98 protein-coding genes and 2 pseudogenes (1 of these 100 only partly in view) are annotated in these 113,912 nt (G+C 70.2%); 51 read left to right on the top strand and 49 right to left on the bottom strand.

Annotated features, from left to right (window positions below):
• The first annotated feature begins 47 nt into the window (after positions 1–47).
• The 6 genes and pseudogenes from RCR19_RS02825 to RCR19_RS02800 all read left to right on the top strand — a co-directional run bounded on the left by RCR19_RS02825 (position 48) and on the right by RCR19_RS02800 (position 8,355).
• The gene (locus RCR19_RS02825; RefSeq protein ID WP_331263591.1) at positions 48–731 is read left to right on the top strand and encodes an alpha/beta hydrolase; all 684 of its coding nucleotides are present in this window, start codon (positions 48–50) and stop codon (positions 729–731) included.
• Between the two features lie 370 nt (positions 732–1,101).
• A pseudogene (locus RCR19_RS02820) lies at positions 1,102–1,548 on the top strand (hypothetical protein); the annotation flags it as partial.
• An 84-nt stretch (positions 1,549–1,632) separates the two neighbouring features.
• Complete coding sequence (locus RCR19_RS02815) at positions 1,633–2,970, top strand: hypothetical protein (RefSeq protein ID WP_331269323.1); 1,338 nt, start codon at positions 1,633–1,635, stop codon at positions 2,968–2,970.
• The gene (locus RCR19_RS02810) at positions 2,967–4,394 is read left to right on the top strand and encodes a VWA domain-containing protein (RefSeq protein ID WP_331263590.1); all 1,428 of its coding nucleotides are present in this window, start codon (positions 2,967–2,969) and stop codon (positions 4,392–4,394) included. The genes RCR19_RS02815 and RCR19_RS02810 overlap by 4 nt, the downstream gene beginning before the upstream one ends.
• Positions 4,395–4,432: 38 nt before the next feature.
• Positions 4,433–5,551 (top strand): AAA family ATPase, encoded by a 1,119-nt coding sequence (locus tag RCR19_RS02805; protein WP_331263589.1) that lies wholly within the window; start codon positions 4,433–4,435, stop codon positions 5,549–5,551.
• A complete protein-coding gene (locus tag RCR19_RS02800) occupies positions 5,548–8,355 on the top strand; it encodes a hypothetical protein (RefSeq protein WP_331263588.1) in 2,808 nt (935 codons plus the stop codon). The genes RCR19_RS02805 and RCR19_RS02800 overlap by 4 nt, the downstream gene beginning before the upstream one ends.
• Before the next feature lie 75 nt (positions 8,356–8,430).
• On the opposite strand, the gene RCR19_RS02795 is transcribed toward RCR19_RS02800, so the two are convergent.
• The 4 genes from RCR19_RS02795 to tgmA form a co-directional block, all read right to left on the bottom strand.
• Positions 8,431–9,333, bottom strand: coding sequence for a DUF4232 domain-containing protein (locus RCR19_RS02795; protein WP_331263587.1), 903 nt, complete (start codon positions 9,331–9,333; stop codon positions 8,431–8,433).
• Between the two features lie 87 nt (positions 9,334–9,420).
• Positions 9,421–10,242 carry a Cof-type HAD-IIB family hydrolase gene (locus tag RCR19_RS02790; RefSeq protein ID WP_331263586.1) on the bottom strand — a complete coding sequence of 274 codons (822 nt, stop codon included), beginning with the start codon at positions 10,240–10,242 and terminating at the stop codon, positions 9,421–9,423.
• Positions 10,243–10,603: 361 nt separating this feature from the next.
• Complete coding sequence (tgmB, locus tag RCR19_RS02785; RefSeq protein ID WP_331263585.1) at positions 10,604–11,578, bottom strand: ATP-grasp ribosomal peptide maturase; 975 nt, start codon at positions 11,576–11,578, stop codon at positions 10,604–10,606.
• A gap of 16 nt (positions 11,579–11,594) precedes the next feature.
• Entirely contained in the window at positions 11,595–11,786 is a 192-nt protein-coding gene (gene tgmA / locus RCR19_RS02780; protein WP_059128129.1) for a putative ATP-grasp-modified RiPP, read from the bottom strand.
• A 464-nt stretch (positions 11,787–12,250) separates the two neighbouring features.
• On the opposite strand from tgmA, the gene RCR19_RS02775 reads away from it, so the two are divergent.
• From RCR19_RS02775 to RCR19_RS02765, 3 genes and pseudogenes are all read left to right on the top strand, one after another.
• Positions 12,251–13,108 (top strand): aldo/keto reductase, encoded by an 858-nt coding sequence (locus RCR19_RS02775; protein ID WP_059128130.1) that lies wholly within the window; start codon positions 12,251–12,253, stop codon positions 13,106–13,108.
• A gap of 470 nt (positions 13,109–13,578) precedes the next feature.
• Positions 13,579–14,006, top strand: a pseudogene (locus RCR19_RS02770) (hypothetical protein).
• Positions 14,007–14,275: 269 nt separating this feature from the next.
• Positions 14,276–15,433 (top strand): low temperature requirement protein A, encoded by a 1,158-nt coding sequence (locus RCR19_RS02765; RefSeq protein ID WP_331269322.1) that lies wholly within the window; start codon positions 14,276–14,278, stop codon positions 15,431–15,433.
• 250 nt (positions 15,434–15,683) lie between these two features.
• On the opposite strand, the gene RCR19_RS02760 is transcribed toward RCR19_RS02765, so the two are convergent.
• Positions 15,684–16,541 (bottom strand): ribonuclease BN, encoded by an 858-nt coding sequence (locus RCR19_RS02760; protein WP_331263584.1) that lies wholly within the window; start codon positions 16,539–16,541, stop codon positions 15,684–15,686.
• Between the two features lie 210 nt (positions 16,542–16,751).
• Positions 16,752–17,561: an SGNH/GDSL hydrolase family protein gene (locus tag RCR19_RS02755; protein WP_331263583.1), complete on the bottom strand. Its 810-nt coding sequence runs from the start codon at positions 17,559–17,561 to the stop codon at positions 16,752–16,754.
• A 347-nt stretch (positions 17,562–17,908) separates the two neighbouring features.
• Here RCR19_RS02755 and RCR19_RS02750 point away from each other — a divergent pair, with 347 nt between their 5' ends.
• From RCR19_RS02750 to RCR19_RS02740, 3 genes are all read left to right on the top strand, one after another.
• Positions 17,909–18,409 carry a helix-turn-helix domain-containing protein gene (locus tag RCR19_RS02750; protein ID WP_331263582.1) on the top strand — a complete coding sequence of 167 codons (501 nt, stop codon included), beginning with the start codon at positions 17,909–17,911 and terminating at the stop codon, positions 18,407–18,409.
• Positions 18,410–18,502: 93 nt separating this feature from the next.
• On the top strand, positions 18,503–19,009 hold the full coding sequence (locus RCR19_RS02745; RefSeq protein WP_331263581.1) for an SRPBCC family protein: 507 nt from the start codon (positions 18,503–18,505) through the stop codon (positions 19,007–19,009).
• Entirely contained in the window at positions 19,009–20,067 is a 1,059-nt protein-coding gene (locus tag RCR19_RS02740; RefSeq protein ID WP_331263580.1) for an LLM class flavin-dependent oxidoreductase, read from the top strand. The genes RCR19_RS02745 and RCR19_RS02740 overlap by 1 nt, the downstream gene beginning before the upstream one ends.
• A gap of 154 nt (positions 20,068–20,221) precedes the next feature.
• On the opposite strand, the gene RCR19_RS02735 is transcribed toward RCR19_RS02740, so the two are convergent.
• From RCR19_RS02735 to RCR19_RS02720, 4 genes are all read right to left on the bottom strand, one after another.
• Complete coding sequence (locus RCR19_RS02735) at positions 20,222–21,142, bottom strand: NAD(P)H-binding protein (protein ID WP_331263579.1); 921 nt, start codon at positions 21,140–21,142, stop codon at positions 20,222–20,224.
• A 125-nt stretch (positions 21,143–21,267) separates the two neighbouring features.
• Positions 21,268–22,203, bottom strand: a complete 936-nt coding sequence (locus RCR19_RS02730) for a sensor histidine kinase (RefSeq protein WP_331263578.1) — start codon at positions 22,201–22,203, stop codon at positions 21,268–21,270.
• Complete coding sequence (locus tag RCR19_RS02725; RefSeq protein ID WP_331263577.1) at positions 22,200–22,556, bottom strand: STAS domain-containing protein; 357 nt, start codon at positions 22,554–22,556, stop codon at positions 22,200–22,202. Before RCR19_RS02725 ends, RCR19_RS02730 begins: the two co-directional genes overlap by 4 nt.
• A gap of 613 nt (positions 22,557–23,169) precedes the next feature.
• Positions 23,170–23,499: an antibiotic biosynthesis monooxygenase gene (locus RCR19_RS02720; RefSeq protein ID WP_331263576.1), complete on the bottom strand. Its 330-nt coding sequence runs from the start codon at positions 23,497–23,499 to the stop codon at positions 23,170–23,172.
• A 306-nt stretch (positions 23,500–23,805) separates the two neighbouring features.
• Here RCR19_RS02720 and RCR19_RS02715 point away from each other — a divergent pair, with 306 nt between their 5' ends.
• Positions 23,806–25,263 carry an NAD(P)/FAD-dependent oxidoreductase gene (locus tag RCR19_RS02715; protein ID WP_331263575.1) on the top strand — a complete coding sequence of 486 codons (1,458 nt, stop codon included), beginning with the start codon at positions 23,806–23,808 and terminating at the stop codon, positions 25,261–25,263.
• Positions 25,264–25,385: 122 nt separating this feature from the next.
• Here the strand turns inward: RCR19_RS02715 and RCR19_RS02710 are convergent, their stop codons facing one another.
• Positions 25,386–26,444 carry a PP2C family protein-serine/threonine phosphatase gene (locus RCR19_RS02710; RefSeq protein ID WP_331263574.1) on the bottom strand — a complete coding sequence of 353 codons (1,059 nt, stop codon included), beginning with the start codon at positions 26,442–26,444 and terminating at the stop codon, positions 25,386–25,388.
• Positions 26,445–26,779: 335 nt separating this feature from the next.
• Here RCR19_RS02710 and RCR19_RS02705 point away from each other — a divergent pair, with 335 nt between their 5' ends.
• The 3 genes from RCR19_RS02705 (at position 26,780) to RCR19_RS02695 (ending at position 29,535) form a co-directional block, all read left to right on the top strand.
• Positions 26,780–27,679: a LysR family transcriptional regulator gene (locus RCR19_RS02705; protein ID WP_331263573.1), complete on the top strand. Its 900-nt coding sequence runs from the start codon at positions 26,780–26,782 to the stop codon at positions 27,677–27,679.
• Positions 27,680–27,952: 273 nt separating this feature from the next.
• The gene (locus tag RCR19_RS02700; protein WP_331263572.1) at positions 27,953–28,705 is read left to right on the top strand and encodes an SDR family oxidoreductase; all 753 of its coding nucleotides are present in this window, start codon (positions 27,953–27,955) and stop codon (positions 28,703–28,705) included.
• A 275-nt stretch (positions 28,706–28,980) separates the two neighbouring features.
• Entirely contained in the window at positions 28,981–29,535 is a 555-nt protein-coding gene (locus RCR19_RS02695; protein ID WP_331263571.1) for a DoxX family protein, read from the top strand.
• 191 nt (positions 29,536–29,726) lie between these two features.
• Here RCR19_RS02695 and RCR19_RS02690 read toward each other — a convergent pair whose 3' ends face one another.
• Both RCR19_RS02690 and RCR19_RS02685 read right to left on the bottom strand, forming a co-directional pair.
• A complete protein-coding gene (locus RCR19_RS02690; RefSeq protein ID WP_331263570.1) occupies positions 29,727–30,023 on the bottom strand; it encodes a hypothetical protein in 297 nt (98 codons plus the stop codon).
• Positions 30,024–30,396: 373 nt separating this feature from the next.
• A complete protein-coding gene (locus RCR19_RS02685; protein WP_331263569.1) occupies positions 30,397–30,999 on the bottom strand; it encodes a TetR/AcrR family transcriptional regulator in 603 nt (200 codons plus the stop codon).
• A 612-nt stretch (positions 31,000–31,611) separates the two neighbouring features.
• On the opposite strand from RCR19_RS02685, the gene RCR19_RS02680 reads away from it, so the two are divergent.
• From RCR19_RS02680 to RCR19_RS02645, 8 genes are all read left to right on the top strand, one after another.
• Positions 31,612–32,907 (top strand): Dyp-type peroxidase, encoded by a 1,296-nt coding sequence (locus RCR19_RS02680; RefSeq protein WP_331263568.1) that lies wholly within the window; start codon positions 31,612–31,614, stop codon positions 32,905–32,907.
• Between the two features lie 80 nt (positions 32,908–32,987).
• Positions 32,988–34,040: a cytochrome D1 domain-containing protein gene (locus RCR19_RS02675; RefSeq protein WP_331263567.1), complete on the top strand. Its 1,053-nt coding sequence runs from the start codon at positions 32,988–32,990 to the stop codon at positions 34,038–34,040.
• Positions 34,041–34,100: 60 nt separating this feature from the next.
• The gene (locus tag RCR19_RS02670; RefSeq protein ID WP_331263566.1) at positions 34,101–34,409 is read left to right on the top strand and encodes a winged helix-turn-helix domain-containing protein; all 309 of its coding nucleotides are present in this window, start codon (positions 34,101–34,103) and stop codon (positions 34,407–34,409) included.
• Positions 34,410–34,606: 197 nt separating this feature from the next.
• Positions 34,607–35,323 carry a GntR family transcriptional regulator gene (locus RCR19_RS02665; protein WP_331263565.1) on the top strand — a complete coding sequence of 239 codons (717 nt, stop codon included), beginning with the start codon at positions 34,607–34,609 and terminating at the stop codon, positions 35,321–35,323.
• Positions 35,320–36,714, top strand: coding sequence for a hypothetical protein (locus RCR19_RS02660; RefSeq protein WP_331263564.1), 1,395 nt, complete (start codon positions 35,320–35,322; stop codon positions 36,712–36,714). The genes RCR19_RS02665 and RCR19_RS02660 overlap by 4 nt, the downstream gene beginning before the upstream one ends.
• Entirely contained in the window at positions 36,711–38,570 is a 1,860-nt protein-coding gene (locus RCR19_RS02655) for a GMC family oxidoreductase (RefSeq protein ID WP_331263563.1), read from the top strand. The genes RCR19_RS02660 and RCR19_RS02655 overlap by 4 nt, the downstream gene beginning before the upstream one ends.
• 480 nt (positions 38,571–39,050) lie before the next feature.
• On the top strand, positions 39,051–39,809 hold the full coding sequence (locus RCR19_RS02650) for a DUF4328 domain-containing protein (protein WP_331263562.1): 759 nt from the start codon (positions 39,051–39,053) through the stop codon (positions 39,807–39,809).
• Between the two features lie 393 nt (positions 39,810–40,202).
• Positions 40,203–41,822, top strand: a complete 1,620-nt coding sequence (locus RCR19_RS02645) for a phospholipid carrier-dependent glycosyltransferase (RefSeq protein WP_331269321.1) — start codon at positions 40,203–40,205, stop codon at positions 41,820–41,822.
• A gap of 499 nt (positions 41,823–42,321) precedes the next feature.
• On the opposite strand, the gene RCR19_RS02640 is transcribed toward RCR19_RS02645, so the two are convergent.
• Entirely contained in the window at positions 42,322–43,263 is a 942-nt protein-coding gene (locus tag RCR19_RS02640; protein ID WP_331263561.1) for a M56 family metallopeptidase, read from the bottom strand.
• Positions 43,263–43,667, bottom strand: coding sequence for a BlaI/MecI/CopY family transcriptional regulator (locus RCR19_RS02635; RefSeq protein ID WP_331263560.1), 405 nt, complete (start codon positions 43,665–43,667; stop codon positions 43,263–43,265). The genes RCR19_RS02640 and RCR19_RS02635 overlap by 1 nt, the downstream gene beginning before the upstream one ends.
• Before the next feature lie 95 nt (positions 43,668–43,762).
• Here RCR19_RS02635 and RCR19_RS02630 point away from each other — a divergent pair, with 95 nt between their 5' ends.
• From RCR19_RS02630 to RCR19_RS02615, 4 genes are all read left to right on the top strand, one after another.
• The gene (locus tag RCR19_RS02630; protein ID WP_331263559.1) at positions 43,763–44,599 is read left to right on the top strand and encodes an undecaprenyl-diphosphate phosphatase; all 837 of its coding nucleotides are present in this window, start codon (positions 43,763–43,765) and stop codon (positions 44,597–44,599) included.
• Between the two features lie 49 nt (positions 44,600–44,648).
• Positions 44,649–45,215 carry a Chromate resistance protein ChrB gene (locus RCR19_RS02625; RefSeq protein WP_331263558.1) on the top strand — a complete coding sequence of 189 codons (567 nt, stop codon included), beginning with the start codon at positions 44,649–44,651 and terminating at the stop codon, positions 45,213–45,215.
• Positions 45,212–46,432 carry an MFS transporter gene (locus RCR19_RS02620; RefSeq protein ID WP_331263557.1) on the top strand — a complete coding sequence of 407 codons (1,221 nt, stop codon included), beginning with the start codon at positions 45,212–45,214 and terminating at the stop codon, positions 46,430–46,432. The genes RCR19_RS02625 and RCR19_RS02620 overlap by 4 nt, the downstream gene beginning before the upstream one ends.
• Positions 46,433–46,702: 270 nt before the next feature.
• Positions 46,703–47,965, top strand: coding sequence for a PP2C family protein-serine/threonine phosphatase (locus RCR19_RS02615; RefSeq protein ID WP_331263556.1), 1,263 nt, complete (start codon positions 46,703–46,705; stop codon positions 47,963–47,965).
• A gap of 39 nt (positions 47,966–48,004) precedes the next feature.
• On the opposite strand, the gene RCR19_RS02610 is transcribed toward RCR19_RS02615, so the two are convergent.
• The 4 genes from RCR19_RS02610 to RCR19_RS02595 all read right to left on the bottom strand — a co-directional run bounded on the left by RCR19_RS02610 (position 48,005) and on the right by RCR19_RS02595 (position 51,673).
• Positions 48,005–48,883 carry an MBL fold metallo-hydrolase gene (locus tag RCR19_RS02610; RefSeq protein WP_331263555.1) on the bottom strand — a complete coding sequence of 293 codons (879 nt, stop codon included), beginning with the start codon at positions 48,881–48,883 and terminating at the stop codon, positions 48,005–48,007.
• 135 nt (positions 48,884–49,018) lie between these two features.
• The gene (locus RCR19_RS02605) at positions 49,019–50,050 is read right to left on the bottom strand and encodes a hypothetical protein (RefSeq protein WP_331263554.1); all 1,032 of its coding nucleotides are present in this window, start codon (positions 50,048–50,050) and stop codon (positions 49,019–49,021) included.
• Between the two features lie 80 nt (positions 50,051–50,130).
• A complete protein-coding gene (locus RCR19_RS02600; protein ID WP_331263553.1) occupies positions 50,131–50,850 on the bottom strand; it encodes a hypothetical protein in 720 nt (239 codons plus the stop codon).
• Positions 50,851–51,088: 238 nt separating this feature from the next.
• Positions 51,089–51,673, bottom strand: coding sequence for a CGNR zinc finger domain-containing protein (locus RCR19_RS02595; RefSeq protein WP_331263552.1), 585 nt, complete (start codon positions 51,671–51,673; stop codon positions 51,089–51,091).
• Between the two features lie 322 nt (positions 51,674–51,995).
• Between RCR19_RS02595 and RCR19_RS02590 the strand changes: the two genes are divergently transcribed.
• Complete coding sequence (locus tag RCR19_RS02590) at positions 51,996–52,637, top strand: class I SAM-dependent methyltransferase (RefSeq protein WP_331263551.1); 642 nt, start codon at positions 51,996–51,998, stop codon at positions 52,635–52,637.
• 34 nt (positions 52,638–52,671) lie between these two features.
• Here the strand turns inward: RCR19_RS02590 and RCR19_RS02585 are convergent, their stop codons facing one another.
• Positions 52,672–53,238, bottom strand: a complete 567-nt coding sequence (locus RCR19_RS02585) for a TetR family transcriptional regulator (protein WP_331263550.1) — start codon at positions 53,236–53,238, stop codon at positions 52,672–52,674.
• Between the two features lie 126 nt (positions 53,239–53,364).
• On the opposite strand from RCR19_RS02585, the gene RCR19_RS02580 reads away from it, so the two are divergent.
• Positions 53,365–54,297: an SDR family oxidoreductase gene (locus RCR19_RS02580; RefSeq protein ID WP_331263549.1), complete on the top strand. Its 933-nt coding sequence runs from the start codon at positions 53,365–53,367 to the stop codon at positions 54,295–54,297.
• 222 nt (positions 54,298–54,519) lie between these two features.
• Here RCR19_RS02580 and RCR19_RS02575 read toward each other — a convergent pair whose 3' ends face one another.
• Complete coding sequence (locus RCR19_RS02575; protein ID WP_331263548.1) at positions 54,520–55,737, bottom strand: saccharopine dehydrogenase C-terminal domain-containing protein; 1,218 nt, start codon at positions 55,735–55,737, stop codon at positions 54,520–54,522.
• Between the two features lie 127 nt (positions 55,738–55,864).
• Between RCR19_RS02575 and RCR19_RS02570 the strand changes: the two genes are divergently transcribed.
• Positions 55,865–56,584: a TetR/AcrR family transcriptional regulator C-terminal domain-containing protein gene (locus tag RCR19_RS02570; protein ID WP_331263547.1), complete on the top strand. Its 720-nt coding sequence runs from the start codon at positions 55,865–55,867 to the stop codon at positions 56,582–56,584.
• 697 nt (positions 56,585–57,281) lie between these two features.
• Positions 57,282–58,520: an acyltransferase gene (locus RCR19_RS02565; RefSeq protein WP_331269320.1), complete on the top strand. Its 1,239-nt coding sequence runs from the start codon at positions 57,282–57,284 to the stop codon at positions 58,518–58,520.
• 58 nt (positions 58,521–58,578) lie between these two features.
• Here the strand turns inward: RCR19_RS02565 and RCR19_RS02560 are convergent, their stop codons facing one another.
• On the bottom strand, positions 58,579–59,337 hold the full coding sequence (locus RCR19_RS02560; RefSeq protein ID WP_331263546.1) for a hypothetical protein: 759 nt from the start codon (positions 59,335–59,337) through the stop codon (positions 58,579–58,581).
• 237 nt (positions 59,338–59,574) lie between these two features.
• Here RCR19_RS02560 and RCR19_RS02555 point away from each other — a divergent pair, with 237 nt between their 5' ends.
• The gene (locus tag RCR19_RS02555; protein ID WP_331263545.1) at positions 59,575–60,279 is read left to right on the top strand and encodes an SDR family oxidoreductase; all 705 of its coding nucleotides are present in this window, start codon (positions 59,575–59,577) and stop codon (positions 60,277–60,279) included.
• 346 nt (positions 60,280–60,625) lie between these two features.
• On the opposite strand, the gene RCR19_RS02550 is transcribed toward RCR19_RS02555, so the two are convergent.
• Positions 60,626–61,315 (bottom strand): helix-turn-helix domain-containing protein, encoded by a 690-nt coding sequence (locus RCR19_RS02550; protein ID WP_331263544.1) that lies wholly within the window; start codon positions 61,313–61,315, stop codon positions 60,626–60,628.
• 132 nt (positions 61,316–61,447) lie between these two features.
• Positions 61,448–62,314: an LLM class flavin-dependent oxidoreductase gene (locus RCR19_RS02545; RefSeq protein WP_331263543.1), complete on the bottom strand. Its 867-nt coding sequence runs from the start codon at positions 62,312–62,314 to the stop codon at positions 61,448–61,450.
• Positions 62,315–62,804: 490 nt separating this feature from the next.
• Here RCR19_RS02545 and RCR19_RS02540 point away from each other — a divergent pair, with 490 nt between their 5' ends.
• Together RCR19_RS02540 and RCR19_RS02535 are read left to right on the top strand one after the other, a co-directional pair.
• Positions 62,805–62,945 carry a hypothetical protein gene (locus RCR19_RS02540; RefSeq protein WP_181923236.1) on the top strand — a complete coding sequence of 47 codons (141 nt, stop codon included), beginning with the start codon at positions 62,805–62,807 and terminating at the stop codon, positions 62,943–62,945.
• A gap of 357 nt (positions 62,946–63,302) precedes the next feature.
• A complete protein-coding gene (locus RCR19_RS02535; RefSeq protein ID WP_331263542.1) occupies positions 63,303–63,809 on the top strand; it encodes a lamin tail domain-containing protein in 507 nt (168 codons plus the stop codon).
• Between the two features lie 96 nt (positions 63,810–63,905).
• Here RCR19_RS02535 and RCR19_RS02530 read toward each other — a convergent pair whose 3' ends face one another.
• The 4 genes from RCR19_RS02530 to RCR19_RS02515 all read right to left on the bottom strand — a co-directional run bounded on the left by RCR19_RS02530 (position 63,906) and on the right by RCR19_RS02515 (position 68,909).
• A complete protein-coding gene (locus tag RCR19_RS02530; RefSeq protein WP_331263541.1) occupies positions 63,906–64,700 on the bottom strand; it encodes an SDR family oxidoreductase in 795 nt (264 codons plus the stop codon).
• A 219-nt stretch (positions 64,701–64,919) separates the two neighbouring features.
• Entirely contained in the window at positions 64,920–66,176 is a 1,257-nt protein-coding gene (locus tag RCR19_RS02525; protein ID WP_331263540.1) for a VWA-like domain-containing protein, read from the bottom strand.
• Positions 66,173–67,429 (bottom strand): MoxR family ATPase, encoded by a 1,257-nt coding sequence (locus tag RCR19_RS02520; RefSeq protein WP_331269319.1) that lies wholly within the window; start codon positions 67,427–67,429, stop codon positions 66,173–66,175. Before RCR19_RS02520 ends, RCR19_RS02525 begins: the two co-directional genes overlap by 4 nt.
• Before the next feature lie 79 nt (positions 67,430–67,508).
• On the bottom strand, positions 67,509–68,909 hold the full coding sequence (locus tag RCR19_RS02515) for a hypothetical protein (RefSeq protein ID WP_331263539.1): 1,401 nt from the start codon (positions 68,907–68,909) through the stop codon (positions 67,509–67,511).
• A gap of 434 nt (positions 68,910–69,343) precedes the next feature.
• Here RCR19_RS02515 and RCR19_RS02510 point away from each other — a divergent pair, with 434 nt between their 5' ends.
• Positions 69,344–69,691, top strand: coding sequence for a DUF1330 domain-containing protein (locus RCR19_RS02510; RefSeq protein WP_331263538.1), 348 nt, complete (start codon positions 69,344–69,346; stop codon positions 69,689–69,691).
• Between the two features lie 88 nt (positions 69,692–69,779).
• On the opposite strand, the gene RCR19_RS02505 is transcribed toward RCR19_RS02510, so the two are convergent.
• Positions 69,780–71,399, bottom strand: coding sequence for a phosphodiester glycosidase family protein (locus tag RCR19_RS02505; protein ID WP_331263537.1), 1,620 nt, complete (start codon positions 71,397–71,399; stop codon positions 69,780–69,782).
• A gap of 284 nt (positions 71,400–71,683) precedes the next feature.
• Between RCR19_RS02505 and hemC the strand changes: the two genes are divergently transcribed.
• The gene (gene hemC, locus RCR19_RS02500) at positions 71,684–72,619 is read left to right on the top strand and encodes a hydroxymethylbilane synthase (protein WP_331263536.1); all 936 of its coding nucleotides are present in this window, start codon (positions 71,684–71,686) and stop codon (positions 72,617–72,619) included.
• A 102-nt stretch (positions 72,620–72,721) separates the two neighbouring features.
• Here hemC and RCR19_RS02495 read toward each other — a convergent pair whose 3' ends face one another.
• The 3 genes from RCR19_RS02495 to RCR19_RS02485 all read right to left on the bottom strand — a co-directional run bounded on the left by RCR19_RS02495 (position 72,722) and on the right by RCR19_RS02485 (position 76,528).
• Complete coding sequence (locus tag RCR19_RS02495) at positions 72,722–73,912, bottom strand: acyltransferase (protein ID WP_331263535.1); 1,191 nt, start codon at positions 73,910–73,912, stop codon at positions 72,722–72,724.
• 347 nt (positions 73,913–74,259) lie between these two features.
• Positions 74,260–75,177, bottom strand: a complete 918-nt coding sequence (locus RCR19_RS02490; RefSeq protein WP_331263534.1) for an SGNH/GDSL hydrolase family protein — start codon at positions 75,175–75,177, stop codon at positions 74,260–74,262.
• A gap of 250 nt (positions 75,178–75,427) precedes the next feature.
• Entirely contained in the window at positions 75,428–76,528 is a 1,101-nt protein-coding gene (locus tag RCR19_RS02485; protein WP_331263533.1) for an NADH:flavin oxidoreductase/NADH oxidase, read from the bottom strand.
• A gap of 249 nt (positions 76,529–76,777) precedes the next feature.
• On the opposite strand from RCR19_RS02485, the gene RCR19_RS02480 reads away from it, so the two are divergent.
• On the top strand, positions 76,778–77,197 hold the full coding sequence (locus RCR19_RS02480) for an MscL family protein (protein WP_331263532.1): 420 nt from the start codon (positions 76,778–76,780) through the stop codon (positions 77,195–77,197).
• A 119-nt stretch (positions 77,198–77,316) separates the two neighbouring features.
• On the opposite strand, the gene RCR19_RS02475 is transcribed toward RCR19_RS02480, so the two are convergent.
• The 3 genes from RCR19_RS02475 to mdlC form a co-directional block, all read right to left on the bottom strand.
• On the bottom strand, positions 77,317–77,877 hold the full coding sequence (locus tag RCR19_RS02475) for a GNAT family N-acetyltransferase (protein WP_331263531.1): 561 nt from the start codon (positions 77,875–77,877) through the stop codon (positions 77,317–77,319).
• Between the two features lie 220 nt (positions 77,878–78,097).
• Positions 78,098–79,354 carry an aromatic acid/H+ symport family MFS transporter gene (locus RCR19_RS02470; protein ID WP_331263530.1) on the bottom strand — a complete coding sequence of 419 codons (1,257 nt, stop codon included), beginning with the start codon at positions 79,352–79,354 and terminating at the stop codon, positions 78,098–78,100.
• A 382-nt stretch (positions 79,355–79,736) separates the two neighbouring features.
• On the bottom strand, positions 79,737–81,317 hold the full coding sequence (gene mdlC, locus RCR19_RS02465) for a benzoylformate decarboxylase (RefSeq protein WP_331263529.1): 1,581 nt from the start codon (positions 81,315–81,317) through the stop codon (positions 79,737–79,739).
• Positions 81,318–81,413: 96 nt separating this feature from the next.
• Between mdlC and RCR19_RS02460 the strand changes: the two genes are divergently transcribed.
• The gene (locus RCR19_RS02460) at positions 81,414–82,349 is read left to right on the top strand and encodes a LysR family transcriptional regulator (protein ID WP_331263528.1); all 936 of its coding nucleotides are present in this window, start codon (positions 81,414–81,416) and stop codon (positions 82,347–82,349) included.
• Positions 82,350–82,388: 39 nt separating this feature from the next.
• Here the strand turns inward: RCR19_RS02460 and RCR19_RS02455 are convergent, their stop codons facing one another.
• Entirely contained in the window at positions 82,389–83,750 is a 1,362-nt protein-coding gene (locus tag RCR19_RS02455; protein WP_331263527.1) for an FAD-binding oxidoreductase, read from the bottom strand.
• A gap of 29 nt (positions 83,751–83,779) precedes the next feature.
• On the bottom strand, positions 83,780–86,155 hold the full coding sequence (locus RCR19_RS02450) for a SpoIIE family protein phosphatase (protein ID WP_331263526.1): 2,376 nt from the start codon (positions 86,153–86,155) through the stop codon (positions 83,780–83,782).
• Between the two features lie 396 nt (positions 86,156–86,551).
• Here RCR19_RS02450 and RCR19_RS02445 point away from each other — a divergent pair, with 396 nt between their 5' ends.
• Together RCR19_RS02445 and RCR19_RS02440 are read left to right on the top strand one after the other, a co-directional pair.
• The gene (locus RCR19_RS02445) at positions 86,552–86,878 is read left to right on the top strand and encodes a putative quinol monooxygenase (protein WP_331263525.1); all 327 of its coding nucleotides are present in this window, start codon (positions 86,552–86,554) and stop codon (positions 86,876–86,878) included.
• A 223-nt stretch (positions 86,879–87,101) separates the two neighbouring features.
• The gene (locus RCR19_RS02440) at positions 87,102–88,106 is read left to right on the top strand and encodes an aldo/keto reductase family protein (RefSeq protein WP_331263524.1); all 1,005 of its coding nucleotides are present in this window, start codon (positions 87,102–87,104) and stop codon (positions 88,104–88,106) included.
• Between the two features lie 230 nt (positions 88,107–88,336).
• On the opposite strand, the gene RCR19_RS02435 is transcribed toward RCR19_RS02440, so the two are convergent.
• Together RCR19_RS02435 and RCR19_RS02430 are read right to left on the bottom strand one after the other, a co-directional pair.
• Complete coding sequence (locus RCR19_RS02435) at positions 88,337–90,880, bottom strand: discoidin domain-containing protein (protein WP_331263523.1); 2,544 nt, start codon at positions 90,878–90,880, stop codon at positions 88,337–88,339.
• A 640-nt stretch (positions 90,881–91,520) separates the two neighbouring features.
• Positions 91,521–93,023, bottom strand: coding sequence for a hypothetical protein (locus tag RCR19_RS02430; RefSeq protein ID WP_331263522.1), 1,503 nt, complete (start codon positions 93,021–93,023; stop codon positions 91,521–91,523).
• Between the two features lie 191 nt (positions 93,024–93,214).
• On the opposite strand from RCR19_RS02430, the gene RCR19_RS02425 reads away from it, so the two are divergent.
• Entirely contained in the window at positions 93,215–93,874 is a 660-nt protein-coding gene (locus RCR19_RS02425) for a DUF305 domain-containing protein (protein WP_331263521.1), read from the top strand.
• Between the two features lie 152 nt (positions 93,875–94,026).
• Here the strand turns inward: RCR19_RS02425 and RCR19_RS02420 are convergent, their stop codons facing one another.
• Entirely contained in the window at positions 94,027–95,253 is a 1,227-nt protein-coding gene (locus RCR19_RS02420) for a glycoside hydrolase family 88 protein (protein ID WP_331263520.1), read from the bottom strand.
• A gap of 222 nt (positions 95,254–95,475) precedes the next feature.
• Between RCR19_RS02420 and pgm the strand changes: the two genes are divergently transcribed.
• The gene (gene pgm, locus RCR19_RS02415; RefSeq protein ID WP_331263519.1) at positions 95,476–97,116 is read left to right on the top strand and encodes a phosphoglucomutase (alpha-D-glucose-1,6-bisphosphate-dependent); all 1,641 of its coding nucleotides are present in this window, start codon (positions 95,476–95,478) and stop codon (positions 97,114–97,116) included.
• Positions 97,117–97,191: 75 nt separating this feature from the next.
• On the opposite strand, the gene RCR19_RS02410 is transcribed toward pgm, so the two are convergent.
• Positions 97,192–97,623: a MarR family transcriptional regulator gene (locus RCR19_RS02410; RefSeq protein ID WP_331263518.1), complete on the bottom strand. Its 432-nt coding sequence runs from the start codon at positions 97,621–97,623 to the stop codon at positions 97,192–97,194.
• Between the two features lie 140 nt (positions 97,624–97,763).
• Here RCR19_RS02410 and RCR19_RS02405 point away from each other — a divergent pair, with 140 nt between their 5' ends.
• The 3 genes from RCR19_RS02405 to RCR19_RS02395 all read left to right on the top strand — a co-directional run bounded on the left by RCR19_RS02405 (position 97,764) and on the right by RCR19_RS02395 (position 101,427).
• The gene (locus RCR19_RS02405; protein ID WP_331269318.1) at positions 97,764–99,170 is read left to right on the top strand and encodes a DHA2 family efflux MFS transporter permease subunit; all 1,407 of its coding nucleotides are present in this window, start codon (positions 97,764–97,766) and stop codon (positions 99,168–99,170) included.
• 134 nt (positions 99,171–99,304) lie between these two features.
• Entirely contained in the window at positions 99,305–99,736 is a 432-nt protein-coding gene (locus RCR19_RS02400) for a nitroreductase/quinone reductase family protein (protein WP_331263517.1), read from the top strand.
• 140 nt (positions 99,737–99,876) lie between these two features.
• The gene (locus RCR19_RS02395; protein ID WP_331263516.1) at positions 99,877–101,427 is read left to right on the top strand and encodes a PH domain-containing protein; all 1,551 of its coding nucleotides are present in this window, start codon (positions 99,877–99,879) and stop codon (positions 101,425–101,427) included.
• A 115-nt stretch (positions 101,428–101,542) separates the two neighbouring features.
• Here RCR19_RS02395 and RCR19_RS02390 read toward each other — a convergent pair whose 3' ends face one another.
• Positions 101,543–102,445: an SDR family oxidoreductase gene (locus tag RCR19_RS02390; protein WP_331263515.1), complete on the bottom strand. Its 903-nt coding sequence runs from the start codon at positions 102,443–102,445 to the stop codon at positions 101,543–101,545.
• 189 nt (positions 102,446–102,634) lie between these two features.
• Between RCR19_RS02390 and RCR19_RS02385 the strand changes: the two genes are divergently transcribed.
• Together RCR19_RS02385 and RCR19_RS02380 are read left to right on the top strand one after the other, a co-directional pair.
• Positions 102,635–103,564 (top strand): LysR substrate-binding domain-containing protein, encoded by a 930-nt coding sequence (locus RCR19_RS02385; RefSeq protein WP_331263514.1) that lies wholly within the window; start codon positions 102,635–102,637, stop codon positions 103,562–103,564.
• A 188-nt stretch (positions 103,565–103,752) separates the two neighbouring features.
• Positions 103,753–104,745, top strand: coding sequence for a nitronate monooxygenase (locus tag RCR19_RS02380; protein ID WP_331263513.1), 993 nt, complete (start codon positions 103,753–103,755; stop codon positions 104,743–104,745).
• A gap of 84 nt (positions 104,746–104,829) precedes the next feature.
• Here RCR19_RS02380 and RCR19_RS02375 read toward each other — a convergent pair whose 3' ends face one another.
• Complete coding sequence (locus RCR19_RS02375; protein ID WP_331263512.1) at positions 104,830–105,180, bottom strand: DUF805 domain-containing protein; 351 nt, start codon at positions 105,178–105,180, stop codon at positions 104,830–104,832.
• 418 nt (positions 105,181–105,598) lie between these two features.
• Here RCR19_RS02375 and RCR19_RS02370 point away from each other — a divergent pair, with 418 nt between their 5' ends.
• Positions 105,599–106,309 carry a DUF6086 family protein gene (locus RCR19_RS02370; RefSeq protein ID WP_331263511.1) on the top strand — a complete coding sequence of 237 codons (711 nt, stop codon included), beginning with the start codon at positions 105,599–105,601 and terminating at the stop codon, positions 106,307–106,309.
• A 56-nt stretch (positions 106,310–106,365) separates the two neighbouring features.
• On the opposite strand, the gene RCR19_RS02365 is transcribed toward RCR19_RS02370, so the two are convergent.
• Entirely contained in the window at positions 106,366–107,223 is an 858-nt protein-coding gene (locus RCR19_RS02365) for a GNAT family N-acetyltransferase (protein ID WP_331263510.1), read from the bottom strand.
• Between the two features lie 223 nt (positions 107,224–107,446).
• Entirely contained in the window at positions 107,447–107,983 is a 537-nt protein-coding gene (locus tag RCR19_RS02360) for a hemerythrin domain-containing protein (protein ID WP_331263509.1), read from the bottom strand.
• A gap of 453 nt (positions 107,984–108,436) precedes the next feature.
• Between RCR19_RS02360 and RCR19_RS02355 the strand changes: the two genes are divergently transcribed.
• Positions 108,437–108,931: a hypothetical protein gene (locus tag RCR19_RS02355; RefSeq protein ID WP_331263508.1), complete on the top strand. Its 495-nt coding sequence runs from the start codon at positions 108,437–108,439 to the stop codon at positions 108,929–108,931.
• Between the two features lie 6 nt (positions 108,932–108,937).
• On the opposite strand, the gene RCR19_RS02350 is transcribed toward RCR19_RS02355, so the two are convergent.
• Positions 108,938–109,729, bottom strand: a complete 792-nt coding sequence (locus tag RCR19_RS02350) for a hypothetical protein (RefSeq protein ID WP_331263507.1) — start codon at positions 109,727–109,729, stop codon at positions 108,938–108,940.
• A gap of 34 nt (positions 109,730–109,763) precedes the next feature.
• Positions 109,764–110,189 (bottom strand): nuclear transport factor 2 family protein, encoded by a 426-nt coding sequence (locus tag RCR19_RS02345; protein WP_331263506.1) that lies wholly within the window; start codon positions 110,187–110,189, stop codon positions 109,764–109,766.
• 100 nt (positions 110,190–110,289) lie between these two features.
• Here RCR19_RS02345 and RCR19_RS02340 point away from each other — a divergent pair, with 100 nt between their 5' ends.
• The gene (locus RCR19_RS02340; RefSeq protein WP_331263505.1) at positions 110,290–110,859 is read left to right on the top strand and encodes a PadR family transcriptional regulator; all 570 of its coding nucleotides are present in this window, start codon (positions 110,290–110,292) and stop codon (positions 110,857–110,859) included.
• A gap of 58 nt (positions 110,860–110,917) precedes the next feature.
• Here the strand turns inward: RCR19_RS02340 and RCR19_RS02335 are convergent, their stop codons facing one another.
• Positions 110,918–113,596 carry a SpoIIE family protein phosphatase gene (locus RCR19_RS02335; protein ID WP_331263504.1) on the bottom strand — a complete coding sequence of 893 codons (2,679 nt, stop codon included), beginning with the start codon at positions 113,594–113,596 and terminating at the stop codon, positions 110,918–110,920.
• Positions 113,593–113,912, bottom strand: partial view of a MarR family transcriptional regulator gene (locus RCR19_RS02330; protein WP_331263503.1) — the 3' portion only. Its footprint extends 178 nt past the window's final position; the window shows 320 of its 498 coding nt (coding positions 179–498); the start codon falls outside the window, past its right edge; the stop codon is at positions 113,593–113,595. The genes RCR19_RS02335 and RCR19_RS02330 overlap by 4 nt, the downstream gene beginning before the upstream one ends.

Below are 113,912 nucleotides of genomic sequence, written 5' to 3'. Positions count from 1 at the left end.
GGCGAACCCCCGGTCCGGCGGGTGAACCCGTCGCATAGCCTGCGGACATGACGGATCACCGCCGGGTCGACCTGACCGGGATCCGGCTGGCCTACCGGGTGTGGGGCCCGCCGGATGCCCCGCCGCTCGTCCTGCTGCACGCACTGGGCGAGGGCGCCGCCGACTGGGACAGGGTGGCGCCCGTGCTCGCCCGGAGCCGACGGGTGTACGCCCTCGACCTCCGCGGTCACGGACTGAGCGACCGCCCCGGAGACTACGCGCTCGAACTCATGCAGAGCGATGTACTGCGCTTCCTCGACAGCCTGGGACTCGACCGGGTGGACCTGATCGGCCATTCGCTGGGCGGTGTCATCGCCTATTTGTTCGCCGCGGACCGTCCACAGCGAGTGGCCGGTCTTGTCCTCGAGGACGTTCCGGCACCCCGTGACCGCGAGCCGAGCACCCCTGCCAGGCCGGAGGGCGAGCTCTCCTTCGACTGGGAGGTGGTCCCGGCGGTCAGGAGGCAGCTCGACAGGCCCGACCCCGCGTGGTCGGCTCGGCTCGGTCGGATCACCGCCGACACCCTGGTCGTGGCCGGCGGCCCGAGCAGCCACATGCCCCAGGACGCGGTCGCCGAACTGGCCCGGCTCATCCCGGGCGGGCGTATGGTCACCATTCCGGTCGGACACCTGGTCCACCGCTTCGCCCCGGAGGCGTTCACCGAGGCCGTCGCGGACTTCCTGCGGCTCTGAGGCACATCCCGGAGCATCCCGGCTCCGAGGACGGCCCGGAGCCGCTCGCCCGTCGTACGCCGGTCCCCGCACATGACGGCGAAGTACCCCCGCGCCGTGACGTGCTCCGACGTGTGAAGGGGCGGTCGGGCGGCACCGCGGACGGTGAGGCGGGCCGCCGTGCGCACTTCGCGCCATGCGCACTTCGCGCCATGCGTGCGATGGGCCACTCCCGGCGCCGCCGAGCGGTGCTCCGGCTGCGTTGTCAGTGGTCCCCACTAGGTTCAGTCGTGTCCCGCCGAGCCGGTGGGGAATCCCCCCTTGCCGCAAAGGAGATGGTGCGTTGTCGGGCTGGGAGAAGTCGAGCACGGCGCGGGTGATACCACCCGCGATGCCACGCAAGCTCGCGAAAGTCCCGTTCGTCGAACTGGCCGACGGACGTCTGCAGGGCGTGGTGTCCAGCGGATCCGACATCGAGCGGGTCTATGTGTCCTCGGTCGCGGCCGGCACCTACGCGTTCGCCTGCAGCACCAACAACAACCGTCCCTGCGGCGGCGCGCGCGGCTCGTTCTGCAACCACATCCGGGCTCTGATCAACGAGGCGGTGCTGCAGTACGGCGTCGAGGGCGTCGCCCGCTATCTGCGGGTCGAGACCGAGGCGAGCGCGGAGAGCCTTGCCGCCGCCATGGCGGGCACGCATCCCTCGTCGGCCGGCAACCAGGCCGCGGCCCCCGTCTTCAGCCGATTCCTGCGCCATCTGTCCTACCTCGAACTCGCCCCCACCACGACGCCGTTGCCCGAGATGCAGTGGTTCCCGCCGACCAGGGCGGGCGTGGCGGACGTACTCCGGCACCCGCTCGGTTCGGCCGAAGTGCAGGGCACCGGCCTGCTCGCCGAGCCCATCGCCGGCCTCGACGAGGCGATGGCCGCCGTGGACGCCTTCGACCGGACCCTCGTCGGCGGTCTGCTGCGCCCCCGGCCCGCCCAGGCCGCCGATCTGGCCGAGTTCGCCGATGCCCTTGCGGGCACACCGCTGGCGTCCGGCGTCGCCGAGGCCGCGGAGAAGGCGGCCGCTGGAGCAGCCGGCGAGGACCACTGCATCGCTCTCGCCGCTGCCCGCACCGCGCTGCTCGGCTCGGTCCATGACGCCCTCATGGACCGCGTCGAGGAGTGGACCGGCCGAAGCCGCGGCGAAGGGGCGGCCCCGGCCCTCGCGCAGCGGCCGGCGGCGAACGCGCTCGCCGCCGCCCGCTCCTGGCTGTCGGATCTGGCGCGCGCCGGCTGGCGTGGCATCGACCACGAGCTGGTGTCCGGGGTGGCACCAGTCGTCTCCGCGATGCTTCCGGACCCGTCCCTGCGCCGCCTGGCCACCCTCCTCGACGGGTTCGCCGCCGAACTTGCCGCCTGCTGCCCGGGAGCGACCCTGGAGCGGGTTCCCGAGCGTCGCTGGGCCGATCTGTGGTCCCGTGCGATCCTCCTGACGCTGCCCGGTGCCGCCGACGTGCCCGTGACCGGCACGGCCACCGGCCGCCTCCTGCCCCTCGGCGTCGACCTGCACGAACACCCGACCGCCGCACGGGCTCAGGTCCACGCCGTGTTCGAGCCCGCTGACGGCACGGCGCCGCGACTGGTGCGCGCAGGTGTCTCGGTGCCGAAGCCGGACACCGTCGTGGGGGCCGGCGTGTGGCAGCTGATGCGGCCCCATATGGCGCTGCTGTCGGCCGTCGGCGAAGGCCGTTCGATGGACATCACCGATATGCCGATCACCGGCGAGGGCGACCTGGTCTGGCACGACGAACACGCACGTCCCGGTGAGCCCGCCGAGGTCTTCGCGACCGCCCGCGTCGCTCTTCCCGCCGCGCACGCCTCGGTGACCGCGCCGCTGGACCGGCATCCCTCCGCCGTCGCGGTACCGGTGTTCCTGGAGGGCTACACCGTACGGAACGAGGACGCCATGGAACTCACCGCGGCCGGATGCGCCCTCGCCGTCGACACGGACCGCATCCCCGCGGCCGGCCCGCTCACGGCCGACGCCGTCGCGTCGTCGAGCGCGTGCATCGGACTGCTCCGCTGGGAGGCGGGGATGTTCGTCCTGCAGCCGCTCGCCGTCGAGACCACCGTGCGCAAGAAGGCCGTCGCGATCCAGGCGGGCGCCTGGGCCGGAGGCACGACGGACAAGGCGGGCCTCAGGGCGGAGAAGGCCGCCAGCGACGCCGCAGCGGTGCTGCGCGAGCGAGCCGGAAGGCTGCTGCGGAAATGACAGACGCGACCACGGGCCAGAGCCACCGGGCGGACCTCCACGACAACCGGCGCCAAGTGCTGTACTGGCGACTGCTGTCCCGCCTCTTCGACAACGAGGAACAGACGACACTTGAGTCGGCGAGTGTCGCCGTCGTCGAGGACATCGGTCTGCCACCGGCGCTCCTGGACCCCCAGGCGTCCGTCGACTCGATCGTGCAGCGTCACCCGGAGCTCGCCGCCGAGTTCGAAGGTCTCATGGTGCCCGAGCCGCAGTCCGGGGCCGACGGCGAAGCGCGCGATCGCGCGGCCGAGGTGCGGCGCGCGGCACTGGTGTCCAAGGTGCTGCTCAATGTCTTCGCCGCCGGGTCCGGTACGGTCAGCGCCGCACAGCTGTCGCGTTGGCAGTCCGACGCAGGCTGGCTGGAGCGCGCGCTCGGCTGCAAGCCCGGCGAGCTGCGCGGTGGGCGTCCCGGAGGAGGCGCGGGCCGGGGCGTTGGCTTGACGGGCACGGGTGGCGGCGGGGCGACCGCCGACCTCAGCCGGCTGATCCCGGCGATCGGCCCCGAACTGGGCGCCATCGAGGCCGATCTCGTGCGGCGGATGCACCTGCGCGAGGTGCTCGCGGATCCTCGGCTCGCCGCGCAGCTTACGCCCAGCATGTCGCTGATCGAGCAGTTGCTGCGGGACAAGAACAACCTGTCGGGCGTGGCACTGGCCAACGCCAAGGCGCTCATCCGCCGTTACGTCGACGATGTGGCCGACGTGCTGCGCACGCAGGTGGAGAAGGCCACGGTCGGCGCCGTGGACCGCTCGGTGCCGCCCAAGCGGGTGTTCCGCAACCTGGACCTCGACCGGACCATCTGGAAGAACCTCACCAAGTGGAGTCCGGAGGAGGAGCGGCTGTACGTCGACCGCCTCTTCTACCGGCACACCGCCCGCAGGACCACGCCCCAGCGGCTGATCGTGGTGGTGGACCAGTCGGGCTCGATGGTCGACTCGATGGTCAACTGCACCATCCTGGCGTCCATCTTCGCCGGGTTGCCCAAGGTGGACGTCCATCTCATCGCCTACGACACCCGCGCGATCGACCTCACCCCCTGGGTGAACGACCCGTTCGAGGCTCTGCTGCGTACCAATCTCGGCGGCGGGAACGACGGCCCGGTCGCCATGGCCATGGCCCGCCCGAAGATCGCCGAGCCGCGGAACACCGTGATGGTGTGGATCTCGGACTTCTACGAATTCGACCGCTCGCAGCCGCTGTTCGAGGGCATCGAGGCGGTGCACCGCTCCGGGGTGAAGTTCATCCCCGTCGGCTCGGTGACCAGCTCCGGCCGCCAGGAGGTCAACCCCTGGTTCCGGGAGCGCTTCAAAGCTCTCGGCACACCCGTGATCTCCGGACACATACGCAAGCTCGTCGACGAACTCAAGACGTTCCTCGCCTGAGCGCCCCACGCGTCCCAAAGACCCACGAAAGGCCCCTCATGTCCGACCTGCTGCGCGCCCCCGCCGAGACCAAGTACGCCGAGGAACTCGACTGGCTGGAGTCGATCGACGACAGCCCCAAGCCCTTCTCCTGGCGGCTGTCGCCCAAGATGGTCCGCCTGTTCATCCTGGGCTCCGAGCCCTCCGACGGCCTGGACCGCGAGATCTCACAGAAGTGGTTCGGCTATCGCAGCTTCGTCGAGCGCTCCATCGTCACCCTCGCCTCCGACCGCGGACTGCTGCTCATCGGCGACCCCGGCACCGGCAAGAGCTGGCTCGCCGAGCTGCTCTCCGCCGCGATCTCCCGCAACTCCACGCTCGTCGTGCAGGGCACGGCCGGCACCACCGAGGACCACATCAAGTACTCCTGGAACGTGTCCATGGTCATCGCCAAGGGCCAGTCGCGGGAGTCGATGATCCCCTCACCGATCATGACCGCCATGGAGACCGGCGCGATCGGCCGCTTCGAGGAACTCACCCGCTCCACCAGTGACGTCCAGGACGCCCTGATCTCCATCCTCTCGGAGAAGTACATCTCCGTCCCCGAACTCGACGGCGACAGTGACAACATCGTCTTCGCCAAGCCGGGCTTCTCCGTCATCGCCACCGCCAACAGCCGCGACCGGGGCGTCAACGACCTGTCCTCCGCGCTCAAGCGCCGCTTCAACTTCGTACGGATCCCGGTGGTGACGAACAAGAAGAGCGAGGCGGAGATCGTCCGCTTCCGCACCGAGGAACTCCTGCGCCGCCATCGGATCGAGCTGGACGTGCCGCCGACGCTGCTCGACGTGCTGCTGCAGAGCTTCGCCGACCTGCGTGCCTCGGCGGCCGCGGCCGGCAGCGACGACGAGAAGCTGGAGTCCGCCCTGTCCACCGCCGAGCAGATCGGCGTCCTGGAGGACTCCATCCTGCACAGCAACTTCTTCGGCGAGCGTGCCCTGACCGCCCGCACACTCGCGTCCTCGCTCGTCGGCTCGCTGGCCCGGCGCGAGCCGGAGGACCTGGCCATCCTGAACAAGTACCTGCACGGCGTCGTCGAGCCGCGCAGCAAGGACGAGGGCGGCGCCTGGCCGGAGTTCCTGGAGGGTGGTCGCGACGCGATCGCCACCCTGTCATGAGCGGCACGAACGAGGGCACCTTCGAAGCGCTGCGCACGCAGCTGCGCGAGGCCGCCTCGACCTTCGCCGACGGGCCCGACGCCCTGGAGGGCATCCTCCTCGGCATGGTCGACGACGTCGACCGCGCCGTGCGCGAGCCGCTGGAGGTCTTCCCCGTCTGCCATCACTCGCCCGCCTCGGCGGTCGCCATGGCGCGCCGCCTGCGTGAGAAGCAGCCGAAGGTCGTGTATCTGGAGCTGTGCGAGGACATGGCTCCGCTCCTGACCGAACTGCGCAACTGCAGGCTCCCGGTCGCGGTCCAGGCGTACGCGACCGAGGTCGACGGTTTTCCCGCCGACTGGGCACCGCTGTCGGTGGTCGCTCCGATCACCGAGGCCTCGGCGGAGTACCAGGCGATCGCCTACGCGCTGGACACCCCTGGCGTGGAGCTCGTCCTGGTCGACCGCTCCTCGGACCACGTCTTCCAGTGGGACGCCCGCGCCGAACAGCTCGCCGCGCCGGACGACCCGGAGGCACCACCCGCCGAGGAGGAGGCCGCGCTGCACGGCGACGCGGTCGGCGTGGAGATCGGCGACCTGCGGCCGCGCTTCGCGGAACTCGAGGAGCATCTGCTGCGCCACGGTCGGGTGCGCCACTGGTCGGAGTGGTGGCACCAGTACGTGGAGCTGCCGCTCGGCGACGCCGATCACGACACATACCGCCAGGTCATGTTCCTCATCGGCAGCCTCTTCCGGCGCCTCGCCCCCGGTGATCCGCACCGGGTGCGGGTGGACGAGGACCGGGAGCGCCACATGTGGACCCGGATGCGCGAGCACCTGGCCGTCACGGGCACCGACCCGGCGGACTGCCTCTACGTCTGCGGTGCCTTCCACGCCGCCAGCGACGTCGAGGAGTTCGGCGTGCACGGCGCCGACACCTTCGAGATCGGTCCCCGCAGCGGCACCAAGTGGCTGCACGGCCTCATCCCGTCCAGCCATTCGGCGATCGAGGCGCAGTTCGGCCTCGCCTCCGGCTCGGTGTCGATCGCCGCGGCGCTCTGGACGAAGAACCTCAAGCGGACGCGCGTGAAGCCGTACCGCCTGACGGGCCAGGCGGGCACGAAGAAGACGGCGCCCGCCAGGACCGCGCCCGGCAAGACCCCGCAACCCGTACCGCAGGCACCGACGGCCGATCAGCTGACCGGTTTCCTCCGGCGCCCGCCCGTACTCGACCAGCTGGACGAGGCCGAACTGCTCGGCTGGTCCGTGGACATCGTGCGCGCCGCCCGGCGCAACGGCTATCTCGCCTCCACCGCCGACGCCATCGCGGTGTTCCAGACGTCGATCCTGCTCGCCGGGATGCGTGACCGGGCCAGGCCCACGCCGTACGACTTCCAGGACGCAGCGGTCACCTGCATCGAGAAGGACGCCGTGCCCGGCAGGCGTGATGTGCGCCGCCTCGTGGAGATCATGATGGGCGGCGACCGGATCGGCCAGGTCGGGTACGACGCCCTGCCGCCACTCGCCCGCGACGTGCACGACCGGCTCGCACCGCTGAACCTGAAGCTGCAACAGCGCGGTGTGCAGCGCGCGTTGCTGGACATAGCCGGCCGGCCCGAGCTCGAGGCGTGCTCCGACGTGCTGTGGATGCTGCGGTACCTGATGCCGCAGGGCGCGGCGAGGCCCATCATGGGTGAGCGACGGCTCGGCGAGCGGCCGATCCAGGAGTCATGGGACCTCGCCCTCGGCACCCACCAAAGGGCCCTGATCGAACTCGGCTACGAGGGTGTCGGTATCGAGCAGGTCCTTGAACAACGCCTTCGGCGCACGGCGTACGGTCCGCAGGCGACGGCGGCGGTCGTGCTGGAGGCCGTGGAGGACGCCACGCTGTACCTGCGCAGCCGCCGCCTCGCCGACGAACTGGGTACGCACGCCTTGGCCGTTCTGGCGAGCGAACGCAGCGTCGACGGCGCTCCTGAGGTGCTCCGCCGGGTACGGCGGCTGCTCGCCCACTACCGCACCAGCGAGCCGGTGCTGCCGTCCTGGATCGAGTCCTTCGTCAAGGCCGGCTATGCGCACTACTGCACGCTGCTCCCCACCGCGTTCGCCGACGAGGAAGCGACCGTGCGCCAGGTGGGGGCGATGCTCGGCTTCCTGTTCAGCATGGAGGGCCTGGCCCTGTCGCTGGGCTGCGACCGGACGCAGCTGGAGCTCGCGGTCATGCAGTCGCATCCGCAGGAGCCGTCGAAGGTGGCGCTGTTGTGGGCGGCGCAGGTGCAGCTCGGGCGCCTGTCCCGGGAGGATCTGCGGGCCCGCTGCGACGAACTGCTGGGCAACCCCCTGGCGCTGCCCGCCTATCCGCGCTACCTGAGCGGATTCGTGCACGCGCTGGAGCCCGTGCCGGCCCTTGCCGACTTCGTCGTGGAAGCGGTGTCGAACGCCTTCGGGCGGTTGCCGGACCCGGTGCTGCTGCCCTGGCTGCCGACCCTCGTCACCACGCTGCGATCGGGCGGGGCCGATCTGGCCCCGTTGCTGATCCGCGAGGCGGGACGGATCTTCCCGGGCCGACTCGCCGCGCTGGACGAGTGGGTGCCGCCGTGGCGGGAGCCGAAGGACGCACCGCGCGCGGATCGGGCCGTGCGCGCCGGTGGACGCGGTGGCGCCGTACTGCCGGCCGCCCACCCGGCGACGTGCGACGCGGTGGCGACGCTGCTGGGCTGGGACGGTGCCTGGCAGCCGGAGATCGCCGGAGCGGAGGGGGCGACGCTGCTCGCCCGCCATCCGCAGACGGCGGCGGCACTGGAGGTGCTCATGGCCACCGCATGACTCCTCCCCGGACGGGTGATGTCACAGCGGAAGTCCCGCAGCCCTGATGTCCTCGGTGTCGCACGACGGTGGGCATCAGGGGGACGTGCTGGGCGACGGGCTCGTGACGGCGCCGCGTTCGGTGTCCTTCTTCCAGGGGCCGACGCCCAGCCTCCCCGTCGTGCCCAGGTCGAGCTCCGGGGTCACCGTCACCGGGGAGGCTCCCGTCTTCGCCCGGACTCTCACATAGGGGGCATCGACCGGATCACCGGCCTCGACCGTGTTGCGCCAGACCAGTACGGAGTAGGCCTGCTCGCCGGGCTTCAGGAGCACCGTCCCGGGCGGGCCGTCCGCACCCGTGCCCGTGGCGATGGCGCTGCCGCCGTGCAGGATCTTCACGCCCGTGACCGGGCGGTGGCCCTCGTCGAGCAGTTGGACCTGCGGATAACCGTGGAGTCGCATCGTGCGCGAGCCGCAGTTGACCAGCCGGACACCCACCACGCGTAGCCCCATGGCCGCATCGCCGTCATCGGCGTACACATGCGCGCCCGAAGCGGGGCAGGGACCTCCCGTGGACGGCGCCTCGTCGGCGGGAACGCTTCGCACCTTCAGGATCCGCACCCGCGTCGTGTCCGTGTCCGAGACAGGACCGTCCAGGTCGAAGGTGCGCCGCACGGTTCGTCCGGGCGCCACGGACGGAACCGTCTGAGTGCTGTTCACCAGTGCGCCCCGGGACGCCGAGAGCAAGGTGAACGTGATCGTGAAGGTGGACGGCACCTCCTCGTGATTGGTCACCTCGAACTCGGTGCAGACGGTGGGGCCGGTGCCCGCTCCGAGGATCCTGACCCCGTCGACATCCGTACCTGAACCGCTTCCCGACGAGGGCTCCGCCCCGCAGGAGGAGTGCGCGGGCCTGGGCACACTGCCGGATGTGGCGGACTGTGTTCCGCACGCCGTCAGGAGCAGGAGACCGGCGAGGGCGAGGGGGACGCGGCGCATGGGCCGAGTCGATCAGGAACAACGGATGCCGTGCTGTGACGGAGGCCACCCCTCCGGTCACAGGGGTGTCACAAGAGCGCTGCCTGCTCACGCCTGACGGGCCGTGAAGAGGCTCTCCAGCACCTTCGCCACCCCGTCCTCCTCGTTCGATGCGGTGTGCCGTGGCACCGCGGCGCGTACCGCCGGGTGGGCGTTGGCCATGGCGTAGCCAGTACCTGCCCAGGTGAGGATCGCCAGATCATTGGGCATGTCACCGAAGGCCACCACGTCCTGCGCCGTGAGCCCACGGGACGCACACAGCGAGGAGAGGGTGTCCGCCTTGGTGACCCCCGGGGCGCTGATCTCGAGCAGGCCCCGGCCTCCGGAGTGGGTGAAGTGGGCGTGCCCGGCGGCATGGCGTTCGGCGACGGCGAGGAGGAAGTCCGCGTCGTGGTCGGCGGAGTGGGCGAGGAGCTTGACGATGGGGGAGGGAAGCGTCCACAGATCGGCGAGGGTCCCCACGGCGAACGCGGCGTCACGGTCACCGGTGTGCCGCAGCCGGTAGGAGGGTTCGAAGTGGACCTTGAGATCCGCTTCCACCGCGAAGCCGATCCCCGGAACGGTTCGCGCCAGCGCGGTGGCGACGACGCGGGCGGCGGAGACGGCGAGCGGGCGGGAACGGACGACGGTGCGGGTGCCGAGGTCGTAGACGAGGGCGCCGTTGCTGCAGATCGCCGTGCCGCCCAGCCCCGTCGCCGCCGCGAGCGCGTCCACATGGCGCGGCGGTCGCGCGGTGACGACGACGATCTCGCAGCCGGATTCGACCGCGCTGCGCAGGGCGCGCAGCGTGCGTGGGGAGACGGAGCCGTCTCGACGCAGCAGAGTGCCGTCGAGGTCCGTTGCGATCACCTTGGGTACACGTGCGGCCACCGGCGCATGCTACTGAACTCGAACTCGTGATTTCGGGCCGGCGGGGTGGGTGTCGTCCGGCGCCGATCGGGCAGTCCTGCCGCTGCCGGCCACTGTGTACGGATCGACAGGGCGGCCGGGTGGCCGGGTGGCCTTGAGCCCGGTCGGAAAACGAGACGCGCTCCCGCTTCCGGGGATGTTCAGGCCGTTCTCTTTGACTCCGGTGGTGTGCTGATGCGTCCGATCGGCGGTCGGCGGAACCCGCCGGACCTGCATCGGCCGCGGCGGTTCAGCATGGCGCGGAATGCGGGCCGCGGACGGCGCAGAGCGCGGTGTGCGGCGCGGCGCACGGGGCCGGTACGTCGGGGGAGAGCGGTGGCCGTCATGTCGGACGTGTCGCCGGTGTGGCATGGGGCTCGGACTCCGGCTCGGGACCTGCCAGCCATTTCGCGACGGTGGCCGCGATCGGCTGGCCCGTGTCCAACTCCACAAAGCCGAACTGACCCGACTGGTTGCACTCCAGGAACCACCAGATCCCGTCGGAGTCTTCCACGAAGTCGAAGGCCCCGTAGGCCAGTTCGGCCTCGCGCAGATAGGTGTGCACACCCGTCGCGATACTCGCCGGGACATCGACGGGCTGCCATGGCCCGACGGACGGGGCGAAGCGGACGTCGACGTGATCCGGGTCGGCAGCGGCCGGCTTGCGGGCGGCCAGAAGGCGCTCGCCGACGGCGGTGAGGCGGATGTCGGCGCGCTTCGCTATCCGCCGTTGCAGCAGGGTCGGACCGAAGGCGACGGCGGCGAAGTCGGCGTCGGGGGCGATGCGGCTGGTGGGCACTGCCCTGGGCGGGTCCTCGGGGTGGGTGCCGGAGACGGGTTTGACCACCAGATCGGGGAAGCGCGCGGCGAAGTCCCGGGCGGCCTGCGGAAAGGTGGTGATCAACGTGGCCGGTACGGGGAGCCCGCTGCGCTGGGCGAGGTGGAGCTGCCAGGGTTTCCTGCGGGCCCGCCGGGCCGCTTCGGGGCGGTTCATCCACCGTGCGCCGGTGGCGTGCAGCATGCCGTAGAGGGCCTGTGAGGTCTCCTCGGTGAGCCAGGTGGACGGCTCGGCGACGTGTGCGGCCGGCTCTCCCGGCCTGCGTACCCAGATCGACCGCAGCCCGTCGGTGCTCACCAGCCGGCCGGACGTGGACAGGTGCCCGTGGAAGGAGCCGTGTACGTACTCGCCCGAGAGCGCGGCGCCGCCGGGGAGGTCGGCCGGGTCCAGCCGGACGACGGGGATTCCGGCCCCGTTCAGCTCGGCCACCACCATGTCCGCGGTCACGTCCTGTTCACAGGTGAGGATCAGCACGGTCATAGTCGACGTTCCGCGTTCAGTCGTCGAAGTGGGTCTTCGAGCCCGCGGTGGAGGTCGTGGCCCCCCATTCACGCAACACTGCGTGTTCGTGTGCGGCGATTCGCCCGTCGGGAAGCACGTTCAACTGCAGTCTGGAGTCGTAGCTATACGGAGCGCTGACCTCCAACTCCTCGGCACTGCGAGCGTAGTTGAGTGCGAAGGGTCGCATCGTCTCTCCTTGTTCGGTGCTGCCCCGTCAAGCGGACGGTGACGCTCCGGCGTCACCGCCGCCCGCCGGGGCGCTGTGCTTCCACGGAGTTATACGAATCGAACGGGTGAATGGTTGCCTCACGTTGTGTCACCAAGCGTCGGTCGGCTCCTGTGCGTGGCCCGCATCATGGAACCGGCCTTCGCTCTAGTGCCCCGCTCCATGAGACGCGCACCTCCGTGTCGGGGATCCGCTTGCGGGCCGTGGGCCTGAGAGGGAGCCCCGGCCCGACGCTCCACAGCGGTGCCGCTCGACCGTGCCGCCCATTCATGCGGCGCACTGCTGAATGCGTTCGCATTCTTCTATTGGACCTGTGATCGGTGGAGGGTCAGGCTGGAGGACGCGCCGGCACCGCTGCGGGGCCCCGCCCCGGGGGAGGCCGGTCCGGCCACCCGATTGCGACAGCCGAAAGAGGTCACGAGCCCATGCATACCCGCCGTATCGGTGACGTCGAGGTCAGCGCGATCGGCCTGGGCGGCATGCCCATGTCGATCGAGGGACGGCCGGAGGAGGCGCGCTCCCTCGCCACCATCCACGCGGCGCTCGACGCGGGTGTCACGCTCATCGACACCGCGGACGCCTATCACTTGAAAGCCGGCGAGGTCGGTCACAACGAGACCCTGATCGCCAAGGCCCTCGCCTCCCACGAGCGGGGCGCCGATGTCCTGGTCGCCACGAAGGGCGGCCACCTGCGCCCCGGCGACGGCAGCTGGACGCTCGACGGCTCCCCCCGGCACATCAAGGAGGCCTGCGAGGCCTCCCTGCGCCGGCTGGGCGTGGAGGCCATCGGTCTCTACCAGTTCCACCGGCCCGACCCCAAGGTTCCCTACGCGGAGTCCGTCGGAGCGGTGCGCGATCTCCTCGACGAGGGCAAGATCCGCATGGCGGGCGTCTCCAACGCGGACCCGGACCAGATCCGTCTGGCGGGGGAGATCCTCGGCGGCCGCCTGGTCTCCGTCCAGAACCAGTTCTCGCCGGCCTTCCGCTCCAGCGAGCCGGAGCTCCGCCTCTGCGACGAACTGGGCATCGCGTTCCTGCCGTGGAGCCCGCTGGGCGGCATCTCCCGGGCGAGCGAACTGGGCTCGGCATACGCGCCGTTCGCCCGGATCGCCGAGGCGCACGGGGTCAGCCCGCAGCAGGTCTGCCTGGCCTGGATGCTGGCCAAGTCTCCCGTGGTCGTCCCGATCCCCGGCTCCAGCCGCCCGGAGACCATCCGCGACTCGGTCGCCGCCGCGGACCTCAAGCTCACGTCCGAGGAGATCGCGGAGTTGGACGCGGTCTGATGCGGCACCGCGGGGCCCGGCACCTCGGTGCCGGGCCCTCGCTCGTCCGGACCGAGTACTCCTCCGAGGGGCGCGGGATCCGGCGGGGGCGTCCGGTGCGTGTCGGGCGTATCCGCATGTCGGGGCTCGTGCCCTCCCCGGACGCATGGCTGATGCGGCACCGCCAGGCCTGGCGCTCGTGAGGGGCGGGCCGTAGCCGGTCGGGATCGCCCGTGCGTTGGCTGGGCGCCGCGGTCGAGCGGCCGGTGTCCGGTTCGCCGGCGGCGGTGTCATCCGTGGATCCCGGCTCACGTTCGAGGAGATCGTGGAGCTGGACGCGGCCCGATGCGGAACCGCGGGGCCGTGCGTGCGTCGGAACGGCCCCGGAGTTCGACGGATGGCGTTCGTCGTGCCGGCCAGGGACCCATGATGGGCGCGGGGCCGGGAAGACCCGGTGCCGTGGCCGATGGGCAAAAAGGGCGAAGGACACGCTGAACACGACCGGTGCCGCGATCGCGAGCGCGGTGGTCTTCGTATGGCTCGGGACGGTCCTGGCGATCTCCTTCCTCGAAGCCCTGCTGAAGTTCCGCGCGCCCGGGGTGACGATCCCCCTCGGGCTGGGCATCGGCAGACTCGTCTTCCGCGCACTGAACATCGCCGAGACCGTCCTGGCGGCAGCGGGCGCCGTGACCGTGGGGGCCGGCGACCATCGCGCTCCCTCGCCGTGCTCACGGGCGCTCTGGTCGCCCTGCTCGTCGTGCAACTGGGCGCCGTCCGCCCACGGCTCAACCGGCGGTCCGACCGGGTCCTGGCCGGCGAGGACCTGCCCCGGTCGAGGGGGCATCTGCACTATGTGGCTCTGGAGGCGGTGAAGGTCGTTCTCCTGATCGCACTGGGGGTCGGTCTGTCGGCGCACTGACCCGCGCCGCGACGCGCCTCGCCGTCCCGACCCGCTGAGCAGGCCCGTCGACGGTGATGATGTGATCGACCCGAAGCGCATCACCATGACCGTGGGCGGCGACGGGTACCGGACGTACCCCGCGCCCGTCCGGCTCGTCGTGACCGGTGGTGGCCGTGTGCCGAGGGGCTTCCGCATGGGCGGGTGCCGGGAGAGGAGCGGGAAGCGTGACCGGAAGCGGCGAAGGACCGCCGGGCGGCGGAGGGTCGACAGGATCCCTGCTGCGGGCCATGATCAGGCGCGACCCCGAGGAGGAGCATCGCGTCGCCACGCCGCTCGAGCTCCTGTTCGACCTGTGTTTCGTCGTGGCCATCGCACAGGCCGGCACCAGGCTGGAGCACGCCGTGGTCGAGGGGCACGCCGCCCACGGCATCGTCGGCTACGCCATGATCTTCTTCGCCGTCTGGTGGGCCTGGATGAACTTCACCTGGTTCGCGTCGGCGTACGACACGGACGACGTGCCCTACCGGCTGACCACACTGCTGCAGATCGCGGGCGTCCTCATCCTGGCGGCAGGCGTGCCCCGCGCCTTCGACCGCTCGGACTACTCCATCGTCGTGGTCGGCTACGTGGTCATGCGGCTGGCACTGACCACCCAGTGGCTCAGGGCGGCACGGGCCGAGCGGGGCGCTGCCCGAACCACGGCCCTGCGGTACGCCTTCGGAGTCGTCCTGGTGCAGATCGGCTGGGTGGCGTTCGGGTTCGTGCCGCACCACCAGATGAAGGCGTGGGTCTTCCTCCTGCTCGCGGCCGCCGAGCTCGCCGTTCCGGTGCTGGCCGAGCGCCCCAGAGCCACCGCCTGGCATCCCCACCACATCGCCGAACGCTACGGTCTGTTCACCCTGATCGTCCTCGGCGAGACGGTCGCCGCCGCGACCGTGGCCGTCCAGCGGGCGCTGGACAGGGGCGGCTCGACGGAGCTGCTGCCGATCGCGGCAGGAGGACTGCTGCTCGTCTTCTCCGCCTACTGGACCTACTTCGTCGTACCCATCCACGAGCATCTCCGTGGCGGCAGGAGCGCCTTCCTGTGGGGATACGGTCACTACCTCGTCTTTGCGACGGCGGCCGCCATCGGTGCGGGACTGCAGGTGGCGATCGCCCACGTGGCCGGCGACGCGCACATCGGCACGGCGACAGCCGCCGCATCGGTCACCGTGCCCGCCGCCGGATTCGTCTTCTTCACCTGGCTGCTGCACGCGCGCCACTTCAAGCGGTCCCTCGGTCAGCAGGCCGTGCTGCCGCTCACCGCGCTGGCGATTCTGGCCTGCACGTTCGCGGGTTCCTGGGCGGTGCTGTGCGCCGGGGCCGCGGCCGCGCTGAGCGTGGCCGTCTCCCTGTCGCTTGGCCACCGCATCGGTGGCTCCGAAGGAGTGAGGGACATGCGCTAGGATTGACGCACAGCAGGTCGCCGGAACTCACGGCGCCCGGCAGTGCGTTGGTGGTCCAAGGAAAGACGTCCCGCTTCCTGCGGGGAGATGCAGGTGCAAGGCCTGCCCGGCGCTCCATCATGAACCCCGTCCCCGCCCAGGGGGCGGGGTTCGCGCGTTGTCGCCCCAGGGCCGGGTCGCGCCGGGCGCAATGGGCCCGGCGTCCCACGGTCACATCCTTGTCGAGAAGTCCCCGTCGCTACGGCGCTTTTCAGCGCAGGTCGGGTCGAGACGCACGTCGGGGCCTCCACCGTCTGTGTGCCTCGTGGATGTGACGACCGAGCAGTGCTCCTCCGAAGACGACGAAGCCCACTCCGATGAGCCAGGACTGTACGACGAGGACGGTGCCCATGGCGCCGTAGGTGACCGCGTTGTTCACGATGAGCGGGGAGAACACCTGGTAGGAGAACCAACGCAGCCCGACCAGGCCCAGCATGGTGGAGACCGCCCCGGGCAGCAGTGCCCGCCAGGACACCCGGCTGCCGAGGAGGAAGTGCTGCCCCCACCAGAAGAACAGCACACCGAACAGGACGGTCAGCGTGATGCGGACGGCGGACTGGGGCACCGAGCTGTCCAGCACGGCACCGCTCTGCACCTCGGCGAAGAGATAGGCCGTCAGGGCCGTGAGCCACACGGCACGGCGCCAGACGGTGTGCCAGCGACCCGCGGGCAGACTCCAGACCCGCTCGTAGCCGGTCTGCACGCTCGAGGCGAAGGTGAGGCCGAACAGCGCGACGGCGAGGACACTGAAGACGCTGGTGGCGCTGAGCACCCTGCGGGGCGTGGCGAACAGGTGGCTCACGGCGTCCGCGGGATGCCCCGAAAGACTCATGCCGTCGATGACCCAGTAGGCGAAGCCACGGTGCTGGAAGGGGGAGGCGGCGGCGATGACGATGAGCAGGGGGGCGAGCGTGACCAGAGCCAGCGCGGCGAGGCCCATGGAGCGGTGCAGAAGTTCCATCTCGCTGCCGTGCTGCCACAGCCGTCCGGCGGCCGAGTTGTGCCAGCGTGAACGCAGGCCGTGGTGCTGGGGTCGCTCGTCCCGGGGCGGGCCTGAGGAACCCGTCATGCGTCCCCCGTTTCCCGAACCGACATGGCACGAAACCTCCCCGCCCCCGTAGCAACCCGTCTGCCGCCGCGGTGCACACCTGCGGCGAGGCCCGGAGGCGCCTGACACGCGCCCCGTGCTCCGGCAGCCGACCTCCCGCCGAACCGGGCCGGCCCCGGTCGGTCACGGCGCCGGACAGCGGGCCGACGGCCCGCTGTCCGGCGCCCGGGCTCAGGCCGATCTGGCGAAGACGGGGAGGTAGCCGTGGGACTGCCCCGTGGAAGTGGGGTGGTACGACTCCACGACGGCGAGCAGGTTCACACTGCGCAGCCAGGGGCTGGCGGAGCAGATCTCGTGACCCGAGAAGGCGCCCGCGACGTCGGCGTAGGTGAACCCGTGGTCGGCGACGCGCTTGGCGATCACGGTGTTGAGACGGTCGACGGAGCGGTTGACGGCGGCCCGTGCGGTGTCCGAGAGACCGGCCATGCAGCTGCCGCTGAGCTTGTACAGGTGCGGATACCCGAGGACGACGACGCGGGCGGCCGGAGCCCTTCTGCTGATGGCGGCGTAGAGACGGTCCAGATCGCCCGGAAGGGTGGTGTCCATGTACGTGCGCGCGTCGGCGTTGGCGGACACACACGCGGTGGTTCCCCGCAGCACACAGGTCATCATGACGTCGGAGAACCCCGAGTCGCTTCCGCCGACGGTCAGGCTGACCAGACCGGTGCGGCGGGTGAGCGAGCCGAGTTGACGGTTCATGACATCACTTGTGCGAGCGCCGTTGCACGCGGCGAAGGCGAAGGACGACACCGCATGGGTCGACGCCCACAGGGCGGGGTAGGCGTGGTTGCTGCGCAGGCAGTTGCCGCTGGAGGCGATGTAGGTGCCGGCTCCGACCCCGGACGAGTAGGAGTCGCCGAGGGCCGCGTAGCCCGTGGCCACTGTCTGCGGAGCCGCCTGTGCCGTCGTGGCTCCGGTGAAGGTGCAGGCGGCGGCGAGGAGGAGGGAGGACACGCGTACCGCGAATCGGGACTGTCTCATAATCTCTTGCCTTAGCACGCTCCGTGCACCCCGGAGGCGAGGGCGATGAGCACACGGCCGGTCGTGTTGAAGAGGCCCTGCGCGCGTGCCGCCGCTTAAGCGCCGCGTGCGGCAGAGGACTTGCGCGGGACACGGCAGGGCGACGGCGTCGTGCTCCTCGCCCGGACATCACCCGCACGGCGGTCACTCCCCTGGCCGCGTCCGATCCGCGTCCAGGACGGGCGCCCGCACCCCGCGGCGGCCGCATCCGGCAGTGGGCACGGCCGGTGGCCGCGGACGCACCGGGCCGGACCTCCTCGTGTGCTCACCAGCCTGGTTTCATGGCGAGACTCGATATCGTACGGAGCATGAACCGGACGTCGTTCGAGAACTGGCCGTGTTCCATCGCACGGTCCATGGATCTGCTGGGTGACTGCTGGACGCCGCTGGTGTTGCGGGAGGCCTTCTACGGGGTCAGCCGCTTCGACGACTTCAGGCAGGGACTGGGGATCGCCCGCAACACCCTGACCGACCGGTTGCGTCGGCTGGTGGACGAGGGCGTCCTGGACAGGAGGCTCTACCAGGACGAGCCGCGGCGCTACGACTACGTGCCGACGGAGAAGGGCCGCGAACTGTTCGCCGTACTCGCCGCGATGTCGCGGTGGGGTGACCGCTGGCTGGCGGGTGAGGAGGGCGTGCCCGTCGTGTTCCATCACGACACCTGCGGCCATGACACCGCGGCGGAGGTCGTGTGCGCCGTCTGCCGCCGGCCGTTGGAGGCGCAGGACACGTCGATGCGGATGGGGCCGGGATACCCGGAACGGCTCAGCCGCCGGCCGGACGTCCGGCGCAGGTTCGGCGCCGCTTGAGCGCCCCGGGGCAGGTGCGCTCCCCCTTGACACCGCGAGTCTTGTGAAGCAACTCTGGTGGTCAACCCCTTGATGACGAGGAGGCCGGCCGACTTGGAGTGGACGGGCGCACGCTACGCGGACAAACCCACCCTCGAGGTGCGGACCTGGATCGACGCTCCGCCGGAGCGCGTCTGGTCACTGGTCAGCGACATCGAGCTCATGCCGGACATGAGTGAGGAACTCCAGTCGGTCGAGTGGCTCGACGGCGCCGCCGGTCCAGCGGTGGGCGCCCGGTTCGTCGGCCGCAGCAGGCACGACGCCCTGGGGGAGTGGCAGACCACCTCGCATGTCATCGAGTGCGAACCGGGTCGGTCGCTGGCCTGGGCGGTTGAGGACCCGGATCGGCCCTCCGCGGTCTGGCGCTTCCGGCTCCGGGCCGAGGACGGAGGAACCGAGCTGTCGGAATGGATGCAGTTGGGGCCGGGCCGCTCCGGCCTCTCCCTCGCCATCGACCGCATGCCGGAGAAGGAGCAGAAGATCGTGTTCGTGCGGCTGCGCGAGTTCGAACGCAACATCACCGCCACCCTGGGGGCCATCAAGCAGCGGGCCGAACACTGATGCGCACCGCCACCACCGTCGAGGCCTCCGGGGGTCAACACTGGTCGGAGCAGACGGACTTCGTCGTGGAGGCAGAGAAACTCGGCCTGGACGTGTGCTGGGTGGCCGAGGCCTGGGGGTCCGACGGCCCCTCCGCGCTCGGCTACTACGCCGCGCTCACCGACCGGATGCTGCTGGGCTCGGGCATCATGCAGGTGGGTACGCGCACCCCCACGGCCGTCGCGCAGACCGCCATCACGCTCTCCAACCTGTCCGGCGGGCGGTTCCTGCTCGGTCTCGGTGCCTCCGGCCCGCAGGTGATCGAGGGCCTGCACGGAGTGCCTTTCGCCCGGCCGCTGAGGCGGGTGCGGGAGACCGTGGACATCGTGCGCCAGGTGTTCGCCGGTGGAAAACTCTCCTACTCCGGCGCGGAGTTCAGCGTCCCGCTGCCCGGCGGTGAGGGCGTGCCGATGCGGCTGTCGATGCGGGCCGAGCACGAGATCCCCGTCTACCTCGCCTCGCTCTCACCGGCCATGCTGGAACTGACGGGGGAGGTCGCCGACGGCTGGCTCGGGACGAGCTTCGTACCGGAAGGCGCGGCCGACGCCTACTTCGCCCACCTCGACAACGGCTTGGCCCGCACCGGGCGCACGCGCTCCGAACTGGACGTCTGCCAGGGCGCCGAGGTTGCCTTCGCCCCCGATGAGGGCGCACTCGGTGCGATGACCGCGGAGCGGAGGAAGGAACTCGCCTTCAGTCTGGGCGGTATGGGCACCGCCTCCACCAACTTCTACAACAACGCCTACAGCCGCCAGGGTTGGGCGGAGGTGGCCGCCGAAGTGCGTGAGCGGTGGCAGGCGGGCGACCGGGACGGTGCCGCCCGTCTGGTGACCGACGACATGGTCCTCGGCACGACGCTGATCGGCACCGAGCCCATGGTGCGTGAGCGGCTCCGAGTGTGGCGCGACGCAGGCGTGGACACCGTCCGTCTGTACCCGGCGGGGCGGACCGTACAGGAGCGGCTGAACACCCTGGCCAGGGCGATCGAGCTGGTGCGCGAGGTCGACGACGCCGGGTGAGAGGCGGGCGACGGGCCGCCGTCGTGACGAGGACTCGAGGCGCAAGGGCGCCTCGACACCCGGCAGTTCACCGCATTCCGGACCGACGGGACCCCGGTGAACCCGCCCGGGTCCGTACGGGGACGAGATCGGGAGTCCCCCGCCCCGCCCCACGTCACGTTGCCGGGCGGAAGAGCTCCGGGTTGTCCTCGACGTAGGCCCTTACGCCCGTCGCGGGGTGGCCGGTGATCTTCTCGACGTCATGGGTCAGCCGGTCGTAGCGGTTCTGCGCATGCAGGCGCGCCATGGTCGACAGATGATCGACGACGTGGTCGGGCAGGCCGCGGCGCCGAAGCTCGTCGACGAACTGGTCGTAGGGAGTGTCGATGTAGCTCATGGGGCGCCCGAGGACCGAGCTGAACTCCTGTGCCATGGCCGACATGTCCTGCGACACCGGCCCGGTCAGTTCGTAGACGTGCCCGACGTGCGGAGCCGGGTCCGCGAGGACGGCGGCCACGGCATCGGCGACGTCGCCGGCCGCCACGGGTGAGGTGCGCCCCGTTCCGAAGGGAAGCCGGATGGTGTCGTCCTGCGCGATCGTGGCGAAGCAGAACAGGGAGAACATCGGGTTCTCCATGAAGACCGTCGGGCGGATGTGGGTGACCGGAAGGCCCGACCAGTCGAGGACCTGCTCGATGAGCCAGTGCTCACGCTGCTGCGTCGATTCGGCCGTGCTGGTGAGATCCATCTGGGAGACGGTCATCTGCGACATGTTGACGAACACCCGCAGCGGTCCCTGGGCACGTGCGGCGGCGGCGGTGACGAGTGCCGCCTCGAGGTACTGCGAAGAGACCCCCATGCCGAAATACATGCGGTCGCAGTCCTCCAGGGCCCGGACGACGTCCTCCGCACGTGCGAGGTCGCCCACCACCACCTCGGCCCCCGTGGAGCGCAGGGCGTCCGCGCGTTCGTCCTCCCGGTGGACGAGGGCACGCACCCTCAGGTCCCGTCGCCGCAGGTTGTCCACCACACGGCGTCCCACCGCCCCCACGCTTCCGGCCGCCCCGGTCACGAGAATCAGGGGGTTGTCGACCATGATCGCTCCCGTAGGTCCCGAATCGACTCGAGTGACCCGGACAGGGTCTCGGAGGCGGACCTGGCCAGCCTAAGCGGGGCACCGGGGTTCGGCACGTCGTCGCCCGGTCGCCGGCCCAGGGGCGGTCAGGAGCCGAGGTAGAACCGGATGGTGGTCCCGGTTTCGCCGGTGTGGACACGCACCAGGTCGGCGATGTGATTGACGAGCAGCAGCCCTCGACCGCCGGGCTCGCTGGGCACCTGAGGGCGCCGGCCGGCCAGTGGATCGACGAGGCGCCCCGCGTCGTGCACTTCGCAGACGATCCGTACGCCTTCCGTCCAGATCCGCAGAGTTCCGGAGCCGGCACCGTGGATGACGCTGTTCGTGGTCAACTCGGCCACCGCGAGGGCCAGATCGTTCAGCAGCCGTCCGTCGAGTCCCGTCCGTCCGCCGTACCGGACGGCGAACTCGCGTGCCCCGGCGAGCTGACTGCTGCTGTCGAAGTGGTACGTCTCGGCGTCCGGCGGAACGGGAAGGACCTCGTTGTAGCGTGCGACGACGAGTTCGGGGCTGTAGGCGGCCGAGGCGGTCTCACCGGCGCCGTCGATCACCAGCGGATGTGTGGCCCAGGCGTCGTCGAGCACACGCGGGTCGAGTCCGTCGGTGTCGTAGGGGCACAGAATCGTCACCTCACGCTCGACGAACGCGGCGTTGATCAGCGCCTCGTGCTGCGCGCACGCCGGGTACTCCAGATGGCTGCGACCGGCCCAGACGGGCTCACCGATGATGCGCACACGGCCGGCGTCATGGGCGTCGGCGAACCTGCGCAGCACCCCCGGAATGATCCACCCGGGGTTGCGGCCGGCCCGGGTCATGTCCACGAAGTGCACCTCGTCGGCGCGATCAGCGAGATGGTGTCTGATCAGTTCGAGGTGCTCGGGCGGGGTGGCGACGGCGACCGGCTCCGCCGCGGCCAGACCGGCCAGGACGAAGGGAACGGTGCCTGCCAGGAACTCCTGCTCGCCGCGATAGAACAGCGCCGGATGCACGAACAGCTCATCCGTGGTCACTGCGTTGGTCACGGTGTCACCTCGATCCCACCCAGCTCGGGCCGGCAGACTGCGGGTACGCGCGCCAACTGCGGCGGCGGTCGGTGAACCACAATCCTCCGCCCCCCGGACAGAGACCGCGCGGCCACTGCCAGATCCGTCACTCCCGCCACGTCGATGAAGGTCACCCGGGACGGGTCCACATGAAGGCGGTCCGCACTGCTTCGCACCAGCCGGGCGAGCACCTCCCGCCAGGCGGTCCGGGTGTCGAGGCCGATCTCCCCGATCGCGCGCACGCCGGGGCGCCCCATCAGCGGATACACCTCCAGCCGAATCCCGCCGCACCACGACGCGACGGAATGCCCCGCCTCGACAGAGACATCCACGCTCCCACCCCTCGGTCTTCCCACCCTCGCAGCGACGGCCCGGCACGGCCTGCCCGGACCCATGAGGGCCACCCGTCGCAGCGGCGCTCTTCTGCCGTCTGCCCGCTCTTCGCCGCTCTGTGTATGCCCGGTGCGAGCAGCACGGTTCGACTGGTGGTGCCGCCGCTTCATGGAGCCGGCATCCCTCAGACGCTTGTCGAACGACGGGCGCGGAGTGAAGGGGCTCGCCGTGGGTAGACGCCACGCCGCGAGGGCGGGAGCGGGGCGGCGTGGTCCAGGGGAGGACACACGTCGCCCCCGTCGCCCGAGGGTTCGTCCGACGTGGTGAAACGGCCGGACCGGCGACGCTCCCCGGTGCCTGCCGTGCTTCGCGTTGTTCCGACCGGGGGTGGTTGGCCCGACCGGGTGATGGCTTCGGTGGTTTCCGGGTGCCGGTGTCATGGAGCCGGTGAAGCACATCGCTCCACCGGCTCAGGTCGCATCGGCCGGACTCCATGCCGCGTGTCACGCGGTACGAGGTGGTCGCGCGGCCGCGCGAAGGTGCGATCGGGGCCGGTGCCCGCGGTCCCGCATGTGCCCCGACGGCCGTGGTCCCGATGCGGCGGCGGCCCGCCTACGCGTTCTTCGGCGCCGCCTGCTGGACGACCTCGAAGGACCACAACGTCGACCCACTGGCGGCGGGCTTCGGCCGCTCGCCACCTTCCCCGCCGGCGCCCTGGTGGGCGGCCTTCATGGGTCCTTCCAACCACGCCTGAAAGGACTCCTCGTCACGCCACCGTGTGTAGACGAGGTAGTCGTCGGTGCCCTCGACCGGCCGGAGGAGTTCGAACCACTCGAACCCGTCGGAGCTCTCGACCGCGTGGGCACGTGAGGCGAAGCGCTTCTCCAGCGTCTCCCGCTGCTCGCCCGGGACGGTCAGTACGTTGATCTTGACTACGCTCATGGCCCCATCCTGCCGCACGGATGTGTGCGGCAGGCGAGTGGCTCGCACACGGCTGGTCGCGCCGTCCGTGTCGGTGGACCGGCGCGTACGTCAGGCGGCCGTTTTCCCCCGTGCGTCCAAAAGGGGCGCTTGTGGCCGCTGTTCGTGAGACCCGTGGCCCGGCTGTGGTGACCGCCGGACTCCGCGCGGTTACATGGGCCGAAAGCGGAACGACGCACTTCCACTCCCGGAACGACCCGTCAGAACAGCCGCCACGGGTCCATGGACCGCAGTTGCTCCGCCGCGATCACGATGCGAGGGAACAGGATGAGTGAAACAGCGGAGAACCAGGCGAGCGACACCTATGACGTCATCGTGCTGGGTGCCGGTCCGGTCGGTCAGAACGTCGTCGACCGGGCTCGCGCGGCCGGGCTCACCGTGGCCGTCGTTGAGCGGGAACTCGTGGGCGGCGAGTGCTCGTACTGGGCGTGTGTGCCGAGCAAGGCACTGCTGAGGCCGGTCATCGCGATCGCCGATGCCCGCCGTGTGGACGGTGCCCGGCAGGCGGTCACCGGCGATCTGGACACTGTTCAGGTTTTCGCCCGCCGCAATCACTACGTCACGGACTGGGACGACTCCAAGCAGGCGGAGGGGGTCAAGTCCCTCGGCGCCGACCTGTTCCGGGGGCATGGGCGCATCGACGGCCCGCGCCGGGTCACGGTGACCCGGGACGACGGCGCCCGGCACACCCTCACCGCGCGGCATGCGGTGGCCGTCGCCACCGGCAGCCTGCCCCTCCTGCCGGAGATCCCCGGCATCCGGGAGGCAAGGCCCTGGACGAACCGGCACGGGACCGACTCCAGCACGGTGCCCGGACGGCTCGCGATCGTGGGCGGCGGCGGAGTCGGGGTCGAGATGGCGACCCTGTGGCAGGGACTGGGCTCGCAGGTCACTCTGCTCGCCCGCCGCGGGCTGCTGCCCCGGATGGAGTCCTTCGCGGGGAAACTGCTGGAGCGCGGTCTGACCGAGGCGGGTGTGGACGTCAGGATCGGGGTGCAGGTCACCGCGCTGCGGCGCCCGGACGCGGGCGGGCCGGTCACGGTCACCCTGGACGACGGCAGTGAACTGGAGGCGGACGAGGTCATGTTCGCCACGGGACGCATCCCCGCGACCGAGGACATCGGCCTTGAGACGGTGGGGCTCACCTCGGGGGCGTGGCTGGACGTGGACACGACGTGCCTGGTCCGCGGGGTGGACGGGCATTGGCTGTACGCGCTGGGAGACGTCAATCACCGGGCTCTGCTGACCCACCAGGGCAAGTACCAGGCCCGGACCGCGGGCGACGTCATCGGGGCCAGAGCGGGTGGCCTCGGGGTGGACGACACACCGTGGGGCGATCATGCGACCACGGCCGACCAGCATGCCGTTCCCCAGGTGTTCTTCACCGACCCGGAGGCCGCCGCGGTGGGTCTGACCGCCGAGCAGGCGGCCGCCGCCGGACACCGCATCAAAACCATCGACCTGGACTTCAACGCCGCCAAGGGAGCCAACCTCTACGCCGACGGGTACCAGGGGCATGCCCGGATGGTGGTCGACGTCGACCGGGAGATCCTGCTCGGGGTGACGTTCGTCGGTCCGGGAGTCAGCGAGCTGCTGCACTCGGCGACCGTCGCGGTGGCCGGGGAGGTCCCGCTCAAGAGGCTGCGGCACGCGGTTACGTGCTTCCCGACCGTCAGCGAGATCTGGCTGTTCCTGCTCGCCGCCTACCAGCGCGCCCAGGACTGACCGGTCTCGCGACGCCGGTTTCCGGGGTCGTTCGCGCACGGCGGGCGGATCCCGGGCAGGCCGTGGCCCTGCTCACTCCACCGGCCTGTGGCGGTGCGGACATCCGAGGTGTTCGGCGGACGTCACAGGCGCCGTGCCGTCGGAAGCACGCAGGGTCGCACCGCCGACTCGTCCCGCTCCAGCGCGATGAGGGCCATGTCGTCCGCGTGGCACCCGCCCGAGAACTCCCGGAGGTCCTCGCGGATGGTCCGCACGAGCGTCTCCGGGCGCTGCTCGGTCCAGGCGGTCAGCCGCTCCACCAGGGGATAGAAGGCGCCCTGTTCGTTCCGGGTCTCGCTGACTCCGTCGGTGTAGAGAAGCAGCCGGTCGCCCGGGGTGAAGCGGAAGGTGACGGGCGTGTGGGTGGACTCGGCCAGAGCTCCGAGTCCCAGCGGGGGAGCGGGGTCACGGACGTCGATGGGCAGGACGGCGCCGTCGTGCAGCAGGAGCGGAGGCACATGGCCGAAACTGAACAGGCGCGCACGGGGCTCATAGTCCGGGATCTCGAGGACGGCGGCCGTCACGAAGCGCTCCCCGGGCCACTCGGCCGTCTCCGGGCCGGACGTCTGCGCCAGGTCCCATCGCACACTGCGGTCCAGCGCTGCGGCCAGGTCGGAGAGTGTGGAGTACTGGTTCGCGCCGAAGCGGAACGCACCGAGGACGGCCTGGATGTCGCCGATGGCGTCGAGCCCTTTACCGCGGGCGTCCCCGATGATCAATCTGGTGGCCCCGGCCGTGCGGACCAGCGCGTAGAGGTCGCCTCCGATACGGGCCTCGGCCTCCGCGGCCACATACGTGGAGGCCAGATACACCGGTCCTGAACGCCGCGGCAGCGGGCGCATCAGAACGGCCTGTGTGGCCTCCGAGACCCGGCGGACTCCGGCCAGCTGGCGTTGCTGCTGCTCCCTCACCCGCGTGACGAGCAGGAGCAGGAGCGAGAACAGAACCAGGGACAGCAACTGCACCAGAACGTTTTCGGTGGTCAGTGCATGCCGCTCGGCACCCGCGGCGATGAGCGCCGCCACGGCGAGTCCGGCGAGGGCGGCCGTGCGGCGCGTGTCCGCGAAGGCCGTGGAGAGCGCGAGCGGGACCACGAGGAGGTAGGCGAGATGGATGTCCGGGGGCAGGAACAAGTCGGCCACCGGAACGGCCACGATGGGGACGGACCACAGGACAACCCACCTGTACCCCTGCCAGAGGGTGGGGGGATTGTTCGTCGCCAACGGCGGCCAGCGCTGCATCCTGCTCCTTCGTGGGTGCACCCGACGGGCGGACTTGCCCCGCGCGGCGGCCCGCCGACTTCGACGGACCGCGAGTGACCACTGCAGGGCACCCGGTTACCCCGCCTGGTGCTTCGTATAACCTCTCGAATCCAGAAATTCATGGCCAGAGGGTCATTCATTGTGGCGATATGGGTTATAAGGCCTGCTTCTGGCCCTGGTGGCTGGAGCGACCGCTCCCATGGTGCGATGGGTGCATGGAGTTGCGGGAGTTGCACGCCTTCGTGGCCGTGGTCGAGGAAGGCGGCTTCTCGGCCGCGGCCCGGCGGTTGCATGTCAGCCAGCCGGCACTGTCCCAGACGGTCGGTGGTCTGGAGCGGCAGCTCAGGGTGAAGTTGCTGGTGCGCAGTAGTACCGGCGTACGTGCCACCGACGCGGGGGCCGCCTTGCTGGGGGAGGCGCGTGCGGTGCTGGCCCGGCACGATCAGGCGCTGCGGAGGATGGCCCGGTTCGCCGGCGGGGGCGGCGGTGTGCTGCGGATCGGCATTCCACTGGAGTTTCCCTCGCGACTGCTGACCCCCGCGCTCGGTGAGCTGGCCGAGGCCTGCCCTGACACCCGTGTGCAGGCGCGGCATCTGTCCACGACGGAGCAGCTGTCCGCGTTGCACGACGGCGAGCTCGACGTGGGTCTGCTGCGGGAGCGGCCGATCGGGCAGGAGTTCGACGCGATGCTGGTCAACAGAGAAGAACTCGGGGTGCTGCTGGCCGCGCCGCAGGCGGCTGAACTGTCCGGACCGGAAGGGATCGCGCTCGATGCACTGGCCGGTCTGGAGTGGCTGGCCTTTCCCCGGGCGGACAGCCCCGCCTGGTACGACGAGCTGACCGCGATTCTGCGCAGCCACGGCCTGGACCCGGGGGCGCAGGCGCCACAAGGGCAGCGGCTCATAGCGGAGGTGAAACTCGCGGCCGTCAGTGCGGGACAGGCCTTCGCGCTCGCTCCGCCGGACTGGCCGCACCCGATTCCCGGCAATGTCGCGTGGTCGCCGCTGGCCGGGCGTCCCATCGTCCGCCGGACATGGGCCGTGTGGCCGGCCGCGTCCCGTCGCCAGGATCTGGGGCGCCTGATCGCCGCTTTCGAGCAGCCGTCGCCGGGCTGACGCCTGCCGACGGCGCAGTCGAATCGCCGCATTGCCGGCACGGGGCCGTCGGCGCCGTGCGGATCGGGTCCAGCGAATACCGGCGGCCTTCCCGGAGAAATCACAGTCTCCGTAGGGGCAGAACTTTTGTCTTTGGCCGCCATAACCGATCCCTGTGGCCACGAGTGGTCGGAAATCTGCGCCGTGTGATGGCATGGGTCCATCGCAATCAGGCGGTTTCCCCGGGCTCGGGAATCGGAGCCCGGGGATTCGGAATAAACGAAGGGCGTCATCATGAATTCGCTGTCCCTCGCGGAGAATGTCGCGCTGGTGACCGGCGCGACCAGTGGCATCGGGGCCGCGACCGCGCTTGCACTGGCCGAGCGTGGAGCCCATGTGCTGGTCGCGGGCCGCGACCAGCAGCGCGGTGACGCCGTCGTGGAGACCGTCCGAGGGCGGGGCGGCAAGGCGGACTTCGTCGCGGCCGACCTCCGCGGTGCCGAGCCGGCACGGCAACTCGCCCGCCGCGCCGCCGAACTGGGTGGGGGCCGGGTGGACATCCTGGTGAACAATGCGGGGATCTACCCCTTCGGGCCCACCGACCGGTTCACCGAGGAGGAGTTCGACGCCGTCTACTCGCTGAACGTCAAGGCGAAGTTCTTCCTGGTCGCCGAGCTCGCACCACGCATGGCCGAGCGCGGCAGGGGCGCGATCGTCAACGTGAGCACCATGGTGTCCGAGTACGGTGCGCCCGGGATGGCGCTGTACGGCTCCAGCAAGGCCGCGGTGAACCTGTTGACGAAGTCGTGGGCGGCCGAGTACGGGCCCAGCGGAGTACGTGTCAACGCGGTCCTCGTCGGCCCGACGAGGACCGAGGGAACCGCGCCCATGGGGGACGACCTGGCGGGCCTCGCCGCTCAGGCCCCGGCCGGCAGACCGGCTTCCCCCGAGGAGATCGCGGCGAGCATCGTCTACCTCGCGAGCGACGCGGCCGGTTTTGTGCACGGCGCCGTGCTTCCCGTCGACGGCGGTCGCACCGCGGTGTGAAAGCGGGTGATGCCCGATTTTCCTGTGCGGATGGAATGCCACCGGATCTGGACTGCACCCAGACTTGGAGCCCTTCGGCAATTCCGTACCCCGACGGCGTCATCGAAATCTCGTTCTCGGAAGCGTAGGCGTGCGAAGTCGATGCTTTCGGGGAAAGCTGAACAGAGGTGGCCGGCGTTCTGCCGAGACATACGGACGCCCACCGCCGACCATGAATCCGTGCCTTTTCGTACAGGGTTCGGTCAACGTCTCCGCGTCGTGGGCGGAGCACCGATATGGAGAAGCAGGGTTCGGACCGGCTACCGGCTCCGACTGAGCCGGCCGCACGGCACAGCGCTGGATCGGGGAGGCTCGCCGGCGACTGTGGCCTGTTGCTCATTCGGCTGACCTTCGGCCTGCTCCTGGCCGGGCACGGTGCCCAGAAGCTCTTCGGACTGTTCGGCGGCCAGGGTCTGAAAGGCGTCGGCAGGGGATTCGCGGCCCTCGGTTATCACCCGGGAGAGGTCTATGCGGCGATCGCCGGCCTTTCCGAGTTCCTCGGCGGCCTGGGGTTCGCGCTGGGGCTGTTCACGCCGCTCGCGGCCGCGGCCCTCATCGGCGTGATGATCAACGCGATGGTGTCCGTCACCGCGGCTCATGGGCTGTGGGACCGGGACGGCGGGGTCGAGTACAACGTCTGCATCGCCGTTGTCGCCCTCGCTGTCGCCGCCACCGGTCCCGGCCGACTGGCCCTCGACCGGTTCTTCCGGTGGGGGGAGGGCGGCTGGGCGGCGGCCGCCTTCGCCCTCGGGATCGGCGGCGCCGCCTCCGCCGTCACCCTCGCACTCTGAGGCGGCCATCGGCGGCCGGTGGCGGTCGCAGGGTCCTCGACCTGTTCGTCCGCGAGAGGTACGGGCCGGGGGCGGAACCGGCATCGCCCGGCGCGCCGCCATGCGGCCTGCCGCCCGGTCCCGGCGAGGTACCGCGGTGCGCGCGCGTGACGGGAAACCCTCGCGCATGCACGCCGTCTCGCACGGCAGGATCACGGTTCCAGGTCGTAGGTGCGGACGAAGCTGTGCGGGTCGCTCCAGCGTCCTGCGGTCGCGGCCGACCAGTCGGGCTCCCAGCCAGGACGTATCCCGCGTGCCACCCAGCCGTCGGGCCGCATGCGGGGGATCTCGAGTCCGGCCTGCCGTGCGGCGACGGCGGCGGCGTAGACCTCCTGTGCGAGGCGCAGCGCGCTCGCGGGGCTTTCGGCTCGGCCTGTGAAGACGTGCACTCCGCGGAGTCCGTCGCCGTTCGTCGTCGGGACGTCGACCTCGTAGACCGCCAGGGTCATGACGTCGGTCTCCTTTCGTGGTGGTGGTGGTGCAGGCAGGCTCGCCCCGGTCGTCCGGCCGCGACCGGAACAGGTGTCGCGCGATGGGCCCGGAGCCCTTCGATGACGACGGCGGCCACGGCGCCCGTCGTCCTTGCCGTGGCCTGCTGTGATCACTTCGTCCGGGCGCCTCGGCGAGCGGCGGTGCCGCCCTGCGGCGCGGGCCCGGTCGAGCAGGGGCGAGACGTCCTCGCTCGCGTGGTTCCGTTCGCGGCGGATCACGCGGGAGACCTCCGGTGTGGTGCTGCCTGCCCTCCTTCTGAAACTGAACGTTTCGTTTTCCACCCCGCTCAACGTTCGGGAGGCGGGCGCAATTCCCGTTAGGATGCCTAATTTAAGTTTTATTGTGGTTCGTCCGATTCAGGCCGGTCAGTGCGACGCGGACGACCTCGTCCGCCGCCCGCTCGTCCAGGGGTGCGTGGCCGGCCAGCATCCGGTACACCAACGGGCCGAAGAAGAGATCGAGAGCGACGTCCGGGTCGACGTCGTCGCGCAGTTCGCCCCGCAGGACACCGCGATCCCAGATGGCCCGCACCACGCCGCGCCGGGAGGTGACGAGCCGCCCGATCAGATCCGAGGCTTCCGTCGGATCACTCTGAGCCTCCGCCAGCAGCTGGGCGAATATCCGCCCGATCGGGCTCGCGTAGAACCGTGCCGTGCCGCGCACCGTGAGACGGAAGTCCTCGGCCGCCGAGCCGGTGTCCGGGTCCGGTGACTCGGCGTTCATCTGCGACAGGAAGGCCTCGAGGGCGACCGCGTACTTGTTCGGCCACCACTTGTAGATCGTCGCTTTGCTGACCCCGCTCAGGGCGGCGATCCGGTCGGTCGTCGCCGCGCGCAGTCCCCCTTGCTGCAGCAGTTCGCCGCACGCGGTGAGGACGGCCCGCCGCGCCGGCTCGCTGCGTGGGCGACCGGCCTTCGGCACCTGAGAGGCCATGATCCTCCTCCGTCGTCAGTGGCCACGGGCGGCGTCGTCCGGCAGGGGTGCTCCGGGCCCCGTCCGGCACCACGCCGGGGCCGAGGCTCCGACCCTGTCGGAGAGCGACCCCCGTGCCACGGTGTCTCCACCCGGGCGGCCGCACCGCCGACGCACCCACGACACCCGCGCGCGGGTCGCGAGGTGCCGAGCGCGCGGCGTGCACGATGTCCGCCGCACACACCGCGGGAGACGATCCCGCATCATCATCGTCCACGGACTCCGGACCCGCCCGTCCCCGTCGCCGCGCAGCTCACCGGGCACACCCGCTCGGGTCGTCCTCGGCAGGGCCCGCGGCACGACGCAGACGGCGGACGACATCGGGACGGGCCGGGGAGCCGGCGTGCTTTCCGGGGCAGTTCGGCGCCCTCACCCGCATGGGCGCCTCCCGAGTGGCCCGGGTGCGCGGCGCGGATATGTTTCGACTAGCGAGCACCCGCGTGACCGAATCCGCAGGTCAGGCCCTCATTGGTGCAACTGTGAACTGTTGCGCCGCCGCTGTCCGGCCGACTCCGCGACATCCATCGGGTCATCATCGCGGTCCGCCGTCTGCCCCTATCCACGAGGACAACCATGACTGAGGAAAGTTCCCCGGCTCTTGAGCGGGAGTGGAGCGGCGACGGGTGCCCGGCCGGCCCCTTCGCCCGACGGTCGTTCCTCCACGCCGCCGCGGCAGGTCTTGCTGGAGCGACGGCGGGCACCGCCCTGGGTGACCGGGAGGCGCAGGCGGACACGCCGGTCGCGGTCGCGGCGCGGGCAGGTGCGGTTCCCTTCGAGGGTCGGCACCAGGCGGGCATAGCCACCCCACCCCAGCAGGACGCGATATTCCTCTCGTGCGACGTGACCGCCGACGACAGCGACGGACTCACCGACCTGTTCCGTACGCTGACCGACCGGGCCCGCTTCCTCACGGCAGGCGGGACACCGCCGAAGGTGCCACCCGACTCGGTGCCCTCGGACAACGGAATCGTGGGACCGACGGTCGAGCCGGACAACCTCACCCTCACCCTGTCACTGGGCGCTTCGCTCTTCGACGACCGCTACGGGCTCGCCTCGCGCAAGCCGGTCCAGCTCGTCACCATGCAGCCCTTCATCCACGACGAACTGAACTCCTCGATCTGCCATGGCGACCTGCTGATCCAGATCTGCGCCGATCACCGCGACACGACCGTGCACGCGATGGTCGACATCCTGAACAGCACCAAGGGCGCCATGAAGCTGCGTTGGCGCCTCGACGGCCTGCGCAATCCGCCGCGCCACGACCGGGTCCGCCGGGACTGGTTCGGTTTCAAGCACGGAATCACCAATCCGGACACGGCGGACACCGGCCGGATGGACCAAGTGGTCTGGACGCAACCGAAGTCGGCCGAACCGGACTGGGCGGCGGGCGGCACATACCACGTCGTGCGCATCGTCCACTTCTTCATCGACGCGTGGCAGAAGGTGCCGGTCGCCCAGCAGGAGCGGATCCTCGGCCGGCGCAAGGTGAGCGGTGCGCCCGTGTACGCCACGTCCGACGACGCCTCGGACCGCATGGTTCCCGTATACACCAATGATCCGCAGGGGCTGCTCACGCCGATCAACTCCCATATCAGGCTGGCCAATCCGCAGACGCCCGAGACCGCGGCCACGAGCGCCGTCCTGCGGCGGGGCTACGACTACGACCACGGCCTCGATGCGCGGGAGCTCGACCTGGGTCATGCCTTCGTCTCCTTCCAACGCGAACTCAACACCTACATCGCCATGCAGACCCGGCTGGAGGCAGAGGCGCTGGTGCCCTACATCAGTCCTCGCGGCGGCGGCTACTTCTTTGCGGTACCGGGCGTGCGCGACGAACACGACTACTTCGCCAGCGGTCTGCTGACCTGACGGACGGCACGGCAGGGTCCCGGCGGGAGCCGACCGGTAAGGGCTCGGCCGAACCACCAGCGACACGCCCAGGAGGCACGATGTTCCCTGCCCTGCGAACCGGAGCCCGCCGCGCCCCGGGACGCGGCCGCGGAAGACGCCGGCCGGCCCTCGCGGTCGGCGCGGCCGTCCTGCTCACCTCCTGCACACCGGCCGCATCCGGTGGTGCGGTGTCGGAATCCGGGCCGCACGCGGCCGCGGACCGGGCGGCAGGCGGCCGCGTGTACGTCACCAACCATTTCGACAACACGCTGTCGGTGATCGACGCCCGCAGCAACAAGGTCGTCGCCACCGTGGACGCGGGGGTTGCCCCCGAAGGCATCGCGGTCAGCCCCGACGGTTCACGGGTGTACATCGCCGACAACGGTGCGGCGCGGATCTCGATACTCGACGCCCGTACCAACAAACTGACCGGCACCGTTCCGGTCGGAAACAACCCGACCGACGTCGCCGTGAGCCCCGACGGCAGGTTCGTCTATGTCGCCAACGGCGGTTCGAACAGCGTCTCCGTGCTGGACACCCGGACCGACCAGGTGACGGCGACTGTCCCGGTCGGCAGTTCCCCGGCGAGTGTGGCCCTCAGCCGGGACGGAGCAACTGCCTATGTGGCGAACCTCGGTTCGGGGAACCTGTCCGTCATCGACACCCGTACGGTCCGGGTCACCCGCAACGTCCCCGCGGGCCGTACACCGGCGGGGGTCGCCCTCACCCCTGACGGTGAGTCGGCCTATGTCGCCGACGAGACGGCGGCGAAGGTGCTCGCGATCAACATCAGGACGGAGGAGATGACCGCGGTGCGGGTGGGCGGTGCCCCCTTCGACGTGGCGGTCGCCCCGGACGGCCGGACCGCCTACACGGCCGATATCGGCCCGGGCAGCATCTCCGTCGTCGACATCGGAGGCCACCGTGTCCAGGCGACCGTCGCCGTGGGCACCGCGGGCACCGATCCCTTCGATATCGAGGTCACCGACCACGCGGTGTACGTCACACAGCCGGGAGCGGACGCGCTCGCCGTCATCGACCCCAAGACCCGCAAGGTCGTCGCCAGGGTCCCCGTCGGCAACAGCCCCTACGGCGTGGCGGTGAGCCCCTGACGACCCCAGGGGCGGGCGAGCCGAGAACGCCGCCCGTCCTCCGCATCGCGCACCATCGGGATGCCGCACATCGGCGAGTGGACGATCGACCTCAACAGCTCCACCGTGCGCCGCGCGGACGGTGACGGCGACCGGCTGCGGCTCACCCCGACCGAATGGAGCATCCTCGAAATGCTGCTTCGCCACCCCCCGGGGGAACTGGTGACGAGCCAGCAGATCCTCCGGCACGTCTGGGGGCCGGGGAACGAGAACAAGACGCACTACCTGCGCATCTACTTCGCCAGTCTGCGCCGGAAGCTGGAGCCCGATCCGGCCAGTCCACGGCACCTGCTCACCGAGCCGGGCATGGGCTACCGCTTCGAACCGTGACCGCAGACCGGGCCGGTCGCGCACGCCGCCTGCCCGGCCCCGCGTCGATTTCCAAGTCCCCTTCGGCGCAAGGGGGATGAGCGGGTCGCGTGCCGATGGGGACGTCTTCTGCTCGTAGTCGCCGCTCTATTGACGCTGCGTCGAAGACGGTGGTTCAGTGGCTCATCCACTGAACCACTGAGTCGTTGGGAGCCGGGGTGGAAGCACTGCCACGCGAGACGATCGTCGACGTCCTGGAGAAACGGCTGCGCGAGGACATCCTCGCCGGGCGTCATCCGGCCGGGAGCTATCTGCCTCCCGAGCGTGAACTCGCCGACGGATTCGGGGTGACCCGCACCACCCTCAAGCACGCTTTCGGCCGTCTGGTTCACGCGGGACTGCTGGAGACGCGGCACGGAGTGGGTACCCGGGTACGGGATTTCCTGAGGCTGGGCGGCGCGGACCTGCTGCCGATGCTCGTGCGTCACAGCCCCGAATGGATCGGCGAGATCTTCGAAGTGCGCCGCAGCATCGGCGCGTTGATCGCGGAGCGCGCGGCGTCCCACGCCACGGTGGCGCAGATCGCCGAACTTCGCCACTTGCTGGCGGCCGTCAAGGACGCCGAGGGCGGAGAGCCCGTACAGCTGGCGGACGTGGAGGTGCACCGGGCGCTCGCCCGGGCCACCGGCAACCGGGTGTACGTGCTGCTGACCAACACCCTCTTCAACGCGTACCTCCCCGTACGCGCAAGCCTGGCCGGGCCTTTCGAGGATCCGCGGGCAGCCCACGACCGGCTGGCACCCGTCGTCGAGGCCGTGGCGACCGGGGACCAGCGGGCGGCGCACTCGGCCGCGGGCGACTATCTGTCCGCCACCGAACGCATCATGCTCGAGGGCCTCGCCCGCTCGAGGGGACATCGGGGCGGTGCCCGATGACCGTCCGCGGAACGGTGTTCAAGGAGACGATGCTCGGCCGCGTGTGCATGGCCGACGAGGACGGCGACCGACCTGTGCGGCTCGATCTGCTGGCCCGCGCCGACGCCGTACTGCTGCCCCACCGGACGACCGCGGCCCAGGTGACCGGACGGATACGGATAGCGGGACGGGCGGACGACGCCGAAGCCGTCGGCGAGTTGGAGATCTCGCCCCTGGCGCGCCGCAGGATCCACTACCGGATCGCTTTCACCATGGAAGGCCGGAGCCTCACCCTGGACGGCTGGAAGTCGGTGTCGCCCAGGCGTCCGCTCACATCGATGACCGTACTGCCGTACACCCTCTACGAGGACGGCCACCGTGTCGGCGAGGGCACCCTGCGCTTCCCGCTGACCACCGGCCTGCTGCCCTTCCTCGCGAGTTTCCGGTTCCCCCGCGCCGCGGCATCCGGCGCCGACCGCCACCTGGCGTCGCGCTGGGACGGCGCTCCGGGGCGGACCGAGGTCTGGTACACGACTCTGACCGATCCCGCGACGGACACCGGGATCTGGCTGCACCACGAAGTGGTGGCGCCCTCCGACGGTTCCCCGGCCTATGCGCACGGCTGGGCCGCCGTCTTCTCCAAGGACGGCCCGGCCGAACACGCACGCTTCGGCCCCGTTCCCTGGGCGGGGCACCCGGAGGGCTTCTCCGCCGGGGACGTCAGCGCAGGCCCCGGCCGACTCGCCGGTTCCGCCGGATCGTTCACCTGGGCGCTCACCGAGCGGGCCGAGGGTCCACCGCTCCACACCTTCCCCGGCTGGTCCTGGCGGCGCCCCTGGCTGCCGGCCTCCCACATGCTCCCCGCCGTCCGCGCCCGCTACAGCGGGACCGTGCGCCACGGCACCGACGAGCTGCGGCTCGACGGTGCTCCCGGAGCCGGCGCGCGCATCTACGGCCACGGCAACGCCCGCCGCTGGGCCTGGCTCCACGCCGACCTGGGCGGCGGCGACGTACTGGAGATCGTCGCAGCGGTGTCCATGCGGCGCGGTCTCGACAGGCTGCCGCCCCTGGTCTTCCTGCGTCTGTACCGAAACGGCCGGACCTGGCCACGACGCGCGGAACGCTCCGCCGTGGGCTGGGCGGGAATCGGCCGGTTCCGCGCGGACATCGGCCTTCCCGAGTGGCGGGTCGAGGGCAGGGCGGGCCTGAGCCGCATCACGGTGACGGTGACCCAACCGCCGGAGCAGACACTGACGTTGGACTACACCGACCCCGACGGCTCCGCCGCGGTCTGCCGCAACACCGAGAGAGCGGACGCGGTGGTCACCCTGGAGCGCTGGTGGGGCACCTGGCGGCGGGAGGCCGGATGGCAGCTGTCGGGCACCGCGCATGCGGAGGTCGGTGACCGATGACCTTGCGAAGCACCGCTGCCCTGAAGGGACTTGTCGCCGCGCTGCTGGCCGACGACGGCACCACCGCGTGGAGCCGGTCCGTGCCACGCAGGGTGGAGACGCTGCTCGACACCATGCCCGCGCCGGCTCGGACCGCGGTGCGCGGTGCGGCGGCCGCCGTCGACGCCTACGCCGTCGTCCGGACGGGCAGGCGGCTGTCCGCACTCGGACCCGCCGAGCGGGAGCGGGTCGTGGCGTCGCTGGCTTCCCGCCGGGCCCTGCTGCCGCTCCTGGACGCGGTCAAGGTACCGCTGCTGCTGGCGGCCGGTACCGAACGGACGCTGCACCACAACCCCGCGCCCGCGGCGCCCGCGCCCGACGACCCGCCGCTGGACTGCACACCTTCCCGCGAGTGGCCCACACGCTCGAGTGCCGACGCCGTCGTCGTGGGATCCGGGGCCGGCGGCGCCATGGCGGCCCGCACACTCGCCCGGGCCGGCCTCCGTGTCGTCGTCCTCGAGGAGGGCGAGCACCACACCACCGCGTCGTTCGGGCGCCGGGCTCCGCTCGACCGCTTCACCGACCTGTACCGCGACGGCGGTGCGACGATCGCCGTCGGCAACCCCCCACTGGTCCTCCCCGTGGGCCGCGCCGTCGGTGGCACCACCGTCGTCAACTCCGGTACGTGCTACCGCACTCCGGCCCACGTCCGCACCCGCTGGCTGGACCGTCACGGCTTCGCCGCGGCCGAGGACCTCGAGGCCCACCTCGACGACGTCGAACGTTCCCTGCGGGTGGCGCCCCAGCCACTGGAGGTGCTCGGCGACAACGGGCTGCTCGCACTCTCCGGAGCGAAGGAGCTCGGCTGGACAGCCGCACCCCTGCGCCGCAACGCCCCCGGCTGCAAGGGCTCGTGCCAGTGTGTCGTCGGCTGTCCCACCGGCGCGAAACAGAGCGTCCAGCTGTCCGTGCTCCCCGAGGCCTGCGCGGCCGGCGCCCGTATCGTGACAGGCGCCCACGTCCGGCGCATCCTTGTCGACAGCGACCGGCCGGGCGGCCCACGGGCCGCCGGGGTGGTGGTGCGCCGCCCGGACGGCAGCGAGTTGGAGATCCTCAGCCCGCTGGTCGTGGTCGCCGCCGGGACCCTTCAGACCCCGCCACTGCTGCGCCGCTCCGGCCTCGGCGGACACCCGCGGCTGGGCCGCAACCTCAGCGTGCATCCGGCGACCAGCGTGGCGGGCCGGTTCAGCCGCCCCGTCACGAGCTGGAAGGGCGTCCTGCAGAGCGTCGGGGTGGAGCATCTGCGCGAGGACGGCATCCTGATCGAGGCGACCGCGGCGCCCCCCGGCATGAGTTCGTTCGTGCTGCCGGGCGTCGGACGCGAACTCCGCCGCGAACTGGAGGAGACGGAACACCTGGCGACGCTCGGGGCCATGATCGCCGACCGTCCCTCGGGTCGCGTCCTCGGGCGGAACCGCACCCTGCTGCGCTACGACCTCGCGCCGCGCGACGCCGGCCGCCTGCTGCGTGCCCAACGGGCCATGGGACGCCTGCTGTTCGCCGCGGGCGCCGAGGAGGTGCTCACCGGAGTACCGCAGGCACCGCGCGCCCGCACCCCGGCTCAGCTGGAGGCGGTGCTGGACACGGTGACCGCGCGGCATCTGCATGTCTCCGCGTTCCACCCCACCGGAACGGCGGCCGGCGGAGCCGACCCCGAGCGGTCGCCGGCCGACCCGGACGGTCGCCTGCGCGGTGTGCACGGGGTGCTGATCGGCGACGGCTCCGTTCTCCCCAGCTGCCCGGAGGTCAATCCGCAGCTGAGCATCATGGCGGCCGCCCTGGCCGTCGCCGAGCGATACACGGCGGGGACGTCGTGAGTCGTCGTCGCCGGAGGTACTGGCGCGCGGACGAAGGGCCGGCTCACCCGGCGGCCGCTCTCCGTGTCCCGGCCGTCGGCGACGGCGCTCAACACCCGTGACCCTGCAGGCCACGCCGGGAGCACGGAGACGGCACAGGTGACCGTCCCGTGCGCGTGCGGACCGCCGTCCGCCGCCTCGACGGTCCGGGCTTGCGCGGTCACGGTCGTACCACCCGGCTCAGCCGGCTTCGAGCACCGACGGCGCGTGGGCCATCGGAGTGGCGGCGCGTACACACATGACGGCGAGTGCCCCGTGCAGCCTCGGCCTGACCGGGCCGGTAGCGGCGCAAGCCGCCGACGGCACCCGGAGTGGGCCTCGCCCGGCCGAGGCGCGCTCGAGTGGACGCGGGGACCGTGCGGATCCTATGTTGCGTGTCCGCACGTCGGTCTTGGTCGGAGCGGCGTCCCGGGATCCGACGGCACCTATGGGGAATGCACGATGATCTGTGCTCGCTGCCAGCACTTCGAAGCGGCACCGGGCGGCACCCTGTGCACCCAGTGCGCCGTCGCGCCGGAGCCGGAGGCCCCGCAGTTCACCGCCGCGCCGGTCGCCTGGGTGCGCTCGCCCGTGGGTCTCGGGCGGACGGCGGCCGCCGTGCTGGGACTTGTCGTCGTCATCGACCTGTTCGCGATCGGGGCCGCCATGGCCGTGTACGACGTGGCGGGCGACCTCGTCGGCGGCGTCAGCGGCGTGGGCGAGCGGGCGGAACGCGCGGACTCGCTGTACTCCTCGGTCGGTCTCCTCCGGACGTCCGTGCTGCTCACGTGCGTCGTCGTGTTCCTGTGCTGGTTCCATCGAGTACGGGTCAACGCCGAGGTGTTCAGCCCGTTCGGGCACGCCAAGAAGCGTGGTTGGGCGATCGGGGCATGGTTCGTGCCGATCGTGAACCTCTGGTTCCCGCGCCGCATCGCACTGGACATCTGGGACGCCAGCAGCCCGTGGGACGCGCCGCGGTCGCACGGCCTGGTGGACGCCTGGTGGACGCTGTGGCTCCTCTCCGTGCTGACGAACCGCGCGGGTTCCTTCGCCTACAGCAGTTCCGACACGGCCGAGGAGATCCGCGGCGCCGTGCGTCAGGTGCTGGTCGCGGATGTCGTCGACGCCGTGGCCGCGGTGCTCGCGATCCTCGTGGTGCTGCGGCTGACCCGCATGCAGCACGAAAAGGTGCTTCGGGGACCGGCTACGGCCGCCTTCTGAGCCGCCCCTGCACCGTGCGGTACTCGGGTCGCCGAGTCGGCGCCGGTGAAGCCGAGGAGGTCCGCGCGGTGCGGGCCCGTCGCTTCAGCCGTCGTCGGTTGACGCTAGGATCTCGCCGGATCGGGGACGGCGTTCGCATCGGCCCGTCGAATGAATCCGGCGTCCCGTTTCCGGGGCCGTCGATGAGAGGTGTGGCAGGTGGGGGACCGCGGGGCGCCTGATGGATCGCTCGACTCGGGCCGTGCCACGGGTCTCGCGGCCATGTTGCAGGACGGCAGTGACCGGGTGGGCCCGAGCGCCCCGACGTACGGCCGCAGTTCGGGTGCACGGGGCCCGGCGGACGCGGACGCACGGTGGCTCGACCGTCTGCGACTCCGCTTCCGTTATGTGCCGATGGCGCGCACCGGTACGGCGGAGCGGCTGGTCCCCGGCTTCCCCGCGCCGCCCACCCATCTGTGGCGTGTCCTCGGCTGTCCGCCGGGCCTTGCCCACCGCGCCGCCAGGGCGACCGGGTGGCTGGGCCCGGTGCTCGTGGCCGTTCTGGCGGGGGTGATCCGCTTCTGGCGCCTCGGCCGACCGCACGACCTCATGTTCGACGAGACGTACTACGCCAAGGACGCCTGGGCCCAACTTCACCTCGGCTACGAAGGCGTGTGGCCGGACCGCAAGATCGCCGACCCTCAGGTACTCGCCGATCCCCAGGTCATCCCCCTTTCGCACCGCGGGGCGTTCGTGGCCCATCCGCCCATGGGCAAGTGGGTCATATCCGTCGGCGAGTGGTTGTTCGGCTTGGACCCGTTCGGCTGGCGCTTCATGACCGCCGTCCTCGGCACGCTGTCCGTTCTGCTGCTCTGCCGTATCGGACGACGGCTGTTCCGCTCGACCTTCCTGGGGTGCCTGGCCGGACTGCTGATGGCCGTGGACGGACTGCACTATGTGCTGAGCCGCAGCGCGCTGCTGGACCTCGTCGTGATGTTCTTCGTCCTGTGCGCCTTCGGCTGCCTCCTGATCGACCGTGACCGCTCCAGGGAGCGGCTGGTCCGGCTGCTGCCGAGGAGCGACACCGGTGAGGTACGGCCGGACGAGGACGTCGGGGCCCGGGGCGGCATGGGGTGGCGGCCCTGGCGGCTCGCCGCGGGCGTCCTTCTGGGCCTGGCGGCCGCGACCAAGTGGAACGGCCTGTATTTCCTGGTGTTCTTCGGGGCGATGACCCTGCTGTGGGACGTCGCCGCCCGACGCGTGGCGGGCGCGCGTCAGCCCTACCGCGCGGTGCTCGGAAAGGACCTCGGCCGGTCCGTCGCCTCCCTGGTGCCTGTCGCCGTGGTGACGTATCTGGCGACCTGGTCCGGCTGGTTCATGTCGTCCGACGGATACGGCCGGCACTGGGCCGACGGCCGGGGCGGCTCCTGGGCGTGGGTCCCGGCGCCGCTGCGCAGCCTGTGGCACTACGAGTACCAGGTCTACCAGTTCAACATCGGACTGCACACGCCGCACAAGTATCAGTCGAATCCCTGGAGTTGGACGGTGCTCGGGCGCCCCGTGCCGTTCCACTTCCAGTCCTCGTCCTACGGGCAGGACGGCTGTAAGGAAGCGGGCGGCTGCGCTCGCGAGATCATTGCTCTCGGTACGCCGCTGCTGTGGTGGTCCGCGTGTTTCGCCCTCGCCTATCTGCTGTACCGGTGGGCGTTGAGGCGGGACTGGCGCGCCGGCGCCGTCCTGTGCGCGGTGGCGGCGGGCTGGCTCCCGTGGTTCATGTATCAGGACCGCACCATCTTCTCCTTCTACGCGGTCGTCTTCCTGCCGTACCTGTGCCTGGCCGTGGCGATGACGGCCGGGGCTCTTCTCGGGCCGGCGGGAGCCACGGAGCGGCGCCGGTTGTGGGGGGTGGCGGGCGTCGGCGCGCTCATGCTGCTGATCCTGTGGAACTTCGTCTACTTCTTCCCGATCTATTCGGGGAGCATGATCCCGACCGACTCATGGCGTGACCGCATGTGGCTGGACACCTGGGTCTGACCCGATACGACGGGCCGCTGCCTTCGCCGGGACCACATGGTCGACCTGGGTGCTCCCGCGCGCCCACCCGGTTGTCCGGTCCCTTCCGGAGGCCAACGGCCAAGGACGTCGACACGATCGGTGATGTGGCCCCGCCGGAAGGCCGGCCACCGTCAGCAGGAGGCGACCGTGCCGTTCTCCCTGTGTCCGGGACCGGCCGGTGGCTCCGACGCCGGTCACCATGATTCGGCCTCCAGGAACAGCATGACCACCTCCACCAGGAACCAGATGGAGAAGGCCAGGCAGGCGAACCACAACCCCCACAGCCACCGACGGACGTCCCGGCGCATGCGCATGGGCGAATCATCTCCCCTCATGGCCGGTGCCCATGACTCGTGCTGCTCACCGGGGCGGTCGCGATCGAGGACTCCCCTTCCGCAACGGCGGTCAGGACGGCGGACCTTCTGGCAATACGTGCACGGGCCGAGCGGGCGTCCATGTCCGTGGGCGTGCGACGGAGTCACCAGGCGCCGATGCCCGCAAGCAGGACGTGGAGGTCGTGAGCCGCCTCGGCCGTGGCGAGTGCCGCCGCGGTCAGGACGGCCCCGGTCGCGACCGCGAGAGCGGGGTGACGCCCCTTCGGGGGTGACAGGAGCGCGGCGACGCGGCGCGGTACCGGGCCCGCCGTGGCGAGCGGGCTTCGGCGGCCGAGAATGCCCAGGGCGGCGCTTGCGGTGCGGGCAAGGGCCGGGGCGCGGCGGGCCGCCAGCGCGGCCTTGCCGACGGTGCGGGCGACCCGTTTCCGGTCACCGGTTGCGGCGGCCGCATTCTCGTCGGCCCAGCGCTCGATCGTGTAGGTGACAGCGTCGGCCAACGGCCGCATGAGCGGGTTCGCGGCGGCCCCGAGTTGCGCGACCGCGACGAAGGCGTAGTGGTGGGAGCCCAGATGGGCTCTTTCGTGAGCGAGCAGGATGTTGTGCTCGCCCGCGTCCAGGGTGCGCAGCATGCCGGTGGAGACCACGACGCGCCCGGGGAGTCCCGGGAGCGCGTACGCGTCCGGCGCCTCGTCGTCGACGACGACCAGGTCGTCGCGGGCCGGCATGCAGGCGGCGTCCAGGGCGGCGGACGCCAGGGTGCGTCCGCGGCGCCAGACCATACGGCAGGCTGCGAGCAGGGCGCAGCCGAGCAGCAGTCCGGCCGTGAGTGCTATGGGGAGCCCGGTCGGGTCGTCGCGCTGCGCGGTGCTGGCCGACCAATGGCCGAGGTCGGCCAGCACGGGGATACGGACCAGCCCCGTCACGGCAAGCAGGCCCAGGGAGACGGTGCTCGCCGCGCCCAGTACCAGGGACGCGGTGGTGAGCAGCCAGGTGGCCAGGCGGGGTTCGCACCGTTCGGCCAACGGTCGTGCGCCCAGCGGGGCGAGGAGCGACAGCAGCAGAGGCACATAGACGGCGACATGCATCAGGCCGGTCCTTCCGGCCGGCCGGGGTCGGCCTCGGGGCCGAGCAGTTGCCTCAGCAGTTCGGCGTCCGTGTCGGACAGTTCGTCGGCGAAGCGTGAGAGGACCGCCTCGCGATCGGGCCGCTCCTCCAGAACGGTGCGCATGCGGCGGGCGGCGAAGCCGGCGTCGTCGGTGACCGGGGCGTAGGCGTACGCCCTGCCGCGCGGACTGCGTGTGAGCAGGCCCTTGGTCTGCATCCGGGTCAGGATCGTCACCACGCTGCTGTACGTCAGCTCGCCGCCGACGAGGTCGGTCACCTCGCCCGGCGTCAGCGCGGTGTCGGCGCGCTGGAGCAGATCGAGGATCTGGGTCTCGCGAGCGCCGTTTGCCCGCTTCGGGCCCCGCCCGTGCGTATCGGCTCCCATGGGTTTTGTCGTTCTCCGGTCCGTCATCTACAGTCGTGTAAAACTTCTACGGGCGTGTAAAAGCTTCCGCCCCCGAGTGTGCCATTGGATCGCCCATGAGCGCTATCAGCATCGGTCAGGCCGCCGTCCTCGGTGTCATCGAGGGGGTGACCGAGTTCCTCCCCGTCTCCTCGACCGGTCATCTGAAGATCGCCGAGGGGCTGATGGGCGTCCAGGTGGACGACACCTCCGTGGTCGGCTTCACCGCCGTCATCCAGGTGGGCGCCATCGCTGCCGTACTGCTCTACTTCTTCAAGGACATCGTGCGGATCGTCTCCGCCTGGGGGCGCGGCCTCGTCGATCGCGAGGAGCGCCACCGCCACGACTACAGGTTCGCCTGGTGGATCATCTACGCGACGATCCCGATCGTCGTGGTCGGTCTGGCCGCCAAGAAGCTCGTCGAGGGACCGCTGGGTTCGCTGTGGGTGGTGGCGGGCTCGCTGATCGTCGGCAGTGGTGTGATGTGGTGCGCCGACCAGATGGGCCGGCACAAGCGCGGTGAGGACGACACCTCGCTGAAGGACGCGATGCTGGTGGGCGGCTCGCAGATCCTCGCGCTGCTCTTCCCGGGTTTCTCCCGCTCCGGCGCCACGATGTCCACGGCGCTCATCCTGGATCTGGACCGGGTGGCGGCGACCCGTCTGTCGTTCTTCCTCGGCATTCCGGCCCTGACCGGTGCCGGCCTGTACGAGTTGAAGGACGCCGTGGGTGCCGGTGTCGGTGTCGGACCGCTCGCCGTGGGCACCGCCGTCTCGTTCGCGGTCGCCTATGCCTCCATCGCCTGGCTGCTGAAATACGTCGCCCGGCACTCCTTCAACGCGTTCGTGGTCTACCGGATCGTCGTCGGGGCGGCGCTGCTGGGGCTGCTCGCCACCGGTGTGCTCAGCGCCTGACGGAACAGTGAGCACGTCATCTGATGTAACGGCTGCTACATTTGAATGCGTGACCAGAACTGAGCCGGCGAACCGGTGGGTCGTCCTCGTGATCAAGGTGCCCGCGGAGCCCAGCCGCCACCGGGTGGCGGTGTGGCGCGAGCTTCGCCGGATCGGCGCCCTCTCCCTCGGCCAGGGGGTGTGGGCCGTGCCCGATGTACCGGTCTTCGCCGACGGCATCGCTCGCGCGATCGCACTGACGGGGCAGGCTGAGGGGCAGGCCCTGACCCTCAGCGCATCCGGCCGCGGTCCCGAGGACGCGGCCCGATTCCAGGCGATGTTCACCGCCGCCCGGTCCGACGACTGGCGCGAATTCCTGGCCGACTGCGGCAAGTTCGAGGAGGAACTGGCCAAGGAGATCCGCATCGCCAAGTTCACCCTCGCCGAGTTGGAGGAGGAAGAGCAGTCGCTGGAACGACTGCGCCGCTGGCACCGGGACCTCATGGCGCGCGATGTCTTCGGCGCACCGGAGTCGGCAGCGGCCTCGAAGCGGCTCAAGGAGTGCACGGTCGCCTGTGAGGACTACGCGGAGCGCGTGTTCCGCGCGCTGCACCTGGCGATGGACGAGGGGCCATGAGCCCGGGCGCCGTGGCGCGGTCGGCACCGCCCCGCCGGATGTGGCCGCTCTACGCGGCCGGGTTCACCACGGCCTTCGGAGCCCATGGCATCGCGGCCAACCTCGGAGGCTTCTCCGAGGACGGTGTGACCTCGCTGCTCGTGCTCGGCGGACTGCTCGCCCTGTACGACGGCGCCGAGGTCGTCCTCAAGCCGGTCTTCGGCACACTCGCCGACCGGATCGGCGCGCGGCCGGTACTCCTCGGCGGTCTCCTCGCGTTCGCCGCGGCGTCCGCCCTGTACCTCGTCGCGCCGAGCCCGGGCTGGCTCTGGGCCGCGCGTCTGGGGCAGGGCGCCGCTGCCTCCGCCTTCTCACCCTCGGCCTCCGCCCTGGTCGCCCGGCTCAATCCCGACTCCAAACGCGGTCGAGCCTTCGGCAGCTACGGCTTCTACAAGTCGATCGGCTACACCCTCGGTCCGCTGCTCGGCGGAGTACTGGTCTGGGCGGGGGGACTGCGGCTGCTGTTCGCGGTGCTGGCCGTGCTCGGTGCGGCGGTCGCCGTTTGGGCCGCGGTCGCGCTGCCCGTCGTACCGCCCCTGCCCAAGGACCGGCAGACGGTGCTCGCACTCGTGCGCCGGATGACCGACCCCGCCTTCCTCGCCCCGACGGCCGCACTCGCAGCGGCCACCGCCGCTCTCTCGGCCGGTGTGGGCTTCCTGCCGGTCTCCGGCCGGACGGTCGGGCTGGGCACGGTCGTCACCGGCGCCGCTGTCTCGGTACTGGCCGCCTGCGCCGCCGTCGTCCAGCCGCTCGTCGGCCGCGCCCGGGACGAAGGCCGGATCACGACCGGCGGGGGAATGACCGCCGGTCTGCTGCTCACCGCGGCCGGACTGGCCGGCGCCATGCTGCCCGGCCTCTTCGGTGTACTCGTCGGAGCCGCATTGATCGGTGCGGGTACGGGTGTGATCACCCCGCTCGGCTTCGCCGCCCTGTCCTCGTCGACTCCCGAGGAGCGCCTGGGGCAGACCATGGGCGCGGCCGAGCTCGGGCGCGAGCTGGGGGACGCGGGCGGCCCACTGCTGGTTGCCGGGGTCGCGACGCTCGCCACCCTCACATACGGGTACATGGCCCTCGCGATCCTCATCGCCCTCGGCCCTCTGGTGGGACTTCTCCGTCGCTGTGCGATACGTGACCCCGCGCCTCGCGGCGCGAGGAGTGACGTATCCGAAGGGTCGTGAGTGCCCCCGCCGAGGACACGCTCTCGCCCGGGGCGACCAGGGATTCGCGTTCGGTGACCCGGCGATCGAGAACGGTCGTTCCCGTTCTTGACGCAGCCGGATCCGAGTCGCAGAGTGGACCGCATAGTGGGCGGTGAATTCCACGATTCGGTAAAGAGGTGGTGGGCTGCGCCCGGCGCGCAGCGGTATACCGAGCCGCGTTGCCTCGTACGGCAGCGGGTCTTGCCCCCACACCATGTACGGGGGCCCGTACGACCCGCAGGACCGCCCATGGACCTCGACTCGACCTTTCACCGGACGTCGCACGGCACAGGCGCCGGACTCGTACAGCATCGGGCCGGGATTCCCGGTATTCAGGGACGGCATCTTCGACGCGGACTCCGCGGCCGCGGCCCGACGTCGACAGCCGGTCGACTGTACATAGGGGGAACGGCGGTCTCACTGATCGCGGCGATCACGCTGGCCGCCTCCTTCGTGCCCATGGTCGTCCATCTCTCGCCCCTGCTGGTGGCGGCCCCCACGTTCACCGCGGCGTTCGCGCGCGTCCGATTCACGGTCGGCATCGCACTGCTGGCCTGTGCGGCGACCGTCGTCATCGATACGCACGACACCCTGCTGCGATCACCGATCCTCGCCGTCCACATCGGCGCCCTGCTGGCGGTCTCCAGCTTCGTGGTCGCCGCACGGGCCCTGCACGACCGCGATCTGAGAGAGCTGACCCAGGTGCGGGCGGTGTCCCAGGCCGCGCAGCAGGTTCTGCTGCGACCGATCCCGAGCCGACTGGGCCCGGTGTCCATCGCCTGCGAGTACCGTGCGGCCGCCGAGCACGCCATGGTGGGCGGCGACCTCTACGCCGCCGCGCGTACCGGCACGGCGACCCGCATCCTCATCGGCGACGTGCGCGGCAAGGGGCTCGCGGCCATCGAGGACACCTCAGCCGTCCTCGGTGCGTTTCGCGAGACCGCACCCGAGCACGCCACCCTCCCGGAACTGGTCGCGGCGCTGGAGCGCAGTGTGCGCAGGCATCTGGCCGAACTCGCCGCCTGCGATCCCGAGGCCGGAGAGCGGTTCATCACGGCGCTTGTGGTCGAGATCCCGGATCGGGGCGGAGTCGCGCGTGTTGTCAGTTGCGGGCATCCCCCGCCGCTGCTGAGGCACGACGGGCGTGTGCGGGTGCTGGAGGCTCTCCGCCCGGCGCCACCGCTGGGTCTGGCCCACACCGATCCGGGCGCGTACCACCTGGAGTCCGTTCCGTTCGCCCCCGGGGACACCCTGCTGCTGTACACCGACGGCGTCATCGAGGCCAGGGACGCCGACGGCGGGTTCTATCCGATCCTCGACCGGGCCGCCGCCTGGACCTGGGAGAGCCCCGATGGCCTCCTGCGGCACATCAGCCGCGATCTGGACACCTACACGGGCGGTTATCTCGACGACGACCTCGCGATGGTGGCAGTGCGGTGGGGGCGTGCCCCGGGCGCGGTCGGTGATCCGTGCTTCTCCCGGCCTTCTGTGGCCGACGAGGCACTCACCTGACGGGGGTACCCCGCGTCCGCGGATCCGGCGGGCCGCTGCTCAGTCGTTCGGCCAGAGGACGAAGTCGGGGAAGGCACGCCGTACGGGCCGGTCGCCGATCTCCTCGATCGCCGCGCGGATGTCGTGCAGGTGGCGCGTGGTCATCTGCAGCGGGGGCTCGTCGGGCTGGTAGGTGGTCCGGATCGGATAGTCCACGCCGGGCTGCCGGGTCATCTCGATGTGGCAGCCGAGCACATGTGTCACCGGGCGGCGGTCGGAGAACTCGATCAGTCGCCCCACGGTACGGGCGAAGGCCGGCCAGTCCTCGATGTAGAGACGGCCGGGATAGACCGTGTCGCCGGTGAACAGAATCCCGGTCCAGGGGTCGTAGAACGTGACTGCCGCCGTGTGATGGCCGGGAGTGGCCAGGCACTCCAGCACCCGGCCGCCCAGGTCGACAGGCGCGACGGCGTCGGGCTCCTCCGTGAACCCGAAGTGGTCCCAGGCTTCGGCTCGTTGCGCCCCCACCACCGTCGTGTCGGGACGATCGGTGAACTGGGCGTCGCCCGCGGTGTGATCGCCGTGCGGATGAGTGTGCAGGACGAGCAGGCGGTACCGGTCGCGGGGATGCCGTTCGAGCCAGTCCGCCATGAGTTCGTCGACCGTACGGCGCAGGGGGAAGAACTCCTCGGACGCGGTGGCGCCCGTGTCGATCAACACGGCCCGGGCGTTGCCGAACAGCAGGAAAAGGAACGGCGCTTCGTAGTTGACGGCCATGTTCTGCCGCAGGATGAACGTGTGCTCGTCGTAGCCGTGGACCTGGATGTCCGGATCGGTGTTGTGCTTGGCCGACGTCGAACCGTGGATCCATCGGACGTCGAGTGCGCGCGGCCGGGGAGTCCCCCCGCCGAAATCGATCAGGGCGTCGCCTGCGTCCATGGGCAATCCTCCGGTGCGTCGTCCTTGCGGAACCGCCCGGAGCGGGACCACGGCGCACGTCTCGTGCCGGGGGCAGGGAGGGAGCGCTTCCAGGCGGACGCTACCACGGCGTATGGCGCTGTCCTGCGGGTTCTCTCAGGCTGAGGAGACGGCTGCTTCCGCCGTCGGCAGGGCGTCCTGCGCCGCGCGGTGGGTACGGGCCGCCAGGAGAAGTGCGGCCCCCACGGCCCACAGGGTGAGTGTCGCCAGGGGGGCGAGCACATGTGCGCCGTCGAAGTAGCTGACATCGGCGACGGCACGGACGGCGGCGCCGGGTGGGAGCAGTGCGGAGACGGACCGTGCGACACCGGGCAGCAGGTCGGGACCGACGGTCGCGCCGCTGGTGGAGTTGCCCACGGTCAACAGCAGCAGGGTGGCCATCGGGACACCCACCGGACCGAAGTACGTGCCGAGCAGCTTCGTCGTGAACGCCGCGGCCGCCGCCAGGAGGGCCAGGACGAAGGCGAGGGGCAGGTACGGTGCGGGAACGGCACCGAGCACGGGTCCGGCGATCGCGGCGGCGACCAGGCCCGACGCGGCGGAGAAGACGGTCACCAGGGTGAAGCGATGCCGCAGATGCAGCAGCTTGCTCAGCCCGAGCACGTTCTGTGCGAGGACGAACCCGGAGAGCGTCACTCCGAAGGAGACGTAGAACCCCGCCAGTCCACGTGAGTCGTAGCGGTCGAGGGGCACGACGTCGGACACGGTGACATGCCGACCGGCACCGTGCGCGTAGGCCGTGACGATCGCCTTGACCGCCGTCGTCGTCGACACACCGTTGGCGCTCGCGACATCGAGGCTCAGGTCCTTGCCGTGACGCTCCGCGCCGAGCGCGGCCACCACGTCGCGATGACGCACGGCGTCGCGTGCCTGATCGGTGGAGCCGGTGGGCCGTACGTCGATCGCGTCCCCCAGGGCCGCCTGTACCTGGCTCGCCAGCCGGGGCCCGGCGACCGCCACCGGCAGCCGGTGGGGTTGGGGGTCCCGCTGGAGGCCGATGTAGCAGCTGACGAATGCGGAGACGATGACCAGGCCTATGAGAAACGGCTGCAGCCAGACGCGGACGGGCGGCCGGCGTCTGGCATGCGAGGCCTGGGGGAGCTGGGGGTGCACTCTGGATCTCTCCATGATCATTGGCGGACGGGGTCCGCGGGGCAGGACGGAAGGGGGCGGCCGGCGGGGGGCGTCGGCGTCGGACGGTGCTCCGGTCAGCGGAAGCGGATGTCGCTCAGGTCGATCGAGACCATGACCTGATGCACCAGCGGGCGGTCGTCGTCGTCGCGGCGGTAGGCCCGGCGTCTGGTCGGCAGCAGGATGCCGTCCGCTTCCACGAAGTCGTGGACGTACTGCGTGGCGGCGAACCCACCGGCCACGTCGACGTAGTAGTCGTGCCGGCGCAGAAGGTGGTCGGAGCCGAAGTAGAAGTCCTGCTCGGTGCTGTGGCTGGCGATCTCGGGCGGGAAGGTGGCACGCAGACCCCGCCAGATCTCGTCCCCCTCCCGCCAGGGCTCGATCTCGGTGACCGTGAAGCCCGGCATGGTGAGCAGGAAGGGGGTGGTGAGGTAGGTCCACAGCGCGTAGCCGTTGAAGTAGGCGCGGTCCAGCGGGTCCCACGGGGACTGAAGAGTGTGTCCGGAGAACGACGTCCGCGGGTTCTCGCGCTCTGCCACCACGCGCCCGTCGAGTTTCTCGATACTCACACGTCCGGGCGTGAAGTCGGTCCTCTGGTCGGGTGCGCCGAAGGGCGTGGCCGAAGCGTGCTCCTCGTGCAGCCGGACGCTCATCTCGCGGGGTGCGGGATCCTGAGGCAGCCCTTTGACGGAGAAGAGGTCGCCGCCGCTGACGAGCGTGGCCCGGCCCTCGGTCAGCTCCTGCCAGCGGGCGATACCGCCGTGGGCTTCGACAGCCTGCGTGAGCAACTCGTTCACGTGGGTTCCTTGCGTGCATGCGGTGGGGGGAGGGCCGGGCGCGGGTCAGGTCCCGGCTCGTCGATGAGGGCCGCGGTGGTGGAGCACCGTGACATCCGGGTGTTCGCCGCCCGGCGAACGAAATAAGCGTATGTATTTTGTGTACGTCGAACAACAAAAACGGCAGGGCATATCTCACATTTCGTGAATACGGGCCGAATGTATCGCCGCCGTCCGCGCCGTCGGAGGACCGCGGTGTCTATGACGCGTTCTGGGCGCGCCGTCTCGCCCGATAGGCCCGCAGGTTCGCCGCGTTGCCGCAGACCCTGACGTCGTGCCAGCCCCCGCTGTTGTTGCGGGACCGGTCGAAGAACGCCGTCCCGCACCTGTCGTTGCGGCACAGCTTCAGCCGCTGCCAGGTCCCCGCCCGCTGGGCCCGGAAGACCTCGATCAGGGCCGGCGCCGCCACACGCCGCCATCCGGTGCCGCGCGGTTCCGGCCGGACCTCTCCGCTGCCGTCGAGACGCATCGCGACGGCGACGGAGCGTCGCGGGGGAAGTGTGTCGTCGCGGCGGTGATGCGCCGTCCGGCGCAGATCGTCGCGGAAGGAACGCAGCTCCTCCAGGTCCTGGGGGCCGAGTTCGACATGCGGCATGCGTTCCCCTGTGGCCCTGCTCCACTGCGCCAGCGCCTGATCGACCCAGGCCCGGGCCTCACCCGGGTCCGTGAGGAGGTCGCGTGTGCGCGGCTTGCCGGCGGAGACCGTGTTCATGAGGTCCTGTACGAAGGCAAGCCCGTCCGGGGCCGGGTCGACGGCATAGCGAACCGTGGCCGACCGGCTCATCCGGATCACTTCCCCTGGTTGACGTAAATGACACAGATTGCAACAGAACTATACGTCTTTTACTTATTACCCTCGCTGTGAGTTCATTCATGTGCGGAACCGGTCCGGTGGGGTGCGGCGGAGGAAGGCCCGGCGGCGTTCCGCTCGAGTGATGTCCACTGCGCCCCCCGGCATCCGGATTCCCCCGGCCTGTCCGGGCTCCCGGCTCGCCGGGACGGGTCCATGGCACCCGGGCACGCGACTCCGCGGCCCCGTTGTGAGCCGCCGCGAGCGATGCGACGATGCCTCCACGACTTCGCCGCGACGAGGGGGGAGAGACGCTGTGGGTGACCGGTACGACGAGTCGGCGGCGGCCGCGGTCTTCGACGCCTTGGGTGCCGAGTACGAAAAGGCGTTCGCCGACTCCGAGGCCCATCGGGCGTCGCTGACCTGGTTGCTGCGGCAACTCAATCCGCGCAGCCGGGTGTTGGACGTGGGCAGTGGCACGGGCCGGCCCACCGCAGCCGTCCTCGCCGCGGCGGGCCACGACGTGCTCGGTGTTGATGTCTCCCCGGTGATGGTCGACCTGGCGACCCGTCAGGTGCCCGATGCGACCTTTCGGTGCGCGGACATCCGTGAAACGCCGCTCGAGGAAGCCTCGTTCGATGCGGTGTGCGTCTATTTCGCCCTGCTGCAGATGTCCCGCGCCGAACAGACCGCCGTCGTACGGCGGCTCGCGGGAGCGGTGAAGCCGGGTGGGAGTGTGGTCCTGGCCACGGTGCCGCTCGATCTGGAGGGCGTCGAAGGCGTCTTCATGGGACAGGCCGTGCGTGTGACCAGTTTCGCCGCCCAGCAGTTCGCCGACATGGTCACCGGGGCAGGACTGGGTGTCGTCACTCGGCAGGCACTGATGTTCACCCCCGCCCACCCCGAGGCCGTCCCCGAGCCCCATCTGTTCCTGCACTGCCGGCGGGACTCCGCGTGAACCTCGCGTGATCCCCGTGGCCGGCGGCCGGTGATCAGTTGCCGGAGGCCACGCCCTTGAGTTCGTCGAGCGACTCCCGAATGAAGAACCTCAGGTCGCGTCCATCGGTTTCGCCGACCCAGCGCTCGAACGCGACCTTGAAGACGGCGATCCCCGCCTCGGCGGCCACGCTGGCGGCCGGTTCCGGAACGCCGCGCTGACGCAGGGTGTCGGCGAGCGCCGCGGACAGCGACGCAAGCTTGATCAGTTCGCGCTCCCGCAGTTCCGCGTTGGCGACGATGACGGTCTGGCGCCGGCGGGAGTGGGCGTGGCGGTCCTGGAACACCGAAGCCACGGCATCGAGGGCCGCGGCGATCGCGTCGATCGGCGTCGCCGACTGCGGCGCGGCCGCGGCGGTGCTCACGAAGAGCGCCTGCAACGTCTCGGACCCCGCGAACAGCACCTCCCGCTTGTCGGCGAAGTGCCTGAAGAACGTGCGCTCGGTGAGCCCCGCCCGCTTGGCGATCTCGGCCACCGTCGTCTGCTCGAACCCGCGCTCGCTGTAGAGCTCCAGTGCTGCCTGCTGGAGTCGCTCGCGCGCGTTCGGCTCCCATCGACCCATGGCCGTGATCCTACGTGATGACAGTCCCTGACATTGGTGCTACTTTCGATGACAGTGACTGACATCGATCCTGCCCCTCCGTCGTGCTCGGCGAGGGGGCGGTCGATTTGTATCCGGAGGTCTTTCATGCGTGTCTTCGTCACCGGCGCATCCGGCTGGATCGGCTCCGCCGTCGTTCCCGAACTCATCGGCGCCGGCCACCAGGTCGTCGGGCTCGCCCGCTCCGAGGTCTCGGCCGCCGCCCTCACCGCCGCGGGCGCCGAGGCGCATCGCGGCACCCTCGACGATCTCGACATCCTGCGCAGTGCGGCTGCCGAGGCGGATGGCGTGATCCACCTCGCGTTCAAGCACGACATCGCCTTCTCGGGGGATTTCCAGGGCGCCAGCGACGCGGACCGGCGTGCGGTGGAGACGATGGGCGAGGCACTCGCCGGTTCCGGCCGTCCCTTCGTCATGGCCTCCGGGACGCTCGGAATCGCACCGGGGCGGATCGCCACCGAGGAGGACGGCCGGCCGGACCCGGCCGGGGCGCGTCCGAACGGCGCAGAGCAGACCCGGTTGGCCACCGCGCAGCTGGCGCTCTCCTTCGCCACGGACAACATCCGGTCCTCGGTGGTCCGCCTTCCCCCGACGGTGCACGGAGAGGGGGACCCCGGCTTCATGGCGGCGCTGGTCGGCATGGCGCGCGCCCACGGTGTCTCCGGCCATGTCGGTGACGGGGCCAACCGCTGGCCCGCCGCACACCGACTCGATGCGGCGCGCCTGTTCCGCCTGGCGGTCGAGAAGGCTCCGGCCGGATCGGTGCTGCACGCCGTCGCCGACGAAGGTGTCCCCATCCGCACCGTCGCAGAGGTGATCGGCCGCCATCTTGATCTCCCCGTCGCCGCGGTGGCACCCGAGGACGCGGCCGGACACTTCGGCTGGCTGGCCGGCTTCATCGCAGCCGACAGCCCGGCCTCGAGCGCCCTGACCCGCGAGCTCATGGGATGGCGACCCACCCACCCCGCGCTGATCGAGGACCTGGAGAAGGGGCACTACTTCCGGAACAGCGACGGGTGAGGGGCGCGCCGGGACGTGATCGGCGCCCTCATGCCCGAGGGCCGGGGACGCCGGGCCCGGCGGGGCCCGGCAAACCGCGTGTCAGGACCGTCCCCGAGCGGCACGACTCCGCCGCACGAACACACCTGTCCCGTACGCCGTTCCCCGAGGCAGTGATCCGCTCGGTCCCCGTACCGGCGGATCGCATCCCGGCCTGCACCCTTGGCCGGGACGGCACATGGGTCACTGCTCGCGCATGCCCCAGGGGGAGCCGTAGGCGGTCAGCAGGTCCAGGAAGGGCTGTGCCGGGAAGGCCTCCGGACCGAGGACGCCCGCTCCGGACCAGGTGCCCGCGCCCAGGAGTTCGAGGGCCACAACAGGGTTCACGGCCGTCTGCCACACCACGGCCTGGCAGCCGTACTCCGTCATGGACCACTGGTTGTCCACCACGTGGTAGAGGTACACCTCGCGCGGCGCCCCGTCCTTGCTGCCCCGCACCCATGTGCCCGCACAGGTCTTGCCGTGCATGCGCTCACCCAGCGTCGCGGGGTCCGGCAGGCAGGCGGCGACGACGTCCCGGGGCGAGACGGCGACCGGACCGGCGGCACTCGGCACGGTCACCGGCTCCGTGCGGTCCAGTCCCAGGAGGTGGAGCGTCTTCAGCGTCTCGACGAACTCCCGTCCGAGACCGTACTTGAAGGTGACGCGGCGGGCGTCGATCCAGCGCGGAACGAGCAGCACCTCCTCGTGCTCCACGTTCACGCACTCGACCTCCCCGATGCCCTCCGGGAAGTCGAACACCTCGGGTTCGCTGAAGGGCGCCGTGGTGAACCAGCCGCGCCCGGCCTCGTAGACGACGGGCGGGTTGAGGCATTCCTCGATGGTCGTCCAGATGCTGAAGGAGGGTGCGAAGTCGTAGCCGTCCACGGTGAGGTTCGCCCCGTCGCGTACGCCGATCTCCTCGATCTCGTCGAAGAGTTCGTCCGCCGCGTACCGGGCGAACACATCGGACAGACCCGGCTCCACGCCCATGCCGACGAGCGCCAGCATGCCCTCGCTCTGCCATGCGCCGGCCTGGGCGAACTGCTCGTCGCCGAGCTTGACCCCGCATTCCTCGTGCGGCCGGTCCCGGTGCGGGCGGGACAGCGACATCGCCATGTCGAGGTAGGTGGCCCCTGCGGCGCGGGCCGCCCGGAACAAGGGCATGACGAACCGCGGATCGGTGGCGTTCAGCAGCACGTCGCAGCGATGTCGTGCCAGCAGGGCGATCACCGCCGCCTCGTCGCCCGCGTCCACGGCCTCGGCGACGAACCGGCCGTCGTCGCCGAGGGCCGCCACCGCGGTCTCGGCCCGGGCCGGGTCGTAGTCGGCCACCACCATCGCCTCGAAGAACGCACGCCGGGCCGCGATCCTGGTGATCGCTGTACCCACTCCGCCGGCACCCACGAGCAGTACACGCATGGCAAGAACTCCCTGTCGGTCTCTCGGTCTGTCGGAACAAGACGAGGCGCGCCCTTGACCGCAGATACAACGCCGGGTGCCGTCGTAAGGTCAATGGTGTTGGCGTAAGGCGGGCCGGGGAGGTCTGATGGCGAAACCGGTGGTGCCCGAGGAACGGCGGCGACGGCGCCGTCCCACGAAGAGCGGCACCGTGCTGTCCGAGAGTCTGATCGTGCACACCGCGCTACGGATGCTGCGGGAGCACGGCAGCACCGGGCTGACCGCGCGACGCCTGGGTACGGCGCTCGACTGCGATCCGAGCACGCTGTACCGCTACTTCCGCGGCATGGACGACCTCACCCTTGCGATCGGTGACGCCCTGATCGGCCAGGCGCTGGAGGGCTGGGAGCCGACGGGGGAGTGGCGGGCCGATCTACGGGCGGTCGGTCTGCGCATCCACACCGCCTACGTCGCCCATCCGCAAGCGGCCCAGCTGACCGCGGGCCGTGTCACCGGCCGTGCACACGAACTGGCCGCGGACGAGGCCGTTCTGGAGGTATTGCGCACGGCGGGCTTTCCGGTTCCCGACACGGTGCGGATCTACCACGCCTTCATCGACCAGACGCTCGCCTTCGCGGCACTCGACGCGGCGTCACTGGCCCTGCCCAGCGCGGCGCTGCGCGCGGACGAGGAGATGTGGGGCTCCACATACGCCCGACTGCCGGCGGCGACCCACCCGCGCATCGCCGAGGCCGCCCCGCTCCTCGCCACCCGCATGGTCACCAGTGCCTATCCCACGGCGCTGGAGATGGTGCTCGACAGTGCGGCCGCCCGGCTGGAGGAGCTGCGCCGCACGGGTCGGACCTGACCTGCTCAGTCCGCCCGGGGCGCGCGGTCTCCTTCACGGTGCACTGCGTCGGTCGTGTGCTGGCAGATCGGGCACAGTTCATGCAGGCCCTGAGAGGTGATCACGCTGCCCCAGCCGTTGCACATGGCGCAGTCGGCGGCCAATGCAGCGTCGGCGCGGGGGGTTGGATCGGGAGCGGGGGTCGCTCCGTGGATCATGTGACTCTCCTGGTGGTGAAGCGGTCCCTGTGGTGGGCACCTGCAGCGGGTGGTGTCCATTATTAACCGTTTGATGCCCATTTGTGCCCAGTCGTGTTGTTTTTGCGATTGCTTTACCTTGCGGTGTCGCCCTCCCGCAGGTGCCGATCGGGGGCAACGGAATCGCCGGGGCCCGGTTTGTTCGACCCGTCGGCTGCGACCCGGCCCCTTGGACGTTGAATGTTGTCACCGGTGGTTGATCGTCGATAGGTTCGGTCCGCCGGATGTTCGACCGGAGCGGTCGCGGTCGGCGCGGTGGCGGAGGGCGGTCGGTCCGGGCTCGCCTGCCGCGCGGCAGGCGGCGCCGCAGGGGAAACGGCATGCGACGGGCCGCGGTAGCCACGGTGAATGCATGCCGACCTCCTGAGGAATGTTCAAGTCTGTTCACCGTCAGGCAGTCGTCCGTAAACCGCATGCTTGCCGCACGGCCAAGACTGGCTTGTGAGGATGAGTAGGTGTCGATGCGGGATGGGGACGAGAAGATGTCGACGGCTCGTGGGGGCTCGTTCATACCCAGGCCAAGGACCGGGAGCGGGTTGCAGCAGCCATTGCCTCCGCTCTCCGCACCGGAAGCCGCACCGCAGCCGCTGACCACATCGGAGCCCAAGCGCGCCGCCCGTTCCTCGGGCGCCGGCAGCCGCCTCTACGCCATCGACGGGATCCGTCTGGTAGCGGCGCTGATGGTGGCAGTGCACCACTACGCGGGCACGAACCGGATGAACCACGAGGGCAACCGGTACTGGGGCCGGCCGGTGTCGGAGATCATGCCCACCGTCTTCCGGTTCGCCTCCTACGGGTGGATCGGTGTCGAGATCTTCTTCGTCATCAGCGGGTTCGTGATCTGCATGTCCTGCTGGGGGCGCAGTCCGCGGCAGTTCTTCGTCTCCCGGGTGATCCGGCTCTACCCCGCGTACTGGTTCGCCATCCTGTTCACCACTGGTGTGCTGATCGCGCTGCCGGGTGTGTGGGGCCATCTGCGGCCTCGCGAGATCCTGCTCAACTTCACGATGCTGCAGTCGGGTTCGGGCGTGGCCAATGTCGACGGCGTGTACTGGACACTCTGGTCCGAGCTGCGTTTCTACCTGCTCTTCCTGGCCGTCGTCGCCACCGGGCTGACGTATCGGAAGGTCGTCCTGTTCTGCTGTGCGTGGGGCGCGGTCGCGATGCTGGCACCGGTGTCCGGATTCCCGCTGCTGGAACTGGTCGCGAACCCGGACGGGGCCTGGTACTTCATCGCCGGACTCGCGCTCTACCTCATGCACCGGTTCGGTCCGGACCTGCTGCTGTGGGGCATCCTCGGCATGGCCTGGCTGATGGGACAACTGGAGTTGGGTCAGCGGATCGACGAGGTCGAGCACGTGTCCAGTTGGCGGGGCAGTGTGCTGGTCTTCACCGTGTTCCTGCTGGTCATGGTTGCCGTCGCGCTCGGTCTGACGGATCGCGTTCGTTGGCGGTGGCTGGTCACGGCCGGAACGATGACGTATCCGCTCTATCTGATGCACTACGCGGCCGGCACGACGGTGATCAACCGCCTGCACGACACCATGGACGCCCGGCTTCTGATCGTCGTCGTCCTCTCCGGCTTCCTGGCGCTCAGCTATCTGGTCCACCGCTTTGTGGAGCGGCCACTGGCCCGCCTGATGAAGAAGGGGCTGAACGCGTCTTTCGCGCGGCTGCGCAGCGCCGGCAGCCCGGCCTGAGCCGGAGACGCGGTCCGCCGGGGCCGGCGGGCCCGCAGGCGCGGTCCCGCGCCGACGCTCAACCTGTCGAGGCTCGTACCGCCTCGTCCCAGGCGTGCGGGCTGCGGCCGTGGTTCCTGTGGCCTGCGGCGAGCACGGTCTTGAGGCCGGCGAGATACGGGGTGTCGGCCGGGAGTCGCAGCCGTGCCAGGAGTCGGAGCGCCGCCTCGGGTTCCAGTTGGCCGTAGACGTCGTGGTAGCCGGCGAGCAGGCCCATGTACAGCGGCGTGTGCAACTGGGGGAGCCGGGCGGCGGTTTCGTACGTCCGCTCCTTCGCGGCCCAGGGCACGGGGCCTGAGCAGGTCAGAACACGGCCGGCCCGTCGGAGCAGGTCGGCCGACCCCTCCTTGACGACGTCGTCGATGTCGTCCCCGAGCACCGCGGCGAAAGCCGTCGCCGCGGTGTCGTGGTCCTCGAACCAGTCGACCCAGAGCGAGTAGGTGACGGCCTCGGCGTCGCGCTCGGCTTCGAGCCTGCGGCGATAGCCGCCCCACAGGACGTCGGCGGGGAGGGGTCCCTCCCCGCCCCGGTCCGCGAACCTGATCTCGCACGTCACCCAGTAGTCGTCGAGGAGATCCAGCAGTCCGAAGGCAAGCCGCACCTGCTCGGCCACGTCCAGGGGCCCGTCCGTGAACGCCTGGCCGGCCCAGGTGTGTGCGATCTCGCGGGCGGTGCGCGGTCGGTCCGGCTCCTCGGCGTCGATCCAACCGTGACCCGTCTCGACGATGCCCCGCTCGCCGAGCCATCGCCGCGCCCTTTCGACGGCTTGCGTCTCCATAAGAGAAGTATGGCGACCATCGGGCCCTCCTACGCCCGACTGGCCGCAAGCCCGGCCCGATCGTCACGTTGCCCACCGTTCCCGCGCTTTCCCGGGCCGCTGGTGCGGCACGGTCGCACTCATGCGCGATACGCCGAGGTCGGCAGTTTCTGACCGGAACTACGCTCTCATGAGAGTTGTGTGCTGCATAGAAGAGATGGAACTTGCAAAAATGCAGTAGCGCCATATGCTGGGGCCATGAGTTCACTCAAAGACGCAACCGTTCTCGTCACAGGTGCCAACGGCGGTCTCGGTACCGCGTACGTCGACGTCGCCCTCGAGCGCGGCGCCCGCCGGGTCTACGCGGCCGCACGCAACCCCAGGAAGTGGGCCGACGAGCGGGTCGAGCCCCTGGAGCTGGATGTGGCCGATCCGGCCTCCGTCGAGGGGGCCCTCGCTCGGGCCGGTGACACCACGATCCTGGTGAACAACGCCGCCCTCTTCCCGCGCGGCGATCTGCTGGACGCTCCGATCGACGACGTTCGGGCGACCATCGACGCCAATCTGCTGGGCCCGATCCTCACCACACGCGCCTTCGCACCCGTGCTGCGCTCGGCCGAGGGGGCCGTCGTCAACGTCGGTTCGGTGCTCAGCTGGCTGGCGGTGGGCAAGGCCCACAGTGTTTCCAAGGCGGGACTGTGGATGGCGACCAACGCCTTCCGGCTCGAACTCGCGCCGCAGGGTGTGCATGTCCTCGGGGTGTATCCCGGGCCGATCGACACGCCCATGCAGCCGGGTGACGATCGTGCGGGCATGAGCAAGCCGTCCGACATCGCCGCCGCCACGTTCGACGCGCTCGAAGCGGGCGAGTTCGAACTGCTCCCGGACGAGATGACCAGGCGTGTGCACGGGGCCCTGTCCCAGCCCGTCACCGCCCTGTATCCGGCGCTCGCCTCGGAATAGCCCACATGCCGGCCGCCGTCCGACGCCACCGACACAAGGGCCGTCCGGCAGGTGTGGACGCCACCGTCAAAACGCTCACCGGCCGACTGTCCATGTACGTCCGTGAGCTCGCCCGCGCGCACGTAGGCCTTCTCAACGGCGTCTGCCCCTGAGAAGGGTCCTCCGCAGCCGGATTGCGTTCACCGTGCGCGGGTCCTGGGGCGTTTTCCCGTCCCTCGACAGGCACCCATCGTCCGTGGCGGGTCGCCTTACCGACGGTCCGTCTCGACGCACGACCGGGCGACGACGCGGCACCCCGCCGACTCCGCGTCGGCGGGGTGCCGCTTTCCGGCCTGTTCGCGCGGTCTCACTCGTCGAGGGCGGCCGATCGATGGGCGGGCGCGTCGGGCAGCGTTGCCTTCGAGGGACCGAACACCCGGATGAACGAGTCCAGGAGTTCACGCGGCCCGTCCAGCTTGACCAGCCCGCACTTGGCGGCCTGCATCAGCGCCGGGTAGGAGGGCAGATCGTCCGGCTCGAAGTCGATGACGAGATCAGGCTTGTCCGCGGCCGGTCCGATGCCGGCGGTGAGCCGCCCTTCGGTGACGGCGGCGTGCACTTCGATGTCACCGGCGTGAATCTCCCAGGACGCGGTCAGCCCGGCCGCCGCGTGCGGGTCGAAGGCGGCTCGCAGCGCCATGACCACGGCCGAGGGCGTCACGATCTCGCCGGGCCGGGGCTCGCCGAGCTGGATGGTCCCCCAGCGGCCGAGGGCGCTGACGGCCGGTTCGAGATCGTGCCCCGCGGGTGTCAGGGCGTAGAGGACGCCTCGCTGCGGCGCGGGTGCGATGCGGCGCTCGATGATGCCCGCCTCCTCCAGCTCCTTGAGGCGCGTGGAGAGGACGTTCGTGGGAATGCCCGGCAAGCCGTCGAACAGGTCGGTGTACCGCTGCGGTCGAACCGTGAGATCGCGGATGATCAATAGCCCCCACCGTTCGCCCACGAGCTCCAGAGCACGCGCGAGGCCGCAGTATTGCCCGAAGTGCCGACGTTTCATGTCTCGATTATAGCGAGCTTGTGAATATGCCCTATGCGTCCGGTCCGCCATGCAGCTTGTAAAGATGAAGCACACATCGAGTGTGTGAGGCGCCCGGCCGTGGAGGGTCCTCGTCTGTGCGATCCGCTTGCGTCACAGGACGGGTGGGCCCTGCTCGACCCGGCGCAACACGGGTGTGAGGCGGTCGAGCGCGTCGCTGGTCTGGATCTGCCGTTCGTCCCACCAAGTGGCCCCCGCCTCGGCCAACGGGCCGACGACATCACGGGTCCTGGCGGCGTCCCCGCCGGGCGTGGCGCCTCCGAGCACGATGTCGAAAGGAGCGCCGGGCCGGCTCTCACGCTCCTTGTGGACGTACGCGACCAGCTCGCGGACCTGATCGAGGGGTGGGATCTGGCCGTGCCTGGCGTCGGTGAACAGTGGGACCGCACCGTCCCAGCGAGCGGCCCGGCGCATCGGCGCGCGGTTCGGCCAGAAGCCCGCGATCCACACCGGCGGCCGGGGCCGCTGTACCGCGGCGGGCAGCAGTGTCACATCGCGGACCCGGTAATGACGTCCGTCGTGGTTCACCGTCTCGCCCGACCAGTAGCGCTCCAGCAGGCCCAGGCCCTCGTCCAGCCGCTCCGCCAGCACCTTCGGGTCTGTGGTGTCGCCGAAACTCGCGTACTCGTCCTCGATGGGCCCGCCCAGCCCCGCGGCGAAGACGACCCGGCCGCCGCTCAAGGCGTCCAGTGTCGCCACCTGGCGGGCGAGTTCCTGTGGGTGCCGGCGGGCCACCGGGGTGACCAGTGTCCCCAGTTTGATCCGGGAGGTGGCCAGCGCCGCGGCGGTCAGCAGCATCCACGGATCCCCGAAGGGCCTGCCCCCGTGCCTGCGATGCACCACGTGGTCCCACACGAACAGCCCGTCCCACCCTGCCTGTTCAGCCGCCACGGCCACCTTCGCCACGGTTCTGGGATCGGCGAAGTCACCGAAGTTGGGCATGTTGACCGAGAAGCGCATCCCCGCATCCTGCTGTACGGCGTCAGGCTCGGCAACCGGGAATTGCAGGGCCGGGAAACAGAGGCACCGGCAGGTCCGCCACAGCCACCGCCGGACCATGGACCCGTAGTCGAAGGCGGGTCACGCCCGGCTTCTCCGGGCGTGGTTCGGGAAGATCCGTGAAGCGGCGATCGCGGCATCCGTAGTGCGGTCCCGGCTTGCCTGTGCTCGTCGGAATACCGACGTCGAAGGTAACGCTCGGTGACGATCGGGCCGTTGTGATGGACGCTCCGTAGTGCACGCCGTCCCTGGTCCGGCCCTGTTCAGCGCGGGAGGCGGTCGCCATCGCGGCACCACCTGCCCGGACGGGCTTGTGGCCAAAGGGGGGCCACCCGTTCGGCCTACACGCTCTTGGGCCCTGGCGTGCGATGTCCCCCGTTCGGACGCACGCTGAGTGTGAAGCCGTAGCCGATGCACCGCAGCTGTGAGCGCTGCTCCGTCGGGAGGCACCATGATCGTGATAGCCCTGCTCGTCCCGGTGGTGCTTCTGTTGATGATGTTCGGGCTGGATGCACTGGAGAACGCCTTGTTCCCACCGCCCGAGCCACGCTCACCGGATGCCACTGTCCCCGAACAGTCGGCTCCCGAGTGAGCTGTTCCACGAAGAGTCCGAGACCCGGGCTGTTACTCACTTTCGGGTGATGGCCGGGACGGTACGGGGGTGGTGGCCTGCGGCACTCGGGCGCCGCAGGACGCCGTGTGGCCGGGGATGGTTGCCGGTGAAATGCCGTCAAGTCGGAACTTCCGGCGAGTATGTGAACCATGCATCCGAGAGTCACAGAAATATGCATGATTCGTAACACAGCTTATGGGTTCACCGCATCCCCCGCATATGCGATCAAGGTGTGCGTTGTGCGGCCGACCGGTCGCACCTCAACACCTCGCACGACTCCGCTGCGCGGCCCGAGGGCCGTGCAGCGGGCGTGCTCGCATCCCGCAGGGAGAGCCAGTGTCCGTTTCCACTGTGACCGCTCGTCATCTGGCCGCTGCCGCTGTCGCGGCGGTGGCCGTCGCCGGGGCGGTCGTGCCGCCGGCATCCGCGGCCGACCACGGCCCGCGTTCGTACGCACCGCGCGTCGAGATCAGTGATGTGCAGTTCGATGCCCGCGGCCGGGGAGACCACTTCGGCCGTTCCCTGAACAGGGAGTGGGTCGAGATCAGCAACACCGGCGGCCGGTCGGCGAACCTGGACGGCTGGACGCTGTCCGACGAGGACGGACGCACCTACACCTTCCACCACTACCGTCTGAGGGGCCACGCGGCCGTCCGGGTCCACACAGGCTTCGGCCGGGACAGCCGGACCGACCTCTACCAGGACCGCCGGCGCGCGGTGTGGGCGGGCCGCTCCGGTATCGCCGTCCTGCGCAACGACCACGGCCGGTACATCGACGCCGTCACCTGGAACGGTGAGCGCCACCGCGAAGGCGGCCACCACCTCGACCACCAGGTCCGCTAGCGACGGCGTGCCGGTGACCGCCGCGGCGTCGCATCGGCCCACACCCGGCGGCGCGTCGGCCCTCGCGGGCGGACGCGCCGCGGACGGGGGAAGCCGTCACGGCAGGATGGAGTCCACATAACCTCCGTCGACACGCAGCGCGCCCCCGGTGGTGGCCGAGGCCTGCTCGGAGCTGAGGTAGACGACCATATGGGCGATCTCCTCCGGCTCGATCAGCCGCTGGAGCAGGGACTGGGGCCGGTGCTCGCGCATGAAGGCGCGCTGGGCCTCGTCCCAGGGCAGCTCACGGTCGACCAGTTCGTAGACGAAGTCCTCGACGCCTCCCGTGTGCGTCGGGCCCGCGATGACCGAGTTCACGGTGACGCCGGTCCCCGCCGCCTGTTTCGCGAACCCCCGGCTCACGGCCAACAGGGCCGTCTTGGACATGCCGTAGTGGATCATCTCGGCGGGGATGGCGACGGCGGAGTCGCTGGCGATGTATTGGACGCGCCCCCAGCCGCGTTCCGTCATGCCCGGCAGATACAACCGGGTCAGCCGCACCGCGGCCAGGACGTTCACCTCGAAATAGCGCCGCCATTCGGCATCAGTGATCTCCAGGGGAGCCCTCGCTTCGAAGACACCGAGGTTGTTGACGAGAACGTCCACTCGCGGCAGGAGTTCGACGACTCGCCGCGCGCCCTCTTCGGTGCTCACGTCCGCGGCGACCGGCACCACATCGGCACCGGGCACCTCCCGCGCCATGCGGGCGACGCTGTCCTCCACGCGCCCCGAGTCACGTCCGTTTACTCCCACGCGGGCCCCGGCACGGGCCAGTTCCACGGCGATCGCCGCGCCGATTCCCTGCGTGGAGCCGGTGACCAACGCCGTACGGCCCGTCAGATCGATCTGCATCTCGTCACTGCCCTTTCGTGTGCGTGCACCGCTCCGGTACCCCTGAGACCGCCCCGGCACATGGGACGCGCCGCTCGGACCCCCGAATGGCCGGTGGATGCCGCCTGCGGCGGTGTACGCGGCATCCGCACCGTCGTGGGCCGGCGGTCCCCCGGCTGACGGGGGACCGGTGCCACTTCCCCGGTGAGGCCCCGAGGCGGGTCGAAGTCCCGAGTCGGGTCACCGGGAACCGTCGGCCGAGCCGATGACCACCACCCGGGCCCAGTCGGGTGGTGTGTCCGGCACGTAGTCGGGATCCTTCTCGTTCCAGGAGGACACCTGCCGCCCGGCGAAGAGGCCGACGACCGTACGGCACGGCGGCCTGGTGTCCGGCCAGGGCGTCTGCCCGTCGGTGAGGACCACGACGACGTCCGGTGGGGGCTGCGCCCGGAGCGCCTTGGTGAAGCCCGAGCGAAGGTCCGTGCCCCCGCCCCCCACCAGCGGTATCCCCTCGGCACTGCACAGTGGGTGCGCGACACGGGCCGCCGCATCGCACGACACCACGGTGACCAGGTCCCGACGGCCGCCCACGGCGCGGGAGATGGCGGCCACCTCCAGGAGCGCGCTGCCCAGCTCGGTGTCACTTACCGACCCGGAGGTGTCGATGACCACGCAGACCCGGGGCGGCCTGCGCCGCAGGCTCGGCAGAACCGCACCGGGCAGAGCAGGCGAGCGGCGCGACGGCCGGCCGTACGAGTAGTCCTCGCCCGCACCCGCGCCGGAGGTCGCCGAACGGACCGCCGCACCCAGCAGCTCGCGCCACGGCTGCGGCGGGTGGAAGGCCTCCTCCGCCCAACGCCGCCATCCTTTGGGGGTGTTGCCCGGTCGGGCGGTGATGCCCTGCGCCACCCGGAACCTGACCAGGTCCCGTTCCTGGTCGCTGAGTCCGTCCGCGCCGTCCGGTCCCAGATCCCACACCCGTTCCAGTCCGTCGGCACCACTGCCGCAGTCCAGCCAGGCCATGCTGTGTGTGTGCGGCCCGAGCCGGAACCGGCGCAGGTACTCCTCCATGAGCCGGCCCTCGGTCAGCCCCAACGTCCCGGGCCCCACTGCGCCCTTGGGCCGGGCGAGCCCGTCCCCGTAGACGTCGTCGTTGATCTCGCAGTCCGCGGCGATGTTCATCCGCAGCCGCTCTCCGGGGCCGGTGAGCCCGTGCTCCCCGGCGAACCGGTCACTACGCCCGTGATGGTCGCGCAGCAGATGCGACACCTCGTGCACCCACACCCCGGCGAGTTCCTCCACCGGAGTGCGGTCCACGAACGCCGGCGAGACGTAACACCGCCAGTACCGGTCGACCGCCATCGTCGGCACCGACCGTGACTCCACGGTGAGCAGGGCGAACAGGGCGGTCGCCAGGTAGGGCCGGACGCGGGCGGCATGCAGCCGGGCGGCGAAGAGCTTGTCGAGATCCAGCGGCCCCGATGCGACCGGACTCACCGTCCCGCCTTCGTGACGGCCGCGGCCCGGGCGGCCGCCTCGTCGGCCCGTCGGGACAGGGACACCACCGAGGTGAGCCGCTCGATCGACGCGGGAACGTCCCAGTCCTCGCGGCGCAGCGAGGCGAGTGTGCTCGCGGGGACCACCACCAGGTCCGGCGCTCCGGTCTGCGTCGCCCGGACCAGCAGCGCCCACGCCGCGTCCCAACGAGCCCTCTCCGGGCGCCTGCGGACCGCCTCGACGACACCGTCGAGCACGGCTTGGCGCAGATCCCCCCGCTCGGGCAGAGCGGCGCCATCCGGGTGGGCGAGCAGTGCCTCGGGGTCGGGGAGGTCCATCCGGTCCATGGCCGCCAGCAACTCCAGTCCCGGCCCGTCCCCCACTGTGCCCCTGACCAGCAGCGAGAGGACTTCCCGCGAGGAGCCGGCGGCGGTCGCGAAGGCGATCAGGCCAAGGGCCATCTCCCAGCTCCGGGGTGACGGCCAGGCACCGCCCCGGCGGGCCTCACTGCTCGGCAGCCGGTGCACGAGTCCGGGGCGGGCGGAGAGGAGCCCGCACACTGCACGGCGGGCGAAGTCCACCGCGTCCGGCAGCGCGCCCGGGTCGAGCCGGGGCAGCGTGGTCCGGGGCCATGTCCCGCCGAGGCCGCGGATCACCACATCGTGGTCGTGGGTCCACTGGAGGTGGACGAACCTGTTGGCCAGGGGCGGGCTCAGTTCCCAGCCGTCGGCAGCCGAGGAACGCGGGTTCGCCGCAGCCACGATGCGGACACCGGGCGGCAGTTGAAGTGCGCCGATCCGTCGTTCCAGGACAAGGCGGAGCAGGGCGGCCTGAACGGCCGGTGGCGCGGTGGACAACTCGTCGAGGAACAGCAGTCCCTTGCCGGCCCGGACCAGGCGCACCGCCCAGTCGGGCGGCGCCATGGGGACACCCTGCCGCGCGGGATCGGCGCCGACGACGGGCAGCCCCGAGAAGTCGGACGGTTCGTGCACACTGGCGATCACCGTGGTCAGTGGAAGCCGCAGGGCCGTGGAGAGTTGTGTGAGGGCCGCGGTCTTGCCGATCCCCGGCGGGCCCCACAGCAGCACGGGCAGATCGGCGGCCACGGCCAGGGTGAGAGCCTCCAGTTGTGTGTCGGGACGTGGTTCGGTGGTCGACTCCCGCAGCAGGGCGAGCAGTGCGTCGGCGACATCGAGCCGGGAGAGGTGGGCGGAGTGGGTGGAGGTGCCGGCCGGAGTGGCCTGGGTGTTCATGGGCATGTTCGATCACCTATGGGTTCGTCGTGAGTGAGGGAATGCGCGCGTGCGGGGACCGGGGGACCGGGGGACCGGCTCAGCGGGCGGTCGCGTGGCGCCGGCGCGGGCGGCGGTGGTGGGGACGGGGTCGCCCCGGGTTGATGCGCCCCGGCCCGGGCCCGGCGAGTCCCGCCCTGAACAGTCCGTAGGTGATCCGCCGGAGCGCGGCGGCCTCCAACGCGTCGCGCAGAGACCCGCTGCGCAGCACCGCATCAGGCCCCAAGAGGCCTTCGACGACAGCCAGCGCACCCGAGAAGTCGCCGTGGTCGAGGCGTTCACGGACGTCTGTCAGGCAGTCGGGACGACGGTGTGCCTCGTCGATGGCACGGAGACACGGAAGCGGAGCACCGGCCAGCGCGGCCAGGAGTTCCTCCCGCCGGATCTCGTCCGGGTCGTGGTCGAGCGCGGAGAGCCTCCCGTCCACCAACCCGATCCGGTGCAGGGCTCCGCGGCACTCGACGAGGCGCGGTTGTCCCGCGCGGTCCGGAACCCGGGACGGATCGGACGGTGACCAGCCCGGAACCAGTGCCGCGGCGACCAGCGGGTGCAGTCGATCGGGCTCGATCAATCCGGCGCGCATCAGCTCCAGGTCGGGGAGCACCCAGGTGGCCGCATCGGGCAGCACCGGCAACGCGGATGCGCCCCGGACCGTGGATGCCGCCGCGATGCGCAATACGGACGGTCCGTCGCCGGCCGCGTCCGCCGCGAGGTCGAGGACCAGCCGGTGCCCGCCTCCCAGACGGACCCGGACGCCCCCGGTTCGCCGTCCCTCCGCTCGGAGCAGGATCCCCGCCTCGGCCGCCCATCGGTCTACGGCACAACGCCGCCCGGGCGGCACCAGCCCGAGCGGATCCGGGTCCTCCTCGGGGCGGCCGTCGAGGGGCGGCCGCTCGGCTCCCGACCGCAGGCGCAACTCGTCGGTCCTGCGCGCGTCCCACAGATGTCGGTGCAGGTCGAGACGGTAGCGCGGACTGGGACGGGCATGGGGATGTGGGCAGTCGGCCGCCGCGGAGGCGGATCCGTCCCACAGGGCGAGGTTTATCCGCTGGCCCGCGTCCGCCCAGGCCGGCGGCGTCCGGACCACGAGGTGCACCGGGCTCCCGCCTTCGGTCGCGGGCTCGTACCGGGCCAGAGCGACGGTCAGGCCGGGGCGCAGCAATCCGTCGGGGGCGATCCTCGGCAGATGCCAGCGCAGCAGGTCGGGTGCCAGATGGCGGAGGTCGTCCCGGATGCGGGCGGTCAGTTCCCGGCCGTGGGTACGTGCCATCGAACGCAGATCGAGATCGACGTCGATGTGTGCCGCGGCACACGCACCGGCCCAGTCCCCGACGCGCCGGCGCAGACCGGCAGTCTCGATCATGGACGGCGGCACGGCGAACTCACGCACACGCAGCCAGAAGGAAAGGCGTGGATCCTCGTACGCGGTCTCGGTGAGCATCAGCGCTCACCTTCCGCGGACGGGACCCCCCATCTGTCAACACAATGAGTTGTCATCGGCTGGAGAGTACCCGCGGTCGCCGTGCGCCGCCAGATGATTTTCGGCGGGTGCCCTCGCCGTCTTCCGCGCCCCCTGTCGCGGGCGCGGGTCGGCCCAGGTACGGACGCAGTGCTGAACGTCCGCTCGCGTGCGCGGAGTTCGCCTTCGGTGGCGTCGACCCGGCCGTACGGTGGGCGCATGCGCCGTCCTGCCCAGAAGCGCGTGCAGGGTGGGCGTCCGCATGTCGCAGCGTGGGAGGTCGTCGTCATGTGCCTCGAAGCGAGGGCGGCCAAGGGGCTCGGAAGTGGGCCTCCTTACCCGACGGGTCATCGACCCCTCCGTGTTCGCGTGCCACGATCGTCGCCGTACGGAGCCCGACCGACCGGAAGGACGCCATGCCCGCCTACGCGATCGCTCATCTGCAGGAGGCATCCCCGCACCCGGAGATCGCCGAGTACATCGAGCGCATCACCGCCACGTTCGAGCCGTTCGGCGGTCACTTCCTCGTGCACGCGACCCAGCACGAGGTGATGGAGGGCGACTGGCCCGGGCACGTCGTGGTGATCGCCTTTCCGGGCATGGACGAGGCACGGGCCTGGTGGGACTCTTCCGCATACCGCGCGATCGCGCCGCTGCGCTCGCGGCACATCGAGGGGGACGTCATCCTGGTGCCCGGCATCCCCGAGGGCTATGACCCGGCCGTCACCGCAAGGGCGTTGCGCGAGTCCCTGTCCGCTCGATGACCCTCCGGCACGGCCCGTGTGCCGTGCACCGCGGCGGGCGGCTCCCCCCGACCGTCCGACAGCCGGGGGGAGTCGCCGCAGTGCCGTGTCAGTGGGTGCGGCCGGGCAGGATCTGGATGGTGCCGCCGACCGCCCGCTCGCCGGTGGCGTCCGACGGACGGTTGACGAGCGAACCGTTGACGGCCATCGCGGTGGAGCCGCCGCCGTCGAGGTTGATGGCGTCGACGGCGCCGATCGAGCGCATGAAGGAGGCAGCCTCCCGCAGGGTGAAGCCTTCGCTGCCACCGCTCTGACGGCCGTCCACCGTGGCCAGGATCAGCCGGCCCCTGGCGTCCACACCGGCCATCGTGCGCGGCTGACGGGCGTTCGCCCAGGCGTACCCGAAGGACAGGTCCTGAGGGTCGACCACACCCTCGGCCGCCGCGTCGATGCTGACGCGGCCGTGACTGACGAGCGTGGGGGCAGCGCTGACGATGCTGTCGTCGCGGTCGAGCACGACGCGCTTGCCCGCCGTGTCACGGATGACCTCGTCCACGCCGAACCGCTCTCCGGGACGGGCGTGAGCGGTGAGCCAGTCCGCTGCCGAACCGATGCCCTGGAGCACCGTGCCGTGGGCCGGGACGGCACCGCCCCGGGAACCGGCCGACACCACACGGCCGTGCGCGTCCAGCACGACCTGCGTGCCGCGACCGGTGGGCAGAGGCGCGCCGAACTCGCCGGTGAACAGCACCAGATCGTCGGCAGTGTGACAGGTGACGTCCTGCCAGGGCAGCTCGCTCGGGGTCGCCCCCGGACGCCCGCAGTCCCGGATGAGACCGGGAACACGGTTGATGCCCTGGGCCTGGTGGGCGGATCCGACCGCGCGCACCGTGACGGTCGTCGTCAGGTCGGCGACGCGGACGTGACGACCGCCGTCCTTCAGGATCAGTGCCGCCCGGGACCCCGAGGCCATCGACTGCAGTTCACCGTGGTCGGCGCTGACGCCAGCCTGCGTTCCCTGGACTCCGTCGGCGTCGGATGTGACGAAGAAGCCCGCGTTGACGCCTACCAGGGAGCCCAGCCCCGCGGCGACGGACGAAGTGGTCACGCGTCGCGCGACGTTCCCGGCATGGGTGCCCTCGACGGTGCCCCGGAACGTACGCGGGTCGACGACCGCGACGTGCACGTTCTCCCGGTCGGCCGGCTGCTCGGCGTCGTAGCCCGTCCAGTCGACGGCGGTGTGGAAGCCCGCCGCGGTGATCGCCTGTGCGGCGCTCGCTGCCGCCGCCTGGGTGGCGTACGAACCGACCCGCACCCGCAGGCCCATGACGCCGCGCGGGGTGTCGGCGTAGCCGGGCCAGCGCACCGTCTCCACCCGGGGCTCGAAACCGCCCGAGCGCAACCCGCTCGCGGTGGTGTCGGCCCAGGACCGCGTCCCGACCGCCGCCCAGGTAGCGGCGCCGCTGAGGCGACCGGTGGCCGGGGCCTGGACGGTGACCGTCCAGACCGGCGCGGCTTCGGCGTTCTCGATGGTGGCGCTGCGTACCTGCACGCCCGGAGCGATGGTCTGTGTCGTCCACGTGATCGCGTCCGCGGCCGGGGCGGCGGCCGAGCGGGGTGCGGCCTCCGCCGTTCCCCAGACGCCTCCCGCGGCGACGACGGCGCATACGGTGGCGGCGCCCAGCAGGACTCGTGCGCGCGCGGCAGACCGGCTGTGCTTGTGGCTCATGGCCATCCTCTCGTTCCCACGGCGTGTGGCCGCACGGGTCGAGCCCTTCAGGCCACCTCTTCCCCTTGATCACAACCGGCCGGCGGAGCGGCTTCCGTGCTCGGCAGTGACGTCCCAGGGAACACTCGAAGAACAGATGTACGACCGTCCCGGGCGTTGCGTCGCACATCGACGCGGCCTGCGACCCCGGGACTCCACCGGGTGCCGACCGGCCCGCCGCGGCTTCGGGGCGGACCTTCTCGATGCCGCTGGGCAGCCGTGGGCGACGGGTTATCGTGTAGGGCATGTCTGCGCACGACCTCATCCGTATCGTCTCCCGCGACTCGCCCATGGCTCTCGCCCAGGTGGAACGCGTGCGCAGGGAACTCGCCGTGCTGCACCCCGGCATCCGTACCGAGGTCGTGCCCGTCAGGACCACCGGCGACAAGTGGATGGGCGATCTCTCCCAGGTCGAGGGCAAGGGCGCCTTCACCAAGGAGGTCGACGCGGCGCTGCTGGCCGGTGAGGCCGACCTGGCCGTGCACTGCATGAAGGATGTGCCGGCAGACCGCCCGCTGCCGGCCGGGACCGTGTTCGCCGCGTTCCTCGAGCGCGATGACATCCGTGACGCTCTCGTCCATCCCGACGGGCTGACTCTCGACGAACTCCCCGCCGGAACCCGCATCGGCACCTCGGCGGTGCGGCGCATCGCCCAACTGGCCGTCTCCCGGCCGGACCTGACGTGTGTGCCGATGCGCGGCAACGCCAACCGCCGGCTGGCGAAACTCGCCGAGGGCGAGGCCGACGCTCTTGTCCTGGCCGTGTCCGGTCTGGACCGCATCGACCGCCGCGACGCGATCAGCGAAGTGCTGCCGCTCGAGACGATGATGCCGCCCATCGGTGCGGGCATCCTGGCGCTGCAGTGCCGTGAGGACGACATCGACCTGATCGACACCGTGAGCGGCCTGGGCGATCCGGACACCCATCGTGAGGCCACCGCCGAGCGTATGTTCCTGCACGTCCTCCAGGGTCACTGCAACTCGCCGATCGCCGGATACGCCAGGGCCACGCCGAACGGCGACCTGTCCTTGCGGGCATGTGTGTTCACACCCGACGGCAAGACCGTCCTCAACGCGCACGAATGGGCGGGGCGTCTGGACCCGGCCACCCTGGGCACGTCGGTCGCCGTCACGCTCCTGCGCCAGGGAGCGCGGGAACTGATCGACTCCATTCCCCACTGACCCTCGGTCGGCCCCGACCGGGGAGCACCGGCGGTACGGCGCCCGGATCGCGGACGGTGCGCGGCGCCGACGCCTCGCCCCGACAGCCGGGACCGGCCGGCCTCAGTCGCGTGCCGAGGCCGAGGAGTCGGAAGCGGCGGGAACGGACTTCGAGCGGGCCGCCGGTGGCCTCGGCCGTGTCCCGGAGGAACGTCGTCCGCGCAGCAACAGCCGTCGTGCGGGCCGCTCCACCGCTTCGTACAGGACCCAGGACAGGACGAGGGACACGGTGAACGCGAGAGTCGTCGCGCACACGCCGCCCAGCACGCCGTAGCGGGGTGAGGTGCCGAGCAGGTGGGTGCCGACCTGCAGCACCAGCAGGTGCACCATGTAGAAGGCGAACGACAGCTCCCCGAGCCGTACCAGCCGCCGATGCCGCCACAGGGACGGCAGACCGCGCAGGTCCGCGACGGCCGCCGCCGGGATGAGCAGGGCGAAGCCGACGATGGTGCAGGCCGTGGCCGGATAGCCGGGGGTGACCTGCGGGACGAAGAAGTAGCCGATGACGGCCAGGGCGAGCGAGGCCTCCAGGCCGGGGCCGCGCCACCGGCCGAGAAGCACCAGACGGGCGACCGCGGCTCCGAGGACGAACTCGGGCAGTCGAGCGGCGGGGAAGGAGTTGACGGTCTGCCCCAGCCAGTGGTGGGCGTCCGCCCAGCCCAGAGCCGGCACGGCCAGTACAGAGGCCAGGGCGACCGCCGCCGACCCTCGGACGTCGAGCCGGCGCAGCAGCAGGGCCAGCAGCGGGAAGAGGGCGTAGAAGAAGGCTTCGCAGGCGAGCGACCAGCTGACCGGGTCCAGCGTCTGCCACCAGGGACGCCACCAGGAATGCACCAGAAGGACGTTGGCGAGTGCCTGGTGCGCCGTCGGCATCTCCCGATGGTCCAGTGTGTACGCAATGGCCAGGGCGATCGCGGCGGTGGCCAGGTGGACGGGGTAGACGCGTGCGATGCGCCGCCGCCAGAAGGCGGGCGCCCGGTCGTTCGGCCGCGCGGACCACATCAGTACGAAACCGGACAGCACGAAGAAGAAGGACACCCCTGTTGCGCCGGCGTCGAACGCCCACGTCATGATGTCGCCACCGGTACCCGCGAAATAGCCGAAGTTGCGCACATGCAGCCCGAAGACCAGCAATGCGGCCGCCCACCGCAGTCCGGTGAGCGAGGGCAGCGTCGCCGTCGAAGCGGGGGGAGGGGTTCTGGCGGTGGTCGGTGTGGCCGACGGCCGTCTGGCCACACTGGTCGCCGTCGTCATCGTCTCACCTGCCTGGGCGCGTTCGTGCTGAGCATGAAGGGGAACGTTGCCCGTTCCTCTCCTTTCATTCCGGTCCTCTAGCAAACATCACACTCGGGGCGACGAGGGCCGTCGGCCGCCGTGTCCACACGGGGGAAGGACACCCGAACGGCCCAGTGGGCCGTGCTCGCGCGCCACGCGGGCGGTCAGGTGCGGACTCGTGCCGCGCCTGCCCGGGAGACGGTTCCGCGCCACCGGTCCCATGCCGGACCGGTGACGCGGACGGGTGAATCGGAGATCGGGTCGGATCCCCGGGCGTCGACGAGGCGCACGGGGACGACCGGGTACGCCGCAGCGGGCGGATCGGCTCAGTGGTGGCCGTGCCTCTTGCCCAGGCTCTCCAGCACGGCCCGCGCCATGGCCTCCTCACCCTTGGCATTCGGATGTGCGGGGGCCGCGGGCGAGGCCGGCTGCAACGGTTCGATCCACCGGTCGGCGGGCGTCTTGCACATGTCGTGGCCACGTGTGGGCGCGTAGGTGTCGACGTACTCCGCGCGGTTCCACGCGGCCACCACGCGCAGCATCAGATTGAGCCCCTTCTCGGTGTCCCGCAGATAGGGGAAGTCCTCGGACGCGAACGGCACCGAGGGCGAGCAGCCGCTGCCGTCGTCGGGCAGGAGGTCCGGGTAGCCGACGACGAGGACCCGCGCGTGCGGTGCCCTTGCGTGTACGGCCCGCAGTACGCGGTCGACCTTCGGCGCGGTCTGCGCGATGGCGACCGCCAGCCGGTCGATCCCCGACGAGGCGTAGTAGCGGCGGCAGGGATCGCCCGTCGGGTCCTGGGCGGCGAGCCGGACGCAGGTGGAGATGATGGAGCCGAAACCGATGTCGTTGCCGCCGATCTGAACCGTCACCAGATCGGTGTCCCGCCCCACCGCGTCCAGCTGGGGACCATTGGTGCCCTGCGCCGTCCACATCTCTGCGGTCGTCGCCCCGCCGCAGCTCACGTCCTTGAACGCCGTTGTCTTCCGGGCCGTTGCGACGATCGAGGGGTAATTGTGGTCGGAGCGGGCGCAGTTCGCGTCCACCTGCTGCGGGATGAGCGGTCCCGAGGTGTAGGAGTCCCCGAGCGACGCGTAATGCGTGCTGCGGCCGGGTGCCGTGCCGTATGCCGCGGCGGGCACCGCGGAGACGGCGAGGAGGGCACAGGCGCCGAGCGCCGCCCCCGCGGTGATCGGGAATCGACGACGTCTCGCCGCTCCGCCCGATTGTCCGTCCTTTGCCATGACGATCCTCCCCCTGAGGCCGTGACGTCGCGCGGGGCCGCTCGGAGAGCGGCCCTCGCGCGTTCGACTGGGCTTGTATACCGTCCGGTATGTCTTGAGGGCCAGAGGCCGGGACCGGGCGGCTGCGGGGAGACGGCACGGCGGACCGTACCGCGGGTCTCACGGGGACGCGGCGGGACAGCGGCGGGGGAGGAGCTTCGGGCTGTCCGGCGCGGGGCTCGGGCGGGGTCGGGGACCCCGCCCGAGAGGATCACGCGCGGTGGTACTGCGTGGGTGAGGCGACCTCGCCGCCGAGCTCCGCGGCGGCGTGACGTGCCCAGTACGGATTGCGCAGCAGTTCCCGGGCCAGCAGTACGGCGTCGGCCCGGCCGGAGGCGACGATCTCCCGGGCCTGGTCCGGTTGCGTGATCATTCCGACCGCGGCCACGGGCATCCCCGTCTCGGTGCGGACGCGCTCGGCGAAGGGGACCTGGTAGCCGGGGCCGGTCACGATCTTGGCGTCGGGGACGTTGCCGCCGGTGGAGACGTCCATCAGATCCACTCCGCGGGCCTGGAGTTCCTTGGCGAATCGGACGGTGTCGTCCGCCGTCCACCCCTCGCGGCCGTCCTCGGGGTTCTCGGTGAGCCAGTCCGTGGCGGAGATCCGGAAGAAGACCGGCAGGTCGTCCGGCCATACGGCGCGCACGGCGTCCACGACCTCCAGCGCGAACCGTGTGCGGCCCTCGAACGAGCCGCCGTACTCGTCCGTGCGGTGGTTGCTGTACGGGGAGAGGAACTGGTTGATCAGGTAGCCGTGCGCTCCATGGATCTCGGCGACCTCGAATCCGGCAGCGCGTGCACGCTCGGCGGCCTCCGCGAACTCCCGGACGATGCCGCGGATGCGGTCCCTGGTGAGTTCCTCTGGGGTCGTCGACTCCGGGCCGAAGGGGAGTGCGCTGGGGCCGACGGGGGTCCAGCCGTGGGGCTCGTCGGGGCTGATCGGACGCCCGCGGTCGACCCAGGTGCGCTCGGTGGAGGCCTTGCGCCCGGCGTGGGCCAGCTGGATACCGGGGACGGTGCCCTGTGTCTTCAGGAACGCGGTGATGCGCTGGAAGGCGGCGACCTGGGTGTCGTTCCAGATGCCCAGGTCATAGGGGGAGATGCGACCCTCGGGGCTGACGGCCGTGGCCTCGGTGATGATCAGTCCGGTGCCGCCGGAGGCGCGCGCGGCCAGGTGGGCGAAGTGCCAGTCCGTCGGGACGCCGACCGCTTCGCCGTCCGGCGCCGCACTGTACTGACACATCGCCGCCATCCAGATGCGGTTGGGGATGGTCAGTGACCTGAGGGTGTACGGGGTGAAGAGGGAGGTCAACTCGATGACTCCTAGTGCATGCCTGTGGGGCGGGGACCGAGTGTGTGACCCACACCCGTGCCGTGGACGTCCAGAATAATTGCATGCGCTTGCTATTTATTCCGCCCGCAAGCGGCGTGCGCATCGATGGGTGCGACCTGCTCGATCGGGGGTGCCCCGAGTGCGGTCGGCGGGCAGTCGGGTGACACTGACAGCGATGGACAGGGCACCGTGAGCGACCGGGGGCGTGACCAGAAGCGAGGAGCATTCATGCTGCGGGGCTTCAAGAACTTCCTGATGCGCGGCGACGTCATCGTCGTGGCCATCGGCCTGATCGTGGCGCTGGCCTTCAGCACACTGATCAAGGCGTTCACCGACTACGTGATCAACCCCATCATCGCCAGGGCTCAGGGCGGGGTGTCGCCCGGACTCGGCTGGCAGCTCGGCCGACCGGGCAACAGCGCCACCTACCTGAACATCGGGGCGTTCATCTCCGCGCTGATCTACTTCCTCATCTTCATGGCGGTGGTGTACTTCCTGATCGTCGTCCCCTACAAGCGCACGCAGGCCCGGCGTGGCCTGTCGGTCTTCGGCGACCCCCAGCCCGCCAGGACGTGTCCCGCCTGTCTCTCGGAGGACGTGCCCAAGGCCGCCACCAAGTGCCGGTACTGCGGCAGCACGCTGGCCTGAACGCGGGGTGCCGTCCCAGGGACGCGACTGCACGACGGCATCGCTCGCAGACACAAGTGCACCAAGGAACGGGGGAGTTCACTGAGAGCCGACCCCGGCCGGGGAACGGCCGGCGACCGTCATCGGCGCTCCTCCCAGTCGGTCAGGGTGAGTTCGTACTCGACTTCGCCGTGTTCCGAACCTTCGATCGTCTCGGGCCAGTCTTCGGTGAAGTTCCGGAGGAACGACAGACCGGCCCGCTCCATCACCCGCCGGGACCGGGTGTTCACCGCCATGGTGTTCGCGGTGACCCGTTGCACGCCGAAGTCCGTGAACCCCTTGTCGATCAGAGCCCGCGAGCCTTCCGTCGCATGCCCCTTGCCCCAGGCGGCCCTGTTCAGCCGGTAGCCGAGTTCCACCACGGCGGCGCTGTGCGCGTCGAGAGGGCGGAACTCGAACCAGCCGAGGAAAGTCCCGGTGGCCTTCTCCTCGACGGCCCAGTAACCACGGGTGCCGAGGCACGGGTAGTCGCGGAGGAGCCGTGGCAGCGTCCGTGCGCGGATCGACTCGCGGCCGACCGGTTTGCCGCCGTTGATGAACCGCATGACCACGGGGTCGTTGTCCAGGGCGAAGAGGTGCTCGGCGTCGGCCTCGGTGAATGGGCGCAACACCAGCCGCTCGGTTTCCAGGAAGACAGGCATGCAGCGATCTTCACCAGCGGTGGCTCGGTCCGCCACCCGATAACGACGTCAACAGTCCTGAGTCGGGGCCTGCTTGGAAAAGGGGTCCGCGCCCTCCGGGCTCTGGCCGTGCAGTTCCTCCGGCCGACGGCCCGCTGGACGGAGGGCAGACGGCGGTACGGGCCTCGGGGGTGAGTGCCCGCACCGCCGAACCGGTATGGAGACGGGGGCGGGTCGTGCGTCAGGCGACGGCCTCGACTGCCTGGGTGCGCAGGCTCTGCGTCTGGCGCGGCAGGGTGAGTACGGCGAGGAAGCCGAGGACCGCGACCGCTGCGAAGAAGTAGAAGCCCCACGGATGCCCGATACCGGCCGTGACCAGGGCTCCGGTTATCGACGGGCCGACGATCGAGCCGATACGGCCGATGCCGGAGGCCGACCCGAGAGCCGTGCTGCGGACGGAGGCGGGGTAGAAGTTCGTCACATAGGCGTACACGAGCACCTGGGCCGAGAAGACGAACACGCCGGTGAGGAAGACGACGAGGTCGAGCAGGATGTCGCTGCCCATCTTGACGCTCAGACAGGCGAGCATGACCACGGAGACCGCGAACCAGCCGAGTGTCGTGCCCTTGATGCCCCGTCGGTCGGCGACGAAGCCGCCGATGATCAGGCCCACCACGCCTCCGACGTTGAGCACGAGGAGCTGGGTGACCGCTGTCGGCACGGGATAGCCGGCATCGTTCATGAGCTTCGGCAGCCAGGTGTTGAGGCCGTAGACCAGCAGCAGCCCCATGAAGGAGGCGACCCAGATGCCGATGCCCGCCCGGAGGTAGGCGGGCTTGAGCAGCTCGGTGAACGGGACACGGTCGGAGCCGGTCGACTGCCTGGCCCGGACGAAGGCCTCCGACTCCGGCAGGCGGAACCACTGGACGACGGCGACGACGAATCCCGCGATGCCGAGCACGTAGAAGAGGATCTCCCAGTTGTCGGTCACCTGCAGTGCCAGCAGCGAGGTGATCACGGCACCGGTGTGGTAGCCCGTCATGGTCAGCGTGCTGGCCCGTGCCCGCCGGTGGGCCGGCATGTGCTCGGCCATCATCGTGAGTGAGACCGGCATGCACGCGCCGAGGCCCACACCGGCGATGAGGCGCAGCACGGCGAACATCGCGACGGAGTCGGCCAGCGGTACCAGGACGGTGAAGAGCGAGAACAGCACCACCGAGCCCATGAGCAGGTGGCGCCGCCCCAACCGGTCGGCGAGCGGGCCGACGCAGACCGCGCCGATGGCCACACCGACGAGCGAGAGTGTGGCGATCGTGGTGGCGTCGGCCGCGGTCATTCCGAGGTAGTGGGTCTTGAGAAGGGTCGGGATGATGGCGCCGAGGACAACGAGGTCGTAGCCCTCGAGCAGAACGGTGATCCAGCACAGGACCACCGTCCAGGCGTCGCGGCCGGCGAGGCCGAAGCGGGCCGACGTCTGGGACGGGGTGACGGGTGTCATCGTGACATTCCCCCAGGGGACGGTGTGGGTGAGTGGGTTCGCAACGGGTGAGAGGCGATGCCCGTTCGCGCGACCCACCGGGTCTCGCTGGGGGCGCCGACCTGGGCCGCGGTGTCGCGGTGACCGACGTGACCGGATCCGATGCCGCCGCCGTCGGGCCGACCGGTGGGCGTGTGAGGGCCCGCCCCGGAGGTCCGCTGGCGGAGGGGGAGATCGCCGGAGCCGATCCGGTCGGTGACGACACGGTGCGCCCGTTTCCACCGGTGCCGGGCGCGGAGGGGGTGATGCGCCGCGTCCTTCGGGGCGGAGTACGTCCAGCCGTCGCTGTGGAGTCCCGTGCCCCGGACGCCGTTGTCCAGGAATGTCATCGATTCCCTTTCTTTCAGGAGGGGGTGGTGAGTGCCGTGTCCACCTGGATCAGGCGGGGACCGTCGGGGCGCTCGGCGAGGACCGCACGCAGCTCCTCGGCACCCTTGACCTGGCGGGAGGCGACGCCGTAGCCCTCCGCGACACGAGTGAAGTCCAGGCCCGGGATGTCCAGGCCCGGGGCGTCCGGCACGCCCAGGAGGTCGCCGAACCACCTCAGGGCGCCGTACGTCCCGTTGCGCAACAGCACCACGGTCAGGGGTACTTGGTGCTGAGCGGCCGTCCACAGGGCGGTGATCCCGTAGTTGGCCGAGCCGTCCCCGATGACACCGACGGTCGGCCGGCCGGGCTGGGCCATCGCGACACCGACGGAACCGGGCAGGCCGAAACCGAGTCCGCCCGCCGCCGGGAAGTAGTAGGAGCCGGGTCGGCGCAGATCCATCTGGCGCCACCACGAGGAGTTCGTCGAGGTCGACTCGACCACGTAGGCGGTGTCCTCGGGCAGCGTGTCGCGCAGTGCGGCGAACACCTCTTCCGGATGCATCGCCGGTCCGTCGGCGGTCTGCGGTTCGGGTACGGGCCGGTAGGCCGCTTCGGCCGCCGCCGGGGCGTCGAGGACCTTCATCAGCAGATCGATGACCGCGCCGGGGTCGGCGACCAGTGCCTCGCCCATGGGCGCCCGCGCGGCCGCGGAGGCGTCGTCGGTCACCTGGACGAGCCGGGTGCCTCGCGGCAGATAGGGGCCGGGGAGGTGCTCGTGGTAGCGGAACACCGGCGCGCCGAGCACGAGTACGAGGTCGTGGCCCTCGAACGCCTCGGAGACGGGCGCGATCCCGGCGGGCAGCACACCGCGGAACAGCGGGTGGCGGTTGGGGAAGGGGAGCCGGAAGAGCGAAGGGGCCGCCCACACGGGTCCGCCGAGGCGCTCCGCCAGCCGGACGGCGTCGTGGAACAGGCCCGCCGAGTCGATGTCGCCGCCCAGTACGAGTGCGGGCCGGCGAGCAGAGGTCACGTCCTCCACCAGTCGGCGGCCCTGCTCCCCGGAGGGCAGAGAGGCGCGTTGGACGTTCCGGTCGAGCACCGCCAGGGCGTTGTCTTCGCAGTCGGCCGCCCAGTCGTCGTAGGGGACGGACAGATAGGTGGGGCGTTGCTGGAGCCGGGCCTCGAACACGGCCTGGGCGAGGGCACGCGGAACATCCTCGGCGCAGGCCGGCTCCGCGGCCCAGCCGACCAGGGGTTTCATCAGCGCGGGAGCGTCGACATTGGCCAGATTCGCCTCGAGGCCGACGGCGGACCGCAGTTGCTGACCGGCCAGAATCACCAGGGGGGTCCGGGAGGCCACGGCGTTCGTCAACGCGCCCATCGCGTTCCCGGATCCGGAGGCGGCGTGCAGATTCACCAGGACGGCACGGCCCGTCGCCTGCGCGAAGCCGTCGGCCATGCCGACAACGGCTCCCTCGTGCAGACCGAGGACATAGCGAAAGCTGTCGGGGAGCTCGGCGAGGAAGGGCAATTCGTTGGAGCCCGGGTTGCCGAAGACGGTGGTGAGCCCCTGACGCTCCAGGAACTCATGGGAGACGCGACGCACGGACGGCACAGACGTTCCTTTCCGAAGTGACGTGCATCACGCTAGGCAGTCCCGGAACATGAGCGCCAATAGATGTTGTGGCGCGGAGATATAGAGTCCTTCGATATGAGGAGCTTCGACCTCAACCTCGCCCGCGTGTTCGTGCTGCTCTACGAGACCGGCAGTGTCACGGTCACGGCCGAGACGCTCCACCTCACGCAGCCCACGGTCAGCTACAGCCTGGCCAAACTGCGCCGGCACTTCGACGACGAGTTGTTCCGGCGCACCGGGCGCGGCTTGACGCCGACCGCCGGTGCCCGTCGGCTGTACGAGCCGCTGCAGCGCGCTCTCGCGGACATCGACGGGGCGGTGGGTCAGGCCGACGCGTTCGACCCCGGGACCATGGCGGGACGGTTCACGCTCGCACTGTCCGACCTGGGGGAGGCGACCCTGCTGCCACGTCTCCTCGCGGCGGCCCGGGAGCGGGCGCCGCGGGTGTCGTTCATCGTGCGTCCGCTGGACGTCGACGACGCGGAGCACCAACTGCGCCGCGGCGAGCTCGACGCGTTCGTCGCCACCCCTGTGCTGACCTCCCACCGGACCGTCCGGATACCGCTCTTCCACGAGCGGTACGTCGGCATGGTCGCCGCCGACCATCCGCGCGTGCGGGGTGACTGGGTCACGCTGCCGGAGCTCGCGGCCGAGCACCATGCGACCGTCTTCGGCCCCAACGGACATGTGGTGCCACGGGCGGTGCTCGCCGCGCACGGGCTCCTGGACCGGGTGGCAGTGGACGCCACACGCTTCTCGATGCTGCCGTATCTGCTGGAGCAGACCGACCTGATCGCCATCGTCCCCGAGTACGTCGGAGAGGTCTTCACCGCCTCCCATCGAGTACGCCTCGTGCGGCTGCCGTTCGTCACTGAGCCGATCGAAGTCGCCCTGTACGCACGGCACGAGTCCTCGCGCACTCCGTCCCAGCGGTGGTTGGTCCAGTTCATGGCCGAGGTGCTGGGCGAGCGGGTGAGCCGGGCCCAACTGCCCCCGTACGCCGCTCGCTAGAAGTCCCAGCAGCAGGCCGGGGCGTGGGGGGCCTTCCGGTCACGGGTTCCGGGCGGGCTCGATGTTCTGGTTCGCGCGGAAGAGATTGTCCGGATCGTAGGTCCGCTTGACCCGTGCGAGCCGGTCGTAGTGGTCTCCGTATGTGTTCCGCACCCGGTCGCGGCCTTCGTCCTCACCCATGAAGTTCACGTACGAGCCGCCCATGGAGTGCGGGTGCATCTCCTGCCAGTAGTCGACGCACCACTGCCTGATGGTCCCGGCGTTGGCCGGATCGGGGTCGACCCCGGCGAAGACGGCGGACCAGACGGCGTCCCGGTGGCTCCAGGCGGTGTCGTCCGGAGCCACCCGGTGCGCGGCCCCGTCCACCGGATACAGGTGCATGAGCGAGAGCGGGGTCGGGATGTGCTCGCCGTACCTGAGGTGCACATCCAGCGCCGCATCCGGGATGCGATCGAAGAAGTCGCCCCGCCAATACCATTGGTAGCCGGCCGGGATGATGGGGTCGAGCATGCTCTGCACCGCGGGATAGGGCAGCGCTGCCGTGAAGTGGAAGGTCGGCGGACCCGGCTCCCGAACCGACGTGAACGCCGCTTCCACACGGTCGGGTTCAGCGGTGTGGCACCCCACGATGCCGCACATCCGCTGCCCGTGGAGTTCCTCGGGGAACGGCGGGACGGGAGGGACGACGAACAGCGCGAAGTAGGCGTACACGTCCTCGGGCGCCCGCGGAAGGAAGTCGCGGTACCACGCGAGCACTTCGCGGGTGCCGTCCACCGGCCACAGGGTGATCACGAACCCGAGCGTGTCCACCGGGTGGAGCCGGTAGGTGAACGAGGTCACCACACCGAAGTTGCCGCCGCCACCGCGCAGTGCCCAGAACAGGTCCGGGTGGTCGGTCTCGCTCACCGAAACGAAGCTGCCGTCGGCCAGCACGACGTCCGCGCCCAGCAGATTGTCCACGGTGAGTCCGTACGTGCGGGTGAGGTAGCCGTGTCCGCCGCCCAGCGTGAGCCCGCCGATACCGGTCGTCGAGACGATGCCGCCGGGCGTGGCGAGCCCGAACTCGTGCGTGGCGTGGTCGAGTTCCCGAAGTCGGCAGCCGCCGTCGGCCCGAGCGGTCCTGGCGACCGGGTCGACCTCTATCCGGCGCATCGCGGAGAGGTCGACGGTGACGCCGTCCTCCACCAGGCACAGCCCCGGGCCGCTGTGGCCGCCCCCGCGGACCGCGAGTTCCAGGCCGTTGTCGCGGATGAAGTCGACGGCGGCCGTTGCATCCGCCGCATCCGCGCATCCCACCACGGCGGCCGGGCGCTTGTCGATCATCGCGTTGTAGACCGTGCGCGCCCGGGAGTACTCCGCGTCCTGCGGGCCGATGACCGGACAACGGAGGGCGGCCTTCATGGCCTCAAGGGTCGAGGGGTCCAAGGCGATCACCTCCGCGGGGGGACATCACCGGACGGCAGCGGTTGCTCCGCCCACACCGTCTTGCCCGTGCCGGTGTACCGGGTGCCCCAGCGCTGTGCGACCTGGGCGACCAGGAAGAGCCCGCGGCCTCCTTCGTCGGTGATGGGTGAACGGCGCATGTGCGGGGAGGTGTTACTTGCGTCCGACACCTCGCAGATCAGGCTGCGGTCCAGGATCAGCCGGAGAGCGGTCGGTCCGCTGGCGTGCCGGATGGCATTGGTGACGAGTTCACTGACGATGAGTTCGGTGGTGAAGGCGAGATCCTCGAGGCCCCATTCCGTCAGTTGCCGGACGGCCTCACAGCGCACATCGTGCACAGCCCGGGGGTCGGAGGGCACCTCCCAGGAGGCCACGCGGTCCAGGGGGAGGCGGTGCGTCCGTGCGATCAGGAAGGCGACGTCGTCATGGGGGTGGTCCGGCAGCAGCGAACGCACCATCGTGTCGCAGATCTCCTCCAGAGGCCGGTCGGGATGGGCCAGGGCGAAGCAGAGCCGCTCGAAGCCGACGTCGACGTCCCGGTCCGACGCCTCGATCAGCCCGTCGGTGTAGAGGGCGATGACGCTTCCCTCCTCCACCTCGATCTCGGCCGATTCGAAGGGCAGACCGCCCAGTCCCAGCGGCGGCCCGGCGGGGATGTCGGGGAACTCGACGGGTTCGGAGAGATGGGCGATGGCGGGGCTGGGATGCCCGGCCCGCGCCACATTGAGTTTGCCCGAGATCGGGTCGTACACGGCGTAGACGCATGTGGCGCCGATGACCATCGGGTCGTCCGTGGCCGCCTCCGCCTCGTCCGCCAGACGCAGGACGAGGTCGTCGACGTGGGCCAGGAGCTCGTCGGGCGGGAGGTCGAGATCGGCGAGCGTCTGCACGGCCGCACGCAGCCGGCCCATGCTCGCCGCGGCGTGGATCCCATGGCCCACGACATCACCCACCACGAGCGCGACCCGGGCGCCCGACAGGGGGATGACGTCGAACCAGTCGCCCCCGACGCCGGCCTCGGCATCGGTCGGCAGATAGCGATAGGCGAGTTCGACGGCGCTGTGGTCGGGCAGATCGGGCGGCAGCAGGCTCGTCTGAAGGGTGAGCGCCGCGTTGTGCTCGCGTGCGAACCGCCGGGCGTTGTCCACGCACACCGCCGCTCGGGCGACCAGTTCTTCAACAAGCAACTGGTCGTCCTCGTCGAAGGCGTCCGGGTTCTCCCAGCGCAGCAGCGTCACCACCCCCATGGTCACGCCCCGTGCCCGGAGCGGCACGGTCAGATGGGTGTGCACACCGATCCGGTGCAGCTTCTCCAGACGCAAAGGGTCATCGGCGAGCCACCAGGTCGTCGGGGCCAGCACGGGGTCGAGGATGGACCGTCCGGCCTCCAGGCACCGCCGTTGCGGGGACCGTGCCGGATATCTGGTCGGTTCCCCGATCGCGACGACCACCTCCGGGTGCTCCTCGTGGATCGACAGGTTGGCCGCCCTGCGCAGGGCCCCGCCGGTCACCGGTTCGCCCGTGACCTCCTTCGCCGTGAGGCCTCCCTGGAAGAGGTCGATCGCGGCGAAATCGGCGAGCTCGGGCACGAGCACCTCGGCCAGTTCGCGCACCGTGTGGTCGAGGTCCAGCGTCGTGCCGATGCGCTGCCCCGCCTCGTTGATGAGGGCGAGCCGTTCGCGCGCTTCGTCGTAGGACGGAACGGCGACGGCGGTGGAGCGCGGTCCGAGCGCCTTCCCCTGGTTCGCCGGCCGGCGTGATGAGCGGCGTGTGCCCTGCCCGCGGCCGAGCCCGGTGGCCGGTCCGGCCGGCGCGTCCACGACCGACGGCATCCGTCGCGCACACAGGGTGGACGGGGGGAGTACGGGCGCATCCTGCGGCGGACCCTCCATACCGGCCGGGGGGTTCACCCACGGCGGCCGGGGCTCTTCGTCCGGCCCGGTGCCGGTGAGCGCCCGCTCCTTGAGCAGGGTGCGCACCACCGCCTGGTCCAGCTCCCACCTGTGGGAGGCGGCGATGTCACAGGCCGCGATCAGCCACTCGGACCCGTTTCCGGCGCGCACGGGGCACGCCCGCAGCGCGACCTCGAGCGGATGACCCGCGCGGTGACGTACGGTGACCTCCGCCTCCCAGCCCGCTCCCACCCGCCGTGCTCCGGACCATGCGGACGTCAGCGCGTCCTCGCACAGCAGGAGTGATGTCGCGGGCCGCCGGAGTACCTCGGCCGCCGCATATCCGAGCAGGTTCTGGGCCGCCGCGCTCCAGTACTTGATCAAGCCGTGTGTGTCCACGAGGGCGACGGCCGCGGACGTGATCCCGAGCGGATCGCCCCGGTGTTCATGCGCCATGTTCGTGCGACCCATACGGGGGTCCATTCCACGGGCGGATACCTGGCTCTACGGTCTCATATCGGCCCTTCCGTGTCCTTGCGCTCACCGGCCCGCGCGGTACCTTCGCGGGCCGTCGTGGCCCGCACGGGGCGGGCGGGTCCGGGAGAGGAACGCCCGGTGGCGCGCGGCGGCACAAGGAGGCATGATCCATGATCGATTCGTGGGGAGCGGTGGGGACGGTCCGGTGCGGGCTCAGCGGTGGAGTCGCGTGACCGTCGCCGCGCCCGACGAAGTCGTCCGTGCGAAGAGGGCCCGAAACGTCACCTTCGCCGTAGGCTTTTGCGGGCGTTCGGGCCATCGCCCCTTGCGCGCCGCGGTCGCACGTCGTCCTACGATGAGTGAAGATCACATGCGAACAGGGAGCGTGAAATGATCTTTATCACGGTCAAGTTCCGGGTCAAGCCGGAGTACGTGGAGCAGTGGCCCGAGATCACGCGCGAGTTCACCGAGGCGACGCGCAACGAGCCCGGCTGCCTGTGGTTCGACTGGTCGCGCAGCATCGAGGACCCGGCCGAGTACGTGCTCGTCGAGGCGTTCCGGGACGGCGACGCGGGCGCCGCACACGTCCAGTCCGAGCACTTCCGGGCTGCCATGGAGAACCTGCCGGCTCACCTGACCGAGACGCCGCGGATCATCAACACGGTACTGGAGCAGGACGACTGGTCCGAGCTGGGGGAGATGACCGTCAAGGACTGACGGCCGTATACGCTCCTGACCGGACGCGGTGGGTGACCCTGCGCAGAGTACGTCCAGCAGGGGTAGTCATCCGCCGTCGTCATCGGGGCATGAAATGATCTGATGAGCTGACAAGCGTCCCTGTGGCGACCGATTGCCCGGCTGCCGAGCTGTCGGCAGGCCGCGGCGCGTGCGCACAGGGCCATGTCGCGAGCCCCGCACATGCCAAAGAAGGATTGCCCCTATGGAATACCGTCATCTCGGCCGCAGTGGCCTGATCATCAGCGAGATCGCTTACGGGAACTGGCTCACTCATGGTTCGCAGGTGGAGGCCGATGCGGCTGTCGCGTGTGTGCGTGCCGCGCTGGAGACGGGCATCACCACGTTCGACACTGCGGATGTCTATGCCGGGACGCGGGCCGAGGCGGTTTTGGGTGATGCGCTGAAGGGTGAGCGCCGCGAGGGTCTGGAGATCTTCACGAAGGTGTACTGGCCGACGGGTCCGGGCCGTAACGACCGGGGGCTGTCGCGCAAGCACATCATGGAGTCGATCGAGGGGTCGTTGCGGCGGCTGCGGACCGACTACGTGGATCTGTATCAGGCGCACCGGTACGACGTGGCGACGCCGTTGGAGGAGACGATGGAGGCGTTCGCCGATGTCGTGCACTCCGGGAAGGCTCACTACATCGGTGTGTCGGAGTGGCCCGCGGAGCAGATCCGGCGGGCTCACGCGCTGGCGCGTGAGCTGCGGATTCCTCTGGTTTCCAACCAGCCGCAGTACAACGCGCTGTGGCGGGTGATCGAGGGCGAGGTGGTGCCTACCTGCGAGGAGCTGGGTATGGGCCAGATCGTGTTCTCGCCGATCGCGCAGGGTGTGCTGACGGGCAAGTACGAGCCGGGTCAGCAGCCGCCGGCGGGTTCGCGGGCCACGGACGACAAGGGTGGCGCCGGCATGATCGCGCGGTGGATGGGTGATGACGTGCTGGCGGCTGTGCAGCAGTTGAAGCCGTTGGCGGCGGAGGCGGATCTGTCGCTTGCGCAGTTGGCCGTGGCGTGGGTGCTGCAGAACTCCAATGTGTCCGCGGCCATCATCGGTGCGTCGCGGCCGGAGCAGGTCCAGGAGAACGCGAAGGCGTCGGGCGTGGTGCTCGAGGCCGATCTGATGGCGCGCATCGAGGAGATCCTCAAGCCGGTCGCGGTCACCGACCCCAAGCGCGTGCACGACAACGTACCGGAGCGCCGTTCCTGAGACGGCGACCCACGTCCTGTTCGCAGACATGAGCGACCGAGGCGGCCGGGACCCTGCTAAGGCTGGGTCCCGGCCGCCTCGCGGCTCGGCGGCAGGTCCTGCCGCCCAGCACGCCTGCCGACTGCCCGGTGGCCGTCACCGGCCGGAGTCTTTCGGACCGGGAGCCGACCGGTTCGTGCCGGAGTGCGGCGGCACGGGTCACCTGCGGGTGACCCGTGCCGTTCCGTGCATCAGGGGAATTGGGTGATCTTGGAGGGGACGGTGTCCGTTCCCGAGGTGGGGGCGCCGGTGTCGTTCACGACATGGGCGTACTGCCCCTTGCCACCCAGGGAGATGACCAGGAGGTCGTGCATCTTGATGCCTGTCTTGACGGGCACCTGGAAGCCGTGCGCCTGGACGATGCTGGGGTCGGCCGTGTAGTTGCAGTAGCTGCCCAGGCCCCAGGCCTCGTGGACGTTCACCGTGTCGGCGACCTTGTAGGCCGCGTAACCGACGATGCCGTCATGGGTGATGGCGGCGGCGTTGGGCGCGTCGTAGGCCTTCTCGTTCTGGAAGAAGATCGTACGGCCGCGTTCGCCGCTCCACAGCACGTCGTACTTGTTGAAGTGCTCCACGAACAGACCGGTGGCCAGGACGTCGTCGCCGTTGACACGCAGACCGTAGTCGGCGCGGTTGGTGTTCCATCCGACACCGTCACCGTGGTCCGCGCGCCAGATCCAGGTGTGGTCGATGACGACGTCGTCGCTGTTGACGACGACCGAATTGGTGGCCAGGCCCGGGCCCGCACCGCCGATGCGGATGAACACGTCCTGCATGGTGGTGGGGTTGGCGGAGTGATCGGCGGCAGCGCCTGCCGGGCCGATCTGCAGGAGCGTGTCGGAGTTGGTGGCTCCGGCGTCGATCAGGAAGCCCGCGAGCCTGACGCCGTCGACGTCCGCCACATGCATCGCGTCCACGCCGTTGTCCGGGACGAGGGTGGCGAGGCCGAGGCCGAGTACGACCGTGTCGGCGCGCGTCACCTCGAGCGTCCGATCCAGGTGGTAGACACCCGGAGTGAACAGCAGGTTGAGCCCCTGGGCCAGGGCCGCGTTGATCGTCGCCGCGGTCGCGCCGGGCTTGACCACGTAGAACTGGTCCAGCGGGATCGAGGTGCCGGCGTTGGCGGGCCAGGACACCCCGCGGGCGTTGGTGCGCTTGGCGGGTACGAAGACCTTGTAGTTGCTGCCGTCGAGGTAGAGGAACGGCTTCTCGCGGGAGACGGGCGTGGTGTCCAGCGTGGTGTACGGGCCCGTGTCGAAGTTGCTCGCCGGAGCGCCCTGGACCCCGGTGAACGTCATGTTCCACACACCGTTGGTCCAGCCGCCGACCGAGCTGTCCCGGGTGTACCACTGCTGCTGCGAGTAGGGCCCGACGGTGCCGTCGATCTTCGAGTCGGCGATGTAGCCGCCGGAGGCCCAGCCGTAGCCGTTCGGGGCGAGGTTGAGCCCGCCCTGGACGTGGATCCGTCGGAAGGGAGCGGCCTGCGCCACGGCCCAGCGGTCCGTGCCGTTGGAGGGCCTGATGGCGAGGTTCTCCGCCGAACGCCAGAAGTTCTGGGTGGCGTTGCCGTTGAACCAGCCCGCGTCGACGGTGATGTCACCGTTGATCTGGGTGTCGTCCGGGTTGAGGCCCAGTCCGGAGATCGAGGTGTAGAAGCCGAGTTGGGCGTTGATGCCGTTGTAGGTGCCCGGCTTCAGCAGGAACTGGTAGCGGCCGGTGCCGAACTGGCTGGACTCCTGCTGGGCGAAGACCTGGTCGAACTTCTGCTGGAGGTTGGGCGTCGAGGGGTCCACCACGATGACGTTGGGACCGAGGTCGCCACCGCCCTGCACGGGGGGAGTGGTGGAGGAACCGGTGTGGACGGCGACGTCCCACAGCGAGTACCCGTAGCCCGTGCCGCGCACCGTGCCGTTGATGCGGACGTACCGGCCCGAGCCGCTGACGTCGTAGGAGGCGCTGCCTCCGGTCGCTCCGGTGACGCTCTTGAGCGTGGTCCAGTTCTGGCCGTCCGTGGAGGCCTGGATCTGGAACTCCTTGGCGTAGGCGGCCTCCCAGGTCAGATCGACCTTGCACAGGTCCTGGACCGATCCGAGGTCGGCCTGCACCCACTGGGGGTCGGACGCCTGGCTGGACCAGCGGGTGCCGGCGTCGCCGTCGAACGCGGCCGACGCGGGGGTGCCGGCGTTCTCCGTGGAGGACGCCGAGGCGGGCCTGCCCTTCGCGGCGTTCGCCGTGCCGCAGGTGGGTGCGGTGCCACCACCGGTGGTGCCGAACACCTGGAACTCCCAGAGCGAGTAGCCCCATTGGGTGGCCCGATGGACGCCGTACATGCGCACATAGCGGCCCTGGCCCGAGACATCGAGCGTGTCGACGCCGCCGTCGCCGGCGGTGACGGACTTCAGGTCGTTCCAGCTGCTGCCGTCCTGGGAGACCTGGATCTTGTAGTCCTTGCCGTAGGCGGCCTCCCAGTTGAGGACGACCTTCGAGATCGAGGCCGTGGTGCCGAGGTCGACCTGGAGCCACTGGGTATCGGTGGCGGCCGACGACCAGCGGGTGCCGGCGTCGCCGTCCACGGCGTTGCGGGCCGGTGTCCCGGCGTTCTCGTCGGACGACGAGGTCGCCGACCTGCCCTGGGACAGCGGAGTCTCGGCCGCGGCGGCCGGGACATGGGTGGTCGGCAGGGTGATCAGCGCTGCCGTGGCGGCCAGCGCGACACCCAAGGATCTGAGTCTCATGTGAGGTCCCCTGCGGGTGCGAAGGGTCGGTGGACACGACGAGCGGAAGGCATTGAGGTGCGGCCCTGCAGGTGTGCGACCGGGCCCGAGGAACGCCCACCCGCGGTTGCCCCGATCGACGTGGGAGCTGAACAGGCCCGTGCATTCGCTTAGTTCACGACTTGATTTAACTGATGAGTCCTCACGGCAGGCAAGCCCCCGGACACGGGAATCTTTCAACTCATGGCCACATGGGCGGACGTCGTCGCCGTCATTGTGTTCAAGAAGTGGCGTGACATGGACGCTTCGACACCATCGGCGGACCCGACCGCGTCGTGCCGCCGGCTCGCGTGCCGCACCGGACGAGCCGTCGGGAGAGGGGCACGCCGAAACGGTGGCACGGCCACCGTTGTCACCGCGGTCCGGATGCCGAGGTCCGGTATCGGCCGAGCGGTCGGCGCGGCGGTGGTGATGTGCACGCGCGGTCGGTCACCGCGCCTCGGCCGGGAACGACGTCCCCGCCGAGCAGCCCCCGGGGCGTCGGCCCCGGGAGGTTCACGCCGACCCGAGCCCTGCCACGGGCGAACCGGCGGCCCGGCCCTGCCGAGCCGCCGGTCTGCCCGAGTGTCAGAGTCCGAGCGGTGTCATGGCCTGCTGTGCGTCAGTCGAAGTAGTCCGGCTGGGTCTGCACATTGAGCTCGGACAGACGCACCCGCTTGGCCGGGTCCGTACGCCAGTCGCTGATCTTCAGTACGTCGAAGCCCTTGGCGATGTCGTTCGAGTAGACGTAACCGTTGTAGTAGTACGCCGACCAGGAACCACCGGTCGTGAGGGTGTCGGTGGTGAGAGGACCGCGCTCGAAGTAGCCGATCTCCTTCGGGTGGCGGGAGTCGGTGAAGTCCCAGACGGACACGCCGCCCTGGTACCAGGCCTGCACCATGATGTCCTTGCCCTTGACCGGGATCAGTGATCCGTTGTGGGCCACGCAGTTCTCGGTGTCCGCCTGGTGGCGGGGGATCTTGAAGTAGCTGCGGAAGACGAGCTTGCGCTTGTCGCCCTTGCCGACGATGTCGTAGATGCCGTCGGCCCCGCGGTTCGGGCCCGTCGCCTCGTTGCAGGTGGCCCCGACACCGCCGCCCAGCTCGTCGGTGAAGACGACCTTGTTCGCCTTCTGGTTGAAGGTCGCGGAGTGCCAGAACGCGAAGTTGACGTTGTCCTGCACCCGGTCGATGACCTTCGGGTGCTCCGGGTCCTTGATGGACATCAGGATGCCGTCACCCATGCAGGCGCCCGCGGCCAGGTCCTGGGACTGCAGGACCGTGATGTCGTGGCAGCCGGTGGTCTTGGAGACGCCCGGGTTCGTGGGAGCGCCGGGGTTGCCGCCTCCGTCCGGGCCCTCACCCGGGAATAGCACCGGGAAGTCGACGACAGCCGCCTTCTCGGGCGCGTTGCGCGGCACCTTGATGACGGAGATGCCGTCGTGCGGCGGCTGGCAGTCGGGGAACGCGGCGTTCGGCGAGTACGAGGAGACGTAGATGTAGACGTTCTTGCGCTCGGGCACCAGCGAGTGGGTGTGCGAGCCGCAGGCGGTCTCGACGGCGGCGACGTACTTCGGGTTGGTCTTGTCGCTGATGTCGAAGACCTTCATGCCCTCCCACGAGGACTTCTCCGTCGTCGGCTGCGTGGTGCTGTTGCAACTGCTGTCGCTGCGCGAGGAGTCGGTGGAAAGGAAGAGCAGGTCGCCGGAGACGGACACGTCGTTCTGCGATCCCGGACACAGGACCTGCGCGACCGTCTTCGGGGACCGCGGGTTGCTGATGTCGAAGACGCGGAAGCCGTCGTAGTTGCCCGCGAAGGCGTACTTGCCCTGGAAAGCCAGGTCCGAATTGGTCCCGGGGAGTACGTCCTTGGGGATGTTGGCGAGGTGCTCGATGTTGCGGGAGTGGACGATCTCGTCCTGGCCGGGTATCTCGCCGTTCGTTATGGCCTGTCGTGCCTCGGCCTGTGTGCTGTTGGAGACCTCCTTGCGTGCGGTCTGGGCGTCCCCGGGGTCGGGTATCGCCGTGGCCGGTGCGGCCGTGAGGAGAGCTGCCAGCAGCCCGGCGGCGGCTGCGGCAACTCCCAGGCGTCTGCGCCGTGTTCGAGGGTCGTTCAACAGGATCACTGCTTCCTCCCTAGTTCCGTTCGCCTCGGAACGGTTCACACAACCCGCAGTATCGTCTTCATCATGCGCAGACCAACAGAGGGCAATGTACTTGTAATGAAGGTTTCTGATCAGTAACGCGCGGAAGCCTGCTAGGACTGTGACCGAGTACCACGCGCCGTCCTTCAACCCGCCTGCCACAGGAGGCTGTTGTGCTGTTCCGCCGTGCGTCACGGGCGACACGCGTCGCGATCACGCTGTCCGCTCTGGCCGTGCTCGGGGTCGGGGGGTGCGACTCCGGTTCGGAGGCCAAGTCGAGTACGGGGTCCGGTCCTTCGGTGATCGCGCCCGGTGAGCCCGGAGAGGCGAACCGCACCCTGTCCGCCGAGGACGCCGTCCAGCAGCGCGCGGAGGACGACTCTCCCAACTCGGCCGACGTCTCCTATGCGCGGATGATGATCGAGCATCACTCGCAGGCTCTGGAGATGACCGAACTCGTCCCGCAGCGCGCCGATTCCACTCAGCTCCGTCGACTGGCCGAGCGGATCGCCGCCGCCCAGGAGCCGGAGATCAAGGCCATGAAGGGCTGGCTGACGACATACGGTGAAACGGAGAAGAGCGGTGGTCACGAGCACGAGCACGCCGCAATGCCCGGCATGGCGACCGAGGAGCAGTTGAAGAATCTGCGTGCCGCCGACGGCAAGGCCTTCGACCAGCTCTTCCTCACATTGATGATCACCCATCACGAAGGGGCGATCACCATGGCCACCGATGTGAAGGCGGAGGGCAACAACATCCGGATCGAGGAGATGGCCGACGACGTGATCGCCCAGCAGTCGAGCGAGATCATGCGAATGCGCGCCATGCGGTGACCGGCTGCCGCGCCGTACGACGGAGGTGGCAGGGGCCGTTGCGGCAGGCGGTCCACCGAGCCCCGAGGGGCTCGGTGGACGTCAGGATTCCCGAGGCACCGCAGCCGCCCGCCCTGCCCCGGTGCTCATGGTGCTCGCCCCGTCCTGCCGGGTCAGAGGGCCGAGAGGTCGATCGCGCGGTCTACGTCGCTCGGCCGGAGCACGCGCAGGATTCCCTCGAGCAGGTAGTAGTCGGCATACGGAAGCGAGATCTCGATGCCGTCCTCGGCCGGCCGGTTCCGGGTGCAGCGGGCCACCACTGCCTCGGCGCGGGAGGAGTTGCGGGTCAGACAGGTCTCCGACAGAGCGGTCAGCAGTCGCAGTGCCACATCACGGTACTTCTGACTGCCCGTGACAGCGGACAGGTCGAGCAGTCCGCATGCCATGATCGCACCGGCCGAGGCGTCCTTGATGTCGTACGGCTGCTGCGGCGCACGGTAGTCCCAGACGGGGACGTGGTCCGAGCCGAGCGCGCCGATCGCGAAGTCCGCCAGTTTCCGCGCAGTGGCCAGGAACTGCTGGTTCCCGGTGCGACGGTGGATCGTGGTGAATCCGTACACTCCCCATGCCTGTCCGCGTGACCAGCACGAGGTGGGGCTGTATCCCTGCACGGTGGCCTGGCCGATCGGAGCGCCGCTGTCCGGGTCGATGTCGAAGGCGTGCGGGGTCGACCCGTCCGGACGGAGGAAGACCCGTTGGGCGGTCTTCGCGTGCTCCACGGCGATGTTCAGATATGTGTCGTCGCCGGTCTGCTTGCTCGCGAACGCCAGCAGGTCGAGGTTCATCATGGTGTCGATGATGATCCGGCCCGCGTTGTTGGGGTCGTTGAGCGCGCCCCAGGCCCTGATGAAGTGCCCACGGGGGTTGTACCGCTGGATCAGCGAGTCGGCCGCGCGAACCGCGCCCGCCCGCCAGGTGTCCTCGCCGGTCAGGCGCCAGGCCGTGACCCAGGACGGATAGAACAGGAAGCCGAGGTCGTGCGTGCTGGTGTCGTTCTGGCGGGGCGCGAGCTTCTGCGCCGACTCCAGCGCCCATGCGCGGAGCGCATCGTCGCCGGTGTGGAGCCACGCCATCCACAGCGTTCCGGGCCAGAACCCGCCGACCCAGTCGCCGTTCTGCGAGTACACCCACTTCTCGAACTTCGTCCCGACGGGAAATCCGTTCACGCCCGGTGCGACGGAGCGGACCTTGTCCACCGCGTAGTCGGCGGCCGCGCGAAGGGTGCGCACGGTCGAGGCGGGGGCCGGGCCGGCAGCCGCCTGTGCCTGCTGCCCTGGAGAGGCGTATGCGGCAGCAGTTCCGGCCGCCGTCGCCAGCACGGTACGTCGTGACACACTCACGGGCGCCTACCTCTCGAACTAGCCGACGTCACAAGGGAGTTGGGGGAGTCTTGCACAGCAGCCACAGAGGCGTACACCCATCTGAGCCAAGTTCATCCACGTGAACACTCTGTCGCCACCGGTCATCCCCGTGCTCCGCGCCGGAATGTGAGACTCCATCCCCGGCAAAGGGCAAGATGACAGCGCGAGCGGATGCACGGTCGATGTGGAGGAGTGAGTGCGATGCAGCACGAACGAGCGGGCAGGCCGGCCGGCCCCGAGGACCTGATCGACGTCCCGCGGCTGGTGACGGCGTACTACGCGCTGCACCCCGATCCGGCCGAGCCGGGACAGCGGGTGGCCTTCGGCACGTCGGGGCACCGCGGGTCCTCGCTCGCGACGGCGTTCAACGAGGACCACATCGCCGCGACCAGCCAGGCCATCTGCGAGTACCGGGCGAGGCAAGGCACCGACGGTCCGCTCTTCCTCGGCGCGGACACCCATGCGCTGTCGGAGCCCGCGAGGATCACCGCTCTCGAGGTGTTCGCGGCCAACGACGTCACGGTGCTCCTCGACACGGAGGACGGTTACACCCCCACTCCGGCGGTCTCCCACGCGATCCTGACCCACAACCGGGAGCGCACCTCCGGCCCGGCCGACGGTGTGGTCGTGACGCCTTCGCACAACCCGCCCGGGGACGGCGGGTTCAAGTACAACCCACCGAGCGGCGGCCCGGCCGGCTCGGACGCGACCTCCTGGATCCAGGACCGGGCGAACGAGATCATCGCGGGTGGGATGAAGGACGTACGCCGCGTCACCTACAGCCGGGCGCTCGCGGCGCCCGGCACCGGCCGCTACGACTTCCTCGGCGCCTACGTCTCCGATCTGCCGAGCGTGCTGGACCTCGATGCGATCCGTGCCGCAGGCGTACGCATCGGTGCCGATCCGCTGGGCGGGGCGTCGGTCGCCTACTGGGGGCGCATCGCGGAGCAGCATCGCCTGGACCTGACGGTGGTCAATCCGCTGACCGACCCCACCTGGCGATTCATGACGCTGGACTGGGACGGCAGGATCCGTATGGACTGCTCGTCGCCGTACGCGATGGCGTCGCTCATCGAGCAGCGCGACCGGTTCCGGATCGCGACGGGCAACGACGCCGACGCCGACCGGCACGGCATCGTCACGCCCGACGCCGGGCTGATGAACCCCAACCACTACCTCGCCACCGCCATCTCCTACCTGTACTCCCATCGCACGCAGTGGCCCGCCGAGGCGGGTGTGGGCAAGACGCTGGTCTCGTCCGGCATGATCGACAGGGTTGCCGCCGACCTGGGCCGGCGGCTGGTGGAAGTGCCCGTGGGGTTCAAGTGGTTCGTGGACGGCCTGGTCGACGGTTCGCTCGGCTTCGGCGGCGAGGAGTCCGCCGGGGCGTCCTTCCTGCGCCGGGACGGTTCGGTCTGGACCACCGACAAGGACGGCATCATTCTGGCCCTGCTCGCCTCCGAGATCACGGCCGTCACCGACAGGATGCCGTCCGAGCACTACGCCGCTCTCACGGCGCGCTTCGGCGAGCCCGCGTACGCGCGCATCGACGCGCCGGCGTCCCGCGAGGACAAGGCGCGCCTGGCGAAGTTGTCCCCGGCCCAGGTCAGCGCCGACACCCTTGCGGGTGAGCAGGTGACCGCCGTCCTCACCGAGGCGCCTGGCAACGGTGCGCCCATCGGTGGCATCAAGGTCGCCACCGCGAACGCCTGGTTCGCGGCTCGTCCGTCGGGCACCGAGGACGTGTACAAGATCTACGCGGAGTCGTTCCTCGGATCCGATCACCTTCGCCATGTGCAGGACGAGGCGAAGGTCGTGGTTCTGCGGGCGCTCGGCGGCTGACGCGCAGGGGTTCCGGTGGTGCGAGGCCACCGGAACCGACGCCGGCCCTGCACTCGTGCACCCATGAGGGGCGTGTCAGCCGGTGGACTCGCGGATGCGGGCGAGCAGGTCCCGTAGCCGGGCGCGGTCTTCCGCGTCCAGGCCGGCCGTCGCCTCGGCGAGGGCGCGGCGGTCCACTTCCTCCGCCTCGTGATGGCGTCGCAGCCCCTTGTCGGTGAGGCGCAGCAGAAACGCGCGGCGATCGTGGGGGTGGCGGACACGCTCCACCAGACCGTCGCGCTCCAGGCCGTCGACGATGCTGGTCGTGGTGCGCGCCGCGACTCCCGTCATCTCGCTCAGGTCCCGCATCCGCAGGGGCTGCTCGGAGCGTGCGAGCATCCGCAGGGCACGCAGCCGGGCCACCGAGGCCCCATGGGTTCGCAACCGGGACTCCACAAAGCGGCGCAGCCGGTGCGTCGTCTCGTAGAGCTCGTCGACCAGGATGTCGCTGCTGCCGTGCACTGCCATGTCACTTCCTTGCCCCGCCGTTCATCCGATTCTAGGACCATGCACATAGTGAGTATGCTCAGCATGTGCTGTCCTTCCGACGTCGTCCCTTCCTTTCCGTCCCCCCGGTGCAGCCCAGCCAGCGTTTTGTGGTCCCCGCCATGTGTGTCTGCGTGACGTTCATCGCGATCGTCGACGGGGCGATCACCACCGTGGCGCTACCCTCGATCGCCCGCCAGTTCCGGCTCACCACGGCCGCCCTGGACGGGGTGGTGGTGGTCTATCCGGTCTGCCTGGCGATGGCCATCCCCGCCTCCGCCTGGCTGGTCGAACGCTTCGGTGGCAAACGGGTCCTGCTCACCGCCCTCGTCGGCTTCCTCGGCTGCTCGCTGCTGTGCGGCGCGGCCGCCGACCTCGGTCAGCTCGTGGTCTTCCGCGCGCTCCAGGGGCTGTCCGCGGGTGTGCTCTTCCCCGCCTCGGCCTCCTTGCTGTTCCGCACCTTCAATTCCTTCGAGCAGGTGCGGATCGCCCGGTACACGATCATTCCCCAGCAGATCGCCCCGGCCGCCGCCCCCATCCTCGGTGGGCTGCTCGTGGACCACCTGTCCTGGCGATGGGTCTTCTACGTCAACCTGCCGGTGGGTCTGCCGGCCGTGCTGTTCGGGCTGCTGTTCCTGGCCGAACAACACGGCCGGCGGCCCGGCCGGTTCGATCTCACGGGGCTGGTGCTGAGCGCGGCGGCCCTCGGTTCCCTGATGTTCGGCATCTGCGAAGGGCCCAACCGAGGCTGGTCCTCCGTCGCCGTGGTGACCTCCCTGGTCCTGGGCGCGGTCCTGCTCGCCGCCGCCGTCGTGTTCGAACTGCGCATCGCCGAGCCGCTGCTGAAGTTGCGACTTTTCGCGGACCGCCTCTTCCGGGACACCAACCTGATCAACCTGGTGGGCCTGGTGCCGATCCTCGGTGCCATGTACCTCGGCCCCCTCTTCCTGCAGCAGGGACAGGGCCGCAGCGCCCTGGAGTCCGGCACCAGCACCTTCCCCGAAGCCTTCGGCGTCCTGCTGACCGTCCAGATCGCAGGGGCCCTCTACGCCAGGGTCGGCCCGCGGGTCATCATCGGTTGCGGTATGGCCGGTGTCAGCGCGGTCCTGCTGCTGTTCGCCGCCTGTGACGGGCACACCGGACTGTGGACGTTCCGCGGCCTCATGTTCCTTCTCGGCGTCGCCATGGGCGGGGTCTTCATGCCGACGACGGTGGCCTCATTGGCCACCCTCGCCCGGACGGACCTGGCGCAGGCCTCCACTCTGAACACCGTCGTCCGCCAGACCGGCGGAGCCCTCGCCCCCGCCGTGGTGACCACGGCCCTGGTGCTGAGCACCCCGGCGGGTGCCGCGGTGGACCCGCCCGTCTCCGCTTACCAGCACGCCTACCTCGCCCTGGCCGCGATCGCCGCGCTGACGGCGGTCTTCTCCTTCACTCTCCCCGACGGTCCGGCCCGCGCCGCGGCACGGGGCACCGCCGCCTCGAGCCGTTCCAATCCGTTTCGGCGCAAGCGGGTCGACGCCCGATGAGCCGGCCGTCGACCGCCCTCGGTCCGGGTGGAGCCGTTCGGCATCCCGGGCATGGTGCGGCGTGGCTCGGTGCAGCCAGGTGGCTTGCTGGTTAGCTGAGAACCGAGTGGATCACCGTGTGGAGTGAGGCGGGCATGACCGATGTGCAGGGCGTGAACGAGCGGGTCATCGACGAGTTCCGGTGCGGGAACGGGGCGGTGGGGGGCCGCTTCGAGGGCGCCCAGCTCCTGCTCCTGCACACGGTCGGCCGCCGTACGGGCCGGGAACGGGTGAACCCCCTCGTGTACGCCGCCGACGGCGACGGCTATCTCGTCTGCGGCTCGGCGCGTGGCGCGGAGAACGATCCGGCATGGGTGGCCAACGTCGCCGCCATGTCCGAGGTGACCATCGAGGTGGGGGACCGCGTCATGAAGGCGACTCCCACCGTCGTGCTGCATCCGTCACCCGCGTGGGAGCGTCTGTACGGGATCTGGTCCGCATACTGGACCGACAGCGCGCACTACGAGGCCAAGACGTCCCGAAAGTTTCCCATCGTGAGGCTGCAGCCCGTCGCGTCGGCCGGTTGAGTCCCGGTGGAAAGCCCGGGTCCGACGGCGCCTGACTCGACCGCGAGGGCAACGCCTGGCAGGGTGACCGGTGTTGGGGGAGACGAGGCAGCCGCATACCGAGCGGCAGGTGTGTCCGGACCGGTGGCAGGATTCCTGTCATGACGGATGTCCTGGAAGTGGCCTGCCGCTCGCCCCGGAGAAGCACGCTCCGGTTGTTCGTCGGACTCGGTGCGCTCGGTGTGTGCCTGACCGCCGGGAGCATCGCTCTCGGGGGCGCGCTCCTTGTCGTGGGAGCGACCATCGGTCTGGCACTGATCGTGGCGGGCACGGTGTCGCTCCAGTATGTCTTCGCCCAAGTGCGTGCCGATGTGCACGGCGTTCACGTCCGCACCCTGCTGCGTCGCTCGAGTGTGCCGTGGAGCGATGTCACCGGCCTGTACATCTTCGAGAAGCCCGCGCGCAACGCCCACATCCAGCGTCGCGTCGGCCTCTCACGCCGTGGCGGACACAAGCGCCTTCTGCCGCTTCCGGTGGCCTGGTCGTACAACGATCCGGACTTCGACGCGACGGTGGATTCGCTGCGCGAACTGCACTGCCGCCACTCGGGCGCGGAGCCGGGCCGCCTCCCCGTCGTCACGCACCGAACCGCTGGTCGCGGCAGGATCGGGTCATTGGTTCTGGGCGCGGCGCTCCTGGCGGGTGCCGGCGTGGCCGCGTACTTCGTGCCGATCGCCGCCGCCGACGAACAGGCGTGGAAGGCGGCCGCCCCCTGCACCGTGCGGACGTCCGTCCGGAAGAACGGCGATTGCCTGTCCACCGTGCCGGCCGTCGTCGCGCGGACCGAGCCGCACCAGCCCAAACAGAGCAGCTGGCTGTACTTCACCGGCAGCCGGCCGTTGCACAGGCTGGAGGTCTCGGAGGAGGCCGCCGAGGAGTTCGAGGCCGGGGACCGCGTGGAACTGACCGTCTGGCATCACCAGGTGATGGAGGTGGCGGGAGCGGGGCACATCTGGCGCGAGCACATCACCGGGGGAGGGGAGGTCGCCGTCGTCGCCGCCGTGCTCGCCCTGGCCGCGGGCTACCCGGGCGCCCAGGTCCTGCTGCGTCTGCGCGGGCGCAGGCTGCCGGACGACGAAGTCCTCCCGTCCGCCCTGCCGTTCGCGGGCGCGCTCGTGGGAACCGCGCTGTGGCTGCTGCCGCTCTGCTACCTGCACCCCACGACCCTCCTCGGACCCCCGGCGGCGCTCCCCTGGTCGGCGGGGGGAACGCTGTTTTCACTGGGCCTGTTCGCTCTGGCCTGGCGCGCCACCCGGGTTCGCACACCAGGCGTGACCGAAGCAACCGATGGGGCCGTGCACCCGGACGGGGAGGTGTTCCTGGCCGCCCGCTTCCTGGAGCACACTGACTACAACCCGCACGGCTTCGGCACCCATGTCCTCCTCGGCGACGGGCCGCCCGCGGTGACACCCCACGCCGGCCCGGGCCGGTTCGCGGCGAAACGGATACCGGCGCAGCGGATCACCGTGAAGAACGTACGCCGCGCCCGGGGCGCCGACGGCGACACCGTCCCGAGCAACTGGCACATCGCCGAACTCGAGGACGAGGGCCGATCGGTACGCCTTGCCGCAGCCCCGGACGACCTCACGCGCATCCTCCGCGAGCTGGACGCTGCGAAGACCCCGCTGGACACCGCGAACCCCGAAGGATGAGAGACGGCCGCCGGACGACGGCCACGTCGGATCAGCCGGCTGTACGGGCAAGCGCCGCCCCGGCACGCCGGCCCGCACAGGCACGGACGGGCATCACGGCATTGCGTGATGACTCCTAGTCGTCGAAGTAGTGGCCCTCTTCGAGGTCCGGGATGAGTGCGGGCTGCACGGGATCCCATCCCAGTCGCTTCCGGGTCAGCGCGCTCGAGGTGGGGTTGTCGAGCGGCACCGCGGCGGAAAGGAAGCCGAAGTGCTCGGCCGCGTCCTCGGCGGCGATGCCGGCGACCGGTACGTCCAACCGGCGGCCGATGACCTCGGCGATGTCACGGAAGGGCACACCCTCCTCGCCGGCTCCGTGCAGGATCGAGCCGGCCGGCGCGGCCTCCGCCGCCAGCCGGAACAGACGCGCCGCGTCGAGGCGGTGGACGGCGGGCCAGCGGTTCGATCCGTCGCCGACGTAGGCCGACACGCCCTTCTCGCGGGCGATGTCGATCAGGCGCGGTACGAATCCCTTGTCGCCCTTGCCGTGCACGGACGGTGAAAGCCGCACGACCGACGTCCGCACCCCGCGCCCGGCAAGCGCGATGGCCGCGCTCTCCGAGGCCACCCGCGGTCCCGTCGCCCCGGCGTCGGGCACGACCTCCTCGGTCCCGAGGCGACCCGGCGCGATCATCGTGAGCATCAATGTTCCCGAGGTGACCACGAGCGGCTTGCCGCTGCCCTCGAGCGCCGCCCCGAAGGTCTCGACGGCACGCAGGTCCTGCTTGCCGGCGGCGACGTAGTCCGAGAAGTCATGGCTGAAGGCGAGATGGATGACACCGTCCGCCGCGGCGGCACCGTCGTGCAGGCTGTCGAGGTCGTCGAGGGAGCCGCGTTGCACCTCGGCGCCGGAGTCCGTCAAAGCCGCGGCGGCCGTGTCCGAGCGGGCAAGTGCCACGACCTCATGCCCCGCATCGAGGAGTTCGCGCACAACCGCAGTTCCGATGAATCCGGTCGCGCCGGTGACGAATACGCGCATAGTGAAGATCCCTTGGTGATTCGAGTCGACCCGGCGCCAGAGGGCGACGGGCTCGTGCCTCCACGCTGGAACAGCCGGCTGCGCGTGTCCAAGACCTGTTTCGCAACGAGCCATACGAAACATGCATCACCACAGGTCACAGCCGCCTCGGGGCGTCAGCGGGCGGGCCGGTCGGCATACGATGCGGGTATGCCCGACTTGCCGCCGCCAACGGCAGACCTCGATCTGCGGTTGGTGCGCTACTTCACCGTCGTCGCCGAGCACCTGCATTTCGGCCGCGCGGCCGCCGCCCTGCATCTCGCGCAGCCGTCCCTGAGCCGGCAGATCCGCCGTCTGGAGGAGCAGCTGGGCGCCCGCCTTCTGGATCGGACCCCGCAGGGCACCCGGCTCACCGAGGCCGGGGAGGTGTTCCTGCCCCGGGCCAGAGCGCTGCTGCGGTCGGCCGCCCATGCGGCGGCCGACACCCGGGCCGCCGCCGAGCCCAGCCGGATCACCATCGGGTACACCGGGGGGATCATCGTCACCCCTGCGGTGCGCGAGCTGCGTCGTCGGCACCCCGACGCCGACGTGCACACTCTGCATCTGGCATGGAACGAGGCGCGTGCGGCACTGCTCGATCACCGGGTGGACGCCGCGGTGACCCGGCTGCCGCTCCCCACCGACCAGCTGCACGTGACCGTCCTCTACGACGAGCCCAGGGTGCTGGTGATCCCGCACGACCACCGGCTGGCCGGCAAGGAGTCCGTCACCCTCGACGACATCGCCGACGAACCCCTCCCACGCGTGCGGCAGTCCGACCCGGCCTGGAGCGCCTTCTGGCGCATCGACCCCCGTCCCGACGGCAGGCCCGCGCCCGACGGCCCCTTCATCGAGGCCGTCGAGGACAAGTTCGAACTCATTGCCGCCGGGGAGGCCGTGGCCATCGCGGCCGCCACCCACATCAACAGCCTCCGCCCCGACCTCACCACGGTCCCCCTGGAGGGCGTCGAGCCGAGCCACGTCGTGCTGGCGACGCGCGCCGGTGACCGCAACCGTCTGCTGGCGGCCTTCCGCAAATACGCCCAGGCCCACATCGCCGGGCCGGACCCGGCCGGACCGGCGGGCCCCCCGTCACACTGACGTACGCGCAGGGCCTCCCTCGACAACTGCGCCGCACTCGGGAGAGCGGAAATTGAATTCGGCCGCGATTCGATTTCCGGCACCTCTCGTGGGTGGCGGCGGCCGGCGTTGTGGCGGGAGCGGTGCGAAAGAGCATACTGGAGGGATCGAAGCGGGCTCGTGGCCGGTGCATGGACATGATGCTTGCCGTGGCGGAGGTAGTCGTGTTTCACACTCCGTTGTGCGAACTCCTCGGAATCGAGGCACCCGTGATCGGTGCCCCGTTCGGCCCCTGGGACGAAGTCGCACTGGCGGCCTCCATATGCAGGGCGGGAGGACTCGGCAGCCTGGGCACAGCCGCACGCACCGTCGATGAGCTGAGGCATCAGTGGTCGCGCCTGCGTGAACTGACCGATCGTCCCTTCGCGATCAACCACACGATGCGGCCGTTCAGCGAGGAAGCCTTCGAGGCCACGCTCGAAGAACGCCCCACCGCCATCTCCTTCCATCTGGCGGTTCCGGGGGATCTGATCGAGCGGGCGCACGCGGCGGGGATCAGATGGATCCAGCAGGTGACCGATGCCCACCAGGCGGCTCAGGCGCTCGATGCGGGAACCGACGTCATCATTGCCCAAGGGGGCGAAGCCGGAGGTCACGGGGGTGATGTGAGCACCCTGGTACTGGTGCCGCAGGTCGTCGACATGGCAGGTGACACCCCGGTCGTCGCTGCCGGTGGGATAGCCGACGGACGCGGGGTCGCCGCCGCGTTCGTACTGGGCGCCCAGGGTGTGGCGATGGGCACCCGCTTTCTGGCTTCAACCGAGATGAACATTTCCGACGACTGGAAGCAACGCATTGTCGGTGCGGACGCGGTGGACGCCGTGAAGGTGCTCAACAGTGAACGGATTCTCCCGCCGTACTCGCGCCCCGAAAGTTACGGCGTTCCCCGCGCGCTGCGCACGGAATTGGTGGACACACTCCGTCATCATCCCGAGCAAGTGAAAGAGGATGTCGTTCCCCGGCTGATGGAGTCCATCAGCCGGGGTCGCGGAGATGAATTCCTGCCGTTCACCGGCCAGTCCGCCGCGCTCGTCCGTGACGTTCTCCCCGCGGGTGAACTGCTGCGCGGGATCCTGCGGGAGGCGGAGCACATCCTCGCTGCGAGAGCCGCGGAAGTTGCGCACGATCGCCATTCGAGTTGACGACGTCGACGGCGGGAGAGGGCCGAGCGATAGCGAGGGCCCACCGAGCGGGTTTGGCGGGCCTTCGCCGGCGCTGTTGTCGGCTCACTGAGCCGCAGCGAACTTCGGGTTGGGGCCGTACTCGTTTTCCTCCGGCTTGCCCGCGGTGGCGTAGAAGACGATCAGGGCGATCACACCGAACGGGACGAAGGTGAGCAGGAACCACCAACCGGAGCGGTCGGTGTCGTGCAGGCGGCGCACGGCGAGACCGAGGAGCGGCAGCGCGATGACGAGCGTATAGACGATGAGCGGGACGCTCGAATCGATGGCGCGGCCCGCGAACGTCACCACGTTGGTCGCGATCAGGTTGAACAGGAAGAACACCCAGAATTCCTGCCTGCGCGCGCGACCGCTGAACACGGCGTATTTCTTGAAGACGTCGACGATCCAGTGCATGAGTGTCCCCCCAGGGATGACGGTGGTGGTGTGCGCTCATCGAACCCGATCAAGGTTGCCGAAAACCTGCTCATTGACGCGTGCAAGTCAATCGTTACGATGCTGTGGTCGATCGGTGATCATTGTGGTTGACCTGCGGGTTCCGGGCCTGCTTGCCGGCCACGCGGGGCGTTTGGTGTGCTCCACGAGGGTGGCCGGAATCGTCCCTCGGGTACGACCATCGATCCTCTGCGTCATGGGAGTCTTGAGCCGTGCTTGCCCGACACCCGGGCCCGGCTCCGCTCGGTTGCCCGGCCGTGCGCGGTCGGCCCGGCCGGCCGAAGTGTCGGCGGCTCTCCACGTGCGGCCTGTTATCCGGATGCCTGTCGGCTGCCCGACCTTCTACTCTGTGGCGGGCGGCGGAGCGGGGGGATCGGCGATGAGCATGTACTTCGACGTCGGCGACGAGACGCTGTGGAACCCATCGAACGGTGCCGGCCGCCTCTTCATGAGGCAGGTCGAGGTGTTCGAGGCAGAGCTCAAGTTGCCCTCGGGAATCGGCCAGGGCAGGTATTGGGGTGACCCGGACACATTCGAGGTCGATCCGGCCGTGTACGCGGTGTTCGTGCGCGGCCTGGTCGCCTGGTACTGCCGGACGGGGCACTCCGTGATCCGCGCTCTCTCCGAGGGGTTCACGGCGACGGCAGTCACGCTCGCGCGGCGAGCGGGCATCGACATGGAGGTGCCTGAACCGGCGCCGGACCACAGGTGCGGTGACCCGCAACGCGACATTCAGGTTTCCGGCAACCCTCGAACCGCGTCGCACGACAAGGTCGAAGCGCTCGGCATACGGGCCCAGGGAGATGGACCGCTGGATGGCCCGCTGAGCGGACGGACCCGTGACCGCCCCTCAGCACGCCGGAAGCTCCGGAAGCTGACGAACGGGAATCCTGGGCGGATGGCTGGTCCGAAGACCCGCCGTTCTGACTCAAGGGGACCCGACGACGCTCCCGAGATCATCCGATCCCGACAGCCACTGAGCGCCGTGATCCCTTGCTTCCCAGCGCCTTGTCTCCCGCCTCGGTTCCGATTCCGGCACACCGGGCACTGGTCGCATTCGACAGCTCCTGGTCGCCCCGGCGAGCCTTAGCCGACCTGACGGGCCCGCAGAGGATCCACGTCGCCGAACCGGGTCTCCACCCGCGCCTACTCGAAGTCGTACATCGCGAAATCGGTGACCGCGCTGTACCCGAGCCGCTGGTAGAGCCCGTTGCTGGTGGGGTTGGCCAGGTCCGCGAACAGCAGGACATGCGCCGCGCCCGCGGCCAACGCGGCTCGGCTCACCTCGGTCGTCGCAGCGCCTGCGTAACCGCGGCCGCGCAGATGGGCCGGTGTGTAGACGGGCGCCACCCGGATCTGGCCGGCGACCATCGGGCTCACGCCCGCCATGGAAACGGGGGTGCCGTCCGGCGTCTCCCAGAAGGTGATGCGTCCGGAGGCGATGCGCGCGTCGGCCCAGGAGCCTGCGTCGGTGGAGGTGAGCCCTCCGATGGCGACGGCGAACTCATCGTGCCAGAGCATGAGTTGCTCGCGGTCCTGCTCGCCCGCGACTCGACCCCGGCCCTCCGGGAGTGGCTGCGGTGGTGTGAGCGTACCGAGGCGGTACAGGCGCTGGCGCTCGTGGAGCGTCGGCGTTGCGCCGGTGTGCCGCTGCCAGGCCTCGGCGAAGGCGGTGGCGGTGTCGTGGTCCGCGCTGACGCCGGGGAGGGGGCGGTCGAGGCCGGCCCAGTGAGCGGCAAGAGCGTCGGCCTCCTCGGGGGTGAGGGGGGTGAGGTTCAGCCGGTGGGGCGGGGTGCGGAAGAAGGCCGCGCGAACCTCACCGGCCCGCTCCAAGCAGCCGAAGGCCGGAGCCTCGGCGCCGTACACATCCAACCCGCGTGTGCGAAGTGTCTCGGTCACCGTCAAGGGGAGGGTGTGCAGGGCCGGGCGCGAATGCAGGAATTCGCCGGCTCGGGTGAGAAAGGATTCCAGGTCTTCGGTGAGGTGCCAGTCGTCCGGGCGCATGCCTCATGATCCCTCGGACTGTCGGCGCGCGCCTGGGGTTTTCCGCCAGGGCGAGACAACAGGCCCTATGAATCAGGGGACTTCCGGTATCCACCTGAGACAGTGAGGATGGTGTCCGGCGCCCTCCGAGGTGTCCGACCCTCCATCTGACCGACCCTGCCGTCCTGTTGATGGGAGTGTCACCCGCTTCGGACAGTGCCGTCCCCACGCGCGGACGGCCGTTTCATGCAGTGCCGAACCGGAACACGTCGTCGGACCATCCGGTGTCGGCTACTCCCTCGTCGAGCGCCTCGCTGATCGTCCGTTCTTCGTAGCCGAAGTGGGACTCCATGATCGCCGCCAATCCGTCGAGCTCACGCCCGATCGGCTCCAGGACATCGCCGCCGGATTCGGCCGCACGGTCGGCGAGTTCGCTCACCTGAGCCAGGATCGTGGCGATCATTCCATGATCCTCGGCAAGGTTCGCGACCGTCGCGGTGAGATCCGGGCGATCGAGCAACAACTGCGAGAACATCCCGTCGTCCTCGCCGTGGTGGTGTGTCGTCAATGCCGCACAGAAGGCCAGACAGTGGGTGAGGAGTACGTCGTCAGTCAGTCGGCGCTGTCCAAGGCCCGTTCTGATCTCGTTGATCAGGCGACGCAGTTCCTGATGTGCCTCTGCGAGTCGGAGACTGAATGCGGCCGCACGGTCGCGGTCGTGGGAAGCCACGGACGGCAGTCCCTTCGGTTCCGCACCTCCATGCCTGACGCCGTCCGCCACCGGCACGCGATGCTGCCGTCATCCGATCACGCGACGCGGCGGAACGGCAAGCGCACGACCTCGAAGATGGGTCGGAAGTAGCTGGGCGTAGCTCCGCGGCCGACGGCACCACAGCGTCACGCAACCCGGATCGTTCGGCGCCGGGGAGCGCCGCGGACCGTGGTGTACCCCCTCAGGTGGCGCAGGCACGCGGCCCGGGAGTGACGGTTCATCCGAGAGTCTGTACAACCGCCGCTCTCGGTCCGGGGTCGCGGCGGCACATATGCGGCCGCGCCGATCGTTGTGGACACGGCGCCGGACGTCGGGCCGGCGGTCCATTACGACACGAAGATTTCGGCCTCTCTGATTGCGTTTACGTGTTGATGCTGCCGTATACCGTGATGCGTGCTCGCATCGCGGTAAGTAATCACCCTCAGAAAGGGAACGGTTGTGCCCATCTCACGGTGGTATTTGATGGCTGCTTCGGTGCTCGCACTGACCGATCTCGGATGCCATGCCTCTTCACCCTCGAGCCTCAAGCCCATGGCCAATGAAGTTCAGGGGCACTACGAAGTAATCCGTCTGCACGGAGACCTGACGGGAACCAAGAGGCTCAACGACGGAGATCCGGCAACCGGAGTGGGAAATAAGGTTCTGATCACGGAAAAGCTCTCTCGTAACGGGAGCAAGTACGGTTTCTCCGCAACCATGTGCACGCAGGTCGGAGGGCCCTTGAAGCCCACCCCGGAGAACCCGACCACCCAGCTGTGTTCAGGGGTCTACAACCTCGATAATGGGCAGGTCACCTGGCAGAACACGCTCGCCGTCACACGTGACGGGGTTCCGGCGCCGTGGAAGACGGCCATCACGGGTGGCACCGGCGCGTACGACAACGCTCGCGGGTACATCCTTGTCGACGGGGAAAAGCGCGACTACACGGTCTATCTCGTTCGAACGCCCGCGTCGTGATCGCGCTCACTGCCTGAGCCGAATCCGCTTCACGGCGCGGAGCACCCGCCGAGTCGGCTGCCGCGGGCGTTCGCCGGCGGCCACCGGCTCGTGTCGCACCGGCCAGTGATAGCCGAGGCACAAGTTCACCACGACTGCGTACGTCAGGTACATCAGCCAGGCGCCCGTGAGGATGCGGACCAGTCCGAGTACACGCTCGGCCACGCCGACACCGATCGTCGTGAAGAAGTGGCAGAAGTAGACGGCGAAGAGGCCGACGAACAGGACTCCCACCGGCCAGTCGCCGACAGCGAAGAACACGGTCGCGCCCATTGCCGAGATGAGCATGTAGGCGATCGTCATGCCTGCGTTGGGCCGGAGGTCGTTGCCCTGACAGCGGTTCCAGCCCAGGGCGAACCAGTGGATGCCGTAGGCCGAGAACGCCAGCGCGGCCATGTACTCCGGTGGCGCCTTGAAGACCTGGAACCAGGTCAGGCCGATGATCAGGACGATGCCACTGATGAACTGGCAGAAGCCCGGCAACCAGATTCCCCACACGCCCAGCGCCCGGTCCGCGCGTTCGCCGCGCTTGGGCCATCCGAGCAGCTCCTGCGGGCCCCACATCAGATAACCGGTGCCGAGTCCGAAGTAGCCGAGAGCCAGCGGGGGGAATGCGGAAACGGTGAAGTTGACCCCGCAACGCGAATCGGTACGCAGTCGCCCCGCCGCATTCGCCCACGGGCGGCGCGGGAGTCCGACGTACCGCCTGCGCGGCGGCGGTGCGTGCCTCGGCCGGTCCCGGGCGGTGGATGTCCGCAAGCGTGGCACCGCCGCCGCGGGTCGGCGGGCGTGTCTAGCGGCCGGCGGGTGCGAGCCCGGCCGAGACAAGGCCGGCCAGCACGGCTTCGCCCAGGGCGTGGACGGCGGACTGGGGCCGGACCATGACGGTGAACTCCTTGATTCGACCGTCGTCGTCGAAGTGCAGCAGATCGATGCCGTGGATCTCCTTGCCTCCCGCCTTGGCGCGGAAGAGGAGGATCGTCGACGGGGCGGACGTGCCGTCCAAGCTGGTCTGTGCCGTACCGGACAGGTCGCCGATGTAGCGGAAGTCCTCGAACGTGCGGAACAGGACACCGAAGAGGCCCAAGACCATCTGCTTGCCCTCGAAGGGTGTGAACTTCACGGGGCTGTAGAGGCGGATGTCCTCGGTGAACAGGTCCTCCAGGGCCGCGAGGTCGCGGTTGTCGACGGCGTCGCGGAAACGATCTGTGGTGGCCATGGTCCGGCTCGCTCTCTCGGATAGTCATGAATGTGACTAGTCAGTTTTATGACTACCATGGGCGGCGGGTCAGGCGACAGGGGTACGAAGGAGGCGAGCGATGGCGCTACGGCACGCGGTGCTGGCAGCACTGCTCGACGTGGAGCTCAGCGGCTACCAGCTGGCCAAGTCGTTCGACCTCGGTGTGGCCAACTTCTGGTACGCCCAGCCGCAGCAGCTCTACGCCGAGTTGGCGCGGCTGGAGAGGGACGGGCTGATCGCGGGTCGTGAGGTCGTGCAGGACGCCCGGCCCAACAAGCGCCTGTTTCGCGTGACCGAGGCGGGGCTTGCGGAGCTGGAGGACTTCACGGCCGCCTCCGCGAAACCCCCCTTCATCCGCGACGACCTCCTCGTCAAGGTGCAGGCCGCCGACGACGTCGATCTCGGAGCGCTGATCGCACAACTCGACGAACGCGCCTCCATCGCCGCAGCCAAGATCGACCTGTTCGGCCAACTGCTGCGCGGTATGCGGGGTGAGCGTACGGAAGAGGAGTTCCTGCGTCATGGTGACCGCGTCGGGCCCTACCTGACGTGTATGCGCGGCCTGGCCTTCGAACAGGGCAACCGTGACTGGTGCCAACGGGCGATCGCGGTGCTGACGGAGAGGCGGCGGGCCCACACGCGCACCTGACCGGATGAACGCCTTCCACGACGGCTCCGCCCGGTGCGGTGGAGGGCGGGGTCCACGCTCAGGCTCGTGGGCGGGGCGTTCCGTCGTCCGGTTCCTCGCTCGTGCGGGGTGCGTGGTCCGGCGTGGCGAGCGACTGCTCGCACCAGATGGTCTTGCCGCTCTTGGCGTGCCGGGTGCCCCAGCGCTGGGTCAGCTGGGCGACGAGCAGCAGCCCTCGGCCGCCCTCGTCGAAGGTGCGTGCCCGTCTCAGGTGGGGTGCGGTGTTGCTGCTGTCGGAGACCTCGCAGATGAGCGCGGCGTCGCGGATGAGGCGCAGCTGGATCGGCGGGGCGCCGTAACGGATCGCGTTGGTCACCAGCTCACTGACCACCAGTTCCGTGACGAAGGACAACTCGTCCAGCCCCCAGGCCTCGAGCTGCTCGACGGCCAGTGTGCGCGCCCGGGACACCTCCTCCGGGTCCACGGGGATGTCCCAGGTGACGACCCGGTCCGAGGTGAGCACACAGGTACGGGCCAGCAGTAGGACGACGTCGTCCTGCGGAGGGCCGGGAAGCAGTGTGTCCAGGATGGTGGAGCATGCGGCTTCCAGCGAGCCCGGCGAAGAGGCCAGCGCACTGCGCAGCATCGCGAGGCCCTCGCCGAAGTCACGCTCCCAGGAGTGCACAAGGCCGTCGCTGTACAGGGCCAGGGTGCTGCCCTCGGCCAGGTCCAGCTCGATGTTCTCGAAGGGCAGGCCGCCCACCCCGACCGGAGGGCCGATCTCCCCGGCGATCTCCTCCACCGTGCCGTCGGGGGCGATGACAAAGGGCAAGGGGTGGCCGGCGCTGGCGAGTGTGCAGTGCCGGGAGACCGGGTCGTAGACGGCGTAGATGCAGGTGGCGCCCCGTTCGCCGTTCGCCGGCGCGTCCTCCAGATGGAGTACGAGATCGTCGAGATGGGTGAGGAGCTCGTCGGGTGGAAGGTCGACGTCGGCGAGGGTGCGAACCGCGGTGCGCAGACGTCCCATGGCGGCCGAGGCGTGGATGCCGTGCCCCACGATGTCCCCCACGACCAGGGCCACCCGTACACCGGACAGGGGGATGACGTCGAACCAGTCCCCGCCCACACCCGCCCGGGTGTCCGCCGGGAGATAGCGGTAGGCGACGTCGACGGCGGGCTGCTCGGCCGGCCGCTGCGGCAGCAGAGCGTGCTGGAGGGTGAGCGCGCTGTCCCGCTCGTGTGTGTAGCGGCGGGCGTTGTCGACGGCGACCGCGGCCTTGACCGCCAGCCCCTCGGCGTCGATGAGGTCCTGCCTCTCGAACGGTGCGGACCGGGAGCGCCAGAAGGTGACCGTTCCCAGCAGAATGTGCTGGGTGGTCAGGGGAATCGTGATCAGCGATGTCATGCCGTACGCGAGGAGGCGCTCGGCTTGTTGAGGGCTGTCACCCCGCCACGCGGAGCACGTGCTCAGATCGCGTACGAGCAACGGCTGCGGCGCGGAAGCGGACCCCTCGGTGGGCGGCCGGTCGCATGCCACCACGGTGCCTTCCGGCTCCAGGGGTGAGTCGTGGCGGATGCCGCCGACGGCCACGCGCTGCATGGGTGTGTCGCCGGTGACGGTCGGTTCGTCGCCACGCAGTGCGGACATCGCGAGGTCGACCGTGGCGAAGTCGGCGAATCGGGGTATCGCCACGTCCACCAGTTCCCGAGCGGTTCGTGTGACGTCCAGGGTGGTACCGACGGCCACACTGGAGTCGTACAGCAGTTTGAGGCGACCGTGGGCCCGCCGGGCCTGGGCGAGACTGCTCGCCAACGACTCGGCCATGGTGTTGAAGGCCGTCTCCAGCTGCCCGATCTCCCGCCTTCCGGTCATCGGCATACGGGCGCTCAGGTCGCCGACGGCCAGTTGTGCGGCCACCGCGGCGGCGGTGCGTACCGGCCAGACGATCACCCGGATGACGTACGCCGAGTATGTGCCGATGAGCAGGACGGAAGCGCCGAAGCCCGCCGAGGCCACGGCTGTCGCCCTTCGTGCGCTCGCGTCGGCGGCGGCTTCACGCGACGCGACATCGGACTGCTCGGTCGCGGTGTAGCGGTCGAACATGTGCCTGAGCGCATCGACCTTTTGCTGGCCCATCACTATCGCCGTCAGGCTCCTCGACTGGGGGTTGCCGTGCCGTGCCTCGTCTACCAGGGGCGTCGAGTAGGTGTCGATGAAGGACCGGCCCGCCCGGCTGATCTGGACCGCCAGGTTTCGTTCGGCAGGGGACTCGCTGAGCCGGACGAGTTTTGCGGCCTGCGCGGGGAATCGGGCCTGGGCGGCTTTCCAGGGCTCGAGGAAATGAGGGTCTCGGGTGATGATGAATCCCCGCTGGCCCGTCTCGATGTCGAGGACGAGGGAGTCGACCAAGCGGCTCTGGCTGAGTGCGGCGTGGGATTGCCGTTCGGCCAGCCCGGTTTCCCGCACGCTGTTCCCGGACCAGATGAATGCGGCGAAGATGGCGCCGATCAGTACGGCGAGCAGCGCGCCGGCGGCGGCCGTGAGGCTGACAAGACCCCGTTGCGGACGTCGGTCGTGCCAGAGCCTCGCCATCCGGGGCGCCTCCTCTTCGCCGGAGCCGCCGAGCCGTCGACCGGTCACCGGGTGAGGGGTGGCCCGGGGCTCCGCACCGTCCGCCCGTGAGTTGCGCACTCCTGGCCGGAGGGCGCTGATCCGTTCTTCGCCCTCGCGCTCGGCGTCCGACGTCGGTTCGTTCATGAGCTGGTCGCTGAGGCGGTCGCCGTGCCGACCCGGCGCGGTGGTGCGGTGGCGTTGAGGAGCAGTTGCCGGAGCACGGGGCCTGCTGCCTGCATCGCCGCGGTCAGAGCACGTCGGTCCTCGACGGACAGGGTGGTCAGCAGCGCCGTCAGACGGGCGTCATGGACCCGCTGCCGTTGGGACAGCAGTTCCCGGCCGGACTTGGTGACGGCGACGAGGACCACACGGCGGTCGCCGGGGTGCCGGACCCTCTGCACCAGACCCATCCGTGCCAGGCGGTGGACCAGCTGGGTCATCGAGGGCTGAGCGACTCCCT

The sequence above is a fragment of the Streptomyces sp. WAC07094 genome, from assembly GCF_036320405.1.
Lineage (GTDB): Bacteria > Actinomycetota > Actinomycetes > Streptomycetales > Streptomycetaceae > Streptomyces > Streptomyces lannensis.
This window is presented reverse-complemented; position numbering and strand designations above follow the sequence as displayed.

Excerpts from the sequence above, each read along its gene's own strand:
- RCR19_RS02825 (WP_331263591.1), top strand. The coding sequence starts at position 48 with ATGACGGATCACCGCCGGGTCGACCTGACCGGGATCCGGCTGGCCTAC.
- RCR19_RS02815 (WP_331269323.1), top strand. The coding sequence starts at position 1,633 with ATGGCCGCCGTGGACGCCTTCGACCGGACCCTCGTCGGCGGTCTGCTG.
- RCR19_RS02810 (WP_331263590.1), top strand. The coding sequence starts at position 2,967 with ATGACAGACGCGACCACGGGCCAGAGCCACCGGGCGGACCTCCACGAC.
- RCR19_RS02805 (WP_331263589.1), top strand. The coding sequence starts at position 4,433 with ATGTCCGACCTGCTGCGCGCCCCCGCCGAGACCAAGTACGCCGAGGAA.
- RCR19_RS02800 (WP_331263588.1), top strand. The coding sequence starts at position 5,548 with ATGAGCGGCACGAACGAGGGCACCTTCGAAGCGCTGCGCACGCAGCTG.
- RCR19_RS02795 (WP_331263587.1), bottom strand. The coding sequence starts at position 9,333 with ATGCGCCGCGTCCCCCTCGCCCTCGCCGGTCTCCTGCTCCTGACGGCG.
- tgmB (WP_331263585.1), bottom strand. The coding sequence starts at position 11,578 with ATGACCGTGCTGATCCTCACCTGTGAACAGGACGTGACCGCGGACATG.
- tgmA (WP_059128129.1), bottom strand. The coding sequence starts at position 11,786 with ATGCGACCCTTCGCACTCAACTACGCTCGCAGTGCCGAGGAGTTGGAG.
- RCR19_RS02775 (WP_059128130.1), top strand. The coding sequence starts at position 12,251 with ATGCATACCCGCCGTATCGGTGACGTCGAGGTCAGCGCGATCGGCCTG.
- RCR19_RS02765 (WP_331269322.1), top strand. The coding sequence starts at position 14,276 with ATGATCAGGCGCGACCCCGAGGAGGAGCATCGCGTCGCCACGCCGCTC.
- RCR19_RS02760 (WP_331263584.1), bottom strand. The coding sequence starts at position 16,541 with ATGACGGGTTCCTCAGGCCCGCCCCGGGACGAGCGACCCCAGCACCAC.
- RCR19_RS02755 (WP_331263583.1), bottom strand. The coding sequence starts at position 17,561 with ATGAGACAGTCCCGATTCGCGGTACGCGTGTCCTCCCTCCTCCTCGCC.
- RCR19_RS02750 (WP_331263582.1), top strand. The coding sequence starts at position 17,909 with ATGAACCGGACGTCGTTCGAGAACTGGCCGTGTTCCATCGCACGGTCC.
- RCR19_RS02740 (WP_331263580.1), top strand. The coding sequence starts at position 19,009 with ATGCGCACCGCCACCACCGTCGAGGCCTCCGGGGGTCAACACTGGTCG.
- RCR19_RS02735 (WP_331263579.1), bottom strand. The coding sequence starts at position 21,142 with ATGGTCGACAACCCCCTGATTCTCGTGACCGGGGCGGCCGGAAGCGTG.
- RCR19_RS02720 (WP_331263576.1), bottom strand. The coding sequence starts at position 23,499 with ATGAGCGTAGTCAAGATCAACGTACTGACCGTCCCGGGCGAGCAGCGG.
- RCR19_RS02715 (WP_331263575.1), top strand. The coding sequence starts at position 23,806 with ATGAGTGAAACAGCGGAGAACCAGGCGAGCGACACCTATGACGTCATC.
- RCR19_RS02705 (WP_331263573.1), top strand. The coding sequence starts at position 26,780 with ATGGAGTTGCGGGAGTTGCACGCCTTCGTGGCCGTGGTCGAGGAAGGC.
- RCR19_RS02700 (WP_331263572.1), top strand. The coding sequence starts at position 27,953 with ATGAATTCGCTGTCCCTCGCGGAGAATGTCGCGCTGGTGACCGGCGCG.
- RCR19_RS02695 (WP_331263571.1), top strand. The coding sequence starts at position 28,981 with ATGGAGAAGCAGGGTTCGGACCGGCTACCGGCTCCGACTGAGCCGGCC.
- RCR19_RS02690 (WP_331263570.1), bottom strand. The coding sequence starts at position 30,023 with ATGACCCTGGCGGTCTACGAGGTCGACGTCCCGACGACGAACGGCGAC.
- RCR19_RS02685 (WP_331263569.1), bottom strand. The coding sequence starts at position 30,999 with ATGGCCTCTCAGGTGCCGAAGGCCGGTCGCCCACGCAGCGAGCCGGCG.
- RCR19_RS02680 (WP_331263568.1), top strand. The coding sequence starts at position 31,612 with ATGACTGAGGAAAGTTCCCCGGCTCTTGAGCGGGAGTGGAGCGGCGAC.
- RCR19_RS02675 (WP_331263567.1), top strand. The coding sequence starts at position 32,988 with ATGTTCCCTGCCCTGCGAACCGGAGCCCGCCGCGCCCCGGGACGCGGC.
- RCR19_RS02670 (WP_331263566.1), top strand. The coding sequence starts at position 34,101 with ATGCCGCACATCGGCGAGTGGACGATCGACCTCAACAGCTCCACCGTG.
- RCR19_RS02660 (WP_331263564.1), top strand. The coding sequence starts at position 35,320 with ATGACCGTCCGCGGAACGGTGTTCAAGGAGACGATGCTCGGCCGCGTG.
- RCR19_RS02655 (WP_331263563.1), top strand. The coding sequence starts at position 36,711 with ATGACCTTGCGAAGCACCGCTGCCCTGAAGGGACTTGTCGCCGCGCTG.
- RCR19_RS02650 (WP_331263562.1), top strand. The coding sequence starts at position 39,051 with ATGATCTGTGCTCGCTGCCAGCACTTCGAAGCGGCACCGGGCGGCACC.
- RCR19_RS02645 (WP_331269321.1), top strand. The coding sequence starts at position 40,203 with ATGGCGCGCACCGGTACGGCGGAGCGGCTGGTCCCCGGCTTCCCCGCG.
- RCR19_RS02640 (WP_331263561.1), bottom strand. The coding sequence starts at position 43,263 with ATGCATGTCGCCGTCTATGTGCCTCTGCTGCTGTCGCTCCTCGCCCCG.
- RCR19_RS02635 (WP_331263560.1), bottom strand. The coding sequence starts at position 43,667 with ATGGGAGCCGATACGCACGGGCGGGGCCCGAAGCGGGCAAACGGCGCT.
- RCR19_RS02630 (WP_331263559.1), top strand. The coding sequence starts at position 43,763 with ATGAGCGCTATCAGCATCGGTCAGGCCGCCGTCCTCGGTGTCATCGAG.
- RCR19_RS02620 (WP_331263557.1), top strand. The coding sequence starts at position 45,212 with ATGAGCCCGGGCGCCGTGGCGCGGTCGGCACCGCCCCGCCGGATGTGG.
- RCR19_RS02615 (WP_331263556.1), top strand. The coding sequence starts at position 46,703 with ATGGACCTCGACTCGACCTTTCACCGGACGTCGCACGGCACAGGCGCC.
- RCR19_RS02610 (WP_331263555.1), bottom strand. The coding sequence starts at position 48,883 with ATGGACGCAGGCGACGCCCTGATCGATTTCGGCGGGGGGACTCCCCGG.
- RCR19_RS02605 (WP_331263554.1), bottom strand. The coding sequence starts at position 50,050 with ATGGAGAGATCCAGAGTGCACCCCCAGCTCCCCCAGGCCTCGCATGCC.
- RCR19_RS02595 (WP_331263552.1), bottom strand. The coding sequence starts at position 51,673 with ATGAGCCGGTCGGCCACGGTTCGCTATGCCGTCGACCCGGCCCCGGAC.
- RCR19_RS02585 (WP_331263550.1), bottom strand. The coding sequence starts at position 53,238 with ATGGGTCGATGGGAGCCGAACGCGCGCGAGCGACTCCAGCAGGCAGCA.
- RCR19_RS02580 (WP_331263549.1), top strand. The coding sequence starts at position 53,365 with ATGCGTGTCTTCGTCACCGGCGCATCCGGCTGGATCGGCTCCGCCGTC.
- RCR19_RS02575 (WP_331263548.1), bottom strand. The coding sequence starts at position 55,737 with ATGCGTGTACTGCTCGTGGGTGCCGGCGGAGTGGGTACAGCGATCACC.
- RCR19_RS02570 (WP_331263547.1), top strand. The coding sequence starts at position 55,865 with ATGGCGAAACCGGTGGTGCCCGAGGAACGGCGGCGACGGCGCCGTCCC.
- RCR19_RS02565 (WP_331269320.1), top strand. The coding sequence starts at position 57,282 with ATGCGGGATGGGGACGAGAAGATGTCGACGGCTCGTGGGGGCTCGTTC.
- RCR19_RS02560 (WP_331263546.1), bottom strand. The coding sequence starts at position 59,337 with ATGGAGACGCAAGCCGTCGAAAGGGCGCGGCGATGGCTCGGCGAGCGG.
- RCR19_RS02555 (WP_331263545.1), top strand. The coding sequence starts at position 59,575 with ATGAGTTCACTCAAAGACGCAACCGTTCTCGTCACAGGTGCCAACGGC.
- RCR19_RS02550 (WP_331263544.1), bottom strand. The coding sequence starts at position 61,315 with ATGAAACGTCGGCACTTCGGGCAATACTGCGGCCTCGCGCGTGCTCTG.
- RCR19_RS02545 (WP_331263543.1), bottom strand. The coding sequence starts at position 62,314 with ATGCGCTTCTCGGTCAACATGCCCAACTTCGGTGACTTCGCCGATCCC.
- RCR19_RS02540 (WP_181923236.1), top strand. The coding sequence starts at position 62,805 with ATGATCGTGATAGCCCTGCTCGTCCCGGTGGTGCTTCTGTTGATGATG.
- RCR19_RS02530 (WP_331263541.1), bottom strand. The coding sequence starts at position 64,700 with ATGCAGATCGATCTGACGGGCCGTACGGCGTTGGTCACCGGCTCCACG.
- RCR19_RS02520 (WP_331269319.1), bottom strand. The coding sequence starts at position 67,429 with ATGAACACCCAGGCCACTCCGGCCGGCACCTCCACCCACTCCGCCCAC.
- RCR19_RS02515 (WP_331263539.1), bottom strand. The coding sequence starts at position 68,909 with ATGCTCACCGAGACCGCGTACGAGGATCCACGCCTTTCCTTCTGGCTG.
- RCR19_RS02510 (WP_331263538.1), top strand. The coding sequence starts at position 69,344 with ATGCCCGCCTACGCGATCGCTCATCTGCAGGAGGCATCCCCGCACCCG.
- RCR19_RS02505 (WP_331263537.1), bottom strand. The coding sequence starts at position 71,399 with ATGAGCCACAAGCACAGCCGGTCTGCCGCGCGCGCACGAGTCCTGCTG.
- hemC (WP_331263536.1), top strand. The coding sequence starts at position 71,684 with ATGTCTGCGCACGACCTCATCCGTATCGTCTCCCGCGACTCGCCCATG.
- RCR19_RS02495 (WP_331263535.1), bottom strand. The coding sequence starts at position 73,912 with ATGACGACGGCGACCAGTGTGGCCAGACGGCCGTCGGCCACACCGACC.
- RCR19_RS02490 (WP_331263534.1), bottom strand. The coding sequence starts at position 75,177 with ATGGCAAAGGACGGACAATCGGGCGGAGCGGCGAGACGTCGTCGATTC.
- RCR19_RS02480 (WP_331263532.1), top strand. The coding sequence starts at position 76,778 with ATGCTGCGGGGCTTCAAGAACTTCCTGATGCGCGGCGACGTCATCGTC.
- RCR19_RS02475 (WP_331263531.1), bottom strand. The coding sequence starts at position 77,877 with ATGCCTGTCTTCCTGGAAACCGAGCGGCTGGTGTTGCGCCCATTCACC.
- RCR19_RS02470 (WP_331263530.1), bottom strand. The coding sequence starts at position 79,354 with ATGACACCCGTCACCCCGTCCCAGACGTCGGCCCGCTTCGGCCTCGCC.
- RCR19_RS02460 (WP_331263528.1), top strand. The coding sequence starts at position 81,414 with ATGAGGAGCTTCGACCTCAACCTCGCCCGCGTGTTCGTGCTGCTCTAC.
- RCR19_RS02455 (WP_331263527.1), bottom strand. The coding sequence starts at position 83,750 with ATGAAGGCCGCCCTCCGTTGTCCGGTCATCGGCCCGCAGGACGCGGAG.
- RCR19_RS02450 (WP_331263526.1), bottom strand. The coding sequence starts at position 86,155 with ATGGGTCGCACGAACATGGCGCATGAACACCGGGGCGATCCGCTCGGG.
- RCR19_RS02445 (WP_331263525.1), top strand. The coding sequence starts at position 86,552 with ATGATCTTTATCACGGTCAAGTTCCGGGTCAAGCCGGAGTACGTGGAG.
- RCR19_RS02440 (WP_331263524.1), top strand. The coding sequence starts at position 87,102 with ATGGAATACCGTCATCTCGGCCGCAGTGGCCTGATCATCAGCGAGATC.
- RCR19_RS02435 (WP_331263523.1), bottom strand. The coding sequence starts at position 90,880 with ATGAGACTCAGATCCTTGGGTGTCGCGCTGGCCGCCACGGCAGCGCTG.
- pgm (WP_331263519.1), top strand. The coding sequence starts at position 95,476 with ATGCAGCACGAACGAGCGGGCAGGCCGGCCGGCCCCGAGGACCTGATC.
- RCR19_RS02410 (WP_331263518.1), bottom strand. The coding sequence starts at position 97,623 with ATGGCAGTGCACGGCAGCAGCGACATCCTGGTCGACGAGCTCTACGAG.
- RCR19_RS02405 (WP_331269318.1), top strand. The coding sequence starts at position 97,764 with ATGTGTGTCTGCGTGACGTTCATCGCGATCGTCGACGGGGCGATCACC.
- RCR19_RS02400 (WP_331263517.1), top strand. The coding sequence starts at position 99,305 with ATGACCGATGTGCAGGGCGTGAACGAGCGGGTCATCGACGAGTTCCGG.
- RCR19_RS02395 (WP_331263516.1), top strand. The coding sequence starts at position 99,877 with ATGACGGATGTCCTGGAAGTGGCCTGCCGCTCGCCCCGGAGAAGCACG.
- RCR19_RS02390 (WP_331263515.1), bottom strand. The coding sequence starts at position 102,445 with ATGCGCGTATTCGTCACCGGCGCGACCGGATTCATCGGAACTGCGGTT.
- RCR19_RS02385 (WP_331263514.1), top strand. The coding sequence starts at position 102,635 with ATGCCCGACTTGCCGCCGCCAACGGCAGACCTCGATCTGCGGTTGGTG.
- RCR19_RS02375 (WP_331263512.1), bottom strand. The coding sequence starts at position 105,180 with ATGCACTGGATCGTCGACGTCTTCAAGAAATACGCCGTGTTCAGCGGT.
- RCR19_RS02370 (WP_331263511.1), top strand. The coding sequence starts at position 105,599 with ATGAGCATGTACTTCGACGTCGGCGACGAGACGCTGTGGAACCCATCG.
- RCR19_RS02365 (WP_331263510.1), bottom strand. The coding sequence starts at position 107,223 with ATGCGCCCGGACGACTGGCACCTCACCGAAGACCTGGAATCCTTTCTC.
- RCR19_RS02355 (WP_331263508.1), top strand. The coding sequence starts at position 108,437 with ATGGCTGCTTCGGTGCTCGCACTGACCGATCTCGGATGCCATGCCTCT.
- RCR19_RS02345 (WP_331263506.1), bottom strand. The coding sequence starts at position 110,189 with ATGGCCACCACAGATCGTTTCCGCGACGCCGTCGACAACCGCGACCTC.
- RCR19_RS02340 (WP_331263505.1), top strand. The coding sequence starts at position 110,290 with ATGGCGCTACGGCACGCGGTGCTGGCAGCACTGCTCGACGTGGAGCTC.
- RCR19_RS02335 (WP_331263504.1), bottom strand. The coding sequence starts at position 113,596 with ATGAACGAACCGACGTCGGACGCCGAGCGCGAGGGCGAAGAACGGATC.